Source organism: Actinokineospora guangxiensis, assembly GCF_042657845.1.
GTDB lineage: Bacteria > Actinomycetota > Actinomycetes > Mycobacteriales > Pseudonocardiaceae > Actinokineospora > Actinokineospora guangxiensis.
This window is the reverse complement of sequence record NZ_JBHSKF010000002.1, coordinates 571,520-686,862: the sequence shown is the minus strand read 5'-3', so window position 1 is coordinate 686,862 and position 115,343 is coordinate 571,520. Positions and strand designations below refer to the sequence as shown.

The following is a 115,343-nucleotide window of genomic DNA, read 5'->3' as shown; positions in this document are numbered from 1 at the left end:
ACCTGGAGCAGGCGGTTCTCGATCTCGCCCAGTTCGATGCGGAAGCCGCGCACCTTCACCTGCGCGTCGCGCCGCCCGGCGAAGCCCAGGTCGCCGCCGGGAAGCCAGCGGCCGAAGTCGCCGGAGCGGTACAGCCGCGCGCCGGGGCGGTGCGGATCGGGCAGGAACGCCGCCCGGGTGCGCTCGGGGTCGTTGACGTAGCCGCGGCCGACGCAGACGCCGGAGAACACGATCTCCCCCGGGCTGCCCAGGGGCACCGGGCGCAGGTCCTCATCGACCACGTGGACCCGGGTGTTGCGGATCGCCCTGCCCAGCGGCACCACGTCGTCATCGGGCGCGGCGCGCAGCACGGCGTGGTTGGTGTCGTCGCTGGTCTCGGTGAGGCCGTAGGCGTTGACCAGGGCGATGTCGGGGTACTGGGCGAACCAGCGCCGCACGAGAGCGGGTTTGAGCGCCTCCCCTGTCACGGAGACGCAGTGCAGCCCGCCGAGGTCGCGCGGGGCGGCCTCCACCTGCGACAGGATGACCTCCAGGTAGGACGGGACCACTTGCAGCACGTGGACGCCCGCGCCGACGACGCGGTCGAGGTAGCGGCCGGGGTCGACAACCGCGTCCTGCTCCACGAGCACGGTGCGTCCGCCCACGAGCAGCGCGGCCAGGAGTTGCCACAGGGAGATGTCGAAGCACTGCGGCGCGGTCTGGGCGATCACGTCGCCCTCGCGGACGCCCAGGTCCTCGATCTTGGCCAGCAGGTGGTTGAGCATGCCGTCCTGCTCGCACATCGCGCCCTTGGGCGTGCCCGTGGAGCCGGAGGTGAAGTACAGGTAGGCCAGTTGGTCCGGCCGCACCGGCACGCCGGGGTTGGTGTCGTCGTCGCCTTCGGCGGCCAGGTCGGGCACCAGCAGCGCGGTGGCGTCCACGGCGCGGTCGGCCCCGGGGGCGCTCAGCACGAACCGCGCGCCCGCGGTGGCGAGCATGCCCGCGATCCGCTCGGGCGGGAAGCCGGGCTCCAGCGGCAGGTACGCGCCGCCCGCCTTGACGACGGCGAGCACGGCGACCAGCCAGTCCAGGTCGCGCTCGGTCACCACCGCGACGACGTCCTCGGCGGCGATTCCGCGTGCCAGCAGCGCCCTGGCGACCCGGTTGGCGCGCGAGTTCAGCTCGGCGTAGGTGAGCCGCTCGCCGCGGTGCTCGGCGGCGAACGCCCCGGGGTGCCGGGCGACGCGGCGCTCGAACAGCTCGTGGAAGCGCGCGTCCGGCAGCGGGCGCTCGGGTCCGGCCAGCCCGTTGAGCTGCAACTCCAGTTCCGCCGGGGAGAGCAGGGTGGTGGCGCGGTGCTCGGCGTCGGGGGCCTCGGCGAGTGCGCGCAGGGCGCTCAGGTGGTAGCCGAGCAGCCGGGAGGCGTGGGCGGGGCTGATTGCCGCGGTGTGGTGGCGCAGGGCCAGCCACGGCCCGCCGTCGCGCTGGTCGAGCCGCAGGGTCAGCGTCCGGCCGCGGTGCTCGCCACGGCCGGAGAGGTCGAGCACGACGTCGAAGGCCCCGGCCACCGCCTCGCCCACCACCGCGGCGGCGTCCGCGGCCAGTTCGCGCCAGGTTCCCGCGCCGACGCTCATCCGGTGCAGCCGCGGGCCGCCGGCCCCGCGCACCAGGCCGAAGACGACATCGGGGTCGCCGGTGACCGCGGCCAGGACCTTGGCGTGCGCGGCGAGGACGGCGGCGGGCAGGTCGGCAGCGTCGGGGACGCGCCGCGCGGTCTCGGCGGCGGACCCCGGCTCCCCGGGCGGCTCCTCGCACCAGAGCGGCACCGCCGCTCCCTTGTGGACGGCCTCCGGCGCGGTGCTGCCGAGCTGGACCGCGCCGATGTCCGGTCCGACTCGCGCGGTCACTCCGCTCTCCGTCCGCATGCGGTGTCCTCTCCGCCGCTCCGCCCGCTGTGACCGGGTGCGACATTCCATTCCGCTTGATTCCGAGCGTATCGGAAAGGGCAGTGACGAAAAGCCTTTCCGGCCACCAGTCAGAACTGGATCGAAGTTCCGCAACTGTGCTGGATAATCCGACTTCCAGTCCTGCTGGGACATTCCCTTCACATTTCTCGAATCGTTCTTGCCGGGTCGCCGCCGACCTGCTAGCGCCTCGACCCGGGACCTTCACCCTGTCTCGGCAAACGTTCTGGGTCGAGGCACTAGCCGAGCAGGCCGGACACGATCGCGCCGATCTCGGCGATCGGTCCGGTGGTGAAGAGCCTGCGGTGCTCGGCGGTGACCGGGTAGGTGTCGATCGGGCCGTCGACGTGACCGGCCCACGCCGCCCGGGAATCCGCGCACCGGGCGTCCGCCGCAGCGGGGTCCGGTGTGGACACGATCACGGACAACCGTCCCCGGAAGGCGCGGGGCGCGTAATTCACGGTGATCCGGTGGTTGTTCTCGGCCACCGCGCCCAGCCGCAGCACGTGCTCCTTCTCGAACCCGGCCAGCGCGCTCCCCCGCTCGCGCAGGACGTCCATCACCCGGGTGTACTCCAGCCGCTCGACGCCCAGTTCCTCGGCCGAGGAGCCGACCTGGTCGAGCAGCGCGCCGAGGACCGCCTGCTCGTCGGGCTCGTGGAAGGCGAGCGGGAGGTCGGCGGTCAGCGGGATCTGGTCTACGTTGACCAGCACCTCGATCTCCTCGCCCGCCTCCTGGAGCAGCACGGCCATCTCGTGGGCGATCAGCGCGCCGAAGGACCAGCCGAACAGCCGGTACGGGCCGTGGGCCTGCACCCGCCGGATCTGCTCGACGTAGTCGGCGGCCACCGCCGCGGCGTCGCGGGGCAGCGCGGCCTCCGCGCCGATCCCGCGCGCCTGCAGGGCGTACACGCCGATCTGCGGTCGGATGTGGCGCAGCAGCGGCGTGTAGCCCCACCCGAGGCCGCCGAGCGGGTGCACGCAGAACAGCGGCGGCTCCCCCGTCGTGCTCTCCCGCAGCGGGAGGAGCACGTCGAAGGCGTCGGCCCGCTCGGCCCCGCCGTCGAGCTGCTCGGCCAGCTCCGCCACGGTCTGCGCCTGGAAGATCACCCGGTTGGGCAACCGCACGCCGAGCACGGCGCGCACCCGGTTCATGAGCTGGATGGACACGATGCTGTCGCCGCCGAGGTCGAAGAAGTTGTCGTCGATGCCGACCCGCGCCACGCCCAGCACCTCCCCGAACAGCCCGCAGAGCAGCTCCTCCCTCGGGTCGCGCGGTCCGCGCGAGCGCTCGGTGGCGGCGAACTCGGGATCGGGCAGGGCGGCGCGGTCGAGCTTGCCGTTGGGGTTGAGCGGCAGCGCGTCCAGCACGACCACCGCGGCGGGGACCATGTACTCCGGCAGCGCCGAGGACACCCGGGAGCGCAGGTCGGCGGCCACCGGCCGCGCGCCCGGCCGCGGCACGGCGTAGGCGACGAGGCGCTGGTGGCCGCCGGGGTCCGCGCGGACCAGCGCGACCGCGTGGGCGATGTCCTCGCCGTCGGTGAGGACGGCCTCGATCTCGCCTAGCTCGATGCGGAACCCGCGCAGCTTCACCTGGTGGTCGGCCCGGCCGAGGTAGTCGATCTCGCCGTCGGCGGTGTGCCGGACCAGGTCTCCGGTGCGGTACATCCGCCCGCCCGGCGCACCGAACGGGTCGGCGACGAACCGCTCCGCGGTGAGGCCCTGCCTGCCGAGGTAGCCGCGGGCCAGACCGGGGCCCGCCAGGTACAGCTCGCCCGCCACCCCCGGGGGCACCGGCCGGAGCCGGTCGTCCAGGACGCGGGCGCCGGTGTTCCACACCGGGCGGCCGATGGTGGGCGCGCCGTCGCCGGCCCGCGAGTCGGCGGAGTACCAGGCGGTGGAGTACACCGTTGCCTCGGTGGGCCCGTAGATGTTGGCGATCCCGGCGCCGGGCACGGCGTCGCGGACGCGGTCGAGCAGCGCGGCGGGCAGCGCCTCGCCCGCCATCACCACCATGTCGGCGCGGACCCGGACGCCGTCCTGGGCGAACACCTGCGCCAGCGCCGAGGGGACGGCGCTGAGCAGGCTGCCCGACCACGGCCGCTCCAGCAGCGCCAGCACGTCGGCGACCACCTCGACCGATCCGCCGCAGGCCAGCGGGGACAGCAGCTCGAAGACGGACACGTCGAAGTTGAGCGAGGTGGAGAACAGCACCCGGGAGAGCCGGTCGCGTCCGATGTCGCCGACCGCCCAGGCGAGCAGGTCCACGACACTGGCGTGCTCGACCACGACGCCCTTGGGCCTGCCCGTCGACCCGGAGGTGTAGATGACGTAGGCGGGGTGCGCGGGCAGCAGCGGGGCGAGCCGGTCGGCGTCGGTGATCGGCGCGCCGGAGCCGTCGGGCACCTCGCGCATGTCGTGCGCGGCGCTCACGTCGATGGTGGGCACCGCGCCGACGACGTCCGCCGTGGTCTCGTCCACGATGGCCAGCGCGGGGCGCGCCTGGTCCATCATGTAGGCGACCCGGTCGGCCGGGTACTTCGGGTCGACCGGCACGTACGCAGCGCCGGACTTCAGCACCGCCAGCACCGCGACCACCAGCTCCGCCGAGCGGGGCAGCGCGAGCGCGACCAGACGCTCCGGGCCCGCCCCTCGGGCGATGAGCGCGCGGGCGAGCCGGTTGGCGCGCTCATCGAGTTCCCGGTAGGTCAGCGTCCGACCCGCGAACTCCACCGCGGGCGCGTCCGGCGTCGCGGCCACCTGGGCGGCGAGGACGTCGGGGACGGTGCTGGGCGCGGCCGGGCGGTCCTCGCCGTTGCAGTCCACCAGCACCCGGTGGCGCTCGTCGGCGGTCAGCACGTCGATGTCGGCGACGGGGGCGTCCGGGTCGGCGACGACCGCGGCCAGCAGACGCAGCAGCCGCTCGCCGAGAGCGCGCACCGTGCCCGGGTCGAACAGGTCCAGGCTGTACTCGATGGTGCACCGCAGGTCCCCGGCAGACTGCTCACCGCCCGCGGTCGTCTCCGGGCCGGACTCGGCGAAGGTGAACGACAGGTCGAACTTGGCGGGCGAGGGCGGCAGCGGCTGGGCGGCCACGGCCAGGCCCGCCAGGTCCAGGTCGATCGACCCGGTGTTCTGGAAGACCAGCAGCACCTGGAACAGCGGGTGCCTGCTCAGCGACCGCACGGGGTTGAGCACGTCGACCAGCCGCTCGAAAGGCACGTCCTGGTTGGCGTAGGCGGCGAGGTCGGCCGTGCGCACCCTGGACAGCAGTTCGCGGAAGCTGGGGTCGCCGGACAGGTCGGTGCGCAGGACCAGGGTGTTGACGAAGAAGCCGACGAGGTCGTCCAGCGCGGCGTCGGTGCGGCCCGCGATCACGGTGCCCAGCGGGATGTCGCGGCCCGCGCCCAAGCGCGAGAGCAGCGCGGCCACGGCCGCCTGGGCGACCATGAACAGGCTGCACCCCGACTCCTTCGCCAGCGTCCGCAGACCGGCGTGCAGCGCGGGGTCCGCGCGCACGCTCAGCGCCTCACCCCGGTAGCCCGCCACGGCCGGGCGCCGCCGGTCGGTGGGCAGCGCCAGCTCCTCCGGAGCGCCCGCCAGGGTGTCGCGCCAGAAGCGCAGCTGCGCGGAGATGGGGCTGGCCGGGTCGTCCTCCGAGCCCAGGACCTGCCGCTGCCACAGCGTGTAGTCGGCGTACTGGACAGGCAGCTGCTGTCCGGTGGGGGCCGCTCCGTCGCGGCGGGCGGCGTAGGCGTCGGCGAGGTCGGCCATCAGCGGGCGCATGGACCAGCCGTCGCCGGCGATGTGGTGGACCACGACCAGCAGCACGTGGTCGCCGTCGGCGAGGCGGAACAGCCGCGCGCGCAGCGGCAGCTTGCGGGCGAGGTCGAAGCCCGCGCCCGCCGCCGCGGCGATCTCGACGTCCACATCGGACTCCGACACCGCGGTCACCGGCAGCTCGACCGGGCGGGCGGGCAGCACCAGCTGCACCGGGCCGTCGTCGCCGTCGGGGAAGACGGTGCGCAGGCTCTCGTGCCGGGCGAGCACATCGGACAGGGCGGCGCGCATCGCCTCGACGTCCAGGGCGCCGATCAGGCGCAGGGCCACCGGGATGTTGTAGGCGCCGCCGTGATCGCCCAGCTTGTCGAGGAACCACAGCCGCCGCTGCGCGAAGGACATCGGGATGTGCTCGGGCCGCCGCGCGCGCCGCAGCGGGGCCCGGCCCGTGGCGGCGTCGGCGAGCAGCCGGGCGAGCGCCTCGGGGGTCGGGGCCTCGAACACCGAGCGGACGGCCAGCTCCCTGCCCAGCTCCGCGCGGACCCGCCCGACGAGCCGGGTGGCCAGCAGCGAGTGCCCGCCGAGGTCGAAGAAGTCCTGCTCGACCCCGACCTCGCCGCGGCCGAGGACCTCGGCGAACAGGGCGCAGAGCACGGTCTCGGCGTGGGTGGCGGGCGCCCGGCCCGCCACCGCCTCCTCGGCGGGGGCGGGGAGCGCGGCCCGGTCGACCTTGCCGTTGGCGTTGAGCGGCAGCGCCGCCAGCACCACGAACGCCGAGGGCACCAGGTGCGCGGGCACCGCGGCAGCGACCGCCGCCCGCACATCCGCGACATCCAGCGCCCCGTCTCGCCCCACCAGGTAGGCGACGAGGCGCTTGTCGCCGGGCTGGTCCTCGCGGACCACCGCGGCGGCCGCCGCGACGCCGGGCACGGCGCGCAGCACCGACTCGACCTCGCCCAGTTCGACCCGGATCCCGCGGACCTTGACCTGGTCGTCGGCGCGGCCGACGAACTCCAGCGTCCCGTCCGGGCGGCGGCGGGCCAGGTCGCCGGTGCGGTACAGGCGCGCGCCGGGCCCGCCGAACGGGTCGGCGACGAACCGCGCCGCGGTCCGCGCCGGGTCCCCCAGGTAGCCCCGGGCGACGCCGGAGCCGCCGACGTGGATCTCGCCGACCGCGCCCACGGGCACCGGCCGCAGCCAGTCGTCGAGCAGGTGCACCGCGGTGTCGGCCGCGGCCCTGCCGATGTCGGGGGTGCCCGCGCCGCTCAGCGGGGCGCTGGCGGTGGCGGTGCAGGTGACCTCGGTCGGGCCGTAGGCGTTGACGACCCGCCGCCCCGGCGACCAGCGGGCGACCACCTCGCCGGAGAGGGCCTCGCCGCCGCTGACCAGGCAGCGCAGGCTCGGCAGCTCCCGGTCCGGGAGGGTGGCGAGCACAGCGGCGGACAGCAGCACGTGGGTGGCGCCCGAGCGGTCGATCTCGTCGGCGAGGTCGTCGCCGACCAGTGGCCCGCCGTGCTCGGGCAGGACCAGCGCGGCGCCGTGCGGCAGGGCGGTCGCCAGGTCGGCGAGGGAGACGTCGAAGGTGATCGGCACCAGTTGCAGCACCCGGCTGTCCTCGGTCACCGCGCACCGCTCGGCGTGGGTGGCCGCCAGGGCGGCGATACCGCGGTGGGTCACCACCACGCCCTTGGGGACGCCGGTCGAGCCGGAGGTGTAGACGACGTAGGCCGGGTGGTCGGGCCGGGCTGCGGTGCGCGGGGCGGTGTCCGGCTGCCCGGCCGCCTGTCCGGTGTCCACGACGGCGTGCTCACCGGGTGTGTCGGTGGCGAGTTCCCCGGCGATGTCCCCGGCGATGTCGGTGTCGGCGACGACCAGGACGGGGCGCACGTCCGCCAGCAGCAGCGCGCGCCGCTCGCTCGGCCAGTCCGGGTCGATCGGGACGTAGGCCGCGCCCGACTTCAGCACCGCCCACACCGCCACCAGCCAGTCGACGGAGCGGCGCATGACCACGGCCACGAAGCGCTCCGGGGCCGCGCCGCGGGCGATCAGCAGGTGTGCCAGGCGGTTCGCCCGGGCGTCGAGTTCGGCGTAGGTCAGGGAGTCGCCGCCGTGCACGACCGCGGTGTGGTGCGGGGTCCGCGCCACCTGCCGCTCGAACAGCTCGCCGAACAGGCGCACGGGCACCTCTTGCGAGTTCACCTCCGAGTTCAGGTCGGTGCTCACGTCGAGAAGGGCGTCGCGTTCGGCGGGCGAGAGCGGGTCGAGGGCGCCGACGGTGCGCGTCGGGTCGGCGGCGAAGTCGCCGAGGAAGCCGCGCACCCAGGAGGTCAGCGACTCGGCCGTGGCGGGCTCGACCAGCTCGGGCCGGTAGGCCAGGCGCAGCGCGAGGCCGTCGGCGGTCTCGGCGGCCATGAGGCCCATGGGGTAGTGGATGGCGGTGCGGCCCGCGGTGTCGAGCACCCGCAGGTCGCCCGCCGACTCGCTCAGCTCATCGGTGTCGACCGGGTAGTTCTCCACCACGACCAGGGTGTCGAACAGGTCGCCGCCGCCCGCGGCGCGCTGGATGTCGGCGAGCCCGAGGTACTGGTGGGCGGAGAGTTCGGCCTGCTCGCGCTGCAACCGCAGCAGCGCGTCGACAAGGCGGGCCCCCGGGTCCAGCCGGACCCTGGTCGGGACGGTGTTGATGAACAGGCCCACCATGCGCTCGACGCCGGGGATCTCCGGCGGCCTGCCGGAGACCGTGCTGCCGAAGGTGATGTCGGCGCGGCCGGTGAGCCTGCCGAGCGCCACCGCCCACGCCGCCTGCACCAGGGTGTTCAGCGTCAGACCGTGCCTGCGCGCGGCCTTGTCCACCGCGCCCGAGAGTTCGGCCCCGAGGCGCAGGCGCACCTCCGCGGAGGTGCGCGCGCTGTCCTGACCGCCCCTCGGCGCGATGAGCGTCGCGGTGGCGTCGGCCAGGTGGGCGCGCCAGGCCGCCTCGGTGGCCGCGCGGTCCTGCCCGGCCAGCCAGACGAGGTATTCGCGGTAGGGCGTGGCCCTGCCCGGTCCGGGCGTTCCCGCGCGGTAGCCGCGGAAGAGGTCGGCGACGACCAGCGGGATCGACCACCCGTCGAGCAGGATGTGGTGGTGGGTGAAGACGAACCGGTGGGTCCGCTCGCCGGTGCGGATCACGGTGAACCGGATCAGCGGGGCGGTCGCCATGTCGAAGCGGGTCGCCGCGTCCGCGGCCATGAAGTCCGCCAGCGCCACCGGGTCCAGGATCTCCACTTCGGACCAGGGCGGCTCGGCCGAGCGGGGCACCAGCTGCACGGCCGCGCCGGTGCTGTCGTAGCGGAAGCAGGCGCGCAGGTTCGGGTACCGCACCAGCAGGGCCGCCGCGGCGGCGCGCAGGCGCGCGGTGTCGAGGTCGCCCTCGATGTCCAGGGCGAGCTGGACGGTGTAGGGGTCGGCGGCGTCCCGATCGGCGGTTGCGGCCTGGAACAGCAGGCCTTCCTGCAGGGGGGAGAGCGGCAGCACGTCGTCGAGGGCGGGCTGGGCGCGCTCCAGCCGCTCGATCTCGCTCTGGGAGATGTCGACCAGCGCGAGGTCGGACGGGGTCAGCCCGCCCGCGGCGCGCGCGGCGGCGACCAGCGCCCGCAGCGCGGCGAACCAGTGCTCGGCCAGCTCCACGACCTCGGTCCCGCCGAACAGCTCGGCGGGCCAGGTCCAGGTGGCGACCAGCCGCGGGCCGTCCTCGTGGTCGTGGGTGGCGGCGTTGACGTCGACGGCGTGGGTCAGCGGCATGGCCGCGTCGACCCCGCCGCCGAGACCGGTGCCCTCGGCGGCGGCGGCCCAGTCGGTCCCGCCCCCGTCCGGCCCGGCGGCGGCGAAGCGGCCGAGGTAGTTGAACCCGATCTGGGCGCCGTCGAGCGCGCCGAGCACGGGCCCGGTCTCCGGGTTGAGGTAGCGCAGGACGCCGTAGCCGAGGCCGCCGCCGGGGACGGCGCGCAGCTGCTCCTTCACGCGCTTGGCCGCCGCGGCCAGGGCCACCGGGTCGGCCGTGGTGTAGTCGCCGACGCCGGGGTCGACGCGGACGGGGTACAGCGCGGTGAACCAGCCGACCGAGCGGGCCAGGTCCAGCTCGGCGGTGAACTCCTCCCGGCCGTGGCCCTCCAGGTCGACCAGCACGCCGGTGCCCGTCCCCCGACGCCAGCGGGCCACGGCCAGGGCGAGCCCGGTCAGCAGGACCTCGTTGATCCGTGCGCGGAACGCGGGCGCGACCTCGGTCAGCAGCGGGGCGGTCAGCTCGGCGGGCAGCGTGGTGGTGTGGTGGGCCGCGGTGCCCATGGTGTCGCGCAGCGGGTCGACCGGGCGCGCGCCCAGCGGGCGCTCGCCGCGGGCGGACATCGCCGTCCACACCGCCATCTCGGCGAGCTGCGCCGGGTCGGCGGCGCGGGCGGTCAGGGCGTGCGACCACTCGCGCACCGAGGTGCCGGTCGGGTCGAGCACGGGCGGCCTGCCCGCGGCGACGGCCTCCCACGCGGTGCGCAGGTCCGGCAGCAGGACGCGCCAGGACACGCCGTCGACCACCAGGTGGTGGGCGATCACCAGGAGCCTGCCCGGCTGCTCGCCTGCGTCGAACCAGACCACCCGGAACACCGCGCCGGTCTCCGGGGACAGGGCGCGGCGGACCCGCTCCCCGTGCTCGGCCATCGTCGCGGCGAGCTGATCGGCGGGGACGCCGGTGACCTCGACCCGCTCGACCAGGTCGGCGGGGTCCACCGCGGCCGCCCCGACGACCTCCAGCTCCCAGCGCCCGGCCTCGCGGTGCAGCCGGGCGCGCAGCGCGTCGTGGGCGGTGACCACGGCGCGCACGGCGGCGGTGAGCCTGCCCTGGCCGAGGTCGGCGGGGACCCGCAGCAGCGTCATCTGGCTGAAGCCGTCCAGCGGGCCAGCCAGTTCCCGCCACCAGTGCATGATCGGCGTCGGCGCGAACCGGCCGGTGGGGTCGATCCGCTCGGCGGGCGCGTCCTGGCCCTGCGGCACGAGCTGGGCCAGCGCCTCGACCGTGCCGTGCAGGAAGACCTCGCGCGGGGTGAGCGCCAGCCCTTCCGCGCGGGCGCGGCTGACCAGCTGGATCGAGGTGATGCTGTTGCCGCCCAAGGCGATGAACGAGTCATCGATCCCCACCGACGGCAGGCCGAGCACCTCGGCGAACAGCTTGCACAGCGTGGTCTCCACCGGGGTGCGGGGACCGCGCTGCGACACCGAGACGACGGGGCCGGGGGCGGGCAGCGCCTTGCGGTCGAGCTTGCCGTTGGCGCTGAGCGGGAGGGCGTCGAGCACGACGAACGCGGTGGGCACCATGTGCTCGGGCAGCCACGCGCCGACCTGCTCGCGCACCGCGGCGATCAGCGCCCCGGCCTCGCGCGAGGCGACGGGGTCGTTGGCGTGGGCGCGCGGGTCGCCGTCACCGGCGGGCGGCGGGCAGAGCGGGGGGACGCTGGACCCGCGCGCGCCGAACACGGCGTCGAAGCGGCCGTCGTCGGCGCCCGCGGTCCAGGTCAGGGCGACTGGCCTGCCGAGCCCGGCGGCGTGGCGCAGCACCTCGGCCGGGTCGACCCCGGTCGGCGTGCGCAGGGCGGCGAGTGCGGCGTCGAGCGGACGCCCGTCGAACACCGCGCGGGCGGCGGCGGCCTCGTGCGCCAGGCGCGCGTTGGGCAGGCCGATCACGCGGACGTCGCCCGCGTCCGCCAGCGCGGCGTCGAGGTCGGCGAGGTCGTGCACGTCGCTCCCCCAGCGCACGACCCGCACCGGCGGCTGCTCCACGGGGGCCTTGTGCAGCACCACGTCGTAGCGGTACCGGGACAGCTCGTTGTGGTGTTCGGCGGTCTTGATGCGCACGTCCGCCGTGCCGAGGTCGGTGAGCGCGGCGAAGAACTCCGGCGCGATGAGCAGTTCGCGTTCGGTGGCCATGGCCTGCTCGACCGCGGCGCGCACCGCGGCGGCGTCGTCCGGGCGGCCGTCGGCCTCCCCGGACCGGCCGAGCGCCACGGCGGTCTCGAACGCCCGCACCAGCCGCCGGTCACGCAGGTCGCCGAGCACGACGCGCCCGGTGGGGGTCAGCAGCCGCTGGGCCTGGCGCAGCACCTCGATGAGGTAGTCGGCGTTCGGGAAGTACTGCGCCACCGAGTTGATCACCACGGTGTCGAAGGCGCCCTCGGGCAGCCCGTCGGCCACGTGCGCAGGCTGCGCGCGCAGCACCACCTTCGCGGCCAGCTCCGGCCTGGTCTCCAGCTGTGCGCCGAGGTTCGCGATGACCTGGCCGGAGAGGTCGGTGCCCCAGTACTCCGCGCAGCGCGGCGCGACGTGGGCCATGATCAGGCCGGTGCCGACGCCGATCTCCAGCACGCGCCGGGGACCGCCCTCCAGCACGCGCTCGACCACGGCGTCGCGCCACTCGCGCATCTGCGGCAGCGGGATCGGCGCGCCGTCGTAGGTGCTGTGCCAGCCCTCGAAGTCCTCGCCCAGCTCGGCCTGCTCCCCGCCCGCGTAGAGGGAGTCGTAGACCGTGGCCCACTCGGCGACCTGCTCGCCCTCGGCGGCCCGGTCGCGGGCGTCCGCGGCGCGGGCGGGCACCAGGTAGCCGACGATGCGGTCCTCGCGCACGAGCGCTGCGGCGGCGGTGACGTCGGGGTGGCGGGCCAGCGCGTCCTCGACCTCGCCCAGCTCGACGCGCTGGCCGCGGACCTTGACCTGATCGTCGGTGCGGCCGATGTACTCCACCACGCCGTCGGCGCGCCTGCGGGCCAGGTCGCCGGTGCGGTACAGGCGCGCGCCGGGCTCGCCGAACGGGTCGGCCACGAACCGCTGCGCGGTCAGGCCCGCGCGCCGCAGGTAGCCGCGGGCGAGCTGCGCGCCGGAGAGGTACAGCTCGCCGGGGGCGCCGGGCGGCACCGGGCGCAGGTCGGCGTCGAGCACGTGCAGGCCGGTGTTCCAGACCGGCGACCCGATCGGCACCGGGCCGCTGCCCTCGTCGCGCCCGCAGGCCCAGTGGCTGACGTCGACCGAGGCCTCGGTCGGGCCGTAGAGGTTGTGCAGGGGGACGTCCAGGGCGGCCTGGAAGCGGGACACCAGCTCGCGCGGCAGGGCCTCCCCGCTGCAGATCACCCGGCGCAGGCCCGTACAGCGCGCCGCGTCGGGGTCGGTGAGGAAGGCGGCCAGCATCGACGGCACGAAGTGGACGGTGGTGACGCGCTCGCGCCGGATCACCTCGGCCAGGTACGCCGGGTCGCGGTGGCCGTCCGGGGCGGCGACGACGAGGGCGGCCCCGGTGATCAGCGGCCAGAAGAACTCCCACACCGACACGTCGAAGCCCGCCGGAGTCTTCTGCAGGACCCGGTCGGTGGCGTCGATGCGGTACTCCTGCTGCATCCACAGCAGCCGGTTCACGATGCCCGAGTGGGGCACGACCACGCCCTTGGGGCGCCCGGTGGAGCCGGAGGTGTAGATCAGGTAGGCCGGGGACCCCGGCCGCGGGGCGGTGAGGTCCGCGGCGGGGGCGTCCTCGGGCGGGGCGTCCAGCAGCACGCGGGGGCCGGTCCAGGGCAGGGCGGGGGCCAGGTCGGCGACGGTGACCAGCAGGACGGGGTCGGCGTCGACCAGGGTGAAGGCGATCCGGTCGGCCGGGTGGTCGGGGTCGATCGGCACGTACGCCGCGCCCGCGCGCTGCACGGCGAGCAGGGCGATGACCAGCTCCAGCGAGCGGGGCACGCACACCGCGACGAACCGCTCCGGGCGCGCGCCGCGCGCGGCCAGGCTCCTGGCCAGCGTCTCGACCCGCTCATCCAGTTCGGCGTAGGTCAGCGCGTCGTCGCCGAAGACCAGCGCGGTCGCGGTCGGAGTGGCGGCGCACTGGGCGGAGAACAGCTCCGGCAGCGTCGTCGCGGGCACGTCCCGCCCGGTCGCGTTGACCGAGGCCAGCAGCTGCCTCTCCCCGTCGCCCAGGACGTCCACTGTGGATATCAGGCGGTCCGGGTCGGCGGTGAAGGCGGCCAGGACGCGGCCGAAGCGCTCGCCCAGCGCGACGACGGTGTCGGCGTCGAGCAGGTCGGGCCGGTGGCCGAGCTTGAGCCGCAGGCCGCCGTCCTCCAGGCTGACCACCGCGCTGAGCGGGTAGTGCGTGCCGTCGCTGTTGCCGACGTCCACGATGCCGACCGCGGACGCGGCCGTGCGCAGGTTCTCCTCGTCGACGGTGTAGTTCTCGAACACCACCAGGGTGTCGAAGAGCTCCGGCAGCCCGGCGAGGGACTGCACGTCGTGCAGGCCGAGGTACTGGCAGTCCATCAGCCGCGCCTGCTCGGCCTGCAGGCGGGTGAGCGCGGCGCGCACCGGCTCGGCCGGGTCGAGCCGCACCCGCACCGGCAGGGTGTTGACGAACAGGCCCGCCATGCCGCCGACGCCGGGCAGCTCCGGCGGCCTGCCCGAGACCGTCGCCCCGAACACCACGTCGCGGCGCAGCGTCAGGCGGGCCAGCAGCAGACCCCAGGCGAGCTGGACGACGGTGTTGACCGTGACCCCCAGCCGCCGGGCGAGGGCCACGACGTCGGCGGTGAGCGCGGGGGGCAGCGCGGTGAGCACCTCGGCGCTCGGCGCGGGCACCCGGTGCGGGTCGGCGGGGGTGAGCAGGGTCGGCTCGTCCAGCCCGGCGAGCGCGGAGCGCCACGCGTCCTCGGCCGCCGCGCGGTCCTGGCGGCCCAGCCAGGCCAGGTACTCCCGGAACTGGGTGACCGGCGGCAGCCCCGAGTCGTCGCCGCCCGCGGCGTGGATCGCGAACAGCTCGCCCAGCACGATCGGCTTGGACCAGCCGTCGAGCAGCAGGTGGTGGTTGGTCACCACCAGCTTGTGCGCGCCGCCGCCGAGGGCGACCAGGGTGAACCGCAGCAGCGGGGCCGTGGCGGTGTCGAACGCGCGGGCCTTGTCCTCGGCGAGCACGTCGGCCAGGGCGGCCGAGGCGGCGTCGGGGTCCAGGGCCGACAGGTCGACGTCGGTCCAGGGCAGCGCGACCTCGGAGAGCACGACCTGCACCGGCTCGCCGGACTTGCGGTGCCGGAACCCGGTGCGCAGGATCGCGTGCCGGGCCAGCACCCGGCGCGCCGACTCGCGCAGCAGCTCGGCGTCGATGCCGCCCTCGAAGTCCAGCACGAGCTGCATGTTGTAGGCGGCCGACTGCTCCGGGGAGTACATCGCGTGGAACAGCAGGCCCTGCTGCAGCGGTGACAGCGGCAGGACTTCCTCAAGCCGGGGCTGGCTCATCGTCTGGCTCCTGTTCACGACCTGAGGTCCTGTTCGAGTTCGTCGATCTCGTCCTGCGACAGCGCCACCAGCGGCATGTCCGACGGGGTGGCCCCACCGCCGCCCTCGGCGCCGCAGAGCGCGTCGAGGGCGCCCAGCCACGCCAGCACCAATTCGTCCACATCGGACCGGGACAGCGCGGTGCGCGCCCAGGTGCACTTGAGCACCAGGCACGGGCCGTCCTCGATCGCCGCGCCGATCTCCAGCGGGTGCGCCGGGCCCAGCGCGGCGTCGGCGCCGCCGCGCAGGCCGGTGAGCGGCGCCCAGTCGCCGCCCCGCGCGCCGGTCTGGGTGCGGCCGAGGTAGGTGAAGCCGATGTCGGGTCCGGGCAGGGCGGCCAGGACCGGCGCGGTCTCGGGGTTGGCGTAGCGCAGCAGGCCGTAGCCCGCCCCGCCGCCGGGCACCGCGCGCACCTGCTCCTTCACGGCCTTGATGGCGGCATCCGCGGCGCCCGCCACACCGCCGAGCACGGCCGCCGGGTCGGCCACGGCGACCCGCACGGGGTGCAGGGCGGTGAACCAGCCGACGGTGTCGGCGGTGTCGGCGTCGGTCCGGCCGTGGGTCTCGCGGTCCACGGTCAGCCCGCCCGGCCGCCCGGGGGCCAGCGCGATGGCGAGCCCGGCCAGCAGCACGTCCTCCACGCTTGCCCGGTAGGCCGCGGCGGCGGCCTCCACCGCGGCGGTGCGCTCGGCCGTCAGCTCGACCACGGTCCGCTCGACGCCCGCGGCGGTCACCTCGGCCGCGCGGCCGAGAAGCGGGTCGGTGCGCTCCAGCACGGCCTGCCAGTGGGGCAGTTCGGCGAGGGTGTCCGGGGCGGTCGCGAGCGCGTCCTGGCGCAGTGCCCACGCCAGGTAGGGCAGGCAGTCCGGCTGGGGCTCGGACGGGGGCGCGGCGAGGTCGGCGAGCAGGACCCGCCACGACACCGCGTCCACCGCCAGGTGGTGCACGAGCAGCGCGACGGCACTGCCATCGTCGCTGCCACCATGGCTGTCACCGTGGCTGTCACCGTCGCCGTCGTCGAACAGCACGGCCCGCACCACGATCCCCGAGCCGGGGGCGAGCAGGTCGCGCGCGGCGTCCACCTCGCGCTCGATGATCCGCTCCCGCGCCTCGCCCGAGGTCCCGGAGATGTCCACGCGGCGCACGAGGTCCTCCGCGCGCACCGCTCCGGCGGGCGGGATCTCCACGACCGCGCCCGGCAGCAGGCGCAGCCGCAGCGCGTCGTGGCGGTCGAGCAGGCCTTGCAGGACCTCGGCGAGACCGCCCGCCGTCAGGCCTTTCGGCGCCCGCAGCAGCATCGACTGGTGGAAACCGTCGGCCGGCCCGCCGAGGCCCGCCAACCAGCGCATGATCGGCGTCGCGGGGGCGGTCCCGGTGCGCGGCGCGGCGGGCTCGGGCACCACCGGGTCGGCCGCCTCGGCCACAGCCGCGACGGTGCGGCACTCGAACACCTGGCGGGTGGTGAGGACCAGGCCCGCCTTGCGCGCCCGGCCGACCAGCTGGATGGCGACGATGCTGTCGCCGCCCAGGTCGAAGAAGCTGTCGTCCGCGCCGACCCCCTCGACGCCGAGCACGTCCTGGAACAGGCCCGCGACCACCCGCTCGGCCTCGGTCGCCGGAGCGCGCCCGGAGCCGTCGGCGGCGAAGTCGGGGGCGGGCAGGGCGTTGCGGTCGAGCTTGCCGTTCGGCGTGCTGGGCAGGGCGGGCAGCACCACGATCGCGGCGGGGGCGAACCACGCGGGCAGCCGCTCGGCCACCAGTGCCCGCACCCCGGCCTCATCGATACCGCTCCCGGCCAGGTACGCCACGAGCAGGCGCGAGCCGGGGCGGTCCTCGCGCAGGACCGCGACCGCGTCCCGCACCCCGGGATGGGTGCGCAGCACGGCCTCCAGCTCACCGGGCTCGATCCGGTGCCCGCGCACCTTGATCTGGTCATCGACGCGGCCCAGGTGCTCCAGCTCGCCGTCGGCCGACCAGCGCACGAGGTCGCCGGTGCGGTACATCCGCTCCCCCGGCGCGCCGTACGGGCAGGCGGGGAACCGCTCGGCGGTGAGGCCGGGCCGGTCGAGGTAGCCGCGGGCGAGCTGCCTGCCCGCCAGGTACAGCTCGCCGGGGGTGCCCGGCGCGACCGGACGCAGCGCGCCGTCGAGCACGTAGGCGCGGGTGTTCCAGATGGGCTTGCCGATCGGCGGCGCGCCCGCGCGGCGGCCGTCGTCGTGCCACGCGGTGGCGTACACGGTGGCCTCGGTCGGGCCGTAGATGTTGGCCACCCCGGCCCCGGGGACCCGGGCGCGGACCTGCTCCAGCAGGTCGGCAGGCACGGCCTCGCCGCACAGCCAGACCGCGGGCGCGGACAGCACGGGCCCCTCGGCGAGCACCGAGCCCAGCGCCGAGGGGACCGCGCTGAGCAGCCGTCCCGACCACGCGCCCGGGTCGTCCACCAGAACCCGCAGGTCGGCCACGACGTCGATGTGCCCGCCGCTGATCAGCGGGGCGAACATCTCGAACACCGAGACGTCGAACCCGGCCGAGGTCGAGGCCAGCACCCGCGCGGGCCGCTCGCCCAGCTCGGCCACGGCCCAGCGGGCCAGGTTGGCCGCCGCGTCGTGCGGCACCAGCACGCCCTTGGGCCTGCCGGTGGAGCCGGAGGTGTAGATCAGGTACGCCGGGTGCTCGGGCCGCAGGCCGACCGGGCCGGGGTCGGTGGCGGGCCGCTCGGCGGTCGCGGCGGGGTCGAGGAGCAGCACGTCGTGGCCCGCCGCGAGGTGCGCGGTCGAGGCGTCGGCGACCACGGTGACCGCGTCCGCGTCGGCCAGGACGAACGCCACGCGCTCGGCCGGGTAGCCGGGGTCCACCGGCAGGTAGGCCGCGCCGGACTTGAGCGTGGCGAGGATGGCCACGACCAGGTCGGCGCCGCGCGGCAGGCAGAGCGCGACGTGGCGCTCGGGCTCGGCGCCGCGGCTGATCAGCAGGTGGGCCAGGCGGTTGGCCCGCCCGTTCAACTCGGCGTAGGTCAGCTCGACCCCGTCCGAGGTGACCGCGGGCGCGGTCGGGGTCGCCCGGACCTGCGCCTCGAACAGCTCCACCAGGGTCGCCGGGGCGAGCGCGCGGTGGGTGCGGTTCCAGGTGTCGAGCACCCGCGTCCGCTCGGGCCCGGTCAGCGGCGTGAGCGCGGCCACCGGCCTGCCGGGGTCGCGGGCCACGGCGGCCAGCAGGTCGAGCAGCCGCGCGCCGATGGTCCGCGCTTGAGCGGTGGTGAGGACGTCCGGGCGGTGGCTGAGGGTCAGCCGCATCCGCCGGGCGTTGGCCGCGGCGAGCAGGGTCAGCGGGTAGTGGGTTGCGTCGCGGCTGTCGGCGTTGACCACCCGGACCCCCCTGCCCCTGCCGCCAGTGCCATCGGTGCCGTCGGGGCCACCGGGGACGTCGAGGGTGTCGGAGTCCACGGGGTAGTTCTCGAACAGCAGCAGGGTGTCGAACAGCTCGCCGACTCCGGCCAGCCGCTGCACCTCGGCCAGGCCCAGGTGCTGGTGGGCGATCAGGTCGGCCTGGTCCTGCTGGAGCCGGGCCAGTGCGTCGCCCACCGGCTCGGCCGGGTCCAGCGCCAGCCGCACGGGCACGGTGTTGATCAGCAGGCCGATCATCCCGGCCACCCCGGGCAGGTCGGCGGGCCTGCCGGAGACGGTCGCGCCGAAGGTGACGTCGGCGCGGCCGGTGAGCCAGCCGAGCAGCACCGCCCACACGCCCTGCACGACGGTGTTGACCGTGAGGCTGCGGCCTCGGGCGAAGGCGTGCAGCGCGGTGACGAGGTCCTCGGGGACCTCCACGTCGACGGTCTCGGGCAGGGTGGGGTCGCCGCTCGCGCCGGGCGCGATCAGCGTCGGTCCCCCGACCCCGGCGAGCGCGGCCCGCCAGGCCGCCTCCGCAGCACCGCGGTCGCGGGCGCCCACCCACTCCAGGTAGTCCCGGTACGGCACGACCGGGGCGAGGTCGTCCGCGCCGCCGTAGAGGTCCAGCAGCTCCGAGACCAGCAGCGGGCGGGACCAGCCGTCGAGCAGGATGTGGTGGTTGGTCAGCACGAGCCGGTGCCGCTCCGGCGCGAGGCGGACCAGGATCGCCCGCAGCAGCGGCGGGGCGGCCAGGTCGAACGGCGCGAGCCGGTCGCGCTCCATGACCGCCTCGGCCTCGGCGACCGGGTCCTGGGCGGCGGACACGTCGAGTTCCGACCACGGCACTCCGACCTCGCCCATGACCACCTGGACGGCGGTGCTGACCCGGTCGAAGGCGAAGCCCGCGCGCAGGTTCTCGTGCCGGTCCACCACCGCCTCGACCGCGCGGCGCAGGGCGTCGGCGTCCAGCTCGCCCTCGAAGTCCAGCGCCATCTGGACGTTGTAGACATCGGTGCCGCCGTGGGCGGCGTGGAACAGCAGCCCCTGCTGAAGCGGTCCGAGCGGCAGGATGTCGGCCAGCGCCGGGTAGGCGGCGGTGAGGTGGTCGATGTCGTCCTGCGGCAGGCCCGCCAGCGCGAAGTCCGAGCCGCTGCGCCCGTCGGAGCCGCCGCGGCCCGCGTGCGCGACGATCTCGCGCAGCGCCGCCAGCCACGACTCGGCCAGCGCGTCGACCTCGCCGTCGGCGAAGAGGCCGTCCGGCCACGACCAGGTCGCGACCAGCACCGCGCCGTCTGGTCCATCCTGTGTGGACGCGGTGACCGAGAGCGCCTGGCGCACGGGCGTCTTGGGGTCGCGGTCGGCGGGCAGCTCGACGTTGAGGATGCCCCAGTCGGCGGCGTCGGACTCGGTCGAGACGGCGAAGCGGCCGAGGTAGTTGAACCCGATCTGCGGGGCGGGCAGGCCCGCCAGCACCGCCGCGGTCTGCGGGTTGAGGTGGCGCAGCATCCCGTAGCCGATCCCCTTGCCCGGGATCGCGCGCAGCTGTTCCTTGACCCGCTTGAGCGCCGCGCCGACGTCGCCGAGGTCCCCGTCGGCCCCGACGGGCCCCGGGTCGAGGCGGACGGGGTAGCGGGTGGTGAACCAGCCCACCGTGCGCGAGAGGTCCGCGCCGGTGCCGATGTCCTCGCGGCCGTGGCCCTCCAGCTCCACCAGGACCCCGGGGGCGGTGACGCCCTTGCCCGCGCGCATCTCGGCGACGGCGAGGGCCAGCGCGGTCAGCAGGACGTCGTCGACGCCCGCGTGCAGCGCGGCGGGCACCGCGCCCGCGAGGGGTTCCGCGTGCTCGGCGGGTAGCGACACGGTGACCGAGCGCAGGGTGCCCGCCTTGGCGGTGGCCGGGTCGACCGGCGTGCCCGCCAGCAGCGGGTCGGGCGCGGACAGCAGGTCCATCCAGCCGGACAGCTCGTCCAGCCGGTCGGGGGCCGTGGCCGCGGCGGACAGCTGCTCGGCCCACTCGCGGAACGTCGTGCCCACCGGGGCCAGGCGCGGCACGCGCCCGGCGGCGACGGCCTGCCACGCCTGGTCGAGGTCGGGCAGCAGCACGCGCCAGGAGATGCCGTCGACCACCAGGTGGTGGATGACGAGCAGCAGGCTGCCGGGCTCGGCGGGCCCGCGGTCGAACCAGACCGCGGCGACCATCCGCCCGGACTCCGGGGCCAGCCGGTTCTGCGCCGCGACGGCCTCAGCGTGCACCAGGGCGGGCAGGTCGTCGGCAGCGGTGGCGTCCACCGCGGTCAAGACATCGGTCGCCGGGACGGCGCCCCGCTCGGGCACCTCCAGGCTCCACACGTGGTTGCCGACCCTGCGCACCAGCTTCATGCGCAGCGCGTCGTGGTGGTCGAGGACGGCTTGCAGCACCGCGGCCAGCGACGATTCGTCGGCGCCCGCGGGGGTGCGCAGCACCAGCTGCTGGCAGTAGCGCCGGATCGGGCCGCCGCGCTCACGCGCCCAGTGCACGATCGGGGTCACCGGCACCTCGCCGATACCGGCGTCGGAACGGCCGTCGGACTCTTCCAGGTACTCCCCCGCGGCGGCGGCCAGGGCGGCCGGGGTCTTGTGCCGGAACACCTCGCCCGGGGTGAACACCAGGCCCGCGGAGCGCGCCCTGCTCACCAGCTGGATGGAGACGATGCTGTCCCCGCCCAGGGCGAAGAAGTCGTCGTCGGGGCCGACCTCGACGCCCAGCACCTCGGCGAACAGCGCGCACAGGCGCTCCTCGGCCGCGCCGATCGGCGCGCGCGCCGCCGGGGTGGCGACGCGCACCGGCTCGGGGAGGGCGGCCCGGTCGAGCTTGCCGTTGGGGGTCAGGGGCAGGCTGTCGAGCAGCACGATGTCGGCCGGGACCATGTAGTCGGGCAGCAGTTCGGCGAGGTGGGCCAGCAGGTCCGCCGGTGTGCCGTCGGTGACCGCGTAGCCGATGACCCGGGAGCCGTGCACCCGGACGCCCGCCTGCCGCACGGCGGGGTGGGTCAGCAGCGCGGACTCGATCTCGCCCAGCTCGATGCGGAACCCGCGCACCTTGACCTGCTCGTCCACGCGGCCGGCGTAGACGAGCCTGCCGTCGCGCGTCCACCGCGCGAGGTCGCCGGTTCGGTACATGCGCGCCCCGGCCGGGCCGTAGGGGTCGGCCACGAAGCGCTGCGCGGTCAGCGCGGGCTGGTTCAGGTAGCCGCGGGCGAGGCCGTCGCCTGCGATGTACAGCTCACCGACCACGCCCGGCGGGCGCAGGCCGAGCGCGGAGTCGAGCACGTAGAGCCGGGCGTTGGCCTGGGGCCTGCCGAACGGCACCGGGCCGGACTCGACCTCGTCGCCGGGCTCGATGACGAACTCGGCGCAGTTGACCGTGGCCTCGGTGGGGCCGTACACGTTGCGCACCCGGACGTCGGGGTGGCGGGCGCACCAGGCCGACAGCGCCTCGCTGGTCAGCGCCTCGCCGCCGAGCAGCAGCTCCCGGGTCGGGGAGAAGTCCTCCGGCAGCTGCGCCAGCAGCGGCAGGTGGCTGGGCGTGGCCTTGATGAAGTCCACACCGGACTCCACCAGTCGCCGCGCCGCGGGGGTGTCCTCCAGCGCCGAGAGCACGACCCGGCCGCCCACGACGAGGGGGGTGAACAGGGCGGTGACGGTGAGGTCGAAGGACAGCGAGGAGTGCACGAGCACCGATCCGGCCGCGGCGCGGTACTCCGCCGAGGTCCACACCAGGTAGTCCACCACGGACCGGTGCTCGACCACGACGCCCTTGGGCCTGCCGGTCGAGCCGGAGGTGTAGATGACGTAGGCGGCGTCGGCGGGGTCGGTCGCCCGACCGCGCTCGGCGTCGGTCACGTCGGTGGTGGCGTAGCGGCCGAGGTCCTGGCCGTCGAGCATCAGCACGGGCGCGCATCCCGGCGGGGTCGCGCCGCGGGAGGCGAGCACCAGGGCGGCTCCGCTGTCGGCGACCATGTGGGCCACCCGCTCGGCCGGGTACTCGGGGTCAACCGGCACGTAGGCCGCGCCCGCCTTGAGGACGGCGAAGATCGCCACCACGGCCTCGACGGAGCGCGGCAGCATCAGCGCCACGGTGTCGCCCGCGCGCACGCCGTGCGCGATGAGCAGCCGGGCGACCTGGTTGGCGCGGGCGTTGAAGTCCGCGTAGGACAGTTCGGCGTCCGCGTCGACAACGGCCGTGGCCGTCGGGTGGCGGCGGGTGGCGGCCTCGATCAGCCGCGGCACGGTGGTGGTCGGGACGGCCCATTCCGGGCCTGCCCAGTCACCGAGCAGCGCGCAGTGCTCCAGCGGCGTCAGCAGGTCCACCGAGGAGATGGCGGCGTCGGGGTCCTCGGCCATCCCGGCCAGGGTCAGGGCCAGCCGCTCCACCAGGCCCTCGACCGTGGCGCGGTCGAACAGGTCGGTGCTGTACTGCACGAGTCCGCGGATGCCCGCCGCGGAGCCGTCGTCGGCGAAGCGCTCGGTGACGTTGACCGACAGGTCGTACTTGGCCGCGCCGAGGCCGACGTCGAGGGGCTCGACGTCCACGCCGCCGAAGTCCAGCGCGGCGTCGGCGTTGTTGTCGAAGACCAGCGACACCTGGAACAGCGGGTGCCGGGCCAACGACCGGACCGGGTTCAGCGCCTCGACCAACCGCTCGAACGGCACATCCTGACGCGCGTAGGCGGCGAGGTCCACTTCCCGGACCCGGCCGACCAGCTCCCGGAAACTCGGGTCGCCGGAGGTGTCCACCCGCAGCACCAACGTGTTGACGAAGAACCCGACCAGGTCGTCGAGGGCCTCGTCCGTGCGGCCCGCGACCGGCGAGCCGATCGGGATGTCGGTGCCCGCGCCCAGCCGGGTCAGCAGCGCGCAGAGCGCGGCCTGCAGCACCATGAACGGGCTGGCCTGGCAGTCCCTGGCGACCTCGGTCAGCCGCTGGTGCAGCTCGGCGGGCAGCTCCAGCCACACCTCGTCGCCGCGGCGGCTCATCTCGGCCGGGCGCTGCCGGTCCACCGGCAGCGCCAGCTCCTGCGGCAACCCGGCCAGCTTCTCCTGCCAGTACGCCACCTGCTCGCCCAGCGCACCCCCATCACCGGAACCGAGCACCCGCCGCTGCCACAGCGCGAAATCCGCGTACTGCACCGGCAACGGCGACCACGCGGGCGCCCGGCCGCGGCTGCGCGCGGCGTAGGCGGTGGACAGGTCCCGGCCCAGCAGCGCCGATGACCACCCGTCGCCCGCGATGTGGTGCATGACCACCAGCAGCACGTGCTCGTCCGGGGCGAGCGCGAACAGCGACGCGCGCACCGGCAGGTCGACGGCGACGTCGAAGCCCCGGCCCGCGGCCTCGGCCAGGGTGGCCGCCAGCGCGCCGGGCTCGACCCGCGACTCGGTCCAGTCCAGCCGCACCTCGGCGGCCGGAACCACGTGCTGGCTCGGCGTGCCGTCGACCTCGGGGAAGACCGTGCGCAGGCTCTCGTGCCTGCCGACGACGTCGACCAGGGCGGCGTGCACCGCGGCGACGTCGACGCCGCCGGTGAGCCGCAGCGCGACCGGGATGTTGTAGGCGCCGGACGCGCCGTCGAACCGGTTGAGGAACCACACCCGCCGCTGCGCGAAGGACAGCGGAAGCACCTCCGGCCGCGGCCCGGCCACCAGTGGCGGCCGCGCCGTGCCGCCCGCGGCGCCGGCCACGAGCGGGAGCAGGCCTGCCACGGTCGGGTGCTCGAACAGGTCGCGCACGGCCAGCTCGGCCGCGAAGGCGCCGCGCACGCGGTTCACCAGGCGGGTGGCCAGCAGGGAGTGCCCGCCCAGGGCGAAGAAGTCCTCGTCCACGCCGACCGAGGGCAGGCCGAGCACCTCGGCGAAGAGCCCGCACAGGATCTCCTCCTGCGGGCCGCGCGGCGCCCGCGCCGTCCCCTGGGCGCGGGGCCGGGGGGCGGGCAGTGCCGCGCGGTCGAGCTTGCCGTTGGGGGTCACCGGGAGTTCGGCCAGGAGGACGACGTCGGAGGGGACCATGTAGTCCGGAAGCGTGCGGGCGACGTGCGCGCGCAGCTCGTCCGGGTGGACGTGCTCGCCCGCCACCGCGTAGCCGACGAGCCGGTCACCGCGCAGCGCGGCACCCGCCTGGCGAACCTCGGGGTGCGCGCGCAGCGCGGCCTCGACCTCGCCCAGCTCGATGCGGAACCCGCGCAGCTTGACCTGGTCGTCAGCGCGACCGGCGTAGACGAGCGCGCCGTCCGCCGTCCAGCGGGCGAGGTCCCCCGAGCGGTACATGCGCTGCCCGACCGGACCGTAGGGGTCGGCCACGAAGCGCTGCGCGGTCAGCGCGGGCTGGTTCAGGTAGCCGCGGGCGAGGCCGTCACCGGCGATGTACAGCTCGCCCACCACGCCCGGCGGCACCAGCCGCAGACCGGCGTCGAGCACGTAGAGCCGGGCGTTGGCCTGGGGCCTGCCGAACGGCACCGGGCCGGACTCGACCTCGTCGCCGGCCTCGATGACGAACTCGGCGCAGTTGACCGTGGCCTCGGTGGGGCCGTACACGTTGCGCACCCGCACGTCCGGGTGTGCGGCGCGCCAGGCGCGCAGCATCTCGCCGTTGAGGGCTTCCCCGCCGAGCAGCAGCTCCCGGGTCGGGGAGAGCGCCGCGGGCAGCTCCTCCAGCAGGGCGAGGTGGCTGGGGGTGCCCTTGAGGAAGTCCACACCGGACCCGACCAGCCCGGCGGCGGACTCCGCCAGCGGCGAGAGCACCACCCGGCCGCCCGAGACGAGCGGGGTGAACAGCGCGGTGACGGTCAGGTCGAACGACAGCGACGAGGCCACCAGCACCGACCCGGCGGCGGCCGGGTACTCGGCGGCGGTCCAGGCCAGGTAGTCCACGACCGAGCGGTGCTCGACCACGACACCCTTGGGCAGTCCGGTCGATCCGGAGGTGTAGATGACGTACGCGGCGTCGGCCCCGCTGATCGGGCGTCCGCGCTCCGCGTCGGTCAGGTCGCCCTCGGGCAGGCTGGCCTCCACCAGCGCGGCGTCGGGGAGCACGAGCGAGCAGGCGCTGTCGCCCAGGACGTGGGCGACGCGCTCGGCCGGATAGGCGGTGTCCACCGGCACGTAGGCCGCGCCCGCCTTCAGCACCGCGAGCATCGACACGACCGTGTCGACCGTCTGCGCTGCCATCAGCGCGACCGTGTCGCCGACGCGCACGCCGCGGGCCAGCAGTGCGCGGGCACGCCGGTTGGCGAGGGCGTTCACCTCGGCGTAGGTGAGGGTGCGGCGGCCGTCGGTGAGGGCGACCGCCAGCGGGGTGCGGGCGGCCTGGGCCTCGACCAGGGCGGGGACCGACTCCGCGGCCACCGGCCGCGACGGGCCCGCCCAGTCGTGCAGCAGCGCGCGGCGCTCCCCGAGGGACACCACCTCCACCTGGCCGATCAGGATGTCCGGGTCGGCGGCGACGGTCTCCAGCAGCGCGAGGAAGCGCCGCACGAGCGCGGCGGCGGTGGGGGCGTCGAAGAGGTCACAGCTGTACTGGACGAATCCGGACAGGCCCGCGGGCGCGCCGTCCTCGGCGTGCTCCTCCGCCAGGTGCAGCGCGAGGTCGTACTTGGCGGCGGAGACCTCGACCGGCTCGTCCGTCGCGGTCACGCCCGGCAGGTCCAGTGCGCTGTCGGGGTTGTTGTCGAAGACCAGCGACACCTGGAACAGCGGGTGCCGGGCCAACGAACGGACCGGGTTCAGCGCCTCGACCAACCGCTCGAACGGCACATCCTGACGCGCGTAAGCCGCCAGGTCGACCTCGCGGACCCGGCCGACCAACTCCCGGAAACTCGGGTCGCCGGAGGTGTCCACCCGCAGCACCAACGTGTTGACGAAGAACCCCACCAACTCGTCCAGCGCCTCGTCGGACCGACCCGCGACCGGCGAGCCGATCGGGATGTCGGTGCCCGCGCCCAGCCGGGTCAGCAGCGCGCTGAGACCGGCCTGCACGACCATGAACAGGCTGGACCGGCAGGCCCGCGCCACGGCCGCGAGCCGCTGGTGCAGCTCGGCGGAGACCCGCACCGGCACCTCCGCGCCCCGGCCGCTCATCACCGCGGGGCGGTGTCGGTCCACCGGCAGCGCCAGCTCCTGCGGCAACCCGGCCAGCTTCTCCTGCCAGTACGCCACCTGCTCGCCCAGCGCACCCCCGTCACCGGAACCAAGCACCCGCCGCTGCCACAGCGCGAAATCGGCGTACTGCACGGGCAACGGCGACCACGCGGGCGCCCGGCCCGCGCGGCGGGCGCGGTAGGCCTGCGACAGGTCCTTGCCCAGGACCGAGGAGGACCACCCGTCGCCCGCGATGTGGTGCAGCAGCACCAGCAGGACGCGGTCGTCGCCGACGGTCAGCAGCTCGGCGCGCACGGGCGCCTCGGCGGTCAGGTCGAACCCCCGGCCCGCCGACTCGGCCAGCGCCGCGCCGAGGTCGGCCTCGGCGACGGTGGAGGTCGACCAGTCGAGGGTGAACTCCGCCGCCGGGATCACCCGCTGGCAGGGGACGTCGCCCACCTCGGGGAACACCGTGCGCAGGCTCTCGTGGCGCGCCACGACGTCGTCCAGCGCGGCCTTGAGCGCGGTCTCGTCCACCTCGCCGGTGAGCCGCACGGCGACCGGGATGGTGTAGGCGCCGGACGCGCCGTCGAACCGGTTGAGGAACCACACCCGCCGCTGCGCGAAGGACAGCGGGATGAGCTCCGGGCGCGGCTGCGGGCGCACCGGTTCGCGGGTGGCCGCCCCGGCGACGACCTCGGCGGCCAGCCCGGCCACCGTCGGCGCCTCGAACAGCCTGCGCACCGACAGCTCGACGGAGAAGGTCGCGCGGATGCGGCTCAGCAGCCGGGTGGCGAGCAGCGAATGCCCGCCCAGGGCGAAGAAGTCCTCGTCCACGCCGACCGAGGGCAGGCCGAGCACCTCGGCGAAGAGCCCGCACAGGATCTCCTCCTGCGGGCCGCGCGGCGGGCGCGACCCGACCGCGGTCTCGCGGCCCGGCTCGGGCAGCGCGGCGCGGTCGAGCTTGCCGTTCGGGGTGCGCGGGAAGTCCTCGAGCACCACGACGTCGGCGGGCACCGCGTGCTCGGGCAGCCGCGCGGCGAGCGCCTCGCGCAGCGCCGCGGGGTCGACCCGGTGGCCCGCCACCGCGACGACGTAGCCGGTGAGCCGCTGGTCGCCGGGCCGGTCCTCGCGCACCACCGCCACCGCCCGCGCCACCGCGGGGTCGGCGGCGAGCGCGGACTCGACCTCGCCCAGCTCGACGCGGAACCCGCGCAGCTTGACCTGGTCGTCGGCGCGGCCGAGGAACTCCAGCTCGCCCGCGGGCGTCCAGCGCACCAGGTCGCCGGTGCGGTACATGCGCGACCCGGCCGGGCCGTGCGGGTCGGCGAGGAAGCGCTCGGCGCTGAGCCCCGGCCTGCGCAGGTATCCCCGCGCCACGCCCGTCCCGGCGACGTACAGCTCACCGGCGACGCCGGGCGGGGCGAGGCCGAGCGCGCCGTCGAGCACGTACGCCGCCGTGCCGTCGATGGCCCGCCCGATCGTCGGCACGCCCGAGGTCAGCGGGGCGCTGACGGTCGCGCAGACGGTGGTCTCGGTGGGGCCGTAGGCGTTGATCATCCGGCGGCCGGGTGCGAACCGGGCCACCAGCTCCGGCGGGCACGCCTCGCCCGCCACGACGAGGGTCATGCCCGCGGGCAGGCCGTCGTCGGGCAGCACGGCCAGCGCGGACGGGGTGAGGGTGGCGTGCGTGACGCCGTGCTCGGCCAGCAGGGCGACCAGCTCGGGACCGGGCGCGAGCCGCGCGGGCGGGCCGAGGACCAGCGCGCCGCCCGCCAGCAGCGCCATGATCGTCTCCCAGAACGCCGCGTCGAAGCTCGGCGAGGCGAACTGCAGCACCCGGCTCTGCCCGCTCAGGCCCAGGTGGCGGATCTGGGCGGCGGACAGGGCGGCGACGCCGCGGTGGGTGACGACAACGCCCTTGGGCTTGCCGGTCGAGCCGGAGGTGTAGATGACGTACGCGGGCGCGTCCGGCACCGCGTGCACCGGGAGCTGAGCAGCGTCGGCGGTGGAGTCGAGGGCGGCGCGGGTGGCCGGGTCGTCCAGGAGCACCTGCGGCGTGTCGTGGGCGGGGAGGGCGGCGGCGGCCTCGGCGGTGGTGAGCAGCAGCGCGGGGGCGGCGTCCGCCAGGATGTGGCGCACGCGCTCGGCCGGGTAGGCGGTGTCCACCGGCACGTAGGCCGCGCCCGCCTTGAGGACGGCGAGCATGGCCACCACCTGCTCGGGCGAGCGGGGCACGGCCAGGGCCACCAGGCGCTCCGGGCCGGTCCCCAGCCCGACGAGGTGGCGGGCCAGGCGCTCGGCGCGCGCGTCGAGTTCGCGGTAGGTCAGGCTCACGCCCTCGAACAGCACGGCGGTGCTGTCCGGGGCGGCGGCCACGCGGGCGGCGAAGAGGTCGGTGACGGTCGCCGCGCGCGGCGCGGCGGGGCCCTCGGCGACCAGCCGCCGCCGCTCGTCGGGCAGGACGACCTCCAGCGCGCCGAGCGGCAGACCAGGAGTGGTGACCATGGCGGAGAGGATGGCGAGCAGCCGGGCGCCCATCCTGGTGACCGTGTCGGCGTCGAGCACGTCGGAGCGGTAGTTCAGCAGCAGCCGGAGCCTGCCGTCGTGCAGGTGGGCGTTGAGGTTGAACGGGTAGTGGCCGCCGTCGCGGGACTCGACGTCGCCGAGGCGAAGCCCGCCGGGCAGCTCGGCCAGCCCCGCCGCGTCCACCGGGTAGTTCTCGAACACCACGGCGGTGTCGAACAGGGCGTCCGCGCCGACGACGCGCTGGATGTCGGTCAGGCCGAGGTACTGGTGCGGCAGCAGGTCCGCCTGCTCGGCCTGGACGCGGGCGAGGGTGTCCAGCAGGGACGCGGCCGGGTCGAGCCGCACCCGCACCGGCAGGGTGTTGATCAGCAGGCCGACCATGCGGTCGATGCCCGGGATCTCCGGCGGCCTGCCCGAGACGATGGTGCCGAAGACGACGTCGGCGCGGCCGGTGAGCCTGCCGAGCAGAATCGCCCACGCGGTCTGCACGAGGGTGTTGACGGTCAGCCCGTGCTCGCGGGCGAGGGCGCCCAGCGCCGTCGTGACGCTCGCGTCGACCTCCTCGACGACCTGCCGGGGCCGCAGCCCGTCGCCGACGGGCGCGGTCTCGGCCAGCAGCGTCGGTCCCTCCACACCCGACAGCGCGTGCCGCCAGGCGGCCTCGGCGGCGGGCCGGTCCTGGCGGTTCAGCCAGGCGAGGTAGGCGCGGTAGGGGACGGCCGGGGGCATGCCGGAGGTGTCGCCTCGGGTGCCGTACAGCTCGAACAGCTCGCTGATGAGCACCGGGGTGGACCAGCCGTCGAGCAGGATGTGCTGGTTGGTGAGCACCAGGCGGTGGTGTCCGGCGTCCAGGCGCACCAGCGCGAAGCGCAGCAGCGGCGGGCGGGACAGGTCGAACCTGCGGCTCTGCTCGTCGGCCTGCACCCTGGCCAGCTCGGCGGCCCGGTCGGACTCCGGCAGGGCGGCGAGGTCGATCTCGACCCACGGCAGGACCACGTCGCGGGCGACGACCTGCACCGGGGTGGCGACCTTCTCGTGGATGAAGCCGACGCGCAGGTTGGCGTGCCTGCGCAGCAGCGCGTCGGCGGCGGCGCGCAGGGCGGGGACGTCCAGCGGCCCGTGCAGATCGATGGCGAGCTGGACGGTGTAGACGTCGAGTTCGCGCTCGTCGTAGACCGCGTGGAACAGCAGGCCCTGCTGCAGCGGCGAGAGCGGCAGGATGTCCTCGGAGCCGGGCCTTGTCATCGCGTAGTCCTCCACTCGACTTCCACCAGGTCGATCTCGTCTTGCGATAGGGAGAGCAGCGCCAGGTCCGACGGGCTGTAGCCGCCCGCGTCCGGCGTGCTCGCGTGGTCGAGCAGGGCGTCCAGGGCGCGGAACCAGGTCCGGGCGAGGGCGTCGATCTCGGGCTCGGTCAGCAGACCGGCGGCGTAGGTCCAGTCGGCGGTCAGCCTGCCGTCGGCGCGCACCGCGGCGTTCAGCGTGATCGCGTGCGCCAGCGGGGCGGCCGGGTCGGTGCTGTCGGAGACCGCCGCCGCGCCGGGCGCGAGCGCCCAGTCCGCCGCGTCCGGGCCGCCGCGGCCGGGGTCGACCAGCTCCAGCCTGCCGAGGTAGTTCATGGCGATCTGCGGCCGGGCGCGCAGCTCGGGCGCGGTCACCGGGTTGAGGTAGCGGAGCAGGCCGTAGCCCAGTCCGTCGTCCGGCGCGGCGCGCAGCTGCTCCTTGACCCGCTTGAGCGCGTGGCCGACCGGGTCCCCGCCCGCCCAGAACGCGCGCCAGTCGTGCACCCGCGGGGTGAGCCGCACGGGGTGCACGGCGGTGAACCAGCCGACGGTGCGGGTCAGGTCCACGCCCTCGAACACCTCGGCGCGGCCGTGGCCCTCCAGGTCGATCAGGACCTCGCCCGAGTGTCCGCGACCGTGCCGTCCCCGCCAGTCGACGACGGCGACGGCGAGGGCGGTGAGCAGCAGGTCGTTGATGCCCGCGCGCAGCGATCCTGGCGCGGTGGTCAGCAGGGCGGTCGTGGTGTCCTCGGGCAGCGTCACCGTCAGGGTCGCGGCGGTGGCGACCACGTCGACGGCCGGGTCGAGCGGGCGCGCCCCCAGCGGTGGATCGGGTGGCCGCAGCACGTCGCGCCAGTGCGTCAGCTCTGCGGTGCGCGCCGGGCGGGCGGCTTCCTCGGCGAGCAGACCCGCCCAGGTGCGAAACGACGTGCCGACCGGGTCGAGCTCGCGCCCCTCCCCCGCCGCGGCGAGGTCGGGCAGCAGCACCCGCCAGGACACGCCGTCGACCACGAGGTGGTGCACGGCCAGCAGCAGCAGACCGCGCTCGGGTCCGCGGTCGAACCAGACCGCGCGCAGGACCGCACCCTCGGTCGGGTCCAGTTCGCCCCAGACCCGCCGCGCGTGCGCGGCGACCAGTTCGTCCACTTCGGACTGATCGAGGCCCGCGGCGTCGACCCGGCTGACCAGGTCCTCGACAGCGACCGTGCCGGGCGGGGCCACGACCAGCCGCCAGTCCTGGCCGTCCACCAGCCGCGCGCGGAGCATGTCGTGGCGGTCGAGCACCGCGCGCAGCACCTCGGCGAGCGATCCGGCCGAGAGGGTGGCGGGCGTGGTCACCAGGGCGGCCTGGGAGAAGCGGCCGAGCGGGCCGCCCAGCTCCCGCAGCCAGTGCATGACCGGGGTGGGCGCCAGCTCGCCGATGCCCGCGCCGTCGGCCTCCATCCGCGCGACCCCGGCCTCGGTGGCGACAGCCGCGAGCGCGGCGACCGTCTTGTGCTGGAACACGTCCCGCGCGGTGAACAGCAGCCCGGCCTTGCGCGCCTTGCTCACCAGCTGGATGGAGACGATGCTGTCGCCGCCGAGGGCGAAGAACCCGTCGTGCACGCCGACCGAGGGCAGGCCGAGCACCTCGGCGACCAGCCCGGCCAGCACCGCCTCGCGCGAGTCGCGCGGCGCGGTGCCGTCGGCGGCGGCGAAGACGGGGGCGGGCAGCGCGGTGTGGTCGAGCTTGCCGCTGGTGGTCAGCGGCAGCTCGGGGAGTTCGACGAAGGCCGACGGGACCATGTAGTCCGGCAGGACCCGGGCCGCGCGCTCGCGGACGTCGCCCAGGTCGAGTCCGCCGGAGCCGACGCCGGAACCAACGACGTAGCCGACGAGCCGCTTCGCGCCGGGCGCGTCCTCGCGGATCACCGCGGCGACGGCGGCCACCCCGGGCAGGCCGCCGACGACGGCCTCCACCTCGCCCAGCTCGATGCGGAAGCCGCGCAGCTTGACCTGCTGGTCGGCCCGGCCCTCGTAGCGCAGCTCACCGGAGGCGGTCCACCGCACGAGGTCGCCGGAGCGGTACATGCGCGAGCCCGCCGGGCCGAACGGGTCGGCGACGAAGCGGTGCGCGGTGAGCGCCGAGCGGCCGAGGTAGCCGCGCGCGACGCCGATCCCGGCGATGTACAGCTCGCCGGTCACCCCGGGCGGGGCCAGGCGCAGCCGGTGGTCGAGCACGTAGACGCGGGTGCCGCGGATGGGCGTGCCGATCGACGGCGCCTGCGGTCCCGGCGACAGCGGGCCGCTGGTGGTCGCGACCACTGTGGACTCGGTAGGCCCGTAGGCGTTGACCATCCTGCGTCCCGCCGACCAGCGCCGCACCAGTTCCACCGAGCACGCCTCGCCGCCGACGACCAGCGACCGGAACCGCGGCAGCTGCACCGGCGGGACGCTGGCCAGTGCGGCGGGCGGGACCAGCGCGTGGGTCACGCCGCGCCCGGCGAGCACGTCGGCCAGCACCTCGCCCGCCAGCGGGCCGCGCGGCGGGACCACGATCGCCGCGCCGGAGGGCAGCGCCATGCACAGTTCGAGCACGGAGGCGTCGAAGCTGGGTGAGGAGAACTGGAGGACGCGGCTGTCGGCGCGCACGTCGAAGCGCTCGACCTGCGACGCGGCGAAGGCGGCGAGACCGCGGTGGGAGACCGCGACGCCCTTGGGCACGCCGGTCGAGCCCGAGGTGAAGATGACGTAGGCCAGGTTGTCCGGGCCGAGCCCGGTGGCGGGCGGCGTGCCCGCTTCGGCGGCGACCTCGGCGACCACGGCGGCGTCATCCAGGGTGACGGCGCCTTCGGGCAGCCCCGCCCGGCACTCGGCGAGGGTGAGCACGCGGACCGGGGCGGCGTCGGCCAGCAGGGCGGCGATGCGCCCGGCGGGCTGGTGGGGGTCGATGGGCAGGTAGGCGGCGCCCGCCTTCATCACGGCGAGGGCGGCGACAACGGACTCCACCGACCGGGGCAGCACGAGCGCGACCACGTCCTCGACCCCGACGCCGCCGCGGCGCAGCCAGCGGGCCAAGCGGTTGGCGCGCGCGTCCAGGTCGGCATAGGCGACGACCTCGTTCTCGGCGAGCACCGCGGGCGCCTCCGGGGTGGCGCGCACCTGGTCGAGGACCAGTTCGGGGAACGTCTGCGGGGGCAGCTGCGCCGCCGCGCCGCCGCCGGCGGCCAGCAGGGCCCGCGCCTCGGCCGGGTCGAGCAGGTCGAGGTCGCCGACCGCGGTGTCCGGCCGCTCGGCGACCTGGGCCAGCACGAGGGCGAGCCGGCGCGCGATGGCCTCGGCGGTGGAGTGGTCGAACAGGTCGGTGCTGTAGTTCAGGACTCCGTCAACGCCGCCGCCGGGGCGCTCCTGCAGCAGGAACTCCAGGTCGAACTTGGCGATCCCGGTCTCGATCCCGTACGGCGCGGCGCTCAGCCCCGGCAGGCTCACCACGGCGTCCGGGCCGTTCTCCACGCTCACCACCACCTGGAACAGCGGGTGGCGGGCCAGCGACCGCTCGGGGCTCAGGACGTCGACCAGCCGCTCGAACGGGACGTCCTGGTTGGCCTGGGCGGCCAGGTTGACCTCGCGGACCCGGCGCAGCAGCTCGGTGAACGCCGGGTCGCCCGCGGTGTCGGTGCGCAGCACGACGGTGTTGACGAAGAACCCGACGAGGTCGTCGAGCGCGTCGTCGGTGCGGCCTGCGACCGGGCTGCCGAGCGGGATGTCCTCCCCCGCGCCGAGCCTGGTCAGCAGCGCCGCGACGGCGGCCTGCACCACCATGAACAGGCTCGCCCGGCCCGCCCGGGCCACCTCGGCCAGCCCGGCGTGCGTGGCCGCGTCGACGCCGAACCCGACCCGGCCGCCGCGGTGGCTCACCCGCGCGGGCCGGGGCCGGTCGACGGGCAGGGCCAGTTCCTCCGGCAGGTCGGCCAGCGCCGAGCGCCAGTACCCGATCTGGCGGGCGGCGATGCTGTCCGGGTCGTCCTCGGAGCCCAGCAGGTCCTGCTGCCACAGCGCGTAGTCCGCGTAGTGCAGGGGCAGTTCCGGCCAGTCCGGCGCGGCTCCCCCGCGGCGCGCGGCGTAGCCGGCGGACAGGTCGCGGGCCATCGGCCCCAGCGACCACCCGTCACTGGCGACGTGGTGGACGACGATCAGCAGCACGTGGTCGTCCTCGGAGACGGCGAACAGCGCCGCGCGCACCGGCAGCTCGGCGGCGAGGTCGAACCCGCGGCGGGCCCGCTGTTCCACGGCCGCGGCGAGGTCGTCCTCGGTCACCGCCACCACCGGCAGCGGCACCAGGGCTTCGGCGCTGGGCGTGACCCGCTGCCAGGGCGTGCCGTCGACCTCGGGGAAGACCGTGCGCAGCACCTCGTGCCTGCCGACCAGGTCGGTGACGGCCGCGGCCAGGGCGGCCCGGTCCAGCGGGCCGCGCAGGCGCAGCGCGAGACCGTGGTTGTAGGCCGCGCCCGCTTCCAGCTGGTTGACGAACCACAGCCTGCGCTGGGCGGAGGACAGCGGTGGGCGCTCGGGGCGCGGGCGCGCGCTCGGCCGGGGCCGTGCCCCGGCCGCCCCGTCGAGCAGGGCGGCGACGCCGACGGGCGTCGGCCGCTCGAACAGGTCGCGGATGCCCAGTTCGGCGGCGAACACCGTGCGGACGCGGCTCAGCAGCCGGATCGCCGACAGCGAGTGGCCGCCGACCTCGAAGAAGTTCTCCCCCGGCCCGACCGAATCGACACCGAGCACCTCGGCGAACAGTCCGCACAGGACGTCCACACGGGACGACCGGCCGGCCGCCTCCAGGCTGTCCTCGGCGGGGGTGTGGGGGGCGGTGTCCACCGCGACGAGTTCACCGGTCCAGGTCCACCTGGCCCGACCGCCGAGCGCGCGGGGCGGCGCGCCCGGCAGCAGCGCGTGCGGCTCACCGACGCAGCCGGGCGGCAGGAGCGCGCCGTCGGCGCCCAGGACGACGACGGTCTCCCCGTCCGAGCCCGCGGCGGCGCCCCACCGGTCCAGCCGCTCCCGGTCGGCGGGGGTCAGCGCGTCCAGCTCGGCCAGGGTCGTCTCGGGCGCGGCGGCGACCTGGGCCAGCAGCGCCAGCAGCCGCGCGGTCAGCGCCTCGGCGGTGGCGTGGTCGAACAGGTCGGTGGCGTACTCCACGATCCCGGTGACGCCCCCGGAACCGGGCAGCTCGTCCAGCATGAACTCCAGGTCGAACTTGGCCGCGCCCACCTCCACCTCGTGCGGGCGGACCGCGAGGCCGGGCACGTCCAGGGTGCCGTCCACGACATCCTGGAGGGCGACCATGACCTGGAACAGCGGGTTGCGGCCCAGCGAGCGCGCCGGGTTCAGCACCTCGACCAGCCGCTCGAAGGGGACGTCCTGGTTGGCCTGCGCGGCCAGGTCCACCTCGCGCACCCGGTGCAGCAGGTCGGCGAAGGAGGGATTGCCGGAGGTGTCGGTGCGCAGCACCAGGGTGTTGACGAAGAAGCCGACGACCTCGTCCAGGGCGTCGTCGGTGCGGCCGGCCACCGGGCTGCCCAGGGGGATGTCCTCGCCCGCGCCGTGCTTGGACAGCAGCACCGCCACCGCGGCCTGCACGAGCATGAACAGGCTCGCCTGCCCGGCGCGCGCGACCGCGGCCAGTCGGGCGTGCAGGTCCGCATCGATGGTGAAGCGCACCCGCGCGCCGCGGTGGCTCGCCCTGGCGGGCCGGGGCCGGTCCACGGGCAGCGCCAGCTCGTCGGGCAGGCCCGCCAGCGCCGAGCGCCAGTGCTGGAGCTGGCGGTGGGCGAGGCTGTGCTCGTCGTCCTCGGACCCGAGGAGTTCGCGCTGCCACAGGGCGTAGTCGGCGTACTGGACGGGCAGGGGCGGCCAGGTCGGCGCCTGGTCCGCGCGGCGCGCGGTGTAGGCCGCGGAGAGGTCGCGCGCCAGCGGGACCAGGGACCAGCCGTCGCTGGCGATGTGGTGGACCACCACCAGCAGCACGTGCTCCTCGGGCGTCACGGCGAACAGCGCCGCCCGGACCGGTTGCTCGGTGGCGAGGTCGAAGCCCTGGCCCGCGCGGGATTCCACCGCGCCGCCGAGGTCGGCCGCGGACACCTCGACCACCGGCAGCGGCACCCGCGCGCCCGCGACGACGCGCTGCCAGGCCACACCCCCGTCCTCGGGGAACACCGTCCGCAGCACCTCGTGCCGGTCGACGACGTCCTGCAGCGCCGCCGCCAGCGCCGTGCGGTCGAGCGCGCCGCTGAGGCGCAGGGACAGGCCGTGGTTGTAGACCGCGCCGCCGCCCTCCACCTGGTTGACGATGAGCAGGCGCTGCTGGGCAAAGGACAGCGGGACGCGGTCGGGCCGCTCCCGCCGGGTCAGCGCCCGCCGCGCGCCCGCGGCGCCGTCGAGCAGCGCGGCGATCGCGACCGGGGTAGGCGCCTCGAACACCTGGCGGATGCCCAGCTCGACGCCGAAGACGGACCGGACCCGGCTGAGCAGCCGGATCGCCGAGAGCGAGTGGCCGCCCGCGTCGAAGAAGCTCTCCCGGGGCCCGACCTCGTTGACGCCCAGGACCTCGGCGAACAGGCCCTCCAGGACGCGCACCCGCTCGGTACGCTCGTGCGGGCCGCGGTTCGGGGTCACCTCGGCGGGCTCGGCCTCCGGCTCGCACAGCCGCACCAGGCCGTCGACCGACCACGCGCCGAGTTCCCCGGTGGCGCTGAGGACTCCGTCGCCGTCAAGCGCGTGGACGTCACCGACGCGGCCGGGCAGCGCGGGCGCGCCCGCCGCGGTGAGCACCCGCACCGGGACCCCGGTCTCCGGGTGGCGCGGGAGCACGGCGCGTTCGGCCTCGGTGAGCACCTCGATCGCCCCGATCCGGCCGTCGAGGCCCGCGGCGGCCAAGTCGGCGAGGTAGCGCAGCATCCGGTCGCGGTGGTCGGCGACGGCGTCCGGGCCGTAGAGCGCGGCGTTGGCGTGGAAGTCGACGGCCAGCCCGTCGCCGCGCCCGTCCACCACCAGCGACAGGTCCTCCTCGGGGCCGATCGACACGCTGCGCACGGTCGCCGTCGCGTCGGTGAACGACAGGTCGTAGTCGTAGAGCACCAGGTTCAGCTCCGGGCCCCACACGCGGCGGCGGTCGCCGACCAGGCCGAGGTCGCGGTGCAGGTCCTCGTAGCGGTAGCGCTGGTGCCGCAGCGCGGCGCGCACCTCCCGGGCCGTCGCGCGCACCAGCTCGGCCACGGTCATCGACGGCGACAGCGCCAGGCGCAGCGGGATCGCGTTGGACACCATGCCGGGGGTGCGGCGCGCGATGTCGCTCTGGCGGGCCGCGACCGCCAGTCCGAGCACCACCTCGCGCGCCCCGCTGACCCGGTGCAGGTAGGCCGCCACGCAGGCGAACACGACCACCGGCCACGCGGCTCCGGCGTCCCGGGCCAGCCCGCGCAGTGCGCCCGCCTGGTCCGCCGACACCCGGCCTGCCACTCGTTCGTGTGCGGCGGGCACGGCGGGCGGTCCGCCCGCCAGGGTCACCGGCTCCGGCAGGTCGGCGAACCGCGCGGTCCAGTAGGCGCGGTCGTTCGCGGCGTCCTCGCCCGCGCGGTAGTCGGCGTCGTAGCCGACGAGTTCGGCGAGCGTCCCGAAGCCGCTGTCCGGAACCGGCTCCCCGGTGCTCAGGGCGGTGTACACCTCGGCCACCCGGCGGGTGATGAGCGATCCGCTGTAGCCGTCCAGGATGGCGTGGTGCACCCGCAGGAACCAGGTGTGCGCCAGCGGTCCCCGCTTGAGCAGGGCGAAGGTGAACAGCGGCCAGGACAGCAGGTCGACCGGCTCGCGCGCGCCGGAGCGGACCCACTCGTCCGCGGCGGCCTCCGGGTCCGGCCGGGCGCTCAGGTCCACAATGGTCAGCACGTGGTCGGGAACCGGCTCGACCGCCTGCCGCGGATCGCCGTCGACCTCGTCGAAGCGCAGCCGCAGCGCCTCGGCGTCGGCGACGACCGCGCGCACGGCCCGCTCGAACAGGACGGGGTCGAGCGCACCGGTGATGTCGACCCGCTCGGCGATGCTGTACACCGGGTTCGCCCGCTCGACCTGCTGGGCGAGCCACATGCCTGTCTGGGCGGCGGTCAACGGCAGCCACACGCGGGCGGGTTCGGGCATGCTCATTCCCCGATCGGATTCGGTGGACGCGGCGAACGCCGTGAGTCAAACAACGCCGCGACCAGCCGGGCAATGACAGATCAAAAGGTTGATTCCGGCCGGGAGAACGGGGTCGTATTCATTTCTTCGCACCAGCGTCCGCACTTTCCCCGGCGCCGGTAGCGTCGGGGGAACTGGCCCGCGAACCGGCAGGACGAGCCCATGACCGCGCTGATCGATGAGCTGTTGCCGGAGTGGCATTTCCACGAGGTGCACCGGGTGCGCATCGGCGCTCCCCGGGCCGTGGTCATGCGCGCGGCGATGGAGCTGACCTGGGACGAGGTTCCGGCCGCGCGCCTGCTGATGCGCTTGACCCGCAACGACATGACCACCTACCGGCGGGTGCTGGGCGACATCGCCAACCGCCTCGCCGAGGGCGATGAGGAGATCGTCTTCGGCGGGGTCGGCTCGCCGAGCGGTCCGCCGGAACTGGCCGAGCCGGTGGCCGAGTCCTTCCGCGCCTTCGCCGAGCCGGGCCACCGCAAGACCGTGATGAACATCAGCTACACCGGCGGCGTGCTCAGCACCGAGACCAGGGTCCTGGCCACCGACCCCGCCACCCGCCGCACCTTCCGCCTCTACTGGATCGTCATCCGGCTGGGCAGCGGCTTCATCCGCCGCGCCGTGCTCTCGGCCGTGCGCCGCCGGGTGCGCCGCGAACGGAGCCCGCGTTGACCCGCATGCTGTCCAAGTACTGGTTCTTCACCGACGAGTACACCCAGGACCCCTACCCGTTCCTCGCCCACGCGCGCCGCGAGCGCCCGGTGAGCCTGGTCGAGACCCCCAACGGGGTGCGCGCCTGGCTGGTGACCCGCTACGACGACGTGCGCGCCGTGCTCGCCGACGAGCGCGCCAGCCGTGACATCACCCGGCTCTACGCCGCGCTCGCCGCGCAGGTCGGCCAGGAGCTCACCCCCGCCCCGGAGATCAGCCACCACCTGGCCAACTCCGACCCGCCCCGGCACACGCCGCTGCGGCGGGCGATCAGCTTCGCCTTCACCACCCGCCGCGTCGAGCGGCTGCGGCCGCGGATCGCGGCCACCGTCGAGCAGATCCTCGACGCGGTCGAGGACGAGGGCGGCGCCGACCTGGTGCCCACCCTGGCCGAGCCGTTGCCGATCATCACCGTCGCCCAGCTGATGGGCGTGCCGGACGCGGACTGGCCGCGGTTCCTGCGGTGGTCCGACGTCGTGCAGCACACCGACCCGACCGACCCCAACGGCCTGCTGGACAAGAACACCCGCGAGCTCTCGGAGTACATGGCCGCGCTGATCGCGGCGCGGCGCGCCACCCCAGCCGACGACCTGCTCTCGGCGCTGGTCCATGCCGAGGAGGACAAGCGCCTCACCGACGCCGAGGTCCTGTCCACCACGTTCGCGCTGATGGTCGGCGGCAACGACACCACCAGGAACCTGCTGAGCGGCTCGGTCGCGGCGCTGCTGGCCCACCCCGGGCACGCCGCCCGGCTGGCCGCCGAGCCGGAGCTGGCCCCGCAGGCGGTCGAGGAGCTGGTGCGCTACCTGTCCCCGGTCAACAGCGCGCTGCAGCGGGTCACGACCGCCGAGCTGCCCGTCGGCGGCACGACCATCCCCGCCGGGGAGCTGGTGATCCTGTCGCTGGCCTCGGCCAACCGCGACGAGGAGCAGTTCCCCCAGTGCCCGCACGCGCTGGACTTCGACCGCCCCCGGACCCAGCACGTCAGCTGGGGGCACGGGGTGCACCGCTGCCTGGGCTCGCACCTGGCCAAGGCGCAGACCGAGATCGCGCTGACCGCGCTGTTCCGCCGGTTCCCCGACATCCGGCTGGCCGTGCCGCCGGAGAAGCTGCGCTACGCGCCGGGCATCAGCGTCCGGCCGCTGGTCTCCCTGCCCGTCACCGTCTGAGCGCCAGCGCCTGGACCTCGCCGCCTGGACCTCGCCGCCTGGATCTCGCCGCCTGGATCTCGCCGTCTGGGCGGCGTCGTCTGGGCTCGCCGGGTGAGCGCGCGCGGGCGGGGCCGCGACCGCCGGGGGTGGGCGGTCGCGGCCCCTGGGGGGGATGGCTCCTGCTCCGGCGCTACCGCGCCCGCAGTGGGCGGTAGAACGCGCGGATGTCCTCGACCAGCAGCTCAGGCTCCTCCACGGCGGCGAAGTGCCCGCCGCGGGGGAAGTCCGTCCACCGCTGGACGTCGTAGATCCGCTGCGCCCACTCGCGGGGCGGGGCGAACATCTCGGCCGGGAAGTTCGCGAAGGCGGTCGGGGTGGTGATGCGCGGGTAGCGCACGTCCTCGCGCTCGCCCTCGTAGTACAGGCGCATGGACGAGTTCACCGTGCCGGTCACCCAGTAGATCATCAGGTTGGTGATCAGCTCGTCCTTGGTGAACGCCTTGTCCAGGTCTCCCCCGCAGTCGCTGTAGGCGCGGAAGCCCTGCAGGAGCCAGCCCGCCAGTCCCGCCGGTGAGTCGTTGAGCCCCACGGCGAGCGCCTGCGGCTTGGTGTTCTGCACGGCCAGGTACGCGCCCTCGGTCGCCTGCCACTTCTGCAGGGCGGCGACGTGGCGGCGCTCGGCCGGGGTGAGGGGCGCGCTCGCGGGCCCGAGGTCGGGCATGAGCAGGCACAGGTTCAGGTGCAGGCCGACCGCGGCGTCCGGGTGGCGGTGGGCCAGGGTGCTGACCAGGCGCGAGCCCCAGTCCCCGCCCTGGAGACCGAAGCGCCGGTAGCCCAGCTGGTCGCGCATGAGCGAGGTGAACAGGTCGGCGGTGACCGCCCCGTTGATCCCCGCCCGGCCGGGGTCGCCGGAGAAGGCGAAGCCGGGCAGGCTCGGCGCGACGACGTGGAAGGCGTCGGCGGGGTCGCCGCCGTGCGCGGCGGGGTCCGACAGCGGACCGATGATCTTGTGGACGGACCAGAACGAGTCGGCCCAGCCGTGGCTGAACAGCAGCGGCAGCGGGGCGGGGCCCCGGCCCTCGGCGTGCACGAAGTGCAGCGGGACGCCGTCGACGGCGGTCATCCGCTGCGGCATCCGGTTCAGGTCGCGCTCGGCGGCCCGCCAGTCGTAGCGGTGCAGCCAGTGGTCCACCAGCTCGCGCAGGTACTCGACGTCGACGCCGTGTGCCCACCCCGAGCCGGGCACCGCGCTCGGGAGTCTGGTCCTGGCCAGGCGCTCGCGCAGGTCCTCCAGCACCGGTTCGGGGACGTCGATGGTGAAGGGGACGGGCTGGGAGGTGAGCATGACAGGGCTCCTCAGTCGGCGGGAGGGCGCTCGCCCGCGCAGCGCAGCAGCGCGCAGGCCACGACACCGCCCGGTTCGACGGCGGTGACCGCCGCGACCCGGCCGGCCGCGTCGGGGTCGGCGTCCGCGACGGCGAGCAGCGCGGCGAGCTGGAACGCCACGCTGGCCGAGGACAGGTCGCCGAGGCCGAGCGCGACGCGCCGGGCCCGGGGGAACAGCTCCGCCAGCACGGCGGCCTCGTCGGCGGCGGCGGGCCCGCGCGCGGTGCTGGGCGCCACCGCCCACACCTCCGACGGGGCCACGCCGGCCGCGGCGGTGGCGACCCGCAGCCGCTCGCGCAGCACCCCGGCGGTCGCCGGGCCCGTCGCCACCGCGGAGGTCACCGCGAGGACCTCGGCCAGCGCGCCGGGCGCGCCCGCCGGTTCGATGACCTGCACGGCGCAGCCCTCCCCCAGTGGGGCGTGCGCCCCGCTGGCGTGGCGCTCCAGGTCGCGGCGGGCCGCCGAGTGCTCCTCGACGCCGCCGCAGATCACGCGCCGGGCGCGGCCCCGGTCGAGCAGGCGCCGGGCGAAGGTCAGCGCGTGCAGCCCGGTGGCGTGCCCGCCCGCCAGGGTGGTGTTGGGCCCGCGGATGCCGTGCCAGATGGCGCACTGCCCGGCCGCGCAGTTCATCACCGTGTTCGGGAACCTGGCCGGGTCCACGTGGTAGGGGCGCTCGCCCTCCAGCGCGGAGCGGGTGAACTCCATCATGCTCTCGGCGCTTCCGGTGGTGGTGCCCAGCACGAGCGCGGTGTCGGTCGACCACGACGCGCCGCGCTCGGGGGCGTGCTCGGCGAGCAGGCCGCCGACGGTGTGCACGGCCAGGCCGGTCAGCCGGTCCATCGAGCGGGTCCCCTTGCGCCCCAGGGCTTCCCTGGCGTCGAAGTCGGCGAGGACGGCGCGGTCGTCGGCGACCGCGCTGCGGCGGCGGTTGACCGCCCCGGCGAAACCGGACTTGCCGCCGCTGTGGGCCGACTGCGCCGACCAGGCCGTGATGGCGACCCGCATCACCGCCTCCCGCTCAGCGCCAGGCCGCGGGCGGCGCGGCGCGCGCTGCCGCGCGAGACCCGCACCGGGTCCCAGTCCGCGGACCGCTCCGGCAGCAGCGCCGGGTCGCCGAAGACGGCCCCGGCGTGGGCCTGGGCCAGCAGCCGCCGGTCCAGGATCTGCGCGGCGCAGTTCACCCCGCCGGTCATCACCGCCATCACCCCGCAGCCGAACCGGGTGCCCTGCCCGACGACGTAGAGCCCGCGCACCGGGGTGCGGTGCTCCGGGCGCGACCCGGCCGCGCCCCACCGGGCGAGCCCGAACGGGGTGCCGCCGGTCGAGCGGGTGTAGCGCTCCTGGGTCAGCGGGGTGGCGGTCTCCAGGTGGACGATGCTCTCCCGGAACGGGCCGATCGCGTCCTCGGCCGCAGCGATGAGCAGGTCGGTGATCCGCCGCTTCTCGGCCTGGTAGGCCGGTTCGCGCCGGTAGCGGCCCCCTTCGGCGGGCGTGCGCTCGACGCCCCACCGGCCGGGCCCTGGCGGGACGAGGGTCATGATCTGGAAGTTGGTGTGCCCCGGCGGGCAGGTGAGCGGGTTGTCGGGGTCCTTCGTCGAGGCGAAGGAGAGGAAGGCGAACGGCACGTCCTCCACCGTGCCGTCGAGCAGGCCCTGGTAGGCGGCGTCGATGTCCTCGCCGCGGTGCCACCACACATTGGCGTTGGGCAGGTGGGTCACCGGGCGGTCGAGCACCACGTAGGCCACCACCATGGGCCAGCCCGGCTCGGCGGTGCGGGTCTTGGCGACGGTCTTGCGCGGGAAGTGCTCGGGCCCGACCAGCTCCAGCACGGTGCGGGAGTAGTCCGCGTTGGACACGACGAGGTCGGCGCGCACCTCGGTCCCGTCGCGCAGGCGCACACCGGTCACCGCCCCGTCCGCCACGGTGATCCGCTCCACGGTGGCCCGGGTGCGCAGCTCCCCGCCGTGCGCCTCGATCACCTCGACCAGGGACGCGGCCAGCACCTGGCCGCCGCCCTCGGGGTAGTAGGCGCCGCGCAGGTAGTGGTCGGTCACGGTGGCGTGGGTCGCCACCGTCGCCTGGCCGGGCGACATGCCGTAGTTCAGCGACTGCGCCGCCAGCAGGGTGCGCGCCTCGGCGGAGAAGCCGCACGCGGTGAACAGCTCGTCGAGCGTGCGGCGACCCCACTCCATGGTCACCGGGGCCAGGCGCAGCAGCTCCGGCACGGCGACCTCGTCGGGGGTGAGCAGCAGCGCGCGCATCTCCGCGCCGACCGCCGCGCAGACGCGGGCGAACTCGGCGAACCCGGCCGCCTCCTCGGGCAGCGCCGCGGTGAGGTTGGCCAGGTAGGCGTCCCACCCGACGGGCATGTCGCACACCAGGCCCGGCAGCACGATCCGGTCGAACCCGGCGCGGTCCATCTCCCGGAACCGCACCCGCTCGCGCAGGCCGAGCCCGGACAGGATCGCGGGCAGGACGCCGTCGGGCCCGCAGTCGCCGAGGTAGTGCACGCCCACGTCGAACTCGTAGGCGCGCTTCCTGCGGAAGACGTGGCTGTTGCCGCCCGCGATGTCGTGGTGCTCCAGCACGAGCACGCGCTTGCCGCCGACGGCGAGGTAGGCCGCGCAGGTCAGCCCGCCCAGCCCGGCGCCCACCACAACAGCGTCATAGGTGTCCCAGGCGTCCCGGGCATCCCGCGCATCCCGGGCATCCCGGGCCTCGTCCGATTCCTTCAGCACGATTCCTGCTCTCCGGTCGTGGGGTGGGACTCAGCCGCAGCCGCCCGCGTGGCCCGCGTCGCCGCCCGCGCGGACCAGCTCCGGCAGCTCGATCTGCTCGCCGCGCCACGGCACGCCGTCGACCTCGGCCACTGCGACGCCGCGGACGGCGGCGACAAACTCGCGCACCCGCTCGGTCCCCCAGAACTTGTCGAACCCGTGCACGAAGAACGGCACGCCGAACGCGCCGTCGCGGTAGCCGCGGCCCAGCACCTCGCGAGCGAGGGCCCGCCACCCGGGGTCGTCGTGGGCGCAGGCGACGCGCTCGCCGTCCAGGCCCACCGAGCGGGCGATCGCGGCGACCACGGCGGGGTCGGAGAGGTTCTCACCGCGCTCCCAGCGGGCCAGGTACGCCGCGTCGACGTACTCCCGGCCCCGGCCCTCGTCGGCGGCGACCAGGTAGCCGATGTGCGCGACCTCCCACACGGGGTCGACGTCGATGGGCCACGTCATGGTCCAGCCGCGCGCCTTGGCGACCCGGCGGGTGTCCTGCAGGATGTAGAAGTTCTTCGCCCGCGACATCGGCACCCCGGGCAGCTCGACGCCCTCGGCGGCCAGCTCGGCCTCGGTGCGCGGGTCCGGCTCCCAGTAGGGCAGCCACTCCACGGCGGCCAGGACGTCGGGGTAGTGCTCGGTGAGTTCGCGGTAGGCGAACCAGGAGTAGGGGCTGCGCAGGGAGAAGTACCAGCGGGGCTGCTTGGGCTTCCTGGCCATGGTGGGTCCTTCCTCGATCAGACGGTCATGCCGCCGTCGATCTGCATGATCGATCCGGTGATGTAGGACGCGCGGTCGGAGGCGAGGAAGCCGACCAGCTCGGCGACCTCGTCGGCTGAGCCGAAGCGGCGCAGCGGGATCGCCTGCACGGCGCGCTCGCGCAGCTTGTCGTCGAGCACGGCGGTCATGTCGGTGTCGATGAAGCCGGGGGCGACCGCGTTCACCGTGATCCCGAACCGGCCGACCTCCTTGGCCAGCGCCTTGGTGAAGCCGTTGATGCCCGCCTTGGCGGCGGAGTAGTTGGCCTGGGTGGCGTTGCCGTACACCCCGGCGATCGAGGAGATCAGCACGATGCGGCCGGACTTGCGCTTCATCATGTCGAAGACCACCGAGCGGGACAGGTGGAAGACGCCGTCGAGGTTGACCGCCATCACCTCCGACCAGTCCTCGGTGGTCATGGTCAGCAGCGGCTTGTCGCGGGTGATGCCCGCCGAGGACACCGCGAGGTCGGCGGGGCCCAGCTCCTCGCGGACCAGGTCGACCCAGGCCTTGACGGCCGCGCCGTCGGCGACGTCGGCGCGGTGGGCCAGCACCCGCCCGCCGTGCTCGCCTGCGATCTTCTCCAGCTCCAGCGCGGCCTGCTCGTCGCTGCGGTAGCAGAAGCTCACGTCGTAGCCGTCGGCGGCGAGGCGGAGCACGACCGCGCGGCCGATGCCGCGCGACCCCCCGCTGACCATCGCTACCGGGCGCTCTGCCATGTCGTGCTCCTCTCTGGACCGGGAACGGGCTCGGCGCGCAGGAGCGCGGCGGGCCGGAAAGCCATGATCATCCGTTCGACCTCGAACACGAGCGCGCCGTCCACGCGGGACTCGCCGGCGAAGACCAGCGTGTCGCTCAACGCGCGGGAGAGCCGCACATCGTGGACGAGGACGTCACCGGGGTGGACCGGGCGGTGGAACCGCACGCCCGCCGCACCGCCGAGGAGCATGACCCCGTCCAGGCCCGCGACCGTCTCCGGGCAGCTGGACCCGAGCAGCCCGGCCGCCTGGCCCCAGGACTCCAGCAGCAGCGCGTGCGGGTAGGCGAGGTCTTCCGGGGGAGTGTCCGCGCCTGCCCCGTCGTACCAGGGCTCGGCGAAGGTGACGGCCTTGACCGCCGTCAGTCGTTTGCCCGGTTCCACGGTGAGCACCCGGTCCACCATCAGCATCGGGTACCGGTGCGGCAGGGCGGCCAGGATCCGCGTCGGGTCGCCGCTCATGCCGCCACCCCGAACCGCAGCCGCACGCTCGCGGCCTTCCCGCGCCCGGTGGCGGCCGTCGCCGTGCAGGTCCACTCAGGACCGTTCGGGCGCCAGGCCAGGTCGATGTCGAGCCGGTCGCCGGGGTAGACCGCCCCGGAGAAGCGCGCCGAGTCGATGCCCGAGAGCGCCAGGTCCGGGCGGGGCGCGGTCATCAGCGCGCCGCTGACGGCGCAGTCCACCACGCAGACGCCCGGGAAGATCGGGAAGTCCGGGTAGTGCCCGGCGAACACCCACTCGTCCTCGTCCACCGGCAGCGACACCGCGGCCCGCACGCACCCGTCGGACTCCGCGGGCGCGCTGGTGAGCCTGGGCCGCGCCCGCACGGGGCTGCGCCTGCCCGCGCTCACGCCCGCACCGCCGCGGTCTTGCCGAGCAGCAGCTCGTAGGCCGAGCGCAGCGTGGTCACCGCGCGCATGTCATCCTCGGAGAACGAGACGCCGTAGCGCTTCTCCAGGACGACGACCACTTCCAGCGCGGTGAGCGAGTCCATGCCCAGCGCCTGCACCAGCGGCAGGTCCTCGCCCACCTGCTCGGGCTCCACCTCGATGATCTCGGCAAGGACGACGCGCAGGTCCTCCAGATCGACGGCGTGGGTCATCGCTGTCCTCCTCGCTGCTCGGCGGGCCCGCGCGTCCGCAGCAGCGCGCAGGCGAAAGCTCCGTGCTGGTCGGCCGAGGTGATCACCGCGTACCGGCCCGCGTGCTCGGGGCGGGCGGCGCCGAGCACCAGGGCGAGCTGGAAGGCGCCGCTCGCGGCGGCGGTGTCGCCCAGCAGGTCGACCGGGGGGACGGCGGCGACCGCGTCCGACCCGAAGATCTCCTCGTGCACCGCCGCCGCGGTCGCGGCGATCGCGCCGGACCCGCCGGGCGAGGCGCCCCAGACCTCGTCGGCGCGCACACCCGCGCGGGCCAGCGCGCCGCGCACCGTGCTCGCGAGGGCGGTGGCGAGTTCGCCCGCGCGGGCCACGCCGAACTCGACCGCCACCAGGTCGGCGAGCGCGGGCCGCTCGCCGTCGTCGTCCTCGACCACGACCATGGCGCACCCCTCGCCGATCACGGCGTCGGGATCGGCCAGGCTCTCCACCCAGTACCGCGCGGGCGAGAACTCCTCGACGCCGCCGCAGAGCACGCGCTCGGCGCGTCCGGCGACAACCAGCCGCCGGGCGTGGTTGAGCGCGGTCAGCCCGGTCGCGCCGCCCGCGGCCACGGTGGTGTTGGGCCCCTGCAGGCCGTGCCAGATGGCGCAGTGGCCCGCCGTGCCGTTCATGATCACGTACGGGATCTTGGCGGCGTCGATGTAGAAGGGCCGCTCCCCCACCAGCATGTCCTGGGTGGTCGTCCACGCGCTGTTCAGCCCGCCCGCCGTGGTGCCGATCACCAGGCCGGTGCCGGGGCCGTTCGGCACGCCGTCGGCGATGAGCATGCCCACGGTGGCCACCGCCAGCCCGGTGGCCCGGTCCATCGACCGGGTCCCCTTGCGGCCCAGCAGCGCGCGCGGGTCGAAGTCGGGCACCAGGCACGCCGCGCGCGCCTGGACGCCCCACTGCTCGGCCTCGACCGGGACGCGGGTGCCGCGGCGTTCCCGCGCGCCGTCGGAGAGCGTGTCCGCGCCCAGGCCATAGGGCGAGATCGAGGCCCAGCCGGTGATGACGGGTCTGCGCACCGGGGGCGCGGCGACGGTCACGGCCGCGGCTCCAGGGCCCGCAGGACGCGCTCGTCCATGGTCATCAGGGAGCCGTTGCGGGCGTTGGGCAGGTCGGCGTACCCGTGCTGGATCGTGCCGGTCGCGGTGCGCACCAGGTGGCCGTCGCGGACGACGTAGCAGTCCATGCGGGAGTTGTAGAGAAGGCCCTTGAGGACGTCCTCGACGGTGTAGACGGTGTAGAGGTCCTCCTCGATCAACACCTCGTCGAGCACATCGATGCGGGAGCGGGTCACCGCGGGAATCCAGTTGCGCTCGTGCAGCAGGGTGCGGATGGAGATGCCGCGCTCGGCGAGGAAGAGGTCCACGACCTCCTCCATCACACGCAGGTACCCCGACATCTGCAGGCGCTCGAAGAAGTGCACGTAGAAGTAGGGCACCCGCCACTTCCAGCCGTGGGCGTTGCTGTCGCCGATCAGCTGGGCGAGCACCGGGTCCTGCCCCTGCGTGCCCCGGTCCGCGGTGAGGTCGGTGGTGTCGGCGGCGGTCACGGCGGGCCCGCGGGGCGCGCCGCCGACGCGGGCCACGACGAAGGGCTCCAGCCCGGCGGGGACCGGGGCGCGGTCGGCCACCCGTTCGTCCAGGCGCAGGGCGGCGCGCACGGTCGAACTGGTGGACTTGACCGGCTCGCCGTCGCGCTGGACGGTCGCGGTCACGGCGAACACCAGCTCGCCGGAGCCCTCGCGGGTCTTCGGCGTCACCGTCAGCGAGGGGCGGTCGTCGACGTAGGTGGGGGCGGTCAGCCTGGTGTCCAACGAGGTCAGGTCGAACCCGAGGCCGTGGTCCTGGTAGAGCGCGCCGACCGGCAGCCCGGCGTTGGCGAAGTGCGCCACGACGGCCTGCTCCACCAGATAGTTGACGTGCTTGAAGCCCAGCGTGGTGTTGATGTTGGCGCCCTCGTAGCCCGGCATCAGCTCCACGGTGGTCGGGTTGGCGAGCAGTTCCTTCACTTCGGCTCCGGGGACGGCAGGCATCGGTCGGCGCTCCTCAGGTCGGCGGGGAAACGGTCAAGGGCGGCGGCGAACTCCGCGGGCCGCTCCAGCATCGGGAAGTGCGCGCACCCGGCCAGCTCCACCAGCTCGGCCGCGGGCAGGTCGGCGGCGAGGTGCCCGGCGTCGGTCCGCGCCGCGTCCGCGGCTCCGGCGATGACCAGGGCCGGGACCTCGGCCAGGTCCACGCGCAGCCACGGGGAGTTCAGGTAGACCTCCAGGAAGCGGCTCCAGCCGTAGGCGCCGACCCGCTCGCACACGCGCGCGGCCATGTCCGACTCCAGCGCGGACCCGATCCGGCCGCGGGAGCGCAGCCGGATCGCGGTGACGATGAGCGCGCGGAACCCGGCGGGCATGCCCGCGACGGCCTCCCAGGTGAAGTCGGCGGGGTCGCGGCGGTAGAACGGGGACACGAGCACGACGCCGCGCACGCCCCGCTCCCGCAGGAACGCCGCGCCGTCGGCGCGGCAGAGCACGTCGAGCACCAGGCTCGCGGCGAAGGAGTGCGCCACCAGCACGTCGGGCCGCTCGGGCGCGCCCGCGACGACCTCGCGCACCGCGGCGGCCAGGTCGCTCGGATGGCCCCACGACGGGTCCCCGTCGCCGCGCCACGGCAGGTCGAGCGCCCACGCCTCGACGTCGTCGGCCTTGCGCGCGGCGTAGTCGTCCCACAGGCTCGCGCTGTTGCCGAGGCCGTGCAGCAGCAGCATCCGGTGCCGCGGCTCGTCGCGGGCCGGGTGGTGGCGGTAGCCGGTCATGGCGCGCCCACGGCGGTGAGCGCCAGCCCCGCGTAGGCGTCCGACTCGTGCCCGCAGACGGCCCGCGCCGAGCGGCCCGCCCCGGAGCCGAGGTAGGCCGCCGCGGCGGCGCACTGCAACACGCCCAGCGCGCCCGAGGCCGACCCCCACCCCGCGGCGATGTCGTGCTCGGCGGCGCGGCGGGCGCCGCCCTCGGGCACCAGGACCAGGTCCGCCGGGCCGAGGCGGGCCGAGGCGGACGCCTGGTCGTGCCCGCGGGCGTACGGGCCGAGCGCGGCCAGTTCGGGGGCGCCGCGCTCGCGCGCGCTCTCCGCCGTTTCCACCACGACCGCCGCCGCGCCGTCCACGAGCCGTTCGGCCCCGGACAGCGCGCGGGCGTCCTCGGTGTCCGGCTCGACGCCGACGACCAGCACCGCCCCGGCCCGCCCGGCGCGCACCAGGACCGTGGCCCAGCGCACCGCGTCGAGCCCGCCGGAGTGGCCGTTGCAGACGGTCAGGTTGGGCCCCTTGAGCCCGAACCGCATCGCCAGGTCCGAGGCGATCACGTTGCTCGACAGGTTCGGCCCGTCCATCGGGCTCATGCCGCTGGAGGTCTCCGCGCGCAGCGTCCGCACCGCGCGGCACACGGTGTCGACGTTGCCGAAGTCGGAGCTGACGACCACGCCGACGTCCGCCTGCGGCAGCGCCAGGCCGTCGTCGGTCCACAGCCGCGCCGACCGCAGCGCCAGGAGCCCGGCGCACAGGCCCAGGCGTGTGGCGCGGTCCTTGTAGCGCAGTCCCTTGCGGCCCAGCAGGTCGGCGGGGTCGACCGGCCGCGCGTGCGGCTCCTGCGGGCCGAGCAGGTCGACGGCGGAGGCGGCGCCGGGCACGGCCACCCCGGTGCCGGTGATCACGACGGGGACGCTCACCGGGCCACCTCCACGATCCCGACGGCGTTGACGCCGCCGAAGCCGAACGCGTTGACCTGGGCGAGCGAGGCGGTGCACGGCATCGCCTCGCCGCGCACGACGGTGAAGCCGTCCACTTCCCCGATCGGGTCGCGCAGGCCGGTGATCGGCGGCACCCGGCCGGCCGCCATCGCCCGCAGCGCCACCACGAGGTTCAGCAGGCCCGCGGCGCCGGAGGTGTGGCCGGTCATGGACTTGATCCCGGTGAGCAGCGGTCGCCGCCCCGGCGCGAAGACCTCGGCGGTGACGCCTGCCTCCACGTGGTCGTTGAGCTGGGTCCCGGTGCCGTGCATCACGACGAGGTCGATGTCGTCGGGCTTGACGCCTGCGCGCCGGTGCGCCTCGTGCACGGCCGCGCGGATGCCCGCGGCGTCGGGCGCGGTGCTGTGGAAGGCGTCGCAGGTGACGCCGACGGAGCGCAGCCTGCCCACCGCCGGCGCGCGCGGGTCGCGGCTGAGCACCACCGCGACCGCGCCCTCGCCCAGGATCGTGCCCGCGCGGGCGCGGTCGAAGGGGCGGATCGCCTCGGGCGGGGTCATCTGCACCCGGTCGGAGACGCCGAACATCGTCTCGGTGATCACATCGACGCCCGCCACGACGACCGTGTCCGCGGCTCCGGCGTCCAGCAGGTCGGCCCCGAGGGCCAGCGCGTAGAGCGAGGCCGAGCAGGCGTTGGCGAAGGTGTGCGCGTCCCGGGCGCCGAAGCGCTCGCGCAGCGCGCCGCCGAAGTGCAGCGCCGAGGCGTCGAGCGCGGCCTCGCCGGTGGCCCAGAGCTCCACCGAGCGCAGCTCCCGCAGTCCGGTGCCGACGAGCACGGGCACCTCGGCGAGGTCATCGCCGATGCCCGCCTCGGCCACCGCCATGGCGACCGCGTCCAGCAGCAGTTCGGTCGCCCGGCGCGGCCGGTCGCCGTCGCCCCGGTTGTCCACTTCGTACAGTCGGTCGGCTTTGAACAGCGCCTGGTCGAAGCCGCGCAGGGCGCCGATGCCGGAGCGGCCCGCGCACAGGGCGTCGAAGACCTCCTCGGCCGTGCGCCCGATCCCGGCGAGCGCGCCGGTCCCGATGACACCCCAGCTCACCGCACTCCCCCGTCGTACTTGCCGAGGATGATGACGGCGTTGTTGCCGCCGAAGGCGAGCCCGTTGTTCTGCACGACGCGCAGGTCGGCGGGCACGGACTCGTTGGGGACGCAGTCGATGCCGCACTCCGGGTCGGTCACCCGGTGGTTGATCGTGGGCGGGATGAACCGGTCCCGGATGGCCAGCGAGCAGGCGATCGCGGCCAGCGCGCTGGCCGCGCCCATGGTGTGGCCGAGCATCGACTTCAGCGACACCGTGCGCGGCACGTGCTCGCCGTAGACCTGGCGGATCGCGCCGCTCTCGGTGACGTCGTTGGCCTTGGTCCCGGTGCCGTGGGCGGAGATCAGGTCGACCTCCTCGGGCTTCACCCCGGCGTTCTCCAGGGCCAGGCTCATGCACCGGGCGACGCTGTCGTGGTTGGGCGCCACCTGGTGGTAGGCGTCGCAGTTGAGCCCGTAGCCCAGGATCTCGGCGTAGATGCGCGCCCCGCGGGCCAGCGCGGACTCCAGCGGCTCCAGCATGAGCACGCCCGCGCCCTCGCCGGTGAGGATGCCGTCGCGGTCGATGTCGAAGGGCCTGCACACGTCCGCGGCGATCGTGCCGAGGCGGTAGAAGCCGGTGAAGGTCTTACGGCACATCGCGTCCGCGCCGCCGCACAGGGCGAAGTCCACCTCGCCGGAGCGCACGGCGTCGAAACCGCAGCCGATGGCGTAGTTGCCCGCCGCGCACGCGGTGCCGATGGTGAGGGCCTCCACGTTGGTCAGGCCCAGCTCGGCGGCCGCCGACACCGACAGCCGTCCAGCGCCGATCCGTCCGGCGATCACCGGGTCCATGTGCTCGGGCCCGTGGTCCAGCTGCGCCTGCACCAGGCGGTCGAGGTCCCAGGACTCGCCGTCGGTGGTGCCGATGGCGACCAGGCCCCGCTGTTCGGCGAGGTCCTCAGGGGACAGTCCGGCGTCCCGCACGGCCATCCTGGCCGCCGCCGCGGAGAACTGGCTGGCCCGGCCCATCCGCTCGACGGGCAGCCGGTGCACCCAGTCGCGCGGCTCGAAGCCCACTATCTCGCAGCCGTTGGCGCGGTCGAAGCCGGTGGTGTCGAAGGAGGTGATGGGTTTGACCCCGCTGCGCCCCTCCCGCAGCCCCCGGGAGAACTCCTCGGGACCGACGCCGATGCTGGAGAAGACGCCGAACCCGGTGAGCACCACGCGGCGTCCGCCGGGTTCGGCCACCGGTCGCGCTCCGGTCGCAGCATTCACGAGAACCGCCCCCATCTCACGCCATCGGATTTCACCGTTCGGCGCCGATGGTATGCACGCCGAGAGGCCTGCACAGGGCCGGATTCGGCGATGTCGATGTGGGGTTGCGACCGCGTCGAACCGCGTGCTAGCCGCGCTGGTTCGAGGTTTTCAAACAATGGTTCGCCGGCATCGCCCGCACTGTTAGAAACAGCCATTGCCAGGGTTCCCGGGCACCGTCGAGCAGAATTGAGAACACCATGACCGTCGCATCAGTGGAGTTCCAGGCGAAGATCAAGGAGATCGTCTGCGAGATCCTGGAGCTCGACGAGGACGAGGTGAGCGACACCAGCCTCTTCAAGGAGGACCACGACGCCGACTCGCTGCGCGCCATCGAGATCCTGGCGTCGCTGGAGAAGGAGTTCAAGGTCGTCATCGACCAGGCCGAGCTGGCCCGCATGGTCAACCTCGCGGGCGTCTACGAGGTCGTCGGCGAGGCCGCCTGCCGGTGACCCGGCTCGCCGAGGACGGGCGCTCCCGCGGGGGCGCCCGTCCTCCGCGCGGGCGCCCCCGACGGCGGCGACCGAGCAAAGGACCGGCAGTCCCGCCCGACAACACCCGCCTGGAGGCAGCCGTGGCACGCGCGACAACCCTCGGGCGAAGGCTCGTCCTTCCCCGGCCCAACCCCGACGCCACCCGCTCGCTGGTGTGCCTGAGCTACTGCGGCGGCGGGACCGCGCCCTTCCGGGCCTGGGCCGGGGTTCTGCCCGCCGACGTGGAGCTGGCCATCGTCTGCTACCCGGGCCGGGAGAGCCGCTACGGCGAGCCGTTCTGCCGGGACTGGTCGGCCCTGGCCGAGGACACCATGGCCGCCCTCGCCCTGCTGGGCCCGCGCCCGTACGCGCTGTTCGGGCACAGCATGGGTTCGGTGCTGGCCTTCGACGTGACCGCGGCGCTGGAGCAGCGCGGCGGCCACGCACCCGCCGCGCTGGTCGTCTCCGGCGGCGACGCGCCCAGCCGCTACGCCGCGCAGCGCGCCAAGCCGCCCACCGCGGCCGACAGCGACGAGCGGCTGGTGGCGTGGCTGCGCGACACCGGCCAGGTCGACGCCGAGGTGCTGGGCGATGCCGACCTGCGCTCGATCGCCGTCGACCTCCTGCGCGCCGACCTGGTGGCCGCGGAGACCTACCGGTACACCCCCGGCGTCACCGTCGCCGCCCCCGTCCACCTGCTCTACGGCGCCGACGAGGACGAGCCCGCCGCCGACGTGACCGCCCGGTGGCGGCTGCTGGCGCGCGGTGAGTTCCAGGCCGACGTGCTCGCGGGCGGGCACTTCTACACCCCCGCCGTCTGGGCCACGCTGCCTCAGCTCATGTCCGTGTCCTCCACCGTGTCCTCCACCGTGCCGTGGGCCGTGCCGCCCGCTGCCCGCTGAGCCGGGAATCTCCACCCAGCGAGGGATGGCCATGCCTCCTCGGCGTGATGGAATCCGCGCCCGCGACCGCCAGGCTTGGGTCAGCGGAAACCACCGTGCCCGGCAGCCACCGGGCGCCGATGACAAGGACAAGGTCATTGACTGACACGCAGACCGCCGCCTCCGCGCCCCGCGCGGAGGCCCCGTCCGGGGGCAAGGCGCGGACCTGGGCGGGCTGGGCGGGCATGATCTGGTCGCTCGTCTACATCCCGCCGCACCTCTGGGTCGCCTTCGGCGGCTCGGCGGACATCATGGGCATCCCCGACCCCGGCGCGACCGAGAAGGCGGCGAACTGGGGGGCGAGCGTGCTGTGCCTCGGCGCGGCGCTGGTGTCGTTGGCGCTGGTCAAGCCCTGGGGGCGGATCGCGCCGCGCTGGCTGCTGCTGGGCATCGCGTGGGGCGCGGCCGTGGTGGCGCTGCTGCACTGGGGTGTGCTGAGCGTGCTCATCGCGCTCAAGCTGAGCGGGGTCATCGCCTACGAGGCCCAGGACGAGTACTTCACCGTCGAGAAGCTGGCCAGCATCGACCGGTGGAACCTGTTCGTCTTCGAGCCGTGGTTCCTCGGCCTCGGCGTCTTCCTGATCATCGGCGCGGTGCAGTCGCGGCGGCTCGCCCAGCAGTGGAAGAGCGACTCGACGCCCGCGCTGCCCGGTTGGATGGTCGCGACTGGCTGGGCCAGGGCACTCGGCCTGCTCGGCATCGCCGCGACGCTGGTCATGCACGTGGTGTGGGCGACGGGCAGCAGGTTCCTGCTGGCCCCGCAGGCCAACACCGGCATCGGCAGGCTCAACGACTGGTGGGTCTACGACGGCGCGGTCGCCCTGCTCTGCCTGCCCGCCGCGGTCCTGCTGCACGCCCTCGGACGGCCGGGGGCAGGCCCGTCCGGCGCGGCGAAGGCGATCGCCGGGACGATCACCATGCTGGGCTTCCTGCAGGTGCTCTGGGGCGTGTTCACCTTCGACTGGTGGATCTACGCGGTGTACGGCCCGCTCCTGACCGGTGTCGGCCTGCTCTTCGAGCTGACGGTGCAGCGCGCCGCCCTGCTCGCCGAGCGTTCCCCGGCCACCGTCGGAGTCTCGGCCGAATAGAAGATCCGCGTATCGAGGAATTGAGAGCACCGTTTCCGGGCGAGACGGAAAGTAGTTTTACTGAGAACGGCCGGAGTCCGCACTCCGGCCGTTCTCCTTTCTGTCACCCAATTCGGACGGCGGTGCCCGCATGACTCCGACGACCCTCGAACGCGCCGTGTTCGGGATCTTCTCCACCCATTCGCTGCACCTGGCCGCCAAGCACGGGCTGTTCGCCGCGCTGGTCGCCCGACCCGACCGCACCCCCGCCGAGCTGGCCATCGACCTCGGGGTGGACGAGGCGACGCTGGAGCGGCTGGTGCTGGTGCTCACCTCAACCGGGGTCCTGTCGCAGAGCGGCGGCCGGGTCCGCGTCACCGACGACGCCGTGCCCTATGTGGACCCGGAGAGCCCGCGCTGCCTGCTGGGCTTCGTGGAGCACCTGGTCGCCGACACCGCCGAGCGCATGGGCCACCTGGACGACTACCTGCGCAAGGGGAAGGCCGCCGTGGACGCGGGCCTGCCCGCGCCGTTCGAGGTGATCTACCGCGACGAGGAGTCCACCCGGCGGTTCGTGACGGCCATGTGGCAGCTCAGCTTCCACGTCTCCGACGAGCTGGCCCGCCTCGCGGAACTGGGCGACGCGCGCCGCCTGGTGGACGTGGGCGGGGCCAACGGGCCGTTCTCGGCCGCCGCGCTGGGTGTCTACCCGCGCCTGCGGTCCACTGTGTTCGACCTGCCCGCGGTGGCGCCGCACCTGGCCGAGACCGCGCGGGCGCACGGGCTGGGCGAGCGGCTCTGCTTCCAGGCGGGCGACTTCTTCGCCGACCCCCTCCCGGAGGGCGACTGCGTGGCCTTCGGCTACATCCTGTCCGACTGGGACGACGAGACCTGCGCGATGCTGCTGCGCAAAGCCTACGACGCCCTCCCGCCGGGCGGCCGGGTCCTGGTGATGGACCGCCTGTTCGACGCCGACCGGTCCGGGCCGCAGGCGACCGCGGTGATGAACCTGTCGATGTACTTCGAGACCGAGGGCCGCCACCGCACCGAGGCCGAGCTGACCGGCCTGCTGCGGCGGGCCGGGTTCGACGGCTGCTCGGTGCGCAGGTCCTCGGCCGACAAGCACCTGGTCCTCGGCACCCGCGGAGCGCGGCGATGACCATCACCGACGTCCTGGTGCCCACGCTGCCCCCGCGCGTCGCGGCCATGGCCCGCAGGCTGGCGGCCACGCCGCTCGCCGACCTGGACCCCCGCACCCTGGCCGAACTGGACACCGTCCACGAGCGCGCCCGCACCGGACCCGACACCGAGGAGAACCGGCTGTTACGCCTGCTGACCCGCCAGTTCAGCACCCGGACGGCGATCCCCGACTACTACCGCTACACCGGAATGCACGTCTACGACTGGTTCCTCTCCCGGCGCGAGGACGTCTTCGGCGGCTGCGTGCTGGCCCTGCACGGGGCGCTGCTGGAACTGGCCAGGGTGGAGCGCACCGCCGCGCGCAGACCCTCGGCCCCCGAGCACGTCCTGGAGCGGCTGCGCCGGCTGGGCCCGCTCACCGACCAGGTGCTGGACCTGCCCCTCGCCCCGGACGGCCTCGCGCGGGCCAGGGACCTCGCCGAAAGCGGTGTCGACGACGCGCGGTTGGGCCACGACCTGCTGGTGCTGGCCGCCTGCACCGGGCACCGCCGCTCCGACAAGCACGACGAGCACGTCTTCCTGAGCGCGGTGTACGTGTGCGAGATCGTGTTCTTCCTGATCCGCTGGAGCGCCAGGCAGGCCGTGGACTCCACCGTCGACCGCCGCGTGTGCCGCTTCCACCTCGACCGCGCCACCGCCTGCGCCGAGCTGCTCAGCGCGACCTTCCACGTGCTGAAGACGCTGTCGCCGGCGATGTTCCTGTCCTTCCGCGACGCCACCGGCGACGCGAGCGCGGTCCAGTCGCTCAACTACCACCTGATGGAGCAGGTGCTCTACGGCTACGACGACCGCAAAGCCCCCATCTACCAGCGCCTCGCCCACCTCCGCCCGCTCGCCGAGGCGCCGCTGCGGGACTTCGCCTCGCTGCGGTCGGTCATCACCGCGACCGGGGACGACGTCCTGACCGAGGCCTACGGCAGGCTCGACCGCACCCTGCTCACCTGGCGCGGCAGGCACTACGGGTTCGGGCGCACCTACCTGCCGGACATGGAGGGATCAGGCGGCACGGAGGGCGCGAGCTACCTGAAGATGCACATCCACAAGGACGGCCTGGGCTCCGGTGACCGGGTCATCGACCCCGCCTCGGCCCTGTCGCGCTTCGCCTTCTCCTGACGCGCCGCGGCCCCGTCCACTCCCCCCAGGAGGTGGACGGGGCCGTTGTCCGTTCGCGGTCAGTTCCGCCGGAAGCTGCGCAGCGCGCACGGGATCGCGATGAGGGCGATCACCAGGCAGCTGCCCACCGCCGCGCCGAGCATGGCCAGGTCCGCGGTGCCCGTGGCCAGTCCGCGCGCCGCGGAGATGGCGTAGGACAGCGGGTTGACCGTGGCGAACGCCCGCAGCCACCCGGGCAGGTTCTCCACCGGCACGAAGGCGTTGGAGGCGAACATCAGCGGGAAGGTCGCCAGCGACCCGACGGTCTGCAGGATCTCCGGGGAGCGCAGCCACGAGGCGAACCACATGAACACCCAGCCCAGCGACCAGCACAGCACGGCGGCGACCAGCAGCGCGCCCACCACGCCCAGCACGCCGCCCGGCGGGGAGAAGCCGAACAGCAGCGCGGCGAGCACCGCCATCGCGGTCAGCTCCGAGGCGCTGCGCAGCACATCGGCGAAGCTGCGCGCGGCCAGCACCGACCCGGTCCTGATGGGCATCGACCGGAACCGGGGGATCAGCCCGTTGCGCAGCTCGGTGGTCACCGCGACCCCGGACTGCAGACCGGCGGTGAGCCCGGTGGTGACCAGCAGGGCGGGCAGGATGAAGTCGATGTAGTCCAGGCCCGGCGGGAATCCCGGCACCAGCGCGATGGCGCTGAACACCTGGCCGAACAGGATCAGCAGGACCAGCGGCTGGATCAGGCTGAGCACCACCAGCCGCGGGTCGCGGTACAGGGCGCGCAGCGACCGGCCGGTGAGCACCGCCACCTGGGTCAGCACGGAGCTGGGCGCCCACGACGGCCTGCTCAGCGGGGGGGTGGCGGCGGGCGCGGCCTCGATCGCGGTCATGGTGGCTCCTCGCTAGCGCCGCGCGTCGGCGGGGGTGAGGTGGAGGTAGACGTCGTCAAGGGAGGGTTCGGCGAACCGCACCGCGGTCACCTCGGCCCCGGCGGAGTCCAGCGCGCGCACGACGGCGGTGACGCCCGCCGAGGTGGCCACCGGGGTCATGATGGCCAGGGAGTCGGCGACCGGGCTCAGCCCGGCCCGGCGCAGCGCGCCCAGCGCGGCGTCCACATCCGAGCCCGACGCCAGTTCGGTGGTGACCGAGCACTGCCCCAGCTCGCGCTTGAGCTGCGCGGCGGAGCCCCGGGCCACGACCCGGCCGCCGGCGAGCACCACGATGGCGTCGGCGAGCCGGTCGGCCTCCTCCAGGTACTGGGTGGTCAGCAGGACGGTGGACCCGTGCGCGACCAGGCTTTCCACCATGGCCCACACCGCCCGCCTGCTGCCGGGGTCCAGACCGGTGGTCGGCTCGTCCAGGAAGATCACCTCGGGTCCGGCGACCAGGCACGCGGCCAGGTCGAGACGCCTGCGCATGCCGCCGGAGTAGCCGCGCGCGGGCCGGTCGGCGGCCTTGGTGAGGTCGAAGGCGGCCAGCAGCTCGGCGGCGCGCTCGGCGGCCTGCCTGCGGCTCGCCCCGTACAGCCGGGCCAGCAGCACCAGGTTGTCCCGGCCGGTGATGCCCTCGTCGAGGGTGGCGAACTGGCCGGTGAGCCCGATCCGCGCGCGGACCGCGGCGGCCTCGGTGACCACGTCGTGCCCGGCCACCGACGCGCTGCCCGATGTCGGCGGGGTCAGGGTGCTCAGGACGTTGACCAACGTCGTCTTGCCCGCGCCGTTGTGGCCGAGCAGACCGAGGACGGTCCCCCTCGGCACGGTGAGGTCGACCGCGTCGAGCGCGGTCACCAGCCCGGTCTTCGGCGACTCAAAGGTCTTGGTCAACCCCCGGACGTCGATCACCATCTCGACCACCACACCCTCCCGGCTCGACAGCGCGACGCTACGAGCGGCCCGCGAAGGGGGTCAAGCGATCGCGCCCGTGCGGCCAAACTTCTCGATATGGCACTGTTTCCGGCGCCGGTCCGCGAGACCATGACCGCGTTCGTCGCCGAGCCCACCGCGGAGGAGCACCATGACGTCCACGCCCGCCACCCCGCCCGCCGCGCGCGCACTTCCCTTCGTGGTCACCGTGGACCGGGAGCGGTGCAACGGCGTCGGCATCTGCGAGGGCTGCGCGCCCGAGGTGTTCGAGGTGGACGATCACGGCGAGCTGGTCATCAAGGCCGAGACGGTCCCCGACGACCTGCGCCCGGCCGTCGCCGACGCGGTGGTCAGCTGCCCGACCACCGCCCTGAGCCTCACGCCCGGCGCAGCAGCCCCACCGCCACCGCGGCGGTGAGCAGGGCGCACCCGGCGGCGAGCAGCACGACCTCCACGACCGGCAGCACGAACGGCGTGGAGGGGATGCCCGCGCGCACGACCACCCACATGACCAGGCTCGCGCCGATGGCGATGGCCCCGCCGATCACCGCGCCGATGAGGCCCAGCGCCAGTGACTCCCAGGTGACCATCCGGCGCAGTTGCGGGCGGGTCATCCCCACCCTGCGCAGCACGGCGAACTCCGCGCGCCGGGAGCCGAAGGAGATCGCGGCGGTGTTGGCCACCGCCAGCAGCAGGTACAGCAGCGCGGGCGCGCACAGCACCCAGGCCCCCAGGCGCAGCAGCCTGCCCTGCGCCCCGGCGGTCCGCTCCACCCACTCGGCGGTCGTCTGCCCGCCCAGCGCCGCCGCCACCCCCGCGGCGGACACCCCGTCGGCGACGGTCAGGTGGCGGGTCTCGGTGACCCCGTCGCCGCGGTGCCGGTCGAGCAGCCCGAAGGGCAGCAGCAGCTTCTGGTTCAGCGAGCCGCCGTCGAAGACCGCCACCAGGCGCACCTGGGTGGTGCTCCCGTCGGGCAGGGCGACCGGCAGGCGCGTTCCCAGCTTCCAGTTCACAGTGGACATGTAGTCCCGGCTGCCGACCGCCCCCGCGGCGCCGAAGGCGGCGAGGTCGCCGTCCACCCCGCGCAGCGACAGCACGGCGGACACCGCGGCGGGCTCGACCGCGACCGCGTCGACGTTCTGCGGCGGGGTGTCCGGCCCGACGGTCACCGCGACCGAGCCGTGCAGCACCCGGTCGTCGCGCACGACTCCCGGGGTCGACGCGGACGGGCGGCTGTCGGTGACCACGTCACCGGCGTAGTACTCCCGCGCCGCGGCGACGGTGCCCGCCGACAGCACCGCCGTGGCCCCCAGCAGCGAGCCGGTGACCCCGATGGCGAGCAGGATCGGCCCGGCCGTCGCCGCGCTCCTGCGCACCCCGGCGCGCAGGTTGCCGCCCGCCAGCGCCCCGCTGGCCGCGGTGAACCGGGCCAGCGGCGCGGTGACGAGCCTGCTGACCGGCCCGACGAACACCGGGGCCAGCAGCGCGCCCGCCACGACGAACGGGAACGCCAGCCCCATCGACAGCGGCATCCTGGCCTCGGCGTCGATCCCGGCCAGCCCGGCGACCATGGCGAGCCCGGCGGCGAGGGCGAGCAGGCCGAGCACCCAGCGCCGGCGGGTCATGACGCCGGACTCGACGTCGGCCTCCCGCAGCGCGGCGAGGGCGGGCAGCCTGCCCGCCGTGCGCGCCGCTCCCCGCGCGCCGAGCACGCACACGCCGGTCCCGACGAGCAGCGCCACCGGCAGCGACACCACCGCGCCCAGCGGGGTCAGGGCGAAGCCCGGCGGGACCGCCCCGGTCGCGGGCAGCAGCACCGTGAGCCCGACCGCGCCGAGCAGCCCGAGCAGGTACCCGCCGCCGGCCCCGAGCAGGCCGACCACCAGCGCCTCCGCGCGGACGACGGCGGCGATCTGGCGCCCGGTCGCGCCGACCAGCCGCAGCAGCGCCAGCTCCCGGGCGCGGCTCGCGACGGCGAAGTTGAGCGTCGCGGCGATGATGAACACCGACAGGAACGTGAACAGCACTGCGATGAACGCGAACACCGTGCCGACCGCGCGCATGCCCTCCTGGCCGTCGGCGGACTCCCCCGGCGACGCGGCCGAGACCAGCACGGCCACCGAGGCGGTCAGGGTCGCGACTCCCAGGGCGACGGCGAGGAAGGAGCCCGCGAACGCGCCGCGCCGCTCGGCGATGGTCCGGCGGGCGATGGCCAGCATCTCAGGCCACCGCCCCGGCAGCCGCTTCCAGCACGGCCATGCGCTTGGCCACCACGGCCGCCGTCGGCGCGGTCACCACGTCCACGATCCGCCCGTCGGCCAGCAGGATCACCTCGTCGGCGTGCGCGGCGGCCACCGGGTCGTGGGTGACCATGATCGTGGTCTGGCCGTGCTCGTCCACCATCCAGCGCAGCAGGGTCAGCACGGTGCGGGCGGTGGTCGAGTCGAGCGCGCCGGTCGGCTCGTCGCCGAAGAGCACGGCGGGCCGGGCCGCCAGCGCCCTGGCGATGGCCACCCGCTGCTGCTGGCCGCCGGAGAGCTGGGCGGGCATGCGCGCGCCGAGCCCGCCGAGCCCGATCGAGGCGAGCAGCTGCCGGGCCAGGTCCACCGGCGGCCTGGCGCCGGCCAGGGTCAGCGGCAGCAGCACGTTCTGCTCGGCGCTGAGCGACGGGACCAGGTTGAAGGACTGGAACACGAACCCGATGCTCTCGCGGCGCAGTTCGGTCAGGGCGTCGTCGCTCAGGCCGGAGAGCGCCCGCCCGTCGAGGCGGACCTCTCCCCCGCTGGGCCGGTCGAGGCCGGACGCGCAGTGCAGCAGTGTCGACTTGCCGGACCCCGAGGGCCCCATCACCGCGGTGAAGGTGCCCGCGGCGAAGTCGCGGCTGACGCCGCGCAGGGCGGCCACCATCGTGTCCCCTTCCCCGTAGGTCCGGCTGACGTTGTCCAAGCGCAGGACGGCGTCGTCCACCAGGGCCCCCTTCTCCTCTGGGCGTGGATATGCGTGCGAGAACGATTGTTTTGTGTGTCGAATCAGGAATGCGGCGTGATGAATCCCGACTCGTAGGCCACGATGACGGCCTGGGTCCGGTCCCGTGCGTCCAACTTGGACAGCACGCGGCCGACGTGCGTCTTGACCGTCTGCACGCCGAGGAACAGCTGGTCGGCGATCTCGGTGTTGGACAGCCCGTTGGCCATCAGCTTCAGCACCTCCGCCTCGCGGTCGGTCAGCCCGAAGTGCGCGCGCTCGGCGGGCGGTTGGGGCACGGCCCGCGCGGCGAGGCGCTGGATGCCCGCCGGGTAGAGCAGGTACTCCCCCGACACCACGGTCCGGATGGCGTGCACGATCTTCTCCGGCCGCGACCGCTTGAGCACGAAGCCGCTCGCCCCGGCCCGCAGCGCCTGGTAGACGTAGTCGTCGTTCTCGAAGGTGGTCACCACGATGACCTTCGGCGGATCCGCGGAGACCGACATCAGGTGTTCGGTGGCCCTGATCCCGTCGACCGAGGGCATCCTGATGTCCATCAGCACGACATCCGGGCGCAGCCGGGCCACCAGTCCGGGCACCTCGACGCCGTCGCCCGCCTCGCCGACCACCGAGAGGTCGGGCTGGGTGTCCACGATGGTGCGCAGACCCGCTCTGATCAACTCGTCGTCGTCGACGATCAGCACCTTCGTGCTCATGCCGTCCCGTCCCAGGACAACGACACAGCCACTCTCCATTCATCGCCCTCGCGGCCCGCGCTGAAGCGGCCGCCGAGGATGTCGACCCGCTCGGCCATCCCGCGCAGGCCCTGACCCCCGCCCGCGCGGGCCGCGCGTTCGGCGGCGCCCGGTCCGACCGGGTTGACCACGTCCAGCTCCACCCGCCGGTCGCTGACCGCCAGCCGCACCGCCACGGGAACCTCCCCGGCGTGCCGCAGGACGTTGGTCAGGCACTCCTGCACGATGCGGTAAGCCTGCCGGGACACCGTCGCGGGCAGCGCGGCGGGGTCGCCGCTCACCTCGGCGGCGACCTCGGCCCCCGCCAGGCGGGTCGTCTCCAGCAGGTCGGGGAGCTGCGTCAACGTCGCCTGCGGGTTGTGCTCGGCCGGTTCGTCGCGCAGCAGCCCCAGCACGTAGTCGAGGTCGTCCATCGCCGCCAGGCACGAGCCCTCGATGGCCCGCAGCGACTTCTCCAGCGCGGGCGCCTCACCCACCTGGGCGCTGAGGGACATGCGCGCCGCGCCCGCCTGCAGGTTGATGACGCTGAGCGCGTGCCCGACCGAGTCGTGCAGTTCCCTGGCCAGCCGGTTGCGCTGCTCCAGCCGCTCGGCCTTGCGCTCCAGCTGCGCCAGCCGCTCGGACATCGGCACCCCGAGCAGGACCACGGCCGCGCGGCGCAGCAGCCCGCCCGCCACCCGGACCATGACCACCAGCACCAGCAGCGCGGCCACCGGCACCAGCGCGATCCAGGCGCTGGCCCAGCCGAGCGGCACCCGGATCGGGTCGCCCGCCAGGCCGATGGCGCCGGTGAACGGCGCGGCGACACCGGAGACGATGACGACCGGCAGCATCAGGGTGCAGGCGCTGACCACCGCGCCCAGCGCCACGTGCAGCAGGAACATGGCGCTGGCGCGCAGGCGGGTCGGCCAGTGCCGGGTGGCGGTGTAGCTCGCCCCGGGCACCGGGTCGTCGAGCAGCGCCCGCACGGCGGCGCCCTCCAGCACCCGGATCGAGGGCAGGACCGTGGCCGCCACCGTGACCAGGAGGCCGAAAGCCAGCCCGATCAGCACCGTCGCGGCGGTGCTGCCGATGTCGGGGAAGACCGCGGGCACGACGATGAAGGTGAACAGGACCGAGGGGAAGGACAGGGCGCCGCCCAGCACCAGGTACACCCAGCGCTGGTAGGTCGTGCGGTCGAACACCCGCCCCCACATGCCCCTCATGACCTAGATCGTCGCAGATGGCCCCGAGGGCCGCGTCCCTCTGAGGTGGGAACGGGAGTGTCGAGGAGCTCCCGGCTTCCCTCCCCGGAGTGACCCGGTCGGACTACTTCGCCGCGATGGCGCGCCCCGGCACGGCCTGCGACGGGACCGGGTGCTCCGGGGCGGCCTTCGCGGGCGCGGAGACCTCCTTCATCCCGTCGAGCAGGGCGAGCACGGCCTTGACCGAGGGCAGGATCATCCGGCCCTCGGGGGTCAGCCGGGCGCCCAGGGTGTTGCGGATGAGGAGCTTGGCGCGCAGCGACTGCTCCAAGCACTTGATCTGGTAGCTGATGGCCGGTTGGGAGTAGCCGAGGTGCTTGGCCGCCATGTCCATCCGGCCGATCTCGGCGATTAAGGCGAATGCCCTCAGTTCACGCTCATGCATCATGACCCCCAGGTTGTGGTGCGGTTTCTCGTGTGGTGGAAGCGGTGGCCGCCATCGGCGTCATCGCGGGGACGACGGGTTCGGCGAGGTCAGGGTGGGCGTCCATCAGGCCGCGGCGGGCACGCCGCCCGCGATGCGTTCGAGGATGCCCACGGCGGTGGCGGTGCCGGACTCGGCGCGCACGCGGGCGCCGATCGCGGCGGAGGCCGCGCCGTAGGACGGCGTGGCGAGGACCCGGGTGATGGCCGCGCTCAGGCGGGCCGGGTCGAGGTCGCGCTGGCGGATCGGCTCGGGAGCGGCCCCGTGCCGGTGCAGCAGGTGGCTCCAGCCTGCCTGCTCGGGGTGGAACGGGCACGCGACCTGGGCGATGCCCGCCACCAGGGCGGCGCTGATGGTGCCGATGCCGCCCGCGTGCACGGCGGCCCGCACACGGGGGAACAGCCAGTCGTAGGGGGCCTGCTCGATCACGAGCAGATCGTCGCCGGGGTCTTCGACGCGGATGCCGCCCCATCCGGTGACGATGACCGCCCGCACCCCGGCGGCGCGGACCGCCTCGGCCACGACGCGGCCCGAGAGCGCGGCGTCCGGGCCGACCAGGCTGCCGAAGCCGACGGCGATGGGCGGCTCGCCCTCGGCGAGGAACCGGGCCAGCTCCGGCGGGGGCGTCCAGTCCGGGGAACCGGGCAGGAACCAGAACCCGGTGGTGTGCACGGTTTCCGGCCAGTCCGGCGCCGGGGGGACGAAATGCTCGCTGAAGGCGTGGAGCACGGGAACCGCGGACCCGTCGGGGCGTCTCAGCCGGTTGTGGTGTCCTCTTCTGGCGGGTAGGCCGAGGCGGTTGACCCGCCAGTCGTCCACCATCCTCTTCGCCTCACCGGAGATCGCGTCCCTGGTCGGCAGGTGGCTGAGCCGGTTGAGCAGCCGGGGCAGGCGCGCCCCCGGCTTGGCCGCGACGCTCGGGTAGTGCCACGAGGGCACGAAGTTGGGGTGCTGCACCGCCAGCACCGAGGGGACGTCGAGGCGCTCGGCGACGTGGTGGGCCTGGTCGATCCCGCTGTACTGGTGCACGACCAGGTCGGCCCCGTCGGCGGCGTCCGCGAGGTCGTCGAGCATGACCGGGTAGGCGCGGCGCACGATCTCGTTCTTGCGGGCCCGGACCCGGTCGACCTTCTCCTGCAGTTCCTTGTCGTTGCCCTTGGCCCGGTCGGCGCGCTGCTGGACCTCCCGCACCTCCGGGTCGTCCAGCAGCCGCAGGTACTCGTCGTCGCGCGGGGAGAAGGCGACCCCGTGCTCGGCGGCGAACGACTCGTAGGTCTTCGGCGCGCTCAGCACGGCGTCGTGGCCCGCGTGGACCAGCGCCCTCGCCAGCGCGAGGTAGGGCTGCACATCACCGCGACTTCCGTAGGCGTAAATCACCGTCTTCAATGTTGCTCCCTTCACCGCCACCACCCCCACGGGCACGGCGAAGCCACAGCCGTCACGAAAGGAAGCCCACCCCTCGGGCAATAAGCACATTCGCGAAGCCGCCCAATCGGGCCGCTATCCGGGTGACTTATAACATCCCCCAAGCTAGCGACGACCATCACGGAGGGCAAGGCGTCACCCCAGCGTGGACCCCACGATGCTACCCCCGAGTTACTCCGTTCGGGTCGAAATCGTAGTCCGTTCACGGAAAGATGAAGCTCGTTCGGGGACGAACCGGACGAACGGCCTCCCCGGGATCGTCGTGACCACAAACGGACTCGTTCGCCGATCACACCATCAAAAGTTCAATTCACCCGTCGGCGGGACCGCCCGCTCCGGTGTAATGGCGGACGCGTACGCCACTGGGGAGGACAGGCTCAATGACAATGCTCGACGCCGAAACCGCTGTGGACTTCTCCGATCCCGACCTCTACCGCGGCGGCGGCGCGGAACGGGCGTGGGCGCGGGCCCTGGCGCTCTCCCCGGTGCACCGGGTGCGCCGGCCCGCGGGGGACTTCTGGGCCGTGCTCGGCCACCAGGAGATCGTGGCCGTCCTCAAGGACTCCGCGGGCTACGGCTCCGAGCAGGGCATGCGCCTGGACCACGACCCCAGGGCCACCGCCATGTCCGCGGGCCGGATGCTGATCGTCACCGACCCGCCCCGGCACGGCGCGCTGCGCCGGATCATCAACTCCGCCTTCACCCCGCGCATGGTGCACCGGCTGGAGAACACCATGCGCGCCACCGTCGCCGACCTGCTCGACCGCGCGATCGGCGACGAACCGTGCGAGTTCACCGAGATCGCCTCGTGGCTGCCGGTGTCGGTCATCTGCGACATGCTCGGCGTGCCGCGCCAGGACTGGGCGTTCATGCTCGACCGCACCCGCACCGCCTTCGGCGCCGCCAGCGAGCCCGCCGACCCGCTCGCGGTGGCCGAGGCGCACGTGGACCTGCTGAGCTACTACGAGGAGCTGGCGGCCCGGCGCAGGCGCGAACCCGGCGACGACATCGTCACCGCGCTGGTCAAAGGCCGGGTCGACGGCGTCCCGCTGAGCGATGAGGAGATCTACCTCAACTGCGACGGCCTGATCTCCGGCGGCAACGAGACCACCCGGCACGCCACCGTCGGCGGGATGCTCGCCTTCATCGACCACCCCGAGCAGTGGGACCTGCTGCGACAGCGGCCGGAGCTGCTCGGCTCGGCCGTGCAGGAGATCCTGCGCCACAGCAGCCCCGCGCTGCACGTGCTGCGCACCGCGACCGCCGCGGGCGAACTGGCCGGGCAGCGGATCGAGCCAGGAGAGCAGGTCGCGCTGTTCCTGGCGGCGGGCAACCGCGACGAGCGGGTCTTCACCGACCCGGACTCCTTCGACATCACCAGGTTCGAGACCGCCACGGCGTCGGCCAAGCACCTCGCCTTCGCCCAGGGCGCGCACTTCTGCCTGGGCGCGGCGCTGGCGGGCAAGGAGCTGGAGGTCATGTTCAGCGCCCTGGTACAGCGTGTGGAGCGGGCCGAAGCGGTGGCCCCGCCGAAGCGGATGCGGTCGAACCTGATCTGGGGCTTCGAGTCGGCCCGGCTGCACCTGCCGCCGCGCCGCTGATCCGACCCCCGGTACCGAACCTCGCGGGCCGAACTCCCTCCCGGGAGGGACGAACGGGAGACCGGCGCGTGAGGCGTCGCGCCGCGGCGATGGAGATCCTGGACACATGGACCTGACGAGCACGGCGGCGATCGTGTCGGTCGGCGTCGTGGCCAGCGCGGCGGGGCTGACCGCGACCGCGCGCCTCCTGCTGGGGGCCGGGGTCGGGTTCGCCCGCACCGCCTTGGCCGCCATCGCGGCGATGATCGCCGTGCGCGCGGTCGCCACCGCGGGCGGCGACGACGGGGCCGCGATCACCGCGGCCCAGGTGGCGGGCTCGCTGGTGCTGACGATGGCGCTGCTCGCCTGCGCCGAACTGCTCGTGCCGAGCAGGCGGACCAGGGTCCGGGCGCGCGGCAGGCTGCGCAGGCTGCGCCGGTACGCCCAGATCGCGGGCATCGCGGCCCGGCGGGCCGTCGGCGCGCTGCTCACCCGGAAGGAAGCCGGGATCGGGGTTCGGGCGTCGCGCCGCGCCCGGCTGGCCCGGTCGCTGCGGCTGGCCCTGGAGGAGAGCGGGCCGACCTTCGTCAAGCTCGGGCAGGTGCCGTCGGTGCGCAACCGGCTGCTGCCCGCGGAGTTCATCGCCGAACTGGACCGCCTGCAGTACCGGGTGACGCCCGCGCCGTGGGCCACGGTGCAGCGGCTGCTGGCCGAGCAGCTGGGCGCTCCGCTCGCGGAGGTGTTCGCCGAGTTCGACCCGGAGCCGATGGCCGCGGCTTCCATCGCCCAGGTGCACCGGGCGCGGCTGCGCGACGGGACGGAGGTCGCCGTCAAGGTGCAGCGGCCCGGCATCCAGCCCACCATCGAGCGGGACCTGGAGATCATCGGCGAGCTGGCCGGTGTGCTGCAGTCGCGCACCAGGTTCGGCCACTCGCTGCGCCTGGTCGACATGGCCGCCGGGTTCGCCCAGGCCATGCACGACGAGCTGGACTTCCGGGTCGAGGCCCGCAACATGGCCGCCATCGGCGCCCGCGAGCGCGAGCTGCGCGTCCCGCGGGCGCACCCGGCGCTGTGCGCCCGGCGGGTGCTGGTGATGGAGCTGCTCGACGGCGTTCCGCTGGGCGCGGCCGACGCCGAGCTGGACCGGCGCGGGATCGACCGCACCGAGCTGGGCCGCACCCTGCTGCGCAGCGTCCTGCGGCAGATGCTGGTCGAGGGCGTCTTCCACGTCGACCCGCACCCCGGCAACATCCTGCTGCTGCGCGATAGCTCCCTCGCCATCGTGGACTTCGGCTGCGTCGGCAGGCTGGGAAGGTCGGCCCGCGCCGCGCTGGCCAGGGCGCTGCAGGCCGTCGAACGCCAGGACGCCGCCGCTCTGCGCGTGGCCATGCTGCGCTGCACCGCCGCCTCCCAGGACGTCGACGAAGCCCTGTTCGACCGCGAACTGGAGCAGTTCCTCGCCCACCACTGCGCGCCAGGCACCCGCTTCGGCGCGAGCGCCTTCGCCGAGCTGCTGCGCCTGGCCGTCCGCGTCGGCCTGCCCACCACCACCGAGCTGGGCGCGGTGTTCCGCGCGATGGCGACCCTGTGCGGAACCCTGGAGCAGCTGGACCCCGAGTTCGACATGATGGCCCAGGCGCGTGCGGCGGTCTGCCGCGACCTGCGGTGGCACCTGGGCATGGAGTCCGTCCGCGACCTGCTCGCCCTGGTGCCCGCCATGACCCGGGTGCCCGGCCAGGTCCTGCGCGCCATGACCGATCCGGCGCCACGACCCGCCCCACCGCCGGAACCCGCCACCCCGAAACGCCGGTTCGGCGGCCAGGCCGCCGCGGTCCTGCTCGCCGCCGCCACTGGCGGCGGCGCCCTGCTGCTCGACTACGGCGGCGGCCCCGCCACCGGCCCCCACCTGGTCATCATCACCAGCGTCGCCGTCCTGGCCACCTGTGCCTTCCTCGCCCTCCGCGCCCGGTTCCTGCCTGCCAGGGCGAAGCACTGACCAGCGAGTCAGCGACGGCTGCGCTGACGGCTGCTGAGGGTCTCCGCGACCCCGATCAGCAGCACCGACGCCACCACGGCGAGGATGAAGCCCAGGACGTTGAGTTCCATGATGTCCCCGGTGCCCAGCAGGTTGGCGATGGTGCCGCCGATCACCGAGCCCACCAGGCCCAGGAGCAGGGTGGCGACCAGGCCAAGGTTCTGCTTGCCGGGCTTGATGAGCCGGGCAAGCGCCCCAATGATGAGTCCGGCGACGATGAAGCCGATCACGGTGATCCCCTTACGGAACGGGTCGTGCGGATCGATCCGCGCGAGCACGGACCCTGTCGCCACCAAAGTACCCATTTCGGGCGTCACCCACGCGCCCTCCCTGCCGAGTCGGGCGTCAGCGCCCGCCGAGTGCGGTGATCACCCGCTCCACCATCTCCCGGTCACGCAGCAGCGCGACGGTGGGGCGCCCGTCGGCGAGCTTGCCCAAACCAGGCTCGTCCACGGCCGCGAATTTCATCGACCACTCGTGGAAGCGGGCGACCTCAAGCGGGGAACGGGTCAGCACGGTCACGTCCTCGTGCAGCTCGTCGCGCTCGATCCGGGCGAAGGTGCTCTCCACCGCTTCCCGCCGCCCTTCCAGCACCTGGATGAACGCCGCCCGGTCGCGGCCGAGCCTGACGTGCACGAGCAGCCCGGTCACCCCGTCGGCGGCGTTGCGCTCCTGGCAGCGGCCCAGCAGGACCTCCACCTCGTCGTCGTCCATCGGGACAGCGGCCACACTGGAGTAGATCAAGGTGTAGAGCACAACGGTCCTTCGTGGATCGGCGAGCCCCCGACAGCGGAGCCGCCGCGACCGCCCGCACCGACGACCCGTGCTCCCCCGTGCGGCAAGCAGTTCGACGCGGATCTTAGTCCCCGCCCACATGAACCGCACAGCGAAGTCCTCGAACAGTCAGGCTCCAGGCGGGAAGTCGCCTATGTCGTCCATCGCCTCGCCCAGGGTGGACACGAGGTCCGCGACCGGGTCGTCGAGCCGGGGGTCGCGGGCGGCGGAGATGAGTTCCACCACGTGGTCGGCGTCAGCGCTGCCGAACACCGCCACGATGGCGGGTCGGGTGCTCATCCAGCGAGCCAGGACGGCCGTAGGCGAGGCGCCGTGGCGCTCGGCCACCGATCGCAGGACATCGCGCCGGGCGGCGTTGGCGGCGGACTCGAAGATCGCCGCCCGGCGCCCGTCGAAGTAGCCGGACGACAGCCCGCTCCAAGCCAGGACCGGGAAGCCCGACCGCCGGGCGAGGTCGACCAGGGACGGGACGGCCGACCGGACACCGGGGTAGGGCGAGGGCGCGGCCACGGTGGCGAGGCCGAAGTAGTTGCTGACCCAGGAGACCGGTGGCCCACCGTTTCGGGCCAAGGCGTCCAAGAGCAGCTCAACCCGCTCAGAGCTCCAGTTCGACACCCCGACCGCCCGCGCGATCCCGGACTCCACCAGCTCGGTCAGCACCGCGGCGATGGCGTCGACGGGCTGTCCGGGGTCGTCGCGGTGCAGCAGGTAGGAGTCGACCGAGTCGACCCCGAGGTCATCGAGGCTGGCCCGCGCGTCATCGAACACCGCGGCCCGGCTCAGCCGAGGTCGCCACCGGGAGTCCGGATGCCCGCCTTTGACGAGCAGCACGACATCACCGCGCACACCGCGATCGGCCAGCCAGGAACCGACTACGGCCTCGGCCCGCCCGTAGACCCGGGCCGTGTCCAGGTAGCGCCCGCCCGCGGCGAAGTACGCGTCGAGCACGGCGTAGGCGTCCTCGTTCTCGACAGATCCGGTCCCCAGGACGAAAGGAACGTCCTGCCCGCTGCTCAAGCCCGTCACATGACTCCGATCGAAAGCGGGGAAGGCGAGGTGGGCGCCCGCCACTCCGGGTCAAGGCCCGTGGCGCGGCACGACGAGCGCGGCAACGCTCGCGGCGCCGGGGGCCAGATCGGCCCAGGCGGTGGCGACGGACAGCACAGCGATCGCCGAGGTCTTGAGCTGGCGGGGCGCCCCGGTCGCCAGCGACACGAAGTCCTCCAGCTCGGGATTGTGCCCGATCAGGGCCACCGCCCTGGCGGATCGAGGAAGTGTCCGGGCGAGATCCCACAGCGCTTCCTGGGAGTTGGAGTAGAGGCGCCGGTCGTAGGACACGTGGGGGGGTTCGGCCAGTTCGAGCGCCGCCCGCTCCCACGTCTGCCGCGCCCGCACCGCGGGCGAGCAGACAGCGAGGTCGAGGGTGCTCGCGTTCTGCTGGAGCCACCGCCCGGCCACGGCGGCGTCGCGCTCTCCTCGTTCGGCCAGTGGCCGCACACCGTCTTCGGCCAGTTCCGGTCGCGTCGATTTGGCGTGCCGGACAATGACGAGCCAGCGCGCTGAATCGTCCATAAAGGACCGCCTTGGGGAAAGGTTCAATTCCGGCCAGCAATCATCCCTATGTCTTCGACCGTAGCACCGCGACGGAGACGGCGCGGTTCGCCGGACGCGGGGAGACCGGTCTGAATCCAGAGCCGCGGATCAGGCCAGCTTCGCCCGTTGTCGCACGTGAGAGGCTTCGGATAGCCGTTCTCCGCAGCGCGCGCCACGCGCTGCGGGATGGTCGAGTTTCACCCGATCTTCCCATTCGACGGAAGTCGCGGGCCGATCAGGTGAACGCGTTCTCCGATCCATCGGTGTCGCAGTGGATGACGCCTTCTACTTGCCGCAACGCCATCTCATTGTCATGATGGTCGATGCGAGGATCTACTGGGGCTCCGAAACATCAACCGCGCTCAGCCGCGACGAGCAGTGTCCGATCCGTCCGGATCACGAATCCACCGCTACCACCAGGAGGCCGTGCGCATGTCGAAGGAGCAGTCGGATGACCGCGAACGGGAGTTCAAGTTCGCGACCGACAGGGACTTGGAGGACGTGCTCGACGTGTGCAGGCGCGAGGTGCGGCAGGGATGGCACCTCGTGCAGTTCCAGCCGCGGACCGTGCAGGACATCTACTTCGACACACCCGACCTCGCCCTCGCCAGAACGGGCTCCTGCCTCCGTTTCCGCAAGCGCCGGGTCAACAAGGGCTGGACGGCCAACTACAAGGACGGGGAAGTAGAGTCCGAAAAGGACTTCGTCGACCGCCGCGAGGTGATCACCCAGGTGTCCGTCGAGGAGGCGCAGCGCTTCGCTACCGGGGTGGTGCCCGGGCTGGCCTGGTCACTCGCGGTGGAGGCGCTCGGCGGCGGAGCCGACCTGCGGCTCGTGCCCATCGTGCAGATCGAGACGTCCCGCCGGGGTTGGTCGGTGCGGGCGGGCAGGCTGGACGACCGCCAGAACAACTACGTCGGCCTGGTCTGGGACCGCGGTCTGGCCAGCGCGTGCGACACCGATGGAGCCCTGTTCCTGTTGGCCAACGGCGGGGCGGACTGGACGGCACGCAGGCAAGCCGAGTTCGCCATCGACAACTACGAGCTTGAGTCCGATGGGCGCAGCGTGGACGACGAGGCGGGTTCGGTGGAGGCGGTGCGGCGCTTGGCGGCGGTGCTCACCGACGAACTCGGCGTCGAGGTGCTGCGGCGCAGCAAGTACCAGGCGGCGCTCGACGGGTTGCGCATCGGAGCGGGACGATAGCGGCCAAGCTCGATGTGGCGCTGAGCTTCGACCGCGGGTACTCCACGCCCGCGGCGGTCGTGGTGCGGTCACTGGCGAAGACCCTCGCGCGGGACACGGCGGTCACATTCTGGATCATGTGCCCAGGCCCGCGGGATCGGGTGCACGACCTCGTCACGGCCGCCTGCGCCGATGTCGCGGGGTGCGAGGTCGTCTTCCTGGAGGTCCCGGACTGGATCTTGGAACTGCCTGCGCAGCGCTACATCTCCAGTTCCGCGTACGGCAGGCTGGCCCTGCCCCACCTGGTTGACGAATCGGTCGAGCGGCTGCTCTACCTGGACGCGGACACCGTGGTCGTCGGCGACCTCACGCCGGTGGCGACGCTGGACCTGGGCGGCCGCCCGCTCGGCGCGGTCGTGGAACCCACCGATCCCTTCCACTGGTGCCGCAAGGGCCTCGACGGCGGACCGTGGGACTTCTCCTACGACACGCTGTACTTCAACTCCGGTGTCCTGGTCATGGAGCTCCCCGCGCTGCGGCGCCTGCGGTTCACCGAGGCCTGCGTGGCCTACGTCCAGCGATGGCGATCCGAGCGTCAGGACCAGGACGCCATCAACGCGGTCATGGCCGACAGGATCACCCCGATCCCGGTCGTATACAACGTGGAGACGTACTTCTTCCGCTCACCGTCGCGACGCGAGCGGTATGCGGAGATGTTGCGGCAGGCCAAGGTTCTGCACTGGGCGGGCAGCAAGAAGCCCTGGAACACCGCGGACATCTGGTGCGGGGAAGCGTGGCACGGAATCCGGGGTGAGCTGCCCGACCTGGGCCAAGACCGGTAAGCACGCGAGCGGCGCGGGGGTAGCGATGTTGGCGGTAGTCGGATCGGGGCTCAGCGGCGCGGCGGCGGCGCGACTGCTCCAGCTCCACGGTGTCGAGCACGTCCTGGTCGAACGCGGGCCGAACCTGGGGGTGCGACACGTCGGCTCCGACGAGCGCACCGCGCACCTGGAGAACCCGCGCGAAGACCCGTCCTTCCGCGCCTTCGACATCGGCGCGTCGTCGCCCTACGCCCCCACCGCCGGATACCGGTCGAGGGTCGGCGGTCGTGGGCTGTACTGGCGCGGGATCTGCCTGCGGATCGAGCCCGAAGCACTCGCGTCCTGGCCGGACGGTCCGCGGGAGGCACTGCTGTCAGAGCACTACGGAGCGGCCGAGGAGACCCTGGCCCGGTGGGTCGGCCGCCCGCTGGCCGCGGCCAGGTCGGCCACGGAGCAGCGCTTGGTGCAGACCCTTTCCGCGGCGGGCTACTCAGCCACCGCGACGCCGCGAGCGGTGCGCTTCTCCGACGGCGGGTGGTCGGCCTACTCCCCGATCGCCGAGCTGTCCGCCGCTCGGATCCGCCCGGACCGCCAGGTGACCTCGGTCGTGCGGAGACCGGGCCGCGGGTTCGTGCTGCGCGGCCCGGCGCACGAGCTGGTGGTCGACGGCGTCATCTTCGCCGCGGGTGTCTTCGAGAACGTCCGGCTGGTGGCCGGATTGACCGGCGCGGACCAGGCCGCGAAGATCGTCGACCACGTCGCATCGGGCTTCCTGGTGTTCGGCCCCGGCGGCGAGCACGACACCGTCGACGCTTCGGCGTACGCGGGCTTCCACAGGTCGGCGGGGTCGAACCTGTTCGTGGAGTCCGGCGCCGTCGACGGTGGGACGATGATCGACGCGTGGGCGATGGGCGAGCAGCCCCCGGACGCGGCCAGCGTGCTCAGCGGCGGGGCCGTGGCGCTCGACGCGCGGGCCCGCCACCGGCTCGACGACGTCGAAGCGCGGCAGCGACGCCTGCTCGACGACGCGGCGGCGCGGCTGGGCTTCTCCGCACCGCGGTGGGCCGGTCTCGACTTCGACGCCGCATCGCGGCGGGCTCGGCGCGAACCAGGCGTCGCGATCGGCTACCGCGCCGGGATCGGTGAGCTCGACCACGAGAGCTGCGGCCTGCCGGTGGGCGGGGAGCTGGTGGACGACGACGGCAGGCTTCGCGCGGCGCCCGACGCCTATGTGGTCGGGCCCTGCCTGTTCCCGCGCGCGGGGGCGGCCAATCCGACCCTGACCACACTCGCGCTGACCCATCACGTCATCGGCGCGGTGCTCGCGGACCAGCTGTGACCGGGCGCGGCTCGCGCTGCGAGGAGGCTGTCAAGCAAGTCCACCACACGTCGCGACGCCGTGCCGTCGCCGAACGGGCTCGGCAGCGACCGCAGTTCGGCGCGACGCCGCTTGGCATCGGCCAGCCACCGGCGCGCCACCGGCGCCAGTTCCGCCGCTGTGGGCACCCGCACCCCGAACGTGCCCTCGCTCTCCGGGCGCTCGGTGCTGCGCCGCACCACAACGAACGGGCACCGCAGCACCGTGGCTTCCTCTTGCAGACCGCCGGAGTCGGTCAGCAGCAACGCGCACTCCTTGGCCATGGCCAGCATCTCCCGGTACTCAAGAGGGTTCGTCACGCGCAGCGGGCCGAGCAGCGGGGTGAGCCCGTGCTGCTCCACCCGGGCCGCCGTCCTTGGGTGCAGGGGCAGCACCACGGGCGCGGGCAGGCTGCCCAGCGCGGTCAGGACGCCCCTAAGCGCCGTGGGGTCATCGACGTTCTCCGGTCGGTGCAAGGTGGCCAGGACGTAGTCGCCGGGCACCACTCCCCTCGCACGGACCAGGTCGTGGCGCTCGGGCCGCGGCGGCAGCATCGACAGCACCGCCTCCACGACCGTGTTGCCGGTCACCGCTATACGCGCCGGGTCGATGCCCTCGCGCACCAGGTTCTGCCGGTTGAGCGGTGTCGGCGCGCAGCACAGGTCGGCCAAGTGGTCGATGACCACCCTGTTGTGTTCTTCGGGCATCCGGCGGTCGAAACTGCGCAGTCCCGCCTCGACGTGGACCAGTGGCAGGTCGTTGGCGTTGGCCGCCAGTGCCCCGGCCACCGCGGAGGTCGTGTCCCCTTGGACGATGACCGACCAGGGCCGGGTCGTGGTGAACACCCGGTCCAGTGCCGCCACGGCCCTGCCGAGTTGCGCTCCGCGCCGGTCGTCGACGATTCCCAGGTGCTCCCACTGGGCATCGCGCAGACCGAGCGTGCGGTGCACTTCCCCCGACAGGGACCGGTGATGGTGCTGACTGGTGTGCACCACCACCGCGCCTGGCCCCAAGAGTTTGATCACACCAGCGAGTTTGATCGACTCCGGCCGGGTGCCCAGCACGATGGCCACTCGCCGGTGGTCGCCGCCAACTGTAATAGCCACTGTGGACATATCCATTCCTCATGGCGGCCTTTGCCGCGCCCCAGATCGGTGCCCCAGACGGTGTTCGATCCCCGTCGACCGAGACCCCGATTGGCCATTGCGATCCGGTTGCCGGTCGCCAATCGCCTGTGTATAAAGGTAACAGGTGACGAGCGATAGCGCCGGAACACCAACTCTCCGGGACAGGCATGGAAACCATGAGCGTAACCGGGCACAGAGAAAACGTCGACGTCGCAGTGGTCGGCAATGGACTAATTGGACTCTCGACAGCGGCGCACCTCATTCGTGCGGGTATGTCGGTTTCCGTCGCGCAGGGCGGCGAAACGGGGCGGGCATCCCTCGCGGCGGCCGGAATGCTCACACCGGCCTGCGAGTACGACGAATGGATGCCTCTCGCTTTCCTGCACCTGCTGCAAACGGGTCTCGACTATTACCCAGAGTTCCTGCGTTCGGCCGACAGGGGGAACGAGGAGGTCGGTTTCCGGCAGTGTGACTTCACGCTGCTCGATCTCCACGAGCGCGACGAGTCGCTCAAGGAGCGAATGGGGTGGATGCCGGGACTCGGCTTCGACTGCGTGTGGCTGGACGCGCACGAGGTGATCCCCCTCGAACCGCATCTCTCCCCCGCCGCGTTCCGCGGCGGCATCCGGATTCGCGACCAGGCGGTGGTAGACCCCATCGCCCTCTGGGAGCTCCTCTCGGCCGAGGTCGGGTTCGGCGCGCGGACCATCCACAGTGGAGGCGTCGTCGGGATCGATGAGCGCGGTGAACGGCTGGTCGTGGCCACCGGTGACGGCGGGCGGATCGCGGCGGACCGCGTCGTGCTGGCCGCCGGTTCCTGGTCCGCCCAGGTGGCGGCGCTCATCGGGCTCGACCTCCCGGTCGTGCCGGTGAAGGGGCAGATGGTCCAGTTGGCGGGCCCACCGGGCATGGTCAACAGCGTCGTCTTCATGCCGAGCGGGGGGTGCGGCTCGATCGTGGAGCGCCGACCCGGCAGCTACGTCGTCGGGACCAGCGAGGAGTACCTGGCGCCGACCCCGGACAACACCGCCGGGGTCATCGGCGCCATCCTCTCCCGGCTCACGGCGGTGAGCCCAGCCGCGAGCGACTGGGTGATCGAGCGGACGTGGTCGGGGTTCCGGCCGATGACCTCCGACGAGCTGCCGATCATCGGCCAGACCGCCGACGCGCGGGTCGTCGCCGCCACCGGTCACCACCGCAACGGCGTCCTGCTCGCACCGCTGACCGGAAAGCTGGTCCTCGACCTGCTGCGCGACGCGCCACCTGCCCGCGGGCTGGACCTGCACCTGTACCGCTACGGCCGCCCGCTGCGGCCACCGACCCGATTCGCCTCGAAGTACTGAGGAGGTGCCGTGGCGACCCAGACGCGGATCCCGATCCAGCTCACCACCCCCCTGGCGGACGACGAGACGACCCTGAGGCGCTGGAGCGCGGCGCACCTGCGCGACTGCGAGAACTGGCTGGTGCGGCGCGGCCTGCTGGCCGGCGGCGTCCTGGGGCAGGTCCCGCCCGCGGTGCTGCACGCCGCGCGCACGGCCGACCCGTCCTCGTCGCGGGCGTCCCTCATCGCCGAACTGGCGCTCATGCGCTCACGACACGACCCCGAGGCGGCCGCAGCGCCCTCCGACGGCCGACCGCCGCGCACGGCCCTGGCCGAGCGGCTCTCCACCGATCTGGGCCGCTACGCCCCCTCGATGCACGCGGGAGCCGTCAGGCACCTGGTGCTGACGGTGGTCGAAGGAACGCTCACGCCCCTGTACCTCACCACGCACTACCAGCTGTTCCTGCCGGACTGGTTGGTCGACCACGTGCCCGAGCCCTTGTTCGCGCCGAACGACCTGTTCCCCCGACCACCCACGGCGACGCTGTCCTGGCTGTTCTTCCAGAGCCTGCCGCTGGTTCTCGACCACCGCCAGGTGCCCACCACCGCGGCATACCTCGGCATCCGCGAGTCGGACTGAGTCCCCGGTCAAAGGAGGCCACCGATAGTGCAGCACTCCTCAGCGATAGCCGTCGCGGAGTCCACCGGGTTGACACTCCCCTTCGGCCGCCCGTGCTTCGACGAGCGCGAAGTGGAAGCCGTCGCCTCCGCCATCCGGCGCGGGGACCTCGCCACCGGACGGGAGGTCGCGGCGTTCGAGGCGGAGTTCGCCGAACTGGCGGGCTTCGCCCACGCCGTGGCCGTCAGCTCCGGGAGCATGGCCAACCTGCTGGCCCTCGCGATGCTGGTCGAGCGCCACCACCTGGTACCCGGCGACCGAGTGGTCGTCGCCGGGTGCACGTTCGTCAGCGCGGTGACCCCCGTCGTGCAGCTCGGGCTGGTCCCGGTCTTCGTCGATGTGCGGGCCAACGGGGTCAACGTCGACCTCGACCTGGTGGACCGGGCCGTGGTCCAGCACGGCGCGCGAGCGGCGCTGCTGCCGCACACCCTCGGCCAAGCGCTGCCGGTCGACCAGTTGGCCGACCTGCGCGCGCGGCGCGACCTCGCCTTGGTCGAGGACTGCTGCGAATCACTCGGCGCCCGCCACGGCGATGTCCTGGTCGGCGCCGTCGGCGACGCCGCGACGTTCAGCTTCTACGCAGGCCACCACCTGACGATGGGCGAGGGCGGTGTCGTCGCCTGCGACGACGAGGCCGTCGCCTGGCTCCTGCGCAGCCTGCGCAGCTTCGGCCGGGACGCGGGCTACGCGGGCCGCCGCTTCGACTACCCGGTCGGTGATCGCGCCATCGCCGCCGAGGAGCGCTACGTCCACCTGCGCGTCGGGTGGAACGCCAAGCTCACCGACCTGCAAGCGGCCTTCGGACGGGTGCAGCTGCGCCGGGCGTCCGAACTGGCCGAACAGCGCAGGAAACTGGCCCGGGCACTGGCCGAGGCGCTGCGGGAGGCTCCTGGCTGGTCGGTGCTCGGCTCTCCGGAGGACCGGGGCGCCTCCCCCTTCGCGGTGGCGCTGTTGGTCCCACCCGGCCGCGACCTCGCCGACGTGGCGGCCACCTTCGCCGCCCACGGCATCGAGTCGCGGGGGATGCTCGGCGCGTCGTTGCCGGATCAGCCGTGCTTCGATCAGGTGCCGCACATCGTGCACCAGCCCTACGCACGCTCGGTCGAGTACGCGCGACGCGCGCTTCTGATCGGCAGTCCACCGGGCATCGACCCGGTGGAGGCCGTCACGGCGCTGCGCGCGGCGTTAGGGGCGTTGTCATGAGAGTCCTCCTGATCGCGGAAAAGTACCCGCCGGTGGTCGGCGGCGGCGAGACCCACCTGCACCAGCTCGCCGAAGGGCTGGTCGCCCAGGGCAACGACGTCGTCGTGCTGACCGAGGCTGTCGATCCGGGGCTCGACTCCGCGGGCTACCGCCGCGGTGCTGTCGAGGTGCGCGAGATCGCCGGTCTCGTCGCGGCGTGCACGCGGCTGGACTGCAAGGACGCCGTTGAGCACCTGCACCAGGAACTCACCACTACCGACGCCGACGTGGTCCACGTCTTCAACTACGTGCCCGCGCTGCTGGTCAGCTGGCTCCGCACCACGGTGCGGCAGCCGCTGGTCGTCTCGCTGTTCGAGACCTTCGTTCCCGGAGGCCGGGTGTTCGACCTGTGGGGCGACTGGGACCTCGAACGCGCGCTGCAGCGGGGGCTGGTCGCCAACCTGCGGCCGGACCTGCACCTGTGCGGTTCCCGCGCCTATGAGAAGTGGGCTCGCGAAGCGGGATTCACCGAGCCGGCCTCGGTGGTCGAGTTCGGCACGGACCTCGCGGCGTTCACCGCCGAGACCGCCCACCGCGACGCGTGGCGCGGCGCCCGCGGCCTCACCGACGAGTTCCTGTTCCTCATCCCGGCGCGACCGGTCCCGCGCAAGCGGATCGAGGACGCCATCGCGGCGCTGGCCGAGATCGCGGGCGCGCACCCGCGGGCCCGGTTGGTCCTCACCAGTCCGACCGGCCGCACCCAGGCCTCCTACGCGGCGTGGCTGTCCGAGGAAGCCGAGCGGCGCGGGGTGAGCGACCGCCTCCGCTGGGAGGACGGCCTGAGCTGGCGGGACATGCCCGCGCTCTACGCGGGCACCGACGCGGTGGTGCTGCCCTCCTCGCACGAGGGGTGGGGGATCGCGCTCACCGAGGGCATGGCCAGCAGGCGACCCGTGATCACCACCGACGTCGAGGCCCACCAAGAGGTCGTCACCGACGAGGAGACCGGGCTGCTGTACCCGGCGGGTGACACCGCGGCGCTGGCCCAGCAGATGCGGCGGGTCCTCTCCGACGACCTGTCGGGCCTGGTGGAGCGGGCCCACCGCGAGGCCCACCGCCGGTTCAGCGCGGAGGCCGTCGTCGACGGGCACATCGCCGCCTACCGCTCGCTCGTGGCCCGATGACCCGCGGGACGAGCGACCGGGGGGCCATCACCCGGACAGCGGACCAGAGCACGCCCACCACCTCCCCGCCCGATGGCATCCTGGATCACGGCGTCCTCGCGGCCGCCTTGACGAGGTGGCTGGCCACCGACGGCCCGCGGTCCCGCGCGGGCGCGTACTGCGGCTGGCTGGACCTGGCGAGCGGGACACCGTCGGACCCCTATCCCGAGATCACCGGCTACGCGCTGACATTCCTGAGCCACGACCCGGCCTTCGCACGGTGTTCCTCCGCGCGGGCGGCCGGTCGCTGGCTGACCGAGCGGGTGGAGCGAGGCGACCTGTCGGCCCGCCCGCGGCTGACCGGCGACGCGGCCTTCTCCTTCGACATCGGCATGGTCGCCCACGGGCTGATCCGCCACGGCCGCGCCGCGGGTGACCACCGCGCGCTCGCCGCGGGCGTCCGCGCCGCCGAGGTGCTGATCACCCACCGCGCGGGCGGCCCGCTGCCGACCGTCCTGCCGGGCACCGCGGCCACCCCCTTGCCGATCAGGTGGTCCACCGTGGGCCGCCCGCACCTGGTGAAGGTGGTGCAGTCGCTGATCGCCGCCGCCGACCTCGGCGTGCCCGACGCCGAGGCCGCCGCGTACGACCTGGTCAGGGAGCGCGTGCGGGAGACCAGCAGCCCACCGCCCACCGCCCGCACGTCCGACGCGGTCTGGCTGCACCCGCTCGCCTACGCCGCCGAGGGGCTGTGGATGTGGAGCACGCGCCATGACGACTCGGCGGCGTCGCGCCGCTCGCGCGAGCTCACCGAGTGGCTGTGGCGGCAGCGGCTCGCCGATGGGGGGTTCGCCCGGTACGCCGAGCGCTCGGGTCGTCCAGGCGGCCACCCGGGCACCCTGGACGTGCTCGCGCAGGCCATCCGGTTGGCGATGCTGCACGACATCCACACCGAGGCCGCCCTGCGGGAAGCCGAGCGCCTGGCCGCGCTCTGCCACCGTGAAGCCGACCGCACCGCCGTTCCCTACCGGGTGGGCACCGCGGATCTGCACCTCAACTCCTGGTGCTCGATGTTCGCCGCGCAGGCGCTGTGGTTGTGCGCGAGCCCAGGGCGGTCGCTGGGCTGGGGAGAGCTCGTATGACCGGTCCCGGTCGGCCGCAGCGGCTGCTGGCGGCCCGGCAACGGCTGGCGCCGATCGCCTTCGACCGCGCCGAGGGGAGCTGGGTGCACGCGCCGGACGGGCGCCGGTACCTCGACGCCAGCAGCGGTCTGGTGTGCGTCAACATCGGTCACGCCCACCCCGCCGTGGTCTCCGCGCTCACGCGCCAGGCCCAGGTCGGCTCCTTCGCCTCGCCCGGGACGTTCCGGGCGGACCCGCAGGAGCGATTGGCCGCCGAGACCGCACGAGCCGCCCACCGGCCGGACGACGCGGTGGTGTTCACCTCCACCGGCACGGCCGGGGTGGAGATGGCCATCGCGCTGGCCCGGCTCGTGCACCGCGCGCGCGGCGACTCCGGCAGGCACCGCGTGCTGACCTCGTCGCTCGGCTACCACGGCAACAGCGCGCTGACCCTCGCGCTGTCCGGGCACCGGCGGCGCAGACCGCACCCGGACGACGCCTTCGGGCTCGCACCCGCGTTCGACCCGCCCTACCCCGAGCTGCACCGGCGCTGCCGGCTCGCCGCCTGCGACGCGGGCTGCGCCGACGAGGTCGCCGAGGCCATCGATGCCGCGGGGGTGGAGCAGGTGGCCGCCGTCCTCGTGGAGCCGGTGAACGGGACGACCGGCGGTGGGTTCCGCCCACCCCCGGGCTACCTGGCCAGGCTGGAACGGCTCTGCGCGCGGCGCGGTGTCCTGGTGATCCACGACGAGGTGCTGACCGGCCTCGGCCGCACCGGCCTCCCGCTGGGCGCCCACCACGACGCCGGGTCCGACGCCGACATCGTGGTGCTGTCCAAGGGGCTCGGCGCGGGCTACGTGCCGCTCTCGGCAGTGCTGCTGGCGCCCGGGCACGCCGAGGCGATAGCGCGCGGCGGGCTGCCGCTGCCGCTGATGGGCACGATGTCGGCCACACCGCTGCAGGCCGCCGTGGGCTCGGCGGTCCTCGGTGTGCTCGGCGGGCTCGGTGCGCTCGACCCGGACGTCCCGCGCGGCCTGGACGTGGAGGCCGCGGTCCGCGCGGCGACCACGGGCCTGGCCGCGGTGACCGACGTGCGCGGCTGCGGCTACTTCTTCGGCATCGAGGTCACCGACGGCACGCAGTCCGACCTCATCGCCGCGGCGCGGGACAACGACCTGCTGCTCTACCCGTTCAACGGCTTCCGCGACGACGGGAGCGGTGAGGGGGTCATCGTCGCACCACCGTTGACGATCACCCCCGCGGAGACGGACTTCCTGGCCGCCGCGCTGCGCACCTCCTTGGAGAAGTGGTCATGACCGGCCGTACCCACCTCGTGACCGGCGCCGACGGGTTCGTCGGCTCGCACCTCGTCGACGAGCTGGTCCGTCGCGGCGAGCGCGTCGTCGCCGTCGTCCGCCGCACTTCCCGGTCGCAGGCGACCCGGCGCTTCCGCAACCTCGAACCGGCGACGGTGGAGCGGTTGGCGGGTCTGGTGCACGTCGACCTGGCCGGGCCCGACGCGGTTTCGGCGCTGGTCGCCGCGGACGCCGACGTCTGGTTCCACCTGGCCGCGGACGCCTACGTGCCCGCCTCGCTCGATCAGCCCGCCAGTGTGTCGCTGGCGAACGTCGCCTCCACGGTGGCGGTGCTGGAAGCGGCCCGCGCCGCGCGCCCCGAACACCTGCTGGTGACCAGTTCGAGCGAGGTCTACGGCTCGCACCCGCGTGCCATCACGGAAGAGGACGCGCTGCACCCGTCCACTCCGTACGCGGCGTCCAAGGTGGCGTGCGACCGACTGGCCTGGTCCTACCGCAACAGCTTCGACCTTCCCGTCACCATCGTGCGACCGTTCAACTGCTACGGCCCGCGGCACGTCTACGACGTCATCCCCATCTTCCTGGTCAAGGCGCTGCGCGGCGAACCCCTCACGATCAACGGGACAGGTCGGCAGACACGCGACTTCACCTATGTGTCCGACACCGTCGACGCTTTCCTCCGGCTGGCCGGGCTCGCACCCGCCGGAAAGGTCTACAACATCGGCACGGGCGTCGACCACGAGGTCGGCGAAGTCGCCGCGGCGGTGGTGGAGCTGACCGGGTCGCGGAGCGACATCCGCCACGGGCCCGCCCGCGCGGGCGAGGTGCTCAAGCTGCTGTGCGACGCGACGGCTCTGCGCGCGGCGACCGGGTGGACACCTCGGCACGACCTGCGCGAAGGCCTGCGGCACAACATCGCCTGGCTGAGGGAGAGGGGAACCGAGTGGTGATCCGCGTGGTGCTGCTGGACGCCGGTGGGATACTGTTCTCGAACGTGACCGAGGAGAGCGACTTCCTCGTGGAACTCGCCGAGCGCCACGGCGCCGACCTGGACCGCCTGGCCGCTCGGCTCGACGCCCGCGACGGTGAGTACGAAGTAGACAGACGGCACGTGCACGACGTGCTCATCGACTGCATCGCCGAGGCCGGTGGGTCCCGGGAGCGCTGGGATGCGGATTGGGTCGACGCGCGCTACCGGGCCAACGTGCGCGCCCACCCCGTCGCGTTCGCCGCCCTGGGCCGGTTCCGCGACCGCCACCCCGGGGTGCTGCTGGCGCTGGCCAACAACGAGGCGGCGCACTGGGACCGGCTCAAGGACCGCGACCACCACCACCTCGACCGTTTCGACGTGATCGGTTCGTCGTGGGCGCTGGCCGCCGTGAAACCCGGCGAGGACTACTTCGACCGCCTGCTCGCCGCGTGCGGCCGCAAGGCGGAGGAGGCGCTGTTCATCGACGACAACGCCGACAACGTCACCGCCGCGACCAGGTACGGAATCCACTCGGTGCTCGCCACGGACCCCGAGATCGCCGCGGGTGCGCTGTCGGGGCTGGGTTCCGGCTGGGGCGGCGCGTGATCCCGACGCACGGCCCGTCGATGCGGGTGATGAGCCCCTTGAGCGATGGCGCCACCGCCCGCCGATCTCGTAGGGTCGATGATCATGCGTGACTTCCCGACAGACGTCTCGGACTTCCCCGGCGGGCCGCCGACGGGCATCAGGTCGCCCTCGATGCTGTTGGGCTGGCTGATCCGCCGCCAGGTCGGTGTCCTCGCCGCGACCGCCGGGGCGGGGATGCTCTGGCAGCTGCCCACCGCCGTCGGGCCGTTCGTCGTCGGTCGCGCGATCGATGAGGGGATCGTCGGCGGTTCCGCGCAGCGGCTGCTGTCCTGGCTCGCCGTGCTGCTGGGCGTCATCCTGGTCGGCGGCGCCGGAGTGGCGTTGTGGCACTCGCTCATCGTGCGCAGCCAGCTGATCACCATCTACAGCGTCACCAAACTGGTCACGCGCAAGAGCACCCAGTTGGGCCACGTGCTGAACCAGCGGGTGCCCACCGGCGAGGTGGTCAACGTGTCCTCCTCGGACGCCAGCCGCTACGGCTCGCTGATGGACGTGGTCGCCAGGGCCGTGGTGGCGGCGGGTGTGTACGCGGTCGTCTCCGTGATCATGCTCAGCGCCTCGGTGACGTTGGGTCTGCTCGCCCTCGTGGCCGCGCCGCTGCTGCTGGTCTTCGGACTGCCCCTGCTGCGCCCGCTGCACCGCGCGCAAACCGTTGAGCGGGAACAGGAATCGGTGTTGACCACCACCGCGACGGACATCGTCGGCGGACTGCGGGTCCTGCGCGGCATCGGCGGCGAGGACGCTTTCGCGCGGCGCTACGCCGAGCAGTCCCAGCGCGTGGGCCGCTCCGGTGTGGTCGCGGGCACCTGGCAGGTCGCCGTCGACGCGATCGGCGTTCTGTTGTCGGGCGCTTTCCTCGTCGCGATGGCGTGGGTGGGGGTGCACGAGGTGCGGGCGGGCCGGGTGTCCATCGGACAGCTGGTCAGCTTCCTCGGGTACGGCCTGCTGATGGTCACGCCGATCCGCACGTTCTTCGAGCTGGCCCAGACCTGGGTCGGCTGCGTCGTCTCAGCGCGCAAGACGCTCGACATCCTCGCGCAGGAGCCCCCGTGGGCCGACGTGGCCGAGCCGAAGGAGCTGCCCGCCCGCGCGGACGTCCACGACGAGAGGACCGGGTTCACCGCCCCGGCGGGCGCTTTGACCGTCGTCGTCGACGCGCATCCCGCTGACGCGATCGCACTCGCCGACAGGCTCGGCAAGTACCTGCCCGCCGACAGCGGCCAGGACCCCGGTGAGCCCTCCGCCACCAACGGCGCCTGGGGCGCGCGCGTCGGCTCGGTCGACCTGTCGGAGACGGCGTTGACGGAGGTGCGGCGCACCGTCCTGGTCAATGACACGGCCAGTGCCGTCCTGTCCGGCACGCTGCAGGAGGTGATCGACCCGCACGGCGCGCTGCCCCGGACGCGGGCCGAGGCCGCCCTGCACGCCGCGGCCGCCGACGACGTCTACCGGTCGCTGCCCGGCGGGTGGCAGGGTCTGGTCGACGAGCGCGGGCGCTCGCTGTCCGGGGGCCAACGGCAGCGGCTGGTCCTGGCCCGCGCGCTCGCCGAGGACCCGGAGGTCCTCGTGCTGGTGGAGCCCACCTCATCGGTCGACGCGCACACCGAGGCGGTGATGGCGCGGCGGCTGGCGCTGTGGCGGCGGGGTCGGACCACCGTCGTCATGGCCTCCTCTCCCCTGGTCCTGCACCACGCCGACCACGTCGTGTTCATGGCGGGCGGTCGGGTGGTCGCCGCGGGCACCCACGACGAACTGGTGGCCACCAGCGGCCCATACCGCGACGTGGTCGCCCGCACGGCTGGAGAAGACGGTGCCTGACCCGTTCACGCCCCTTCCCGGTTCGGCGGAGACGTGGCGCACCCCGGGCGGGGACGACCAGCGCGCGAGCGGAGCGGCGGCCATGCCCCGCGGTCTCCGGCCCCACCTGGCCGGTCTCCGCCTCCGCCACGACGCTCGACGGGCGAGCGCGGAGCGGTACTTCGCGGGCTCGCTGCGCCCCGACCGCGGGCTGCCGGTCGCCGACATGCGGGCGGTCCGCGCGTTCTTCGTCGGGCTGGCCAGGGACCGGCGCGGGCTGCTGCTCGCGCTGATCCTCCTCAACGGACTCGCCGCGGCGGCGGCGCTCGCGGTTCCCCGGCTCCTCGGCGCCTTCGTGGACATCGCGGGCAGCGGGACCGGGCGGGCGTTCGCGATGCTCACCGCCGCGGTCGCCGCCGTCGTGGTGGCGCAGGCGGTCCTGAGCTTCTTCGCGGCGCGCACGTCCGTCGTGTTCGGACAGCGGTTGCTGACCGCGGCCCGGGAGCAGGTCGTCCGGACCGTGCTCCGGTTGCCGATGAGCAAGGTCGAGAGCGCGGGCAGCGGCGACCTGGTGACAAGGGTGACCAGGGACGTGCGCGCGATGAGCGACGCGGTCCGGCTCGCCGTGCCCGAGGTCGTCATCGCGACGGTGACCATCGTGCTGCTCGTGGTCGCCATGGTCGCCAACTCCCCGGTGCTGGCACTGTGCTTCCTGGTCTCCTCTCCCGCGCTGTGGTGGACGATCCGCAACTACCTGCGCCGCTCCCAGGCCGCGTTCATCACCGAGGGCGCCACCTACTCCACGATCAACACGTCGCTGGTCGAAACCGTCGAGGGCGCGCGGACGGTCGAGGCGTTCGGGCTGCAGCGGCGGCGGCAGCGGATCGGCGACGCGGACATCGACACCTCCGCCGAGGCCGAGCGCTACACGAGGACCATCCGCAACATCCTCTTCGTCGCGCTCGATCTCTGCTTCAACGTCCCGCTGCTGCTGACCGTCGGTGTCGGCGCCGCCGCCTACTCGTGGGGGTGGGTCAGCCTCGGCCAGATCGCCGCCGCGATCCTGTACATCCAGTTCGTCAACCAGCCGCTCGACCGCCTCATCTCCAACATCGACCGGCTCCAGGTCGGCGCCACCTCGACAGCGCGCCTGCTCGGCATCGCGGCGGTGCCCGCGGACCGGACACCCACCGGCGCCCTGCCCGCGGGCGACGAGATCGAGTGCAGCGGGGTGCGCTTCGCCTACCGGCGGGGCCAGGACGTGCTGCGGGACATCGACCTGCGCCTGCGCCCGGGTGAGCGGCTCGCCATCGTCGGCCCCAGCGGGTCCGGGAAATCGACCCTCGGCAGGCTCCTGGCGGGCATCCTCACCCCCGGCGCGGGTTCGGTCCGCATGGGCGGCGTCGCCCTGGTCGACCTCCCGCACGAGGTGCTGCGCGAACAGGTCGCGCTGGTCACACAGGAGCACTACGTCTTCTCGGCGTCGGTCCGCGCCAACGTCGCACTCGCGGGCGGTGGAGCCGGGGACAGCGGAGTCCAGGACAGCGGAGTCCAGGACAGCGGAGTGGAGGACAGCACCGTCATCGACGCCTTGCGGGCGGTCGGCGCGTGGGAGTGGGTGGCGCAGCTGCCGGCGGGCCTGGAGACCGAGGTCGGCGCCGGGTGCGAGCCGCTGACCCCGGCGCAGGCGCAGCAACTCGCCCTCGCCCGACTGATCATCGCCAACCCGCACACCCTGGTGCTCGACGAGGCGACCTCCCTCATCGACGCGAACGCCGCCCGAGCACTGGAACGCTCGATGGCCTCGCTGATGACGGGCCGCACCGTCGTCGCCATCGCCCACCGCCTGCACACCGCGCACGACGCGGACCGCATCGCCGTCCTGATCGAGGGCCGGATCGTTGAGCTGGGCAGCCACGACCAACTGCTGGCCGCCGACGGCGAGTACGCCCGACTGTGGCGCACGTGGACGTCCGCGGGAGCCGAAGCGCAGTCGGCCGGTCGTCAGCCGGTGCCAGAGCCGGGGACCGAGAAGTAGCCGCCGCCCACGGCGAGCAGGTAGGGATTCAGCGCGTCCTTGGGAAGGCGGGACTGGGCCACGGCGAAGCCCGCGGCGAAGTCGTTCTGGAACGCCATGAACAAGACGCCATCGGCGGTGTCGTCAGGGTAGGTCCACGAGCGGCGCAGCATTCGCGGGGACGGCGAGTCGGCGGTGCGCGGGTTCATGGCCCTGGCGTGGGAGTCCAGGGCGATGACCACGCCGTCGGGATCGTCCGGGTAGCGGGGGGCCTCGGTGGGCGGGGTGCCGTCCAGCCAGGTTCCGTCCGGGCGGCGGCCGATGATGCGGTCGCGCAGTTGCGGGCTGTCGGCGTCCCACAGCGGGTGCGCCAGCCGGATCACCCGGACGGCGGCGAGCGAGGAGCCGTCCGGGAGCAGCACCGCCGCCGGGTCGACCGGGTTGGTCTGTCCTTCCACGTGGCCGAAGGGGTTGCGCTGGAGGGGACGGCTCCCGGCGACCACGTCGCGGTGGACGGGTGTCCGCCAGGCGGTGGTGAACGGCAGCCCGGCCAGCAGGGCGTCCAGTCGCTCGCCGCTGTCGGCGTCGTCGGTTTCGAGCTGGACGAAGGCGGAGGGGTTGCTGCGCGCCGGGATGAGGACGTCGCCGGGGAAGGCGGGCATCGTCGGCAGACCGGGGCTCAGCGGCGGGCCGAGGCCGACCATGACGTCGTCGCCCGACAAGGCGCGCAGCGCCCGTGCGGCCTCGGCAGGGTCGCCGGTGTGGGTGAGGAAGGCGAACTGGCCGGCCGGACGGGGCACGCGCAGCGCCGGGTGCGGGGCCGGGTCGGCGGGCACGCCGCAGGCCGCCGCCCAGCCCGCGAGGCCGCCGAGCAGGAGGGTGCGGCGCGGCAGTCCGCCGGTCACCGGGCCTGCCCGCGCACGCCGACCTCGAAGGTGAGGTGCCCGAGTTCGGCGTGCTCGGCCAGGTAGGCGGCGACGGAGTCGGCCAGCTCCGGGGTCGCCGCGTCCACCGCGAGCAGGTTGGCCGACGACCGCTCCACCAGCGCTCCGGCCTCGGCCAGGTCGGCGGCGACGCGGTCCCGGTCGGTGGTGGACAGCGGGGAGTCGCCGAACCACACGCGGAACACCGACCGGCCGGACCGGCGGGCGACCCGGCGCAGTTCGTACCCGGTGTCGGTCTCGACCACGTCGCCCAGCGCGAGGCCGTAGACGAAGAAGGGGACGCAGCACAGCTCGAACACGTGCTCGCCGAGCTGCTTGGCCCACAGCTGCTCGGACCCCTCCGGCAGCCGCGCGCCGATGACGAAGTCGGCGCGCGAGCGCCAGACCGGATCGGGGTGGACGGCCTCGGTCACCGGCTCACCACCACGACGGCGGCCACTTGCCGCGATAGCCGGGCGGCGGGTTCACCGGGTGACTGCGCGCGCCCTTGGACGCGTTGCAGTGCGGACAGGTCGTCTGGGCGTTGTCCAAGGTCGCGTTTCCGCCGTTCTTACGCGCGATGGAGTGGTCAACCTGGGGCTTGTTGGTGTGCATCCGACAGTACACGCAGGTGTTCGGGTTCTCCTTCAGCGCCGCGTCGCGCACGCTCGGCGGGAACGGCTTGCCCGCCGTCGGCCCGTTGGCCGAGCCCGGCTTGATCTTCGGCCAGGCCTTGCCCGCGCCGCCGAACGCCCCGCCCAGCGCGCCCCCGGCGCAGCCCGCGGCGGCGGCCCCGCCGACGCCGCCCCAGCCCCAGTCGACCTTGCGACCGGAGAGGCGCTGGCCCGCGTAGTCCAGCGCGCCGCCGAGGGCGCCGCCCACCAGGCAGCCGACCACCATCGGGTGGTGCCCGGTCGGGTCGACCAGGTTGGTCGGGGAGTTCTCGACGTAGGCGTACAGGTTGACGCCGCCCGCGAGGCCGATCGGGTCCTCGGAGACGAACCGCTGCTGCGCCGGGCTGTAATAGCGGTCGCGCAGGTGCAGCAGGCCGGTGCCGTCGTCCTGGCGTCCGGTGAAGGACAGGTCCGCCCCGCGCCGGTCGCCGGTCGCGGTCGGCGCGCCGAACGGGTCGTAGGCCAGGGTGGCCGCCGTGCTGCCGTCGGCGCGGCCCAGCGCCACCGGCGAGCCGAGGGCGTCGGTCAGCACGGAGTCGGCCACCCCGCCCGCCGTCCTGGCGAACCACTGGTCGACGCCGCCGCTGAGCAGCCCCGCGGTGACCGCGCCCGCGCCGTCGAGTTCGGCGGCCGGGTTCATCCCGTCGTTGAGGAACCGCGTCGTCGTCCCGCCTGCGGTCCTGCCCGTGCGCTCACCGGTGGCCGCATAGGTGTAGCTCGCCGACGTGCCCGCCCCGCTGGTGGCGGTGAGCTGGCCGCGCGCGTCCCAGCTGTAGTCGGTGGCGCCGTCGTCGAGCAGGTTGCCGTCGTGGTCGTAGGCCAGCGCGGTCCCGTCGGCCGTGACGAGTCGGTTGGCGTCGTCGTAGCCCAGCCCGGATCGGGCCTGGGGCAGGGTGACCCCGGCCAGGCTGCCGGTCTGCGACAACCGCCTGCCCGCCGCGTCGTAGGTGTAGGCGAGGTCGCCCTTGGGCACGCCGTTGTGCGCGTAGGCGATGGCGGTGACCTGCCCGGCCGCGTCGCGGGTGTAGGTCTGGGTCCACCCGCCCGGCAGCGTGACCACGCTCGGCCTGGCCGCGGCGTCCCTGGTGATGCCCGCGCTCTGCGCGCCGCGGGTGACGCCGGTCAGCTGGTCCCCCGCGTCGTAGGTGAACAGCGTGTCCGGCAGGCCGGGGATTCCGGTGCTGCTCTGCCTCCCGGCCGCGTCGTAGCCGTAGCTCACGGGGCCGTTCGGGCCGGTGACGCCGGTGACCCGGTCGCGGCTGTCGTAGGTGAAGGTGGTGGAGCCGCCCGCCGTGTCGGTCAGCGCGGTGAGCAGGTCCGCGTCCCCGTAGCCGTAGGTCACCGTGGACTGCTGGCTGGTGGGCCCGGTGACGCCGAACCGGCTGATCGTCGGGCGGTCGAGCAGGTCGTAGCCGGTCTCGGTGCGCACGGCCGCCCGGCTGACGGCGGCGGTCGGCCTGCCCGCCGGGTCGTAGGTCGTGGTGCTGGTCCGGCCCAGCGGGTCGGTCCTGCTGGTCGGGCGGTCCTGGTCGTCGTAGGTCCAGGTCGTGCGCTTGCCCCGGGCGTCGGTGAACGAGGTCAGGTTGCCGTTGGGGTCGTAGCCGAGGGTGTTGACGCCGCCGAGCGGGTCGGTCACCCGGACGGGGTTGTCCATCACGTCGTAGGCGGTGAGCGTGGCCGCGCCCGCCGGGTCGGTCTGCTGCACCGGGCGTCCCGCCGCGTCCACGAACATCGTGGTGGTCCGGCCGAGCGGGTCCTCGACCGAGACGGGCAGGCCGGCCTCGTAGCGGTAGGTGGTCCGCGCGCCCGCCGAGTCGGTCACGGTCGACACCTGGCCGGACGACGTCCAGGTCAGGGTGGTGCTCCGGTTGTCCGGGGCGGTGATGGTGAGCGGGTTGCCCTTGGCGTCGTAGGTGTAGGTGGTGGTGCGGCCCGCTTCATCGGTGGTGCTGGCGGGCTGGTTGAGCGGGCCGTAGGTGACCGAGGCCTCGGCGGCGTCCGGGGTGCCCGCCAGGCTGGTCGTCGTGAGCGGGCGGCCCTGGGCGTCGTAGGTGTGCTCGAACCGCCTGCCGTGCGGGTCCACGACGGCATCGATCCGGTTGTCCGGTCCGCGCTCGTAGGTCGTGGTCCTGGCCAGGGCGGTGCCGTGCGCCTGGGTGTCGCCCGCGACCATGCCGTTGGCGTCGAACACCACGCGGCGGACCGCGCCGTTGGGCTGGGTCACCCGGGTCTCGGTGATCCGCCCGGCCTCGTCCAGGGTGTAGGCGAAGTGGTAGCTGCCGCCGTCGGCGAGGTCCTGCCGGGCGACGCGGCCGTTGGCGTCATAGGCGACGTCGAGGTAGGCCACGCCGCGGGCGTCGGTGATGCGGGTGATGCGGTCCTGCGCGTCGTAGGTGTAGGTGGTGACGCCGCCCGCGACGTCGGTGACGGTGGCCAGCCTGCCGCCGGCGTCGTAGGTGTAGCGGACCTCGCGGCCGATGTTGTCGTAGGCGCGGGTCACCCGGGCCGAGCCATCGTGGTCGAAGGCGATCCAACGCCCGTTGGGCGAGGTGATCTGGGAGACCTCGCCGTTGTCGCCGCCGGTGCGCTGGAAGGTGACCCGGTTGCCGTTGCGGTCCTCCATCGCGCGGACGCGCGCGTACCAGGGGAAGAAGTACTTGGTGCCATCCCGCATGGTCAGCACCCAGTCGCCGTCCTTCTGGGCGATGGTGGAGCCGGTGAAGCGCCCCGGTGAGCCGACCGCGGCGAACACCGCGTCGCTGTAGCCGGTGCCCGGCGAGGTCCGCACGAAGTTCGCGCGCCCGCCGCCGGGGGTGTAGACGTCGACTTCCTGGTACTGGTTCTCCGAGGCGAGGAACATGTTGAAGTCCGCGCCGGAGTTGAGCCCGAACTCGCGCTCGTTGCCGTCGCCCTGCCAGTACTGCCGGTTGAGCGCGATCGGCATGACGTCGGCGAGGCCGAGGTCGGTGCGGGTGTCGGTGAGCAGGCCGGTCGAGAGGTCCACGGGGTCGCCGGAGAGCTTGTCGGCCAGGTCTTCCCACCACGGCTTGTCCGGCTTGGGGTTGCCGGGGGTGTTGAACATCGACCCGTCCAGCGCCCAGAGCCGGGTGGCCGCGTCGGGCACGACGCGGGTTCCGCCCTCGTCCACCCGCCCCGTGCCGTAGACGTGCCAGCCCTTGGCGGGGTCGTAGTTCCAGAACTCCACTTCGGACCCGGCGGGCAGGTCGGTGTAGTTCGGGTAGACGACGCTGGCGCCCTCGGGGAACACCACCGCGCCGCCGGGCTGCACCGTGAAGTACACCGGCACGATCCCGTTGCGCGGCAGCGGGTACGGCGCCCGGTCGAGCGGGATGGCGGTGATGCCCAGCTCCCGCACGACGTTGCCGTCGAGGTCGCGCACCACGGTGCCCGCAGGCAGCCGCACCTCCAGGCCCGGCACGGCGGGCGTGGTGAGCACGACCTCCTCGGTCGTCGGGGCCGCGATCGGCCGCATGCTCGACCGGTCCAGCCTGGGCAGCCAGACGGTGGCCTCCAGCGGGGTGGTCTTCCCCGCGGCCACCTTGGCGTGGATGCGGAAGGTGCCGTAGCGGCCCTTGGCCGCGTACCCGTCCACAATGACCGTGGTGGCGTTGGCGCGCACGTTCCGCAGCAGGAACCGGCCCTGGCGGTCGGTCGTGGCGCGGACGGCGTCCATCCGCACGGGGATGCCCGCGAGCGGGCGGCCGTTGAGGTCGCGGACGTGGCCGCTGACGGCGGTGGTTCCGGCGGGTGCGGTCAGGTCGGTGGTGCGCTTGGGTGCGGCCCTGCGGGTCAGCCAGTCCCGGCCCGCCAGGTTTCCGGCGTCGGGAGTCCAGTCCGCGCGGTGGCCGGGGGCGGGACCCGCGACGGGCGTGGCGGCGTCGGGGGCGTCGAGGTCGGCGGTGACGTGCTCGTCGCGCTGCGGCGGGGCCGTCACCCGGGCGGGCAGATGGCTCCGCAGCACTTGGGCCTCGTCGAGCAGCGACGGCGTCGGCCGCGGGGTCGTCTGCGGGGTCGGCTGCGGGGCGGCCTTCGCCGGGGCCGAGGTGACGGCCGCGGTGCCCACGATGGTGGCGGTGTAGGTGCTGGAGCCGACCAGGGCGAGGTCGGGGTTGAACAGCAGCCGGTACGCCCCGGTGGTCGGGAGCGTGACCTCCACGGTGGAGTTGGCCCTGCCCACGCTGCCGACCCGGGTGCCGGTCGGGCCGTTGACCTGCCAGGAGAGCGCGCAGCAGCCGAACACCGACGACGAGGCCGATGACTGGATGCGGACGCGCTGGCCCGAGGTGCCGCTGAAGCCCGCGGTGGCGCTCTGGCCCGGGTGCTCGACGGTGATCACCTTGGGCGTCGCGGTCAGCGGGAGCGTGCCCGCGTCGAGGTCGGCGGGGACGTCCCAGGCGCGGAGCGTGATCGCGCCGGTGAGAATGTGGTCGGGGTTGACGATGATCCGGTACGTGCCGGTCTGCGGCAGCGCGATCGTGTCCAGGGTGCCGTTGGGGTTCTGGGCGCTGCCGACCCGGGTGCCGTTCGGGGCGGCCAGCCACCAGGACAGGGCGCAGCAGCCGAACGACGACGACGCAGCGCTCGACTGGACGATGACCCGTTGGCCGGTGGTGCCCTCGAAGGTGGTGTGCGCGCTGCGACCCGGGTTGTCGATGGCGACGACCGTCGGGGTGCCGTCCAGCGCCTGCGCGCCCGCGTCCAGGTCGGCAGGCACCGTCCAGGCGCGGAAGGTCATGGCCCCGGTGCGGATGGCGTCCGGATTCATGATGAGCCGGTACGTGCCGTCCTGGGGCAGCGTGATCGTGTCCAGCGTGGCGTTGGGGTTCTGGGCGCTGCCGACCCGCGTGCCGTTCGGGGCGGCCAGCCACCAGGACAGGTAGCAGCAGCCGAACGACGAGGAGGCCGCGCTGGTCTGGACGATGACCCGCTGACCCGTCGTGCCCTCGAACGTGGTGTAGGCGCTGCGGCCGGGGTTGTCGATCGTGACGACTGTCGGGGTGCCGTCCAGCGCCTGCGCACCCGCGTCCAGGTCCGCGGGCACCGCCCATGCCTGGAACGTCATGCCGCCGGTCCGGACCGCGTCCGGATTCATCCAGATCCGGTACGTGCCCGTCTGCGGGAGGGTGATCGTGTCGAGGGTCGCGTTGGGGTTCTGCGCGCTGCCCACCCGCGTGCCGTTCGGGGCGGCCAGCCACCAGGACAGGTAGCAGCAGCCGAACGACGACGACGCCGCGCTGGTCTGGATGATGACCCGCTGATCCTGAACGCCCTCGAACGTGGTGTAGGCGCTGCGGCCGGGGTTGTCGATCGTGACGACCGTCGGGGTGCCGTCCAGCGCCTGCGCCCCCGCGTCCAGGTCGGCGGGCACGGTCCACGCCTGGAACGTCATGCTGCCCGTGCGAACCGCGTCCGGGTTCATCCAGATCCGGTACGTGCCGTCCTGCGGCAGCGCGATCGTGTCCAGGGTGGCGTTGGGGTTCTGCGCGCTGCCCACCCGCGTGCCGTCCGGGGCGGCCAGCCACCAGGACAGGTAGCAGCAGCCGAACGACGACGACGCCGCGCTCGACTGGACGATCACCCGCTGACCCGTCGTGCCCTCGAAGCTGGTGAACGCGCCGCGACCCGGGTTGTCGATCGTGACGACCTTCGCCGTGCCGTCCAGCGCCTGCGCGCCCGCGTCCAGCTCGGCCGGCACCGTCCACGCCTGGAACGTCATACTGCCGACGAGAACGCCGTCCGGGTTGACGATGAGCCGGTAGGTTCCGCTCTGCGGCAGGGCGATGGTGTCCAGCGTGGCGTTGGGGTTCTGCGCGCTGCCCACCCGCGTGCCGTCCGGAGCGGCCAGCCACCAGGACAGGGCGCAGCAGCCGAACGACGACGACGCCGCGCTGCTCTGGACGATCACCCGCTGCCCTGCGGCGCCCTCGAAGGTGGTGAAGGCGTTGCTGCCCGGGGAAGCCACCGTGACGACCAGCGGGGTGCCGTCCAGCGCCTGGGTTCCGGCGTTGACATCGGACGGGACGTCCCACGCGGCGAAGGTCATCGAGCCGACACCGCCGCCGTCCGGGTTCATCCAGACCCGGTAGGTGCCGTCCTGGGGCAGAGCGATGGTGTCCAGCGTGCCGTTGGGGTTCTGCGCGCTGCCCACCCGCGTGCCGTCCGGAGCGGCCAGCCACCAGGACAGGGCGCAGCAGCCGAACGACGACGACGCGCCGCTGGTCTTGATGATCACCCGCTGGCCCGCGGTCCCGGTGAAGGTCAGGAACGCGTTCTGGCCGGGAGCGGCGATGGTCACCGGCTTCGCGGTGCCGTCCAGCGCGATCGCGCCCGCGTTCAGGTCGGCGGGCACCCGGTGCACGGTGACCGAGGTGGAGCCCGCCGAGGCGGTGGTGTTGCGCAGCACGATCGTCCGGGTGCCGGGGCCGCTCACCGGTCCGGTCTCCACCCATGCCGACCCGCCCGCGCAGGTGTTCGCACCCGATTGGCGGTTGCGCTCGTCGTACATCCGCGCGGCGAGGCCGCAGGAGCCGAAGGTGCCGCCGGTCAGGGACGCGGCGAAGCGTTCGTTGTCGGCCGCCGGGAAGTGGCGGATGGCGTACTTGCCCGCGGCCACCGGGACCGAGGTCGCCGTGCCCACCGGGATGGCGCCGACGCTGTCCACATCCGACGGGTTGACTCCCGCGGGCGGCACCGCCACGGGCGTGGCGCTGGTCGCGGTGCCCGCCGGGGTGCTCAGCGTCACCGGCCCGGTGCTCGCCATCGGCGGGACGGTGACGGTCAGGGTGGTGGCGGTGCGGTCCGTCACGCCTGCCAGCAGTCCGTTCACCCGCACCAGGTTGTTGGCGGGCTCCGGGTCGGTGTTCCCGACGGTCAGCGTCAGCGGCGACCCCGGCGCCGCGACGGCGGGTGTGAATCCGGTGATGACCGGCTGGTCACCGCGGATCACGGTGAGCCCGGCCAGCGACGCGGTGCCAGCGGCGGTGGTCACCACGACCGGCCCACTCGTGCTGGCCGCCCCGACGGTGACGGTCAGCTGCTCGGCCGTGGCCGAGGCCACCGCCGCTGCCGTGCCGTTGATCGTCACCGCGTTGCCTGCCGGGGTGGCGGCGAACCCCTTGCCGGAGAGCGTCAGCCGGTCCCCCGGGCGCACCCGCGCGGGCACCGCCGACAGCACGGCGACAGCCGGACTGCCCAGGTGCTCGACCCCGGTGATGTTGCCCGCCGGGTCGTAGGCGTAGCGGGCGATGGCCCCGTCCGCCGCGGTGACCGCCACCAGCCGCCCACTGGCGTCGTAGGCGTAGCGCGCGGGTCCGGGCGTCGCGGTCACCGCGGGCGGGTCACCGCTCGGCCGCACCGCCGGCGGCCCCACCGGCGCCGCGGCGCGCACCCCATCGACGGGAGCGGGCGGGGCCGCCGCGGCCGGAACCCCGGCGAGCACGGACGCCAGCACGGCGACGGCGGCGGAAATCGCGGACAGGCGTTGTCTGCTGCGCAACGTCGTCTCCCGGAGGGCAGGGCCGACACAAACGTCGGACCAAGCGTTCGTACCGCACAATCCGCCCAATCCGAAAGGCGCTCACGTGGCCCGGCACCTTATTGAGGCGAATGCATCCCGCCATCCGACCATCTGCCCCACGCGCCCGCACCCTGACGGCCGCAGCGACGGGGAAACGTTGACGCACAAGGGAAATGGTCTCGCTCTGAACGCAGGCCGCGTTACTGCGCCATTCGGGTGGAACGCGGGCGACCACGGCCGGGCAGAAGTCGCCGATGGGACCTCTGTGCGGGTCGACATCCGTCCACCGTGAACAGACCCGAGCCCGCTGAATCACGTCAGTCCATCGGCACGTTCCCGACGCCCGGCCCGCCAGACTCCCCGAACCCGAACGGCCATTCGGATGCGTCGGATCGCCGCCACCCCTCGCGACGACGATCCGGGGCTTACATCGTAAGCCAGTGCCCGTCACGCTACGCTTACGCCGTAAGTCCTGTCAACGGCGAGGAGCTGGGGAACCGTGAAGCGGGCGCGATTGACGCGGAACCGGGTGCTGGTCGCCGCGATTCGCCTCGCCGATGAGGCGGGCCTGGCGACGCTGTCCATGCGCAGGCTCGCCGGGGAACTGGGCGTGGAGGCGATGTCGCTCTACAACCACGTCACGAGCAAAGAAGACCTGTTCGACGGGGTGGCCGACCTGGTGATCGGCGAGATCGAGTCACCCGTCGTTGGCGAGCCCTGGCGCGCGGGCATGCGGCGCCGGGCCGTCTCGGCGTACCAGGTGTTGCGCAGCCACCCCTGGGGGGTCGGTCTGATCGCGTCCCGAGATGCCGTGGGGCCATTGCAGTTGGCGCACTACGACGCCACTCTGGGCTGCCTGCACGCGGCGGGCTTTCCCTACCGGCTGGCGGGCCACTCCTGCGCCCTGATCGACAGCCACGTGTTCGGCTATGTCGTCCGCAGGCTCGACCTGCCCTTCGATCCGGAGAACCTGGCCGAGTGGGCCGAGCACAACCTCCCCCAGATCCCCGCCGAGCGCTACCCGCACGTGCACGCCATCGCCCAGCGGATCGTCGCCGCCGAGTACCGCGACGCCGACTTCGAGTTCGGTCTGGAGATCATCCTGGACGGGCTGGAGAGGCTGCTCGCCTCCGCCGCGCCGGAGTGACCGGAGATCCCGGTTGGGCGAGTCCGGTGAGCGGACCCGCCCAGCCGTGCGGGTCACTCGCCCGGGTCGGGAACGGCCTCGATCAGGGAGAACGCCATCGGGGCGGGCAGCAGGCGGAAGCCGGTCACGGTGAACCCGCCTCGGGCGCACAGGTCCTCGAACGCGGCCTGGGTCCGACCTCGGCCGCCGCCGATCATCCGCATGTGCAGGTCGCTCAGGTACATCGTGTCCGGGAGCGAGCCGTCGACGGTGTCCGGCAGCGCCGGGTCCACGATGAGGAGCCTGCCGCCCCGCGAGACCGCCGCGCGGATCGCGCTGAGCACCGCGACGGCGCGCTCGTCCGGCGCGTGGTGCAGGACGTTCCTGATCAGGTACAGGTCGGCGCCCGGCGGGACCTCGGCGGTGATGTCGCCGGGGATCACGGCGCAGCGGTCCGCGACACCGGCCGCGGCCAGGGTGGCGGGCGCGGCGGCGAGGGCGGGGGGCGCGTCGATCAGGATGCCGCGCAGGCGCGGGGTGGCGGCCAGGATGGCGGCGAGCACCGTGCCGTCGCCGCCGCCGAGGTCGGCGACGGTGCCGTACGGGGCGAAGTCGTAGTGGGCGGGCAGCGCCTCGGCGGTCTGCGCGGCGCTCTGCCGCAGGGCGGCGGGGAAGTGCGTCGACAGCTGCGGGTCGGCGGCGACGTGCTCGAAGAACGACTTGCCGAACAGCGCGCCGAACGAGCCCTGGCCGGTGCGCACGACGGAGTCCAGCTCGCGCCAGGTCGCCTGGATCGCCGGATCGGCGAAGACCCTGGCGAAGGGGGCCAGCGAGTCGGGCCGGTCGGTGCGCAGCAGCGCGCCGGTCTCGGTCAGCCGGAACCACCCGGCCTTCGTCTCGGAGAGCACCCCGAGGGCGGCGAGCGCGCGGCACAGCTGGTTCGTGGTCTCCGGGTCCGTGCCGATCCCGGCGGCGAGGTCCGCGCCGTGGCGCCCGTCGTCGCCGATCGCGTCCGCGACCCCCAGGCGCACGGCGGTGGCCACCACCTGGGTGGCCATGTGCCCGAACACCAGACCGAACAGGTGTTGCTTGTGCTTCGCTTCTGTCATCGACTCTTTCCGTCTCGGATGAACCGGCTCCCGGGGCGGCGCGCGCGTCGCCCCGGGAGCCGGGATCGCTGTGCTGTCAGCCCTTGCCCGTCTCCGTGCCCTCCGGGCGCGGCTGCGACCAGTCCCGCAGGACCTGCGGCCACACCTTGCGGATCGCCCGGAACTGCAGCGGATACACCACCAGGTAGCGGAACGGCTGGATCGAGGCCATGTACATCTTCCCGAAGGTCCCATACGTCTTCACCAGGGACGTCATCTGCGAGTAGTACCTGCCGTCCTCGTCCTGGACCCAGCCGTGGTGCATGACGATGTGCCCCATGGACGCGGAGAACTCCGAGATCCATTCGGTGTCGGTCAGGAACACCGACTTGAACGGGGTCAGCGCCATGTCCGGTCCGCGCTCGACGGCGAGCAGGTCCGCGGGCAGGTCGTCGCGCAGCGAGGCCACGCGCTTGCCGACCTTCTGCTTCTCGTCGTCCCAGCCGAGCACCTCGCCGATCTTCCAGCGTGCCTTGAACAGGCCGCGGATGACCGGGTTGGACGTCAGCGTCGAGTTCTCCGCGGACGCGGCGAAGCGCGCCAGGGCGGCCAGGTCACCGGGTCCGCCGGGGGTCGGCAGCCGCCACACGTCCTCCACCCGGAACCCGTCGAGCACCTCGTGGGCGCGCCACGGCCGCGAGGTGAACTCCGAATTCGGGATGCGCAGGGAGAAGAAGCCCCGCACGGCCTCGGTGACCTTGGTGAACATGTCGTTTCCTCCCCGTTGAAACACTGACGTAGAGCCGTTCTCCGGAGAGCGTACCGGCCGGACGGTGACTGCCCGCATGAGGCTCGTCACGCCGCTTTCCTTTCGCCTGCAACGATTTCCGGGCCCGCCTGGAGCACTCGAACGCTGCCGGGTTCACTGCGGGCGGGCGGGCAGGGAGGTGAATCCGCGCATGAAACCGAGCCGCCACTCGGGAAAGAACCCGGGGTCGGCCAGCCGCAGGTCCCCGAAGCGCTGCAAGAGCTGGGTGAACGCCACATTGGCCTCCAGCCTGCCCAGCGCCGCGCCGAGGCAGAAGTGGATGCCGTGGCCGAACGCCAGGTGCTTCGGGGTGTCGTCCACCTCGTGCAGCCGGGGCGCCTCGGGGGTGACCGCCGGGTCGTGGTTGGCCGCGTCGAGCGAGATCGCCACCAGTTCCCCCGCCGGGATGGTGACGCCGCCGATCTCGACTTCCTCGGCGGTGAACCGCATGGTGGCCCAGCCGACCGGGCCGAAGCGGCGCAGCACTTCCTCGGTGGCGGCGGGGATGCGGTCCGGGTTGGCCCGCAGCGAGTCGAACGCCTCCTTGTCGCGCAGCATCATGTAGATGCCGTTGCCGATCAGGTGCAGCGCGGTCTCGTGCCCGGCCACCAGCAGCAGGAACGCCATCGCGACCAGTTCCTTGGTGCTGAGCTGGTCGCCGCCGCTGCCCTCGGCATCGTCATCGTCGTCATCGTCGTCGTCACCGTCATCTCCGCCCTGGGCGACCAGGCCGGACAGCAGGTCGTCGCCGGGGTCGACGCGCTTGGCCTCCAGCAGGGCGGCCAGGAAGTCGCTCATCTTCCGCGAGACGGCGGAGGTGTCCACGGTGGGATCGGCGTCGAGCAGGATCTTCGACCACTCCTGGAAGTCCGCCCGGTCCTCGAACGGCACGCCCAGCAGCTCGCAGATCACCATGACCGGCAGCGGCGCGGCCAGGTCCTCGATGAGGTCGACCTCGTCCTTGCCCTCCATCTCGTCCAGGAGGTTCCTGGTGATCTCCTCCACGCGCGGGCGCAGGGCGGCGACGCGCCTGCCGGTGAACTCGCGGGTGACCAGCTTGCGCAGCCGGGTGTGCACCGGCGGGTCGCTGTTGAGCATGTGCGAGGACAGGGCCTCCGACGCGCCCGCGCCCTTGCCGTCCGGGGAGACCCGGCGCAGGATGTCGTACAGCTCGGTGACGTCCTTGCGCATCCGCGGGTCCGCCAGCGCGGCCCGCGCCTCGCCGAAGCCGATGATCAGCCAGTGCGGCAGTCCGTTGGGCCTGCGGACGCGCAGGACCGCGCCGCCCTTGCGCCAGCGGCGGTAGTACTTGTGCGGGTCGTCGAAGAAGTCCGGCCCGATGGCCTCCTCCCGCACGACTCCGGTCGCCTGGGTCATTGCTCCACCTTCTCTTGTCCTCGTTCGGGATTGCGGTGCGCGCCGTGGCCTCGGGGTCCGGTGCGCAGATCCGGTGCGCAGGTCCGGTGCGCGCTGTCACGCCTCGGGGAGGGCGGGCGGGTCGGCGAACCAGTCCTCGACGGCGACGTCGCAGGACTTCAGGACGTAGGCCAGCGTCGTGTAGACGCCGACGGTGGTGAGCAGCTCCAGGATCTGCGGCTCGTCGTAGTGGGCCGAGAGCTGCTGCCAGGTGGTGTCCGACACACGGGCCTCGGGCGAGCGCAGCTCGTCGACCATGCGCAGCAGGGCCGCGTCCCGCTCGGACCAGCCGGGCGCGTCCGGACCCGCGGGCACCCGGGCGATCTCCTCGGCGCTGATGCCCGCCTTGGCCCCGATCGCCGCGTGGTGGGCCCACTGGTAGGTCGAGCGCACGACGAAGGCGACCCGCAGGATCACCAGTTCGCTGTCGCGCAGGGACAGTGTCCCGTCGGCCAGCAGCGAGAACATCGGGTCGAGCGCCGTGAGCAGCGCCGGGTGGTTGCCGAGCACGCCCAGGACGTTGGGCACCGGGCTGCCGACGATGTGCGACAGCGGACCGTCCGGATCGGACGTCTCCTCCGGCATGCCCATGATGGGGCGGACCAGTTCCGCGGGCGCGGGAGCCATCCGCGTGGTGGTGTGCTGGGCGCTCATGCCGTCACCTTCTCCTTCTGGGTCTTCAGGTTCTCCTCCAGGTCCACCATCTGGTGCAGCAGCTGGCCCGGCCCGGGGGTGCCGTCGGTGTTGATCTCGCGGTACACCGCGCCGATGTTGAGGATCACGCGCTCGGGGTGCGCGAGGTCGGGGACCGAGCCGAAGTCGAACTCCCGCGCCGCCTCCAGGGCGGACTGGCCCTTCGCGTGGGCGGCGGTGGCGTGGCCCTGCACGAGTTCGAGGTAGTCGCGGAACTGGCGGACCTCGGCCTTGCCGCCCACCGGTCCGTGGCCGGGGACGACGAACTCGGGGTCGAGGTCGAGGATGGTGTCGCACGCCCGGACGCAGTTGGCGATCGGACCGCAGTGCACCACGCCGTGGCCGCCGAACACCTGGACGTCCCCGGCGTACACGACGCGCTCGTCGGGCACGTGGATGATCACGTCCCCGACGGTGTGCGCCGGTCCGACCTCCAGCACCCGCACAGTGCGGGCGCCCACGGTCAGCTCCAGCTCGCCGGTGAAGGTGATCGTCGGGTATGTCGGGGTGATGCCGGAGAAGTCGAACGGCTCCAGGATCGCGCGCAACCGGGGGTCGGTGTCCGGCGACAGGTACGGGACCACGGTCTCCGGACCGGCGTGGCGCATCACCCGGGCCGCCGCCGTCGAGGACACGATCATGGCGTCGGAGACGAGCTGGTTGCCCCACCAGTGGTCGCCGTCGTGGTGGGTGTTGACCACCCAGCAGATGTCGGCGGCGGGGACGGTGTCGGCGATGGCGGACAGCATCAGCCGGGTCTGGTCGAGGGTGTACAGCGTGTCCACGAGCAGCGCCTCGTCGCCGCTGACGACCAGGCCCGCGTTGCTGTAGCCGGTCGCGCAGGTGCCCTGAAGGTAGGCGAAGGTCTGAGGGGCGAGCTGGTGCACGCCGGTGGTGTACGGGATGGGCACGGGAACTCCTTGTCGGTGGGGGTGCGGGTCAGCGGCCCGCGGCGACCGCGGTCCGGGGGCGCAGGGCGATCCGCGGTCCGCCCCGCGGCACCACGACCGGACCGCGCGGCACAGCGGCGGCCAGGCCCGGTTCGGCACGCTCGAAGTCGAAGCCGGTCACCAGCTCGCGCAGCATGGCCTTGATCTCGTGGATGGCGATCCGGTCGCCCATGCAGCGGGTGTGCCCGCCGCCGAACGGGATCCACGTGTACTGGCCCGGCTGCACACCGAGGAAGCGCTCCGGGCGGAACTTCTCCGGTTCGGGGTAGCGCTCCGGGTCGTTGTTCATCAGCTCGGCACTGGGCACCAGCAGCTGTCCGGGCTCGTAGCGCACGCCGCCGATCACGATCGGCTCGACCACTTGGCGGGCCAGGTTGTTCGGCAGCGGCGGGTTGAGCCGCAGCGCCTCGTGCACCGCGGCGGTGAGGTACTCATCGGACTCCCCGCCCGCGATCTCCGCGCGCAGCCGCTCGAGGCGCTCGGGGTCGCGGGAGAAGTGCTCGACCGACCAGCAGACCGCCGACACGGTCGTCACGGTGCCCGCGACGAACATGGTCATGATCTCGTCGCGCAGCTCCCTGACCGAGAGCGGCGAGCCGTCCTCGCCGGTGATGCCGAACAGCACCGACAGCATGTCGTCGCCCAGCTCGCCGACTTCCAGCCGCTCGGCGATGGTCTTGGCGATGAGGCCGTCAACGCGCCTGCGGTCGCCCCAGAACCTCTTGAGCCCCGTGGCGGGGCGCTTCTTCATGAGCCGCTTCTTGGTCGAGGACCAGCGGTCGACCATCAGCATCGCCGTGGGGTGGCGGTTCAGCTCGACCATGTCCATCAGCGCGTCCAGCAGCTGGGGCCAGCAGCTCGGGACCACCTTGCCGTAGACCACCTCGCGGATGACGTTCATCGCCCAGCGGTGCACCAGCGGGTGCAGGTCCACGACCTCCTCGCGCGGCCAGCCCGCGACCGCGTCCGCGGTGATCTGCTCGACCGCCGCGGTGACGCGGTGGAAGGCCGCGCCCTTGAAGCTGCGGGTCAGCACCTTGCGGCGGGCCAGGTGCGCGCCCTCGTCGAGGAAGGCGATCCCGGTGCTGCCGAAGTACTTCTCCAGCGCGCCGTTGGAGTTGCCGCAGTGCAGGCTCGTGCGCGGCGCGGTGAACACCGACCGCACGTCCTCGGGATCGGTGATCACGAAGAAGTCGACACCCGGGATCAGGTGGAGCTTGAACCGGCGGCCGAACTCGCTCTTGCACTCGTTCAGGAACTGGGTGCGCCGCGTGGTGTAGCGGACCAGCTGCTCGCGCTGGGTCAGGGCCGGGCCGCGCACGGCCGACGAGGGGATCACCGTCCCGCCGGCCGGCGTGCCGTGGTCGAGCGGGCAGCGCGCACCGCCGGCGACCACGGCGTCGTTCGGGTCGGGATGGGTCATCACGTCTCCTTCTCGTGCGGGGTCGCCGCGTCGGCGGGGCAACCGCCCCGGATCCAGTCCTGCACGGCCACCGCGCAGGCCGGAGCGTTGATCAGTCCGAAGTGGTCTGACTCGATGTCGACCACGGCGCAGCCGTCGTCCCACCGCGGCCAGGAGTGCTCCTCCTCGGCGCGCACGTACAGCCGCGGGAGGCCGGGGTCGGCGTCGGCGCGCTCGGGCAGCAGGCGCAGGTAGGCGCCCATCGCCAGCCAGCCCGTCGCGTCGAAGGCCAGGTCGAAGTCGCCGCTGAGCAGCTGGGTCATGCTCGACTGGAAGGCCCCGCCGCCGTTGGCCACGACGAACCCCGGCGACGGCGAGTCCAGCAGCACCAGGCTCGTGGCGGCCCGGCCGCCGCGCTCCAGCTCCGCGGCCAGCGAGTGCGCGACCACGCCGCCGATGGAGTAGCCGACGAGGACGATCTCGGCGGTGTCCCCCACAGCCCGCCGGACGTCGTCGGCGAGCACGGCCATGGCGGCGTCCCAGGACCCTGGCAGCGGTTCGCCGGCGCGGAAGCCGGGCAGCGCGCAGGCGTAGACGCCGTGCCCGGACAGCCGCTGCGCGAGCGCCAGGAACAGGTGCGGACCCGAGCCGACCGCGAACGAGGGGACGCAGACGACCGCCACGTCGGAGTCGCCTCGGGCCAGGCGCACCACGCGACCGCCGCTCTCCGGAAGTCCGGTGGGCGCGGTGAAGGCCGGGCGGAACCGCGAGGCCTGCATCAGCCAGCGCAGGCCGCCGTCGAGGTCGCCGTCGTCGAGGGCGTGCCGCAGCAGCGAGGTGAACATCCCGCCGCTGTCCGGGGCCAGGTCGTTGGCCGAAGTCAGGACCGGGTCCACCGTCGGCTCCGCGGCGGTGTCCGTCGCGGACCCACCCGGCTCGGGGTCGGCCGCTGCCAGGTCGGCGGCCACGTGCCGCAGGAACCAGCGGCTCAGGCCGACCACGTCGGGGTGCTCGAAGACGGCGGTCGAGGGCACCGACACCCCGGCCACCCGGTTCAGCCGGTTGCACAGCCGGACCACGCCGACGGAGTTGAAGCCCAGTTCCCAGAAGCCCTGGTCGGCCTCGATCGCCGCGCCCGAGGCGTATCCGAGCACGGCGGCGACCTGGTCGCGGATGACCTCCTGCACCAGCGCCTCGCGGTCGGCGGCGGGCACGGCGGCCAGCTGCCGCACGAGCGCCCCGCCCTCCTCGTCGCCGCTCTCCTCGGCCACCGTGTCCTGGCCCGGCCGCGCGGCGACAGCGCCGTATGCGGGGGCGAGCCAGTACCGCCTGCGCTGGAAGGCGTAGGTCGGCAGGGACACCCGCCGCGCGCCGGTCCCGGCGTAGAACCCGGCCCAGTCCACCGCGATGCCGACGGTGTGCGCCTCGGCCAGCGACAGGGCGAACCGGCTCAGGCCGCCCTCGTCGCGCCGGAGCGTGCCGACCGTGGCGACGGTCTCGCCGCGGCCCTCCCCGTCGTGTGCCGTCGCGGTCTGCTCGATCGCGGTCGTCAGCACGGTGTGTGGCGAGACCTCGATGAAGCGGGTCGCCCCGTCGTCGATGAGCCCGCAGATCGCGGCCTCGAAGCCGACCCGCCGCCGCAGGTTGCGGTACCAGTAGGCCGCGTCCAGGCGCGCGGTGTCGACGTAGCGCCCGCGCGCGCTGGAGAAGAACGGCACCTGCCCTTCGCGGGGCGAGACCGTGGCCAGCTGCTCCAGCAGTTCGTCCTTGAGGACCTCGACGGCGGCCGTGTGCGAGGCGAAGGCCGTGCCGAGCGGGCGGGTCCGCACCCCGTCGCGCTCGTACTCGGCCCGGACCTCCGCCAGCACGTCGGCGTCGCCGGTGAGCACCACGGAGACCGGGCTGTTCACCACCGAGACCGAGACCCGGCCGCCGTGCTTGCGCACGCGCCGCTCGACCTCGTCGTCGGGGGCGCCGATCCACAGCAGGCCCGCGTCGTTGGGCATCCGCTCGTGGGCGAGCCGGTTGCGGACCACCACGATCCTGGCCGCGTCCTCCAGCGACAGCGCCCCGGCGACATAGGCGGCGGCGACCTCGCCCTGCGAGTGGCCGACGACCACGTCCGGCTCGACGCCGTGGGCCCGCCAGAGCGCGGCCAGCGACACCATCACCGAGAACACCGCGGGCTGGAGCACGGTCACCGGGATCACGCCGTCGACCACGTCCATCGACGGGGCGCCCGGCGCGCCGCGCAGCACATCCTCCAGGTTCCAGTCCGCGTACGGCTCGAACGCCGTGGCGCAGGCCCTGATCTCGGCGGCGAACACCGGCGCGGTGTCCAGCAGCTCGACGGCCATCTCGGTCCACTGCGAGCCGTGGCCGGGGAAGACGAACACCGTCTTGCCGGGCATGACCTTGCCGTCGGCGGTGTGGTCGGCGGGCCGGTCGTCGGCCAGCGCCGCGAGCCCGTCGAGCAGCTCGTCGCGGTCGCGGGCGGCGACCGCGGCGCGGCGGGTCATGGCCGCCCGGCTCGTCGCCGAGGAGAAGCCGACGTCGAGCGGGTCGATGCCGGGGTCGGCGAGCAGGTGGGCGCGCAGCCGCTCGGCCTGCCCCCGTAGCGCGGCGCGGGTGCGCGCCGACAGCAGCACCGGCACACCGGGCGGCCGGCCGCGATCCGGCACCGGGTCCGGCCGTGGGTCAGGCGCCTCCTCGACGATCACGTGCGCGTTGGTGCCGCTCATGCCGAACGCGGAGACGCCGCCGCGGCGCGGGTGCCCGTTGGCCTTCCACGGCCGGTTCTCCAGCAGCAGCTCGACGTCGCCGGTGTCCCAGTCGATGTGCGGGGACGGCTCGTCCACGTGCAGGGTGCGCGGCAGCACCTCGTGCCGCAGCGCCTGCACCATCTTGATCACACCGGCGACGCCGGCGGCGGGACCGGCGTGCCCGATGTTGGACTTGATCGAGCCCAGCCACAGCGGGCCGTGCTCGCGGTCCTGGCCGTAGGTCGCCAGCAGCGCGTGCGCCTCGATCGGGTCGCCGAGGCCGGTGCCGGTGCCGTGCGCCTCCACCGCCGCCACCTGGTCGGGCCGCAGCCCGGAGGCGGCCAGGGCGGCCCGGATCACCCGCTCCTGGGAGGGGCCGTTCGGCGCGGTGAGCCCGTTGGTGGCGCCGTCCTGGTTGACCGCGCTGCCGCGCAGCACCGCGAGCACGGTGTGGCCGTTGCGGCGGGCGTCGGACAGGCGCTCCAGCACGAGCAGGCCCATGCCGTCGGAGAACGACGTGCCGTCCGCAGTGGCCGCGAACGCCTTGCACCGGCCGTCGGGCGAGAGGCCCCGCAGGCGCGCGGTGTCGGTCACGGCCACGGGAGTGGACATCACCGTCACACCGCCTGCCAGAGCCAGCGAGCACTCCCCCGCCCGCAGCGCCTGCATCGCCAGGTGCACCGCCACCAGCGAGGCGGAGCAGGCCGTGTCGACGGTGATCGCCGGGCCCTCCAGGCCGAGGGTGTAGGCGACCCGGCCGGACAGGACGCTCGACATCACGCCGGTCATGTGGAACTCGTCCAGCTCCGGGGGCACCACGGTGCCGTAGTCGGTGTTGGTCGCGCCGCAGTACACGCCGGTGTCGCTGCCGCGCAGGGTGTTCGGGTCGATGCCCGCGTGCTCCAGCGCCTCCCACGCGCCCTCCAGCAGCCAGCGCTGCTGGGGGTCCATCGCCCGCGCCTCGTTCGGCCCGACGGCGAAGAAGCCCGCGTCGAAGTCGCCCGCGCCCGCGACGAACCCGCCCGCCTCGGCGTAGGTGGTGCCGGGGTTCTCGAAGTCGGGGTGGAACAGCGCGTCCAGGTCCCAGTCGCGGTCGGTCGGGAACCCGGTGATCCCGTCACCGCCCGCGGCGACGAGGTCCCAGAGTTCGTCCGGTGAGGTGATCCCGCCGGGGTAGCGGCAGCTCATCCCCACGATCGCCAGCGGCTCGTCAGCCATCCCCCGGCGCGGCCCGGCAACGGCGGCGACCGGCTCGGCGTCGGTGACCTCGCCCAGGACCCGCCGCGCGATCGCCGCCGGGGTCGGGTGGTCGAAGACCATCGTGGCGGGCAGCCGCAGGCCGGTGACCCGGTTGAGGCGGTTGCGCAGCTCGACCGCGCCCATGGAGTCGAGGCCGACGTCCTTGAACGGGCGGTCGGGGTCGATCGCGGTGTGGCTGTCGTGCCCGAGGACCGCGGCGAGCTGCGCGCGGACCACGTCGAGGACGACCCGGAGGCGGTCCGCCGCGTCGACCTCGGCGAGCGCGCGGGCCAGCGTCCCGGCGGCGCGGCCGCGTCGGGCGGGCACCCGCACCAGGCCGCGCAGCAGCGGGGCCAGCGTGCCCTGGCGGGCCTGGGCCCGCAGTTCGGCCAGGTCCGGCCGCAGCGGCGCGAGCAGCGCGGGCGCGGCGGTGATCGCCCGGTCGGCCAGGTGCGGCACCAGGTCGGGTTCGGCGCCCCACACCAGCGCGGTGGCGGGCACGCCGTCGGCGCGCAGCCGGTGGCCGAGCGCGTCCAGGGCCGCGTCGCCCGCGGCGTTGGCGATCCGGCCGCCCGCGCCGGAGAGCCCGGCGTCGGAGCAGACCAGCGCGAACGCCGCCAGGTCCTGCCCGGCGGTCAGCTCCCGCAGCCGCAGCGCGACGTCGAGCTTGGCGTCGATCGCCCGGTCGACCTGGTCGCCGGTGTGCGCGTCGAGGGTGCCGTCCGCCAGCACGCCAGGGGCGTGGACGACCGCGGTGAGCCGCTCCACCGAGGACAGGACCTCTGCGAGCCCGTCGGCGGAGTCGCAGGCGGCGACGCGTGCGCCGAGGGCCGTGGCGACCGTCTTGACCGCCGCCGCCGTCTCGTCGCTTCCGCCGACGGCCACCAGCAGCAGCCTGGTGGGCGCGTGCCGCTCGGCGAGCCGCAGGGCCAGCGCGGTACCCGCGCCGCCGGGGCCGCAGGTGATCAGGATGGTGCCGTCGGGGTTCGGCGCCGGGCCCGCCTCTGGCGCCGGGGCCGGGGTGAGGCGGGGGGCGAACAGCGCGCCGCCGCGCACGGCCAGTTCGGGCTCGTCCAGCTTGCCGAGAACCGTCCACTCCGGACTGCCCAGGTCGTCGAGATCGACCAGCACGATGGTGTCCGGGTGCTCGGCCTGGGCGACCCGCAGCGCGCCCCAGGCCGCGGCGACGGCGGGATCGGGCAGCAGACCGCCTGCCGCCGTGGCGCCCCGGGTCACCACCACCAGGCGCGCGTCGGCCGCGAGCGGACCGGCGACCCAGCGCCGCGCGGTGTCGAGCGCGCGGCGGCACACCGCTCGGGCGTCCGGGTCGCTGGAGTCCAGCGCGGTGAGCACGAGGGCGGGGGGCGCGGCGCCCCCGGCGACGGCCGCGACGAGGGCGTCGAGGTCGGCGAACCGCTCCCCCGCCGCGTCCAGCCCGCCCAGCACGGCCACCCGCGCGGTCGGTGCGGACCCGGCGTCCACCGGTGCCCAGGTCAGGGCGTACAGGGAGTCCGCGCCGGGGCGCAGCGCGCTGTCGAGGCGCGGCGCGGCCGGGCGGTACCCGACCCGGCCGACCGACACCACGGGCCCGCCGTCGGGGTCGACCGCCTCCACCCGCAGCACCGAGTCGGCCACCGCGACGCGCACCCGCAGGCGCGCCGCGGTGCCCGGCCCGAAGGAGACCTTCGCCCAGGAGTCGGGCAGCAGCGGACCGGCCGCCGGGTCGACGTCGAGCAGGCCCGCGTGCAGCGCCGCGTCGAACAGGGCCGGATGCAGGCCGTAGCCGGTGCCGTCGGTGTCGTCGGGCAGCGCCACCTCGGCGAAGACCTCGTCGCCGCGACGCCAGAGCGCCCGAACGCACTGGAACAGCGCGCCGTGGTCGATCCCGGCCTCGGCGAGGCGGGCGTAGAGGTCGTCGGCGGCCACCGGCTCGGCGTCCGCGGGCGGCCACTCGGTGTCGACGGCGAGCACCGGCACGGTCTCGGCGCTCAACCGGCCGGTCGCGTGGCGGACCGCCTCCGCCCCGCCCGCGACGGCGCGCGAGTAGATCGCGATCTCGCGCCCGCCGTCGGCGTCGGCCGGGCCCGCGGTCACTTGGACCTGCCGGGCGTCGTCGGCGAGCACCAGCGGCGCGCCGATCTCCAGCTCGTCCAGCGCCGGGCAGCCGATGGCCGAGCCCGCCGCCATCGCCAGGTCGACCAGGGCGGAGCCGGGGAGCACCACGACGCCGAGAACGGCGTGGTCGGCGATCCACGGCTGGGCGTCCGCGGCCACGCGGCCGGTGAACACCCATTCGTCGCGGTCGGCCAGCGGCACGGCCGCGGTGAGGATGGTGTGGTCGAGACCGGTCTGACCGGCGGCGGCGTCCGCCCCGCCGGTTCCGGGGGCCAGCCAGAAGCGCTCCCGCTGGAAGGCATAGGTGGGCAGGTCCACCCGGGCCGCGCCGGTCCCGGCGTAGTAGGCGGCCCAGTCGACGGCGACGCCCGCGATCCGCGCCTCGCCGAGGAACCGGGCGAACACCTCGGCCTCGTCGCGGCCCTTGCGCAGCGCCGCGACCAGGACCGCGTCATCGGTGGCGCCCGCCGCCTCGGCGACCTCGTCCACGGTCTGACGGGCCATGGCGGTGAGAACCGCGTCCGGACCCAGCTCCAGGAACCGCCGGACACCCGAGCGGTACAGGGTGCGCACGCCGTCGGCGAACCGCACCGACCGCCGAACGTGCTCGACCCAGTACGCCGGGTCGGTGATCTCGTCGGTGACGCGCTCGCCGGTCACGTTCGACACGATCGGGATGCCCGGCCTGGCGAAGGTCAGTCCCCGGGCGACCTCGGCGAAGTCCGCCAGCATCGGCTCCATGCGGGGCGAGTGGAAGGCGTGCGACACCGCCAGCCGCGAGGTCTTGCGGTCGGCGAAGACGGGCAGCCACTCGTCGGCGGCCTCGGCGTCGCCGGAGACGACCACCGCGCGCGGGGCGTTGACCGAGGCGATCTCCAGCCTGCCCGCGAAGCCCGCCAGGGACGCGGCGACCTCGTCCTCGGCGGCCTGCACCGCCACCATCACCCCGCCCGCGGGCAGTGCGCCCATGAGCCTGCCGCGCGCCGCCACCAGCGCGGCGGCGTCCGGCAGCGACAGCACGCCTGCCACGTGCGCGGCGGCGATCTCGCCGACCGAGTGGCCGATCAGGAAGTCCGGCCGCACGCCGTAGGACTCGACCAGGCGGTACAGCGCCACCTCGACGGCGAAGAGCGCCACCTGGGTGTACTCCGTGGCGTTCAGCAGTTCCGCCTCCGCTGAGCCGGGCTCGGCGTTCAGCAGCGCGCGCACCGACCGGCCCACCAGCGGGTCGACCGCCGCGCACACCTCATCCAGCGCGCGGGCGAACCCCGGGTGCGCGGCCGCGAGGTCCGCGCCCATCCGGGCGCGCTGCGCCCCCTGCCCGGTGAACAGCACCGCGGTCTTCCCCGCGATCGCGCGCCCGCCGACCGCGGCGGGGTCGCCCGCGGCCACGGCCGCCAGCCCGGCGAGCAGGCCGTCGCGGTCGGCGGCCGGGACCACGGCGCGCCGCTCCAGCAGCGCGCGCGTGGTCGCCGCCGAGTAGCCGATGTCGGCCGGGGTCAGCTCGGGCCGCGCCGCGACGTGCTCGCGCAGCAGCCCGGCCTGCGCCCGCAGCGCCGCGTCGCCGCGCCCGGACACCAGCACCGGCACCACGCCCGGCGGACGGGGGGCCTCGGCGGCGGGTGCGGCCTCGGCCGCGGGTGCGGGAGCCTCCTCCAGGATGACGTGCGCGTTGGTGCCGCTCACCCCGAACGACGAGACGCCTGCCCGGCGCGGACGCTCGGCGTCGGCGGGCCACGGCCGCGACCGCGACAGCACGGCGACCTCGCCGAGGTCCCAGTCCACGCTCGGCGACGGGGTCTCCGCGTGCAGGGTGGCGGGCAGCGTGCCGTGCCGCATCGCCAGCACCATCTTGATGAGACCGGCGATCCCCGCCGCCGCCGAGGTGTGCCCGATGTTGGACTTGACCGACCCCAGCCACAGCGGGCCGTTCACCCGCTCCCGGCCGTAGGTGGCCAGCAGCGCGTGCGCCTCGATGGGGTCGCCCAGCTCCGTGCCGGTGCCGTGGCCCTCCACCGCGTCGACGTCCGCCGCCGAGAGCCCCGAGTTCGCCAGCGCGGCGCGGATCACCCGCTCCTGCGCGGGCCCGCTCGGCGCGGTCAGCCCGTTGCTGGCGCCGTCGGAGTTCACCGCGCTGCCGCGCACGACGGCCAGCACGGTGTGCCCGCGCCTGCGCGCTTCCGACAGCCGCTCCAGCACGACGACGCCGCAGCCGTCGGCGAAGCCGGTGCCGTCGGCCTCCGCCGAGTACGCCTTGCACCGGCCGTCCGGCGCGAGTCCGCGCTGCCTGCTGAACTCGACCAGCAGGGTGGGGCTCGACAGCACCGTCACCCCGCCGACCAGGGCCAGCGAGCACTCATCGGCCCGCAGCGCCTGCGCGGCCTGGTGCAGCGCCACCAGCGAGGACGAGCAGGCGGTGTCCACAGTGACCGCGGGCCCCTCCAGGCCGAGCAGGTAGGAGATCCGCCCGGCCAGCACGCTGGTCAGGATGCCGAGCCGGTAGCCGCCCAGTTCCGGCGGCATCGTGGCGCCGTACTCGGAGCTGATCGCGCCGCAGAACACGCCGGTGTCGCTGCCGCGCAGCGAGGTCGGGTCGATGCCGCTGTCCTCCAGCGCCTCCCACGCGCCCTCCAGGATCAGCCGCTGCTGCGGGTCCATGGCCAGGGCCTCGCGCGGGCCGATGCCGAAGAAGTCGGCGTCGAAGTCGGCGACTCCCTCGACGAAGCCGCCCATCCGGGCGTACGTCGTGCCGGGGTGGGCCGGGTCCGGGTGGTACAGCCGCTCGACGTCCCAGCCGCGGTCGCCGGGCAGCGGGACCAGGGCGTCGCGGCCCTGCGACAGCAGCTCCCACAGCCGCTCCGGCGAGGACGCCCCGCCCGGCAGCCTGCAGCTCATCCCGACGATCGCCAGCGGCTCGGCCGAGCGCGCCCGCAGCTGCGAGTTCTGCTTGCGGAGCCGGTCGTTCTCCTTGATCGACTTCCGCAGCGCGGCGATCAGGTCGTTCTTGTCGGCGGTCACGCCCGGTCCTTCCTGTCCATGCGGTGGGCG

General features: G+C 74.1%; 64 protein-coding genes and 1 pseudogene (1 of these 65 cut by a window edge). 24 read left to right on the top strand and 41 right to left on the bottom strand.

All coding sequences use genetic code 11. From position 1 onward, the window contains the following. The 4 genes from ACFPM7_RS06430 to ACFPM7_RS06415 all read right to left on the bottom strand — a co-directional run. Window positions 1–1,886: the 5' portion of a non-ribosomal peptide synthetase gene (locus tag ACFPM7_RS06430; protein WP_378244837.1), read on the bottom strand. Its footprint begins 1,483 nt before the window's first position; only the first 1,886 of its 3,369 coding nucleotides appear in the window; its start codon is at window positions 1,884–1,886; its stop codon lies beyond the left edge, outside the window. A 296-nt stretch (window positions 1,887–2,182) separates the two neighbouring features. Beyond that, window positions 2,183–15,019 (bottom strand): non-ribosomal peptide synthetase, encoded by a 12,837-nt coding sequence (locus tag ACFPM7_RS06425; protein WP_378244835.1) that lies wholly within the window; start codon window positions 15,017–15,019, stop codon window positions 2,183–2,185. Window positions 15,020–15,033: 14 nt separating this feature from the next. After that, complete coding sequence (locus ACFPM7_RS06420) at window positions 15,034–30,330, bottom strand: amino acid adenylation domain-containing protein (protein WP_378244833.1); 15,297 nt, start codon at window positions 30,328–30,330, stop codon at window positions 15,034–15,036. Next, window positions 30,327–38,546 (bottom strand): amino acid adenylation domain-containing protein, encoded by an 8,220-nt coding sequence (locus ACFPM7_RS06415; RefSeq protein ID WP_378244831.1) that lies wholly within the window; start codon window positions 38,544–38,546, stop codon window positions 30,327–30,329. The genes ACFPM7_RS06420 and ACFPM7_RS06415 overlap by 4 nt, the downstream gene beginning before the upstream one ends. Before the next feature lie 195 nt (window positions 38,547–38,741). Here ACFPM7_RS06415 and ACFPM7_RS06410 point away from each other — a divergent pair, with 195 nt between their 5' ends. Together ACFPM7_RS06410 and ACFPM7_RS06405 are read left to right on the top strand one after the other, a co-directional pair. Continuing rightward, a complete protein-coding gene (locus ACFPM7_RS06410; RefSeq protein WP_378244829.1) occupies window positions 38,742–39,254 on the top strand; it encodes a hypothetical protein in 513 nt (170 codons plus the stop codon). A 5-nt stretch (window positions 39,255–39,259) separates the two neighbouring features. After that, complete coding sequence (locus ACFPM7_RS06405) at window positions 39,260–40,462, top strand: cytochrome P450 family protein (protein WP_378245035.1); 1,203 nt, start codon at window positions 39,260–39,262, stop codon at window positions 40,460–40,462. A gap of 172 nt (window positions 40,463–40,634) precedes the next feature. Here the strand turns inward: ACFPM7_RS06405 and ACFPM7_RS06400 are convergent, their stop codons facing one another. From ACFPM7_RS06400 to ACFPM7_RS06335, 14 genes are read right to left on the bottom strand one after another with little or no spacing between them, the layout of a single operon-like run. Beyond that, entirely contained in the window at window positions 40,635–41,789 is a 1,155-nt protein-coding gene (locus tag ACFPM7_RS06400) for an epoxide hydrolase family protein (protein ID WP_378244827.1), read from the bottom strand. A gap of 11 nt (window positions 41,790–41,800) precedes the next feature. Continuing rightward, window positions 41,801–42,835 (bottom strand): beta-ketoacyl synthase N-terminal-like domain-containing protein, encoded by a 1,035-nt coding sequence (locus ACFPM7_RS06395; RefSeq protein WP_378244825.1) that lies wholly within the window; start codon window positions 42,833–42,835, stop codon window positions 41,801–41,803. Beyond that, the gene (locus ACFPM7_RS06390; protein WP_378244823.1) at window positions 42,835–44,568 is read right to left on the bottom strand and encodes a phytoene desaturase family protein; all 1,734 of its coding nucleotides are present in this window, start codon (window positions 44,566–44,568) and stop codon (window positions 42,835–42,837) included. Before ACFPM7_RS06390 ends, ACFPM7_RS06395 begins: the two co-directional genes overlap by 1 nt. 30 nt (window positions 44,569–44,598) lie before the next feature. Beyond that, entirely contained in the window at window positions 44,599–45,321 is a 723-nt protein-coding gene (locus ACFPM7_RS06385; protein ID WP_378244822.1) for a 2-hydroxychromene-2-carboxylate isomerase, read from the bottom strand. Between the two features lie 17 nt (window positions 45,322–45,338). Next, window positions 45,339–46,079 (bottom strand): 3-oxoacyl-[acyl-carrier-protein] reductase, encoded by a 741-nt coding sequence (gene fabG, locus ACFPM7_RS06380; RefSeq protein WP_378244820.1) that lies wholly within the window; start codon window positions 46,077–46,079, stop codon window positions 45,339–45,341. Continuing rightward, window positions 46,061–46,579 carry a 3-hydroxyacyl-ACP dehydratase FabZ family protein gene (locus tag ACFPM7_RS06375; protein ID WP_378244818.1) on the bottom strand — a complete coding sequence of 173 codons (519 nt, stop codon included), beginning with the start codon at window positions 46,577–46,579 and terminating at the stop codon, window positions 46,061–46,063. Before ACFPM7_RS06375 ends, fabG begins: the two co-directional genes overlap by 19 nt. Further along, the gene (locus ACFPM7_RS06370; protein WP_378244816.1) at window positions 46,576–46,968 is read right to left on the bottom strand and encodes a 3-hydroxyacyl-ACP dehydratase FabZ family protein; all 393 of its coding nucleotides are present in this window, start codon (window positions 46,966–46,968) and stop codon (window positions 46,576–46,578) included. The genes ACFPM7_RS06375 and ACFPM7_RS06370 overlap by 4 nt, the downstream gene beginning before the upstream one ends. Then, a complete protein-coding gene (locus ACFPM7_RS06365; protein ID WP_378244814.1) occupies window positions 46,965–47,219 on the bottom strand; it encodes an acyl carrier protein in 255 nt (84 codons plus the stop codon). The genes ACFPM7_RS06370 and ACFPM7_RS06365 overlap by 4 nt, the downstream gene beginning before the upstream one ends. Then, window positions 47,216–48,304, bottom strand: coding sequence for a beta-ketoacyl synthase N-terminal-like domain-containing protein (locus ACFPM7_RS06360; protein ID WP_378244812.1), 1,089 nt, complete (start codon window positions 48,302–48,304; stop codon window positions 47,216–47,218). Before ACFPM7_RS06360 ends, ACFPM7_RS06365 begins: the two co-directional genes overlap by 4 nt. Beyond that, complete coding sequence (locus ACFPM7_RS06355; protein ID WP_378244810.1) at window positions 48,301–49,296, bottom strand: thioesterase family protein; 996 nt, start codon at window positions 49,294–49,296, stop codon at window positions 48,301–48,303. Before ACFPM7_RS06355 ends, ACFPM7_RS06360 begins: the two co-directional genes overlap by 4 nt. After that, on the bottom strand, window positions 49,269–50,069 hold the full coding sequence (locus tag ACFPM7_RS06350; protein WP_378244807.1) for an alpha/beta fold hydrolase: 801 nt from the start codon (window positions 50,067–50,069) through the stop codon (window positions 49,269–49,271). The genes ACFPM7_RS06355 and ACFPM7_RS06350 overlap by 28 nt, the downstream gene beginning before the upstream one ends. Continuing rightward, window positions 50,066–50,977: a beta-ketoacyl synthase N-terminal-like domain-containing protein gene (locus tag ACFPM7_RS06345; protein WP_378244805.1), complete on the bottom strand. Its 912-nt coding sequence runs from the start codon at window positions 50,975–50,977 to the stop codon at window positions 50,066–50,068. The genes ACFPM7_RS06350 and ACFPM7_RS06345 overlap by 4 nt, the downstream gene beginning before the upstream one ends. Beyond that, window positions 50,974–52,095: a beta-ketoacyl-[acyl-carrier-protein] synthase family protein gene (locus tag ACFPM7_RS06340; protein ID WP_378244804.1), complete on the bottom strand. Its 1,122-nt coding sequence runs from the start codon at window positions 52,093–52,095 to the stop codon at window positions 50,974–50,976. Before ACFPM7_RS06340 ends, ACFPM7_RS06345 begins: the two co-directional genes overlap by 4 nt. Continuing rightward, window positions 52,092–53,324, bottom strand: coding sequence for a beta-ketoacyl-[acyl-carrier-protein] synthase family protein (locus ACFPM7_RS06335; protein WP_465251833.1), 1,233 nt, complete (start codon window positions 53,322–53,324; stop codon window positions 52,092–52,094). The genes ACFPM7_RS06340 and ACFPM7_RS06335 overlap by 4 nt, the downstream gene beginning before the upstream one ends. Window positions 53,325–53,590: 266 nt before the next feature. Here ACFPM7_RS06335 and ACFPM7_RS06330 point away from each other — a divergent pair, with 266 nt between their 5' ends. The 5 genes from ACFPM7_RS06330 (at window position 53,591) to ACFPM7_RS06310 (ending at window position 58,184) form a co-directional block, all read left to right on the top strand. Then, window positions 53,591–53,842 (top strand): acyl carrier protein, encoded by a 252-nt coding sequence (locus ACFPM7_RS06330; protein ID WP_378244802.1) that lies wholly within the window; start codon window positions 53,591–53,593, stop codon window positions 53,840–53,842. Between the two features lie 122 nt (window positions 53,843–53,964). Beyond that, on the top strand, window positions 53,965–54,765 hold the full coding sequence (locus ACFPM7_RS06325; RefSeq protein WP_378244800.1) for a thioesterase II family protein: 801 nt from the start codon (window positions 53,965–53,967) through the stop codon (window positions 54,763–54,765). 137 nt (window positions 54,766–54,902) lie between these two features. Continuing rightward, a complete protein-coding gene (locus ACFPM7_RS06320) occupies window positions 54,903–55,892 on the top strand; it encodes a DUF3995 domain-containing protein (protein WP_378244798.1) in 990 nt (329 codons plus the stop codon). A 130-nt stretch (window positions 55,893–56,022) separates the two neighbouring features. Continuing rightward, on the top strand, window positions 56,023–57,030 hold the full coding sequence (locus ACFPM7_RS06315; RefSeq protein WP_378244796.1) for a methyltransferase: 1,008 nt from the start codon (window positions 56,023–56,025) through the stop codon (window positions 57,028–57,030). Beyond that, on the top strand, window positions 57,027–58,184 hold the full coding sequence (locus ACFPM7_RS06310; protein WP_378244794.1) for a tryptophan 2,3-dioxygenase family protein: 1,158 nt from the start codon (window positions 57,027–57,029) through the stop codon (window positions 58,182–58,184). The genes ACFPM7_RS06315 and ACFPM7_RS06310 overlap by 4 nt, the downstream gene beginning before the upstream one ends. A gap of 59 nt (window positions 58,185–58,243) precedes the next feature. On the opposite strand, the gene ACFPM7_RS06305 is transcribed toward ACFPM7_RS06310, so the two are convergent. Further along, entirely contained in the window at window positions 58,244–59,074 is an 831-nt protein-coding gene (locus ACFPM7_RS06305) for an ABC transporter permease (RefSeq protein WP_378244792.1), read from the bottom strand. Between the two features lie 12 nt (window positions 59,075–59,086). Next, window positions 59,087–60,028, bottom strand: a complete 942-nt coding sequence (locus tag ACFPM7_RS06300; protein WP_465251835.1) for an ATP-binding cassette domain-containing protein — start codon at window positions 60,026–60,028, stop codon at window positions 59,087–59,089. Window positions 60,029–60,197: 169 nt separating this feature from the next. On the opposite strand from ACFPM7_RS06300, the gene ACFPM7_RS06295 reads away from it, so the two are divergent. After that, window positions 60,198–60,464, top strand: a complete 267-nt coding sequence (locus ACFPM7_RS06295; protein ID WP_378244788.1) for a ferredoxin — start codon at window positions 60,198–60,200, stop codon at window positions 60,462–60,464. Here the strand turns inward: ACFPM7_RS06295 and ACFPM7_RS06290 are convergent. The 6 genes from ACFPM7_RS06290 to ACFPM7_RS06265 all read right to left on the bottom strand — a co-directional run bounded on the left by ACFPM7_RS06290 (window position 60,424) and on the right by ACFPM7_RS06265 (window position 66,810). Continuing rightward, complete coding sequence (locus tag ACFPM7_RS06290; RefSeq protein ID WP_378244786.1) at window positions 60,424–62,265, bottom strand: FtsX-like permease family protein; 1,842 nt, start codon at window positions 62,263–62,265, stop codon at window positions 60,424–60,426. The two genes, ACFPM7_RS06295 and ACFPM7_RS06290, sit on opposite strands and share 41 nt — an antisense overlap. 1 nt (window position 62,266) lies before the next feature. Next, the gene (locus ACFPM7_RS06285; protein ID WP_378244784.1) at window positions 62,267–63,013 is read right to left on the bottom strand and encodes an ABC transporter ATP-binding protein; all 747 of its coding nucleotides are present in this window, start codon (window positions 63,011–63,013) and stop codon (window positions 62,267–62,269) included. Between the two features lie 62 nt (window positions 63,014–63,075). Beyond that, on the bottom strand, window positions 63,076–63,726 hold the full coding sequence (locus ACFPM7_RS06280) for a response regulator transcription factor (protein WP_378244782.1): 651 nt from the start codon (window positions 63,724–63,726) through the stop codon (window positions 63,076–63,078). Next, complete coding sequence (locus ACFPM7_RS06275) at window positions 63,723–64,970, bottom strand: sensor histidine kinase (protein WP_378244780.1); 1,248 nt, start codon at window positions 64,968–64,970, stop codon at window positions 63,723–63,725. The genes ACFPM7_RS06280 and ACFPM7_RS06275 overlap by 4 nt, the downstream gene beginning before the upstream one ends. A gap of 103 nt (window positions 64,971–65,073) precedes the next feature. Continuing rightward, window positions 65,074–65,397 (bottom strand): LysR family transcriptional regulator, encoded by a 324-nt coding sequence (locus ACFPM7_RS06270; protein ID WP_378244778.1) that lies wholly within the window; start codon window positions 65,395–65,397, stop codon window positions 65,074–65,076. Window positions 65,398–65,499: 102 nt separating this feature from the next. Further along, on the bottom strand, window positions 65,500–66,810 hold the full coding sequence (locus tag ACFPM7_RS06265; protein ID WP_378245031.1) for a glycosyltransferase: 1,311 nt from the start codon (window positions 66,808–66,810) through the stop codon (window positions 65,500–65,502). Between the two features lie 428 nt (window positions 66,811–67,238). Here ACFPM7_RS06265 and ACFPM7_RS06260 point away from each other — a divergent pair, with 428 nt between their 5' ends. Next, window positions 67,239–68,459, top strand: coding sequence for a cytochrome P450 (locus tag ACFPM7_RS06260; protein ID WP_378244776.1), 1,221 nt, complete (start codon window positions 67,239–67,241; stop codon window positions 68,457–68,459). Between the two features lie 106 nt (window positions 68,460–68,565). Beyond that, window positions 68,566–70,434 carry an ABC1 kinase family protein gene (locus ACFPM7_RS06255; protein ID WP_378244774.1) on the top strand — a complete coding sequence of 623 codons (1,869 nt, stop codon included), beginning with the start codon at window positions 68,566–68,568 and terminating at the stop codon, window positions 70,432–70,434. Between the two features lie 8 nt (window positions 70,435–70,442). Here ACFPM7_RS06255 and ACFPM7_RS06250 read toward each other — a convergent pair whose 3' ends face one another. The 4 genes from ACFPM7_RS06250 to ACFPM7_RS06235 form a co-directional block, all read right to left on the bottom strand. Continuing rightward, window positions 70,443–70,790: a GlsB/YeaQ/YmgE family stress response membrane protein gene (locus ACFPM7_RS06250; protein ID WP_378244772.1), complete on the bottom strand. Its 348-nt coding sequence runs from the start codon at window positions 70,788–70,790 to the stop codon at window positions 70,443–70,445. Between the two features lie 28 nt (window positions 70,791–70,818). Further along, window positions 70,819–71,229, bottom strand: coding sequence for a BLUF domain-containing protein (locus ACFPM7_RS06245; RefSeq protein WP_378244770.1), 411 nt, complete (start codon window positions 71,227–71,229; stop codon window positions 70,819–70,821). Between the two features lie 147 nt (window positions 71,230–71,376). Continuing rightward, window positions 71,377–72,285 carry an aldo/keto reductase gene (locus ACFPM7_RS06240; protein ID WP_378244768.1) on the bottom strand — a complete coding sequence of 303 codons (909 nt, stop codon included), beginning with the start codon at window positions 72,283–72,285 and terminating at the stop codon, window positions 71,377–71,379. Window positions 72,286–72,345: 60 nt separating this feature from the next. Next, complete coding sequence (locus tag ACFPM7_RS06235; RefSeq protein WP_378244766.1) at window positions 72,346–72,840, bottom strand: SixA phosphatase family protein; 495 nt, start codon at window positions 72,838–72,840, stop codon at window positions 72,346–72,348. Between the two features lie 453 nt (window positions 72,841–73,293). Here ACFPM7_RS06235 and ACFPM7_RS06230 point away from each other — a divergent pair, with 453 nt between their 5' ends. The 3 genes from ACFPM7_RS06230 to ACFPM7_RS06220 are packed head-to-tail and all read left to right on the top strand — an operon-like array spanning window position 73,294 to window position 76,203. Beyond that, window positions 73,294–74,064 carry a CYTH domain-containing protein gene (locus tag ACFPM7_RS06230; protein ID WP_378244764.1) on the top strand — a complete coding sequence of 257 codons (771 nt, stop codon included), beginning with the start codon at window positions 73,294–73,296 and terminating at the stop codon, window positions 74,062–74,064. Window positions 74,065–74,078: 14 nt separating this feature from the next. Then, window positions 74,079–74,885 carry a glycosyltransferase family 8 protein gene (locus tag ACFPM7_RS06225; RefSeq protein ID WP_378244762.1) on the top strand — a complete coding sequence of 269 codons (807 nt, stop codon included), beginning with the start codon at window positions 74,079–74,081 and terminating at the stop codon, window positions 74,883–74,885. A gap of 25 nt (window positions 74,886–74,910) precedes the next feature. Next, on the top strand, window positions 74,911–76,203 hold the full coding sequence (locus ACFPM7_RS06220; protein WP_378244760.1) for an NAD(P)-binding protein: 1,293 nt from the start codon (window positions 74,911–74,913) through the stop codon (window positions 76,201–76,203). On the opposite strand, the gene wecB is transcribed toward ACFPM7_RS06220, so the two are convergent. Continuing rightward, a complete protein-coding gene (gene wecB, locus ACFPM7_RS06215; RefSeq protein WP_378244758.1) occupies window positions 76,167–77,336 on the bottom strand; it encodes a non-hydrolyzing UDP-N-acetylglucosamine 2-epimerase in 1,170 nt (389 codons plus the stop codon). The genes ACFPM7_RS06220 and wecB overlap by 37 nt on opposite strands. Before the next feature lie 179 nt (window positions 77,337–77,515). Between wecB and ACFPM7_RS06210 the strand changes: the two genes are divergently transcribed. The 10 genes from ACFPM7_RS06210 (at window position 77,516) to ACFPM7_RS06165 (ending at window position 89,583) form a co-directional block, all read left to right on the top strand. Beyond that, on the top strand, window positions 77,516–78,691 hold the full coding sequence (locus ACFPM7_RS06210; RefSeq protein ID WP_378244756.1) for an NAD(P)/FAD-dependent oxidoreductase: 1,176 nt from the start codon (window positions 77,516–77,518) through the stop codon (window positions 78,689–78,691). Window positions 78,692–78,700: 9 nt separating this feature from the next. Continuing rightward, the gene (locus ACFPM7_RS06205) at window positions 78,701–79,309 is read left to right on the top strand and encodes a hypothetical protein (RefSeq protein ID WP_378244754.1); all 609 of its coding nucleotides are present in this window, start codon (window positions 78,701–78,703) and stop codon (window positions 79,307–79,309) included. A gap of 27 nt (window positions 79,310–79,336) precedes the next feature. Beyond that, entirely contained in the window at window positions 79,337–80,551 is a 1,215-nt protein-coding gene (locus ACFPM7_RS06200; protein WP_378244752.1) for a DegT/DnrJ/EryC1/StrS family aminotransferase, read from the top strand. Then, a complete protein-coding gene (locus ACFPM7_RS06195; protein WP_378244750.1) occupies window positions 80,548–81,714 on the top strand; it encodes a glycosyltransferase family 4 protein in 1,167 nt (388 codons plus the stop codon). The genes ACFPM7_RS06200 and ACFPM7_RS06195 overlap by 4 nt, the downstream gene beginning before the upstream one ends. Further along, complete coding sequence (locus ACFPM7_RS06190; protein ID WP_378244748.1) at window positions 81,711–82,835, top strand: hypothetical protein; 1,125 nt, start codon at window positions 81,711–81,713, stop codon at window positions 82,833–82,835. Before ACFPM7_RS06195 ends, ACFPM7_RS06190 begins: the two co-directional genes overlap by 4 nt. Further along, on the top strand, window positions 82,832–84,130 hold the full coding sequence (locus ACFPM7_RS06185) for a class-III pyridoxal-phosphate-dependent aminotransferase (protein WP_378244746.1): 1,299 nt from the start codon (window positions 82,832–82,834) through the stop codon (window positions 84,128–84,130). Before ACFPM7_RS06190 ends, ACFPM7_RS06185 begins: the two co-directional genes overlap by 4 nt. Continuing rightward, window positions 84,127–85,080: an NAD-dependent epimerase/dehydratase family protein gene (locus tag ACFPM7_RS06180; RefSeq protein ID WP_378244744.1), complete on the top strand. Its 954-nt coding sequence runs from the start codon at window positions 84,127–84,129 to the stop codon at window positions 85,078–85,080. Before ACFPM7_RS06185 ends, ACFPM7_RS06180 begins: the two co-directional genes overlap by 4 nt. Continuing rightward, complete coding sequence (locus tag ACFPM7_RS06175; protein WP_378244742.1) at window positions 85,074–85,706, top strand: HAD family hydrolase; 633 nt, start codon at window positions 85,074–85,076, stop codon at window positions 85,704–85,706. The genes ACFPM7_RS06180 and ACFPM7_RS06175 overlap by 7 nt, the downstream gene beginning before the upstream one ends. Before the next feature lie 84 nt (window positions 85,707–85,790). Then, window positions 85,791–87,566 carry an ABC transporter transmembrane domain-containing protein gene (locus ACFPM7_RS06170; protein WP_378244740.1) on the top strand — a complete coding sequence of 592 codons (1,776 nt, stop codon included), beginning with the start codon at window positions 85,791–85,793 and terminating at the stop codon, window positions 87,564–87,566. After that, on the top strand, window positions 87,559–89,583 hold the full coding sequence (locus tag ACFPM7_RS06165; protein WP_378244738.1) for an ABC transporter ATP-binding protein: 2,025 nt from the start codon (window positions 87,559–87,561) through the stop codon (window positions 89,581–89,583). The genes ACFPM7_RS06170 and ACFPM7_RS06165 overlap by 8 nt, the downstream gene beginning before the upstream one ends. Here the strand turns inward: ACFPM7_RS06165 and ACFPM7_RS06160 are convergent. From ACFPM7_RS06160 to ACFPM7_RS06150, 3 genes are read right to left on the bottom strand one after another with little or no spacing between them, the layout of a single operon-like run. Further along, on the bottom strand, window positions 89,550–90,467 hold the full coding sequence (locus ACFPM7_RS06160) for a Dyp-type peroxidase (RefSeq protein WP_378244736.1): 918 nt from the start codon (window positions 90,465–90,467) through the stop codon (window positions 89,550–89,552). The genes ACFPM7_RS06165 and ACFPM7_RS06160 overlap by 34 nt on opposite strands. Continuing rightward, a complete protein-coding gene (locus ACFPM7_RS06155) occupies window positions 90,464–90,919 on the bottom strand; it encodes a DUF4265 domain-containing protein (protein ID WP_378244734.1) in 456 nt (151 codons plus the stop codon). Before ACFPM7_RS06155 ends, ACFPM7_RS06160 begins: the two co-directional genes overlap by 4 nt. Before the next feature lie 4 nt (window positions 90,920–90,923). Then, the gene (locus tag ACFPM7_RS06150) at window positions 90,924–98,675 is read right to left on the bottom strand and encodes an RHS repeat-associated core domain-containing protein (RefSeq protein WP_378244732.1); all 7,752 of its coding nucleotides are present in this window, start codon (window positions 98,673–98,675) and stop codon (window positions 90,924–90,926) included. Window positions 98,676–99,195: 520 nt separating this feature from the next. Between ACFPM7_RS06150 and ACFPM7_RS06145 the strand changes: the two genes are divergently transcribed. Further along, complete coding sequence (locus tag ACFPM7_RS06145; RefSeq protein WP_378244730.1) at window positions 99,196–99,843, top strand: TetR/AcrR family transcriptional regulator; 648 nt, start codon at window positions 99,196–99,198, stop codon at window positions 99,841–99,843. Window positions 99,844–99,896: 53 nt separating this feature from the next. Here the strand turns inward: ACFPM7_RS06145 and ACFPM7_RS06140 are convergent, their stop codons facing one another. The 7 genes and pseudogenes from ACFPM7_RS06140 to ACFPM7_RS06110 all read right to left on the bottom strand — a co-directional run. Then, window positions 99,897–100,931, bottom strand: a complete 1,035-nt coding sequence (locus tag ACFPM7_RS06140) for a methyltransferase (RefSeq protein WP_378244728.1) — start codon at window positions 100,929–100,931, stop codon at window positions 99,897–99,899. Between the two features lie 76 nt (window positions 100,932–101,007). Further along, window positions 101,008–101,679, bottom strand: a complete 672-nt coding sequence (locus tag ACFPM7_RS06135) for a DUF2867 domain-containing protein (RefSeq protein ID WP_378244726.1) — start codon at window positions 101,677–101,679, stop codon at window positions 101,008–101,010. Between the two features lie 153 nt (window positions 101,680–101,832). Continuing rightward, complete coding sequence (locus ACFPM7_RS06130) at window positions 101,833–103,095, bottom strand: cytochrome P450 family protein (RefSeq protein ID WP_378244724.1); 1,263 nt, start codon at window positions 103,093–103,095, stop codon at window positions 101,833–101,835. A 96-nt stretch (window positions 103,096–103,191) separates the two neighbouring features. Further along, window positions 103,192–103,788: a carboxymuconolactone decarboxylase family protein gene (locus tag ACFPM7_RS06125; RefSeq protein ID WP_378244722.1), complete on the bottom strand. Its 597-nt coding sequence runs from the start codon at window positions 103,786–103,788 to the stop codon at window positions 103,192–103,194. Next, a complete protein-coding gene (locus tag ACFPM7_RS06120) occupies window positions 103,785–104,738 on the bottom strand; it encodes an MBL fold metallo-hydrolase (RefSeq protein WP_378244720.1) in 954 nt (317 codons plus the stop codon). Before ACFPM7_RS06120 ends, ACFPM7_RS06125 begins: the two co-directional genes overlap by 4 nt. Window positions 104,739–104,766: 28 nt before the next feature. Beyond that, window positions 104,767–106,200, bottom strand: coding sequence for a cytochrome P450 (locus ACFPM7_RS06115; protein WP_378244717.1), 1,434 nt, complete (start codon window positions 106,198–106,200; stop codon window positions 104,767–104,769). Further along, window positions 106,200–115,292, bottom strand: a pseudogene (locus tag ACFPM7_RS06110) (beta-ketoacyl synthase N-terminal-like domain-containing protein); the annotation flags it as partial. The pseudogene ACFPM7_RS06110 and the gene ACFPM7_RS06115, both read right to left, overlap by 1 nt. Window positions 115,293–115,343 lie beyond the last annotated feature (51 nt).

Excerpts from the sequence above, each read along its gene's own strand:
- ACFPM7_RS06425 (WP_378244835.1), bottom strand. The coding sequence starts at position 15,019 with ATGAGCCAGCCCCGGCTTGAGGAAGTCCTGCCGCTGTCACCGCTGCAG.
- ACFPM7_RS06420 (WP_378244833.1), bottom strand. The coding sequence starts at position 30,330 with ATGACAAGGCCCGGCTCCGAGGACATCCTGCCGCTCTCGCCGCTGCAG.
- ACFPM7_RS06415 (WP_378244831.1), bottom strand. The coding sequence starts at position 38,546 with ATGAGCATGCCCGAACCCGCCCGCGTGTGGCTGCCGTTGACCGCCGCC.
- ACFPM7_RS06410 (WP_378244829.1), top strand. The coding sequence starts at position 38,742 with ATGACCGCGCTGATCGATGAGCTGTTGCCGGAGTGGCATTTCCACGAG.
- ACFPM7_RS06405 (WP_378245035.1), top strand. The coding sequence starts at position 39,260 with ATGCTGTCCAAGTACTGGTTCTTCACCGACGAGTACACCCAGGACCCC.
- ACFPM7_RS06400 (WP_378244827.1), bottom strand. The coding sequence starts at position 41,789 with ATGCTCACCTCCCAGCCCGTCCCCTTCACCATCGACGTCCCCGAACCG.
- ACFPM7_RS06395 (WP_378244825.1), bottom strand. The coding sequence starts at position 42,835 with ATGCGGGTCGCCATCACGGCCTGGTCGGCGCAGTCGGCCCACAGCGGC.
- ACFPM7_RS06385 (WP_378244822.1), bottom strand. The coding sequence starts at position 45,321 with ATGGCCAGGAAGCCCAAGCAGCCCCGCTGGTACTTCTCCCTGCGCAGC.
- fabG (WP_378244820.1), bottom strand. The coding sequence starts at position 46,079 with ATGGCAGAGCGCCCGGTAGCGATGGTCAGCGGGGGGTCGCGCGGCATC.
- ACFPM7_RS06375 (WP_378244818.1), bottom strand. The coding sequence starts at position 46,579 with ATGAGCGGCGACCCGACGCGGATCCTGGCCGCCCTGCCGCACCGGTAC.
- ACFPM7_RS06365 (WP_378244814.1), bottom strand. The coding sequence starts at position 47,219 with ATGACCCACGCCGTCGATCTGGAGGACCTGCGCGTCGTCCTTGCCGAG.
- ACFPM7_RS06355 (WP_378244810.1), bottom strand. The coding sequence starts at position 49,296 with ATGCCTGCCGTCCCCGGAGCCGAAGTGAAGGAACTGCTCGCCAACCCG.
- ACFPM7_RS06350 (WP_378244807.1), bottom strand. The coding sequence starts at position 50,069 with ATGACCGGCTACCGCCACCACCCGGCCCGCGACGAGCCGCGGCACCGG.
- ACFPM7_RS06330 (WP_378244802.1), top strand. The coding sequence starts at position 53,591 with ATGACCGTCGCATCAGTGGAGTTCCAGGCGAAGATCAAGGAGATCGTC.
- ACFPM7_RS06315 (WP_378244796.1), top strand. The coding sequence starts at position 56,023 with ATGACTCCGACGACCCTCGAACGCGCCGTGTTCGGGATCTTCTCCACC.
- ACFPM7_RS06310 (WP_378244794.1), top strand. The coding sequence starts at position 57,027 with ATGACCATCACCGACGTCCTGGTGCCCACGCTGCCCCCGCGCGTCGCG.
- ACFPM7_RS06305 (WP_378244792.1), bottom strand. The coding sequence starts at position 59,074 with ATGACCGCGATCGAGGCCGCGCCCGCCGCCACCCCCCCGCTGAGCAGG.
- ACFPM7_RS06300 (WP_465251835.1), bottom strand. The coding sequence starts at position 60,028 with ATGGTGATCGACGTCCGGGGGTTGACCAAGACCTTTGAGTCGCCGAAG.
- ACFPM7_RS06295 (WP_378244788.1), top strand. The coding sequence starts at position 60,198 with ATGACGTCCACGCCCGCCACCCCGCCCGCCGCGCGCGCACTTCCCTTC.
- ACFPM7_RS06290 (WP_378244786.1), bottom strand. The coding sequence starts at position 62,265 with ATGCTGGCCATCGCCCGCCGGACCATCGCCGAGCGGCGCGGCGCGTTC.
- ACFPM7_RS06280 (WP_378244782.1), bottom strand. The coding sequence starts at position 63,726 with ATGAGCACGAAGGTGCTGATCGTCGACGACGACGAGTTGATCAGAGCG.
- ACFPM7_RS06275 (WP_378244780.1), bottom strand. The coding sequence starts at position 64,970 with ATGAGGGGCATGTGGGGGCGGGTGTTCGACCGCACGACCTACCAGCGC.
- ACFPM7_RS06270 (WP_378244778.1), bottom strand. The coding sequence starts at position 65,397 with ATGATGCATGAGCGTGAACTGAGGGCATTCGCCTTAATCGCCGAGATC.
- ACFPM7_RS06260 (WP_378244776.1), top strand. The coding sequence starts at position 67,239 with ATGACAATGCTCGACGCCGAAACCGCTGTGGACTTCTCCGATCCCGAC.
- ACFPM7_RS06255 (WP_378244774.1), top strand. The coding sequence starts at position 68,566 with ATGGACCTGACGAGCACGGCGGCGATCGTGTCGGTCGGCGTCGTGGCC.
- ACFPM7_RS06235 (WP_378244766.1), bottom strand. The coding sequence starts at position 72,840 with ATGGACGATTCAGCGCGCTGGCTCGTCATTGTCCGGCACGCCAAATCG.
- ACFPM7_RS06230 (WP_378244764.1), top strand. The coding sequence starts at position 73,294 with ATGTCGAAGGAGCAGTCGGATGACCGCGAACGGGAGTTCAAGTTCGCG.
- ACFPM7_RS06220 (WP_378244760.1), top strand. The coding sequence starts at position 74,911 with ATGTTGGCGGTAGTCGGATCGGGGCTCAGCGGCGCGGCGGCGGCGCGA.
- wecB (WP_378244758.1), bottom strand. The coding sequence starts at position 77,336 with ATGTCCACAGTGGCTATTACAGTTGGCGGCGACCACCGGCGAGTGGCC.
- ACFPM7_RS06210 (WP_378244756.1), top strand. The coding sequence starts at position 77,516 with ATGGAAACCATGAGCGTAACCGGGCACAGAGAAAACGTCGACGTCGCA.
- ACFPM7_RS06195 (WP_378244750.1), top strand. The coding sequence starts at position 80,548 with ATGAGAGTCCTCCTGATCGCGGAAAAGTACCCGCCGGTGGTCGGCGGC.
- ACFPM7_RS06190 (WP_378244748.1), top strand. The coding sequence starts at position 81,711 with ATGACCCGCGGGACGAGCGACCGGGGGGCCATCACCCGGACAGCGGAC.
- ACFPM7_RS06185 (WP_378244746.1), top strand. The coding sequence starts at position 82,832 with ATGACCGGTCCCGGTCGGCCGCAGCGGCTGCTGGCGGCCCGGCAACGG.
- ACFPM7_RS06180 (WP_378244744.1), top strand. The coding sequence starts at position 84,127 with ATGACCGGCCGTACCCACCTCGTGACCGGCGCCGACGGGTTCGTCGGC.
- ACFPM7_RS06170 (WP_378244740.1), top strand. The coding sequence starts at position 85,791 with ATGCGTGACTTCCCGACAGACGTCTCGGACTTCCCCGGCGGGCCGCCG.
- ACFPM7_RS06140 (WP_378244728.1), bottom strand. The coding sequence starts at position 100,931 with ATGACAGAAGCGAAGCACAAGCAACACCTGTTCGGTCTGGTGTTCGGG.
- ACFPM7_RS06135 (WP_378244726.1), bottom strand. The coding sequence starts at position 101,679 with ATGTTCACCAAGGTCACCGAGGCCGTGCGGGGCTTCTTCTCCCTGCGC.
- ACFPM7_RS06130 (WP_378244724.1), bottom strand. The coding sequence starts at position 103,095 with ATGACCCAGGCGACCGGAGTCGTGCGGGAGGAGGCCATCGGGCCGGAC.
- ACFPM7_RS06125 (WP_378244722.1), bottom strand. The coding sequence starts at position 103,788 with ATGAGCGCCCAGCACACCACCACGCGGATGGCTCCCGCGCCCGCGGAA.
- ACFPM7_RS06115 (WP_378244717.1), bottom strand. The coding sequence starts at position 106,200 with ATGACCCATCCCGACCCGAACGACGCCGTGGTCGCCGGCGGTGCGCGC.